The sequence below is a fragment of the Halorubrum sp. Atlit-28R genome (assembly GCF_003665955.1).
Classification (GTDB): Archaea; Halobacteriota; Halobacteria; order Halobacteriales; family Haloferacaceae; genus Halorubrum; species Halorubrum tropicale.
On sequence record NZ_QPLS01000006.1, the window covers coordinates 110278 to 223250 of the forward strand.

Below are 112973 nucleotides of genomic sequence, written 5' to 3' on the forward strand. Positions count from 1 at the left end.
GCGTGTCGGTGCGAGCCGACGTTCCGCGAGCCCGCGGGGACGGGCGTCGGGGACCGGGTCGTGCTCGACGTCGACGCCGACGGCTGTCCGGGGCGCGGCGACCTCGCAGCGAGCCCGGACTGCCTCGCGACCGTCGTCTCGGCGCTCGCCGACCGCGACGCCGACGTGATCAGGACGCGACACCGCGGGCGAGAGCGCTCCTACGCGGACCGCGCCGCCGAGCTCCTCATCGCCGCGGGACGGTTCCGCGAGCGGATCGGGTTCCACGAGGAACGGCTCGCGGACCGTGTCGTCCGCGACCCGCTCGGCGCGGCGGCGGAGGCGGCCGGGCGTGCGGGGGCCGCGAAGCGCGTCGCGAGCGAGACGGGACTGCTGTCGGCCGCCGAGGAACTCGCTGGGGACGCAGACGAGAGTGGAAGCGACCGCGACCTGCGCGAGAGGCTCCGGGCGCACGTCGGCCCGACGGCCGCGACGGCGCGCGTCGCGGCCGCACCGCCGCCGGGCGCGACGCTGGTCGACCGCTGGACGGTCGCGACCGGCGCGACCGTCCGACTCTACGAGGGCGACGACTCCCTCAGGACGTACCACCTCACGCCGCCGAGCGCCGAGTTGGACGCCGAGGCCGTGGCGACGCTGGCCGACGCTCGGGACCGGCTGCTCGCCGACCCTCGCGGGGGCGACAGGGCGCCCGGGAGAGCGGTGCGGGCGGCCGCGGACGACGGCGATCCGGTCGCGGACCTGACCGAGGTGCTGCGGCGGCACACGCACGGCTACGGCGCGTTCGAGCACGTCTTCGCCGACGAACGCGTGAGCGACGCGACGGTGACGGCGCCGGTCGCGGAGAACCCCCTGCGCGTGGTCCTCGACGGCGAGCGGTGCCGGACGAACGTGCGGCTCCCCCCTGAGGGGGCCGCCACGCTGGCGTCCAGGCTCCGACGCGAGAGCGGGCGGGCGTTCTCGCGGGCGACGCCGACGCTCGACGCGACGATCGAGTCCGAGACCGGGCGCGTCAGGGTCGCCGCGGCCACGGCGCCGGCGAGCGACGGCCTCTCGTTCACTTTCCGGCGCGGCGACCCGGAAGCGTGGACGCTCGCCCGGTTGGCGTCCGTCGACACGCTCACACCCGCGGCGGCCGGGCTGTTGTCGGTCGCCGTCGAGCGCGGCGTGGCCGGACTGATCGCCGGGGGGCGGGCGGCCGGGAAGACGACCGCGCTCGGAGCGCTGCTGTGGGAGCTGCCCGCCGAAACGCGGACGGTCGTCGTCGAGGACACGCCGGAACTGCCCGTCGACGCGCTCGCGGATGTCGGCCGGGACGCCCAGCGGCTCCGCGTCGGGGACGGCGCCGAACTCGCGCCGGCGGACGCCGTGCGGACCGCGCTCCGCATGGGCGGCGGCGCGCTGAGCGTGGGCGAGGTGCGCGGCGAGGAGGCGCGGGCGCTGTACGAGGCGATGCGCGTCGGCGCCGCCGGCGAGACCGTCCTCGGGACCATTCACGGCGAGGACCCGGCGGCCGTCGAGGAGCGCGTCGTCACCGACCTCGGCGTCCCCCGCTCGTCGTTCGCCGCGACCGACCTGGTCGCGGTGCTCGACTCCCATCGCGTCGAATCGATCGTCGAGGTCGTCGACCGCGGCGACGGCGTGAGCTTCGAGCCGCTCTTCGAGCGAACCCGGGACGGGCTCGTCGCGACGGGGCGGGTCGACCGCGGCGAGAGCCGACTGATCGAGGCCCTCGCGGGCGCGAACGAATCGTACGCGGCGGTGCGAGCGGCCGTCGATCGGCGGGCCGAGGGGATCCGGGAGGCGGTCCGGACCGGTCGGACCGCCCCGGCGCGGTACGCCGGAGGCGACCGATGACGGGAGTCCCCTCGCCGGGGTCCGACGGATCGGTCAGATCGAGCGACGACGGGGAGGGTGCCTCGGAGGAGCTACGTCGGGCGGTCGCGTTCCTCGGGTGGGACCGCTCCCCCGAACGGATCATCAGCCTCGGGTACCGGGTCGGGATCGTCGCGGGCGCGGTCGTCACGGCCGTCGCGGCGCTCGTCGCCGGCGCGGTCGCCGCCGCACCGGCGGGGCTGGCCGCCTTCGTCGGGGGGGTCCACGCGGTCCATCGGGCGCCGGTCTGGCTCGCCTCGCTCAGGCGGACGCGGGCGCTCGGCGCGGCGCCGGGGCTCGTCGGACGGCTCGTGTTGCGGATGCGCCTCGACCCCTCGACCGCGCGCTCGACGCGACGCTCTCCGGGACGACCGACCGGCTCGCGTCGTTCGTCGGCGCGGTTCGGGGCCCGGTCTCCGCGCTGTACGCCTTCGGCGTGCTGCTCCCGCTGGCGCTCATCGCGCTGCTTCCCGCGGGCGCCGCCGCCGGCGTCGCGATCGGTCCCGGGGTCGTCGCCGGCCTGTACCTCGTCGCGCTCCCGAGCGGGCTGGTGGCCGCCTCGGCGTGGCTGCTCTTCCGGCGCCCGGTCGCGTTCCCGCCGCCGCGGATCGACGGCGATCACCCCGAGGTGCCGGACCACAGCGGGTTGGCGCTCCTCGTCGGACTCGCGCTCGGCGCCGCGGCCGCCGTCGTCGCCGCGCGGGCGGTGGCGCCGTGGGCCTGGCCGGTCGCGGGGACCGGCTTCGGCGTTGGAGGCGCGCTGTTCGTCCTCGCGCGGCCCCGTCGGGCGGTGCTGTCGGACGTGCGCGACGTGGAGCGGGGGCTCCCCGACGCGATGACCGTGATCGGCGGCGATGTCGCCGAGGGGATCGCGGTCGAGACCGCGGTCGCGAACGCCGGCGAGCGGCTGGACGGCGCGACCGGCGAGGTGTTCGAGCGCGCCGGGCGACGCAGCGACACGCTGCGGGTCGGCGTCCGCGAGGCGTTCGTCGGGCGGGGCGGCCCGGCGGTCGCCGTCCCGTCGCCCAGGCTCCGGGGCGCCATCGCGCTGCTCGCCGTCGCCGCGCGGGAGGGTCGCCCCGCCGGCGACGTGCTGCTGGAGCTCGCGGACCAACTGGAGTCCCTGCGCGAACTCGAGCGCGACGCGCGCCGCCAGCTGGCGACCGTCACGGGGACGCTCTCGAACACGGCCGCCGTGTTCGCACCGCTCGTGGGCGGAGCGACCGTCGCGCTCGCGACCGGGATCGACGCGGTCGACGTCGGCGGCCTCGGCGCTGGGGCGGCCGCGGGCGCCGACGCGCTCGCCGGGGGGCTGAGCGCCGGCGGCAGTGCGAGCGTCGAAGCGGGGGGTTCCGCCGGCGGGAGCGGTCCGGTCGGGACGAGCCGCGGCGCGGGGGGCCTGTCGGTGCCCGTGCTCGGCCGGATCGTGGGGACGTACGTGCTGTTGCTCGCCGCGCTCCTCACCGGGCTGGCGACGGGGCTGGAGCGCGGGTTCGACCGGACGCTGGTCGCGTATCGGGTCGGGATCGCGCTGCCGACGGCCACCGCGACGTTCCTCGTCGCGTTTGCCGGCGCCGGCCTGCTGTTCTGAGACCCGGCGGGGGGCGACGAGCCGGCCGGCGCCGGCCAGGGGTGCCGGCCCGCGACCCGACCGTTTATATATCAAACCGCGGCCAGCCGCGCCATGTTCGAGACGCACCTCGACGCCACGTACGCGTGGCTCGGACTGGCCGTCGTGAGCGTCGCGGCCGTCGGCGTTGCGGCCGCGTTTCCCGCCTCGCCGCCGCCGGACGCCGAAGGCGTCGCGCGCACGGTCGACTCGGTCGCGGACGGGGAGTATCCGGCGACCGCCGAGCACGGGGTCGCGGCGGACCGGATCCGGCTCACGGCGGGCGCCGTCTCGCTCGGCGACGACCGGGGGACGGCGCGGGCGACGCTCGACGCGCCGCGGATCACGCCGGTGGTCCGGCCGACGGCGGGCGTGGCGCCGGCCGCGGTGACGGACGCACGGCTTCGGCGCGTGCTCGACGGCGCTCCGCCGGACGCGGCGTTCGACGACCCGGCGGCGTTCGCGGCTGCGGCCGAGCGGGCGCGGGCGGCGGACGCGACGTGGACGCCGGCGCCGGAGCGGATCACGGTTCGACGGGTACACTACGGCGACGTTCGCGTCACGCTCGTGGGGTGATCGCGCGTGTTACCAGACTCCGCGATGCCGGGCGATTCGACGGCGCCGGGGGCGACGGAAGACCCGACTCCGACGCTCTCGGCCGCCGACCGCGCCGCTGTCGAACCGGTTGCCGCGCTCGTCGCGGTGATCGTCGTCGGACTCGCGCTGGGACTGTACGCCGGCGCGTTCGCGGACGCGGCGCCCGACGGGGACCGAGCGAGCGCGGCGGCGGCGCTCGACCGCGTCGAGGACGCGGTCACCGTCGGGGGCGTGGTCGACCCGGAGCGGCTGCGGCGGGCGGAGGCGCCGGGGACGGCGACGGCGATCGAACTGGAGGCGGACGGCGAGCGGTGGTCGGCCGCGTCCGGTCCGGAGGCGCCGGGACCGCCGGGGGTCCGGTCGCCGGAGGCGGTCGCGGTCGCCGAGCGGCGGGTGACGGTGCGCGTGGCGCCGGGACGGAACGTCCGGGGGACGCTCCGGGCGGTGGTGTGGCGGTGACCAGCACCGTTCTCGACGTGACCGTGCTGCTGCTGTGCGTCTCCGCCAGCGTCGTCGCGCTCGGCGCGACCGACGCCGGCGGTCCCGACGGCCCGACCGCGACCGACGCCGCCGACCGACTCGTCACCGAGACCGCGACCGTGGCGTACCCGGACGGGGACGCGCCGAACGGCACGCGACGCGTCGCCGCGACGCGGGCGGAGCTGCTCGCGCTGCTCGCCGTCCGCGACGGCGAAGGGGCGTTCGACCGCGAGGCCGTCGCGTCCGTCCGGGCGGGGATCGGCCCGCGGACGCGCGTCGACGCGACGGTCCGGCGCGAGGACGCAGCGAGCCGGGGCGACGCCGCCGGGGAGTCACGAGGCAGCGACGCGGAGGGGTCGGTCGCCGTGGGCCCCGAGCCGCCGCGAACCGCCGACGTCTCCGCCGCCGTGATCCGACAGCCGGTCCCGGACGGGCCGGGAGATGCGAGCGGCGAGCGCCGCCCGTCGGAGGGCGTCGTTCGGATCGTCGTCAGGAGGTGGTGATCGTGGGGGATCGAGGGCGCGGTCGGTCCCCGGACGCCGGTCGCGCGCGGGCATTCGCCGTCGACGAGCGGGCTCGGGTCCCGTTCGCGCTCGTCGGCGTGCTGCTGCTCGTGACGAGTTCGGCGTACGCCGCGGGCCTCGCCGAGCAGGGGCTGGTCGGTGAGGACCGCCGCGTCGAACGCGCCGTGGAGCGCGTCGACGCCGACGCCACCGCCGCGCTCAGGAGCGCCGCCCGCGAGGCCGCCCACGACGCGGCGGCGGCCCCGGTGACGCGCGCGCCGGAGGGGACCGGGCCGGGGGCCGAAGCGGTCCGCGAGGGGTCCGCGTTCGAGGACGCGTTCCGGGTTCGGCTCGCGATCGCCGGCGCGGAGGCGCTGCGCGCGGTCGAGAGCGACCACGGCGCCGTGACGGCGAACGTCTCGCTCCCGCCCGTCGACTCGGCGGACGACCTCGTCGCCGCGCGCGACCGGGTCCGCGTCGAACCGGCCGCCAACGGCACCGCGACCCGGGTCACCTTCGAGGGCGTCGCGACGACCGCGACCCGGGACGGTCGGACGGTCGTCAACCGGACGCGACCGCGGACGGTCACGGTCGCCGTCCCGACGCTGGCCGCTCACGAGCGGACCGAGCGGTTCGAGCGCCGGCTCAACCGCGGGCCCGTCGAAGGGCCGGGGCTCGGGCGACAGGTCACCGCCAGCCTCTACGCGATCGCGTGGGCCCGCGGGTACGGCCAGTACGCCGGCGCACCGGTCGAGAACGTCGTCGCGAACCGCCACGTCGAGCTGTCGACGAACGCCGGCATCGTCCGCGTCCAGCGGGACGTGTTCGGGACCAGCGACCCCGACGCGCGCGGCGGCGTCGCCCGGGCGACCGCCCGCACCGGCGTGACCGACCTGCTGTCGCCGACGGGCGTCCGCGAGGCCGCCTGGACCGACGCCGTCCTCGGGGCGCCGACGCCGACGGGGAGCGTGGAGGGAGAGTCCGCGGCCTCGACCGGGGACGCGACGGCGAGCGAGGACGGCGCCTTCGACCCGGGCGAGGAGGCGACGGGCGAGACCGCCACGGTCGAGGTCGGTCACGCGGCCGACCGCGCCGCGACCCGCGTCCACGACGACCTCGAATCGATCCTGCGGGCGAGCCACCGGGTCGAGGCGACACTGGAGGCGGAGGCGACGCGGGTCGTCGACGGCGGCCCGGTGTCGCCGGACCGTCCCCGCTCGCGGTTCGGCGAACCGTGGCGCCGGGTCGACGCGTCGCGGACGGAGCGAGTCCGCGTGACCGACGGGAGCGATCGCCGGACGGGGACCGACGGCGCGACCGTGTCTGCGGGCGAGTCGGTGTCGTTCGGCCGCGCGACCCGGACGGTCGTCGTCGAGCGCACCGCGACCGCGACGTGGGAGCGCCGGGTCGTCGAGCGGGGGCCGAACGGGACGGTTGAGAACGTGAGCGTCGACCGCGCCGTGACGCGGGACGAGGCGACGGACCGCTACCGCGTCCGCGTGTCGGTGACCGGAACGTACGCGCCGCGCGGCGACGCGCCCGACCGGCCGACCGCGACGTTCGGGGCCGCCGAGGGCCGCGGCGTCGGCGGTCCGGACCTCGCGGACACCCCGGCGGCAGCGCGGGCGGAACTCGGCGTCGAGACCGATCGCGACGTCGACCGGCTGGCGCGCGAGGCCGTCGAGGGCGGCGACGAGACGCGGTCGACGGTCGTGTACGGCGACCGTTCCGACGCGGACGTAGACCGGGTCGCGAGGGACGTCTCGGAGCTGTCCGGGCGCGTCCGCGGGGTGGAGACCGAGGCGTCGATGACCGACGCGGCGGTCGGCGAGTCGACGCCGTACCGTGACCTCGCCGCGGCCGTGCGCGACCGCCGGGAGCGCCTCCGGGACGCCCCGGCGAGGTACGACGGCGCCGTCGACCGGGCGCGCGTCGCCGCCCGCGTCGCGTACCTCGACGCCGTGGTCGCGGAGTTGGAGTCGGCGGCCGAAGACCGGGAGGCGGCGACCGAGGGCGTCCTCGACCGCGTGAACGACGCGTTCGGCGGGCCGCCCGTTGGCGAGGTGATCGCCAGCCGCGAGGCCGCCCGCGACCCGGGCACCTACGCCGTCGGCGGCGGGGGGCCAGGCGGCGCCGTCACGTTCGCGCCGGAGGGGTCGCCGGGGTACCTCCCGCGGACGGCGGTCGACGGCGAGCGCGTCGCGGGCGTCGACGGCACGACGACGCGACCGCTCGCGGCACGGAACGTGAACTACGTCACGCTCCCGTACGGGGACGTCTCCGGCGGGATCGCGAACCGGATCCTCGGCACCGACGACACGGTCCGGATCGGCGTCGCCGGACGGGCGCTCCTCGCGGCCGACGAGGCGCTCGCGGCGGCCGACGGCGGCGACGACCTGCGCGCCGACCGCCGCGCGCTCGCCGGACGGGTCGACGCCTCGCTGCGACGCGTCGACGGGGCGCTGGCTGCGCGGCTCGCGGAGCGGACGGACCTCTCTCGCGCACGGCGGAAGGCGGTCTTGGACGCCGTCGCGGCCGAGTACGACTCGCTCGGCGAGCGGGCCGTCGCGGTCGGCGACGGCGAGTACCCGAACCGCGTCGCGGCGGAGGCGGCCCGGGTCGGGTCCCTGTCGTCGGCCGGGCGGATCGGGCTCGCGGCGCACCTCCGCGTCGAGGCGCGCACGGAGGCGGGGCGGGACGCGGTCCGCGTTCCGGCCCGGTTCGTCGACGAGACGACCGCCGCGTCCCGCGCGATCCGCCGGAAGCGGGTCGAGTCGGCGATCGAGGGGCGCGCGAGGAAGGCGGTCGCGTCGGTCCCGGACGAGCGGGTCCCGAAGCCCGTTCGGACCGTCGGCGCGGGGCTGCCGGTCGCGCCCGTGCCCGGGTACTGGGTGGCGACGGTCAACGCGTGGCACGTCGAGGTGCGCGGGGAGTACCCGCGGTTCGCCCTCCGCGCGAACGTGGGAACGCCCGGGCGCCCGTTCGAGTACGTCCGAGAGCCCGGCGCGGTCAGCGTCGATGTGAACGGCGAGTCGGTCGCGCTCGGCGCCACGGAGCCGGTCGCGTTCGAGACGCGGACGGTCGTCGTCGTCGCCGTCCCCGCCGGACCGCCCGGCGTCGGCGACGTCGGCGGGACGCGCGAGGAGACGTCCGCCGGCTGGCCGTGCCCGGGGGCACTGACAGCGACGCCGGGGGACGGAGACGAGTGTACGGCAGGGTGAACGGCCGCGGAAACCGACCGGCACGCGCCCGACCGCAGGCGTTTTGAGACGGCGCGACCGAGTGAGGGTATGTTCCACGAGGTCGTCGACGGTCGCGGCGGCGGACCCGAGGTCGACGCCGACGAGCCGGCGGCGGAAGAGTTGCTCGCCGCCTTCGAGGCGATGGTGACGGAGGCGGCCGCGGCGGTCGACCCCGACCGGCTGGTCGGAGAGGTCGGGCTGAGCGAGGCGGACGCGGGCGCCCTCCGCGACGGGGAGGTCGCGTCGCTCTCGCTCGCGGACGGGGCGGCCGTCCTCGCGGCGGCGAACCCGGACCGAGACGCCGACGCGACGGTGGCCGAGGTGCGCGATCACCTGCTGATGGGGATGGCGACCGCCGTCCTCGACGTCGACGCGATCGCCGCGAAGATCGACGCCGACCTCACCGGCCAGGAGGTCCAGCAGGCGTTGGAGGGGCGGACGAGGATGACGCTCGGCCAGCTCGCCGAGATCCTCGCGGTGATCGAGCGACGCAAGCCATGAGGGTCGTCGTCGTCGGCTGCGGGTACGTCGGGCTGGCGCTGGCGGACCAGCTCGACGCCCGCGGTCACGCGGTGACCGGCGTCCGGCGGTCGGACGCGGGGCTCGACGCGGTCGACGCCGTCGGCCCCGACGTCGAGGCCGTCCGCGCGGACGCGACCGATCCGGCGTCGCTCTCGGCGCTCCCGGACGCGGACGCGGTCGTCTTCGCGGCCAGTTCCGGCGGGCGCGGCGCCGACGCGGCGCGGGCGGTGTACGTCGACGGCCTGGCGAACGTCGTCGACGAGTACGGCTCGCGAGCGTCGCCGCCGGACCGGCTGGTGTACACCTCCTCGACGGGCGTGTACGGCGACCACGACGGCGGGTGGGTCGACGAGGAGACGCCGGTCGAGCCGACCACCGAGAAGACTCGCGTCCTCGCCGAGGCGGAGCGGATCGCGACCGAGCGGACGGCGGACGCCGGGGTCGACGGAACGGTCGTCCGGTTCGCGGGGCTGTACGGCCCCGACCGGTACCGCCTGGAGCGGTACGTGGAGGGACCGGTGACGGCCGGGTACCTGAACATGGTCCACCGCGACGACGCCGCGGGGTCGATCCGGCACCTGCTGGAGACGGACCGGGCGCGCGACCGCGCCGTTCTCGTCGTCGACGACGAGCCGGTCGACAAGCACGCGTTCGCCGACTGGCTCGCCGACGCCTGCGGCGTCCCGCGCCCGGAGAAGCTGTCGAAGGACGAGCGGATCGCGGCCGGCGACCTCTCCGCGGCGGCGGAGCGCCGGATCCGGACGAGCAAGCGGTGTTCGAACGCGCTGCTCCGCGAGCTCGGCTACGAGTTCGCCCACCCGACGTTCCGGTCGGGGTACCGCGACGCCGTTCGCGCGTTCCGGGCGCGGTGCGAGTAGACCGCCCCGTCGAATCGCGGCGCGCCGTCACACAGCTCCGGAATGACGGGGGGTTCCGTCGGTTCCGGTCGGTCGGAACGGTGACGAAGCTTCATGTGTCGGGAGCGACTCGCCACAACGCATGCGAGCGATGAGCGCGGTCGGCGACCGGTTTTCGCAGGCGGCGACCATTGCCCGGGAGCATCCCGAGCTCGCCGTCGCCGCGGCGCTCGTCGTCCTGATCGCGGTCGGCGTCGGCCTGATCGTGCTTCGGTCCCGGCGGACGGCCGGAGTGAAGTTCCGCCGACTGCTGGCCGCCGAAGACGAGATCACGGTGTTGATGCACCCGAATCCGGACCCCGACGCGATGTCGGCCGCGGTCGGGGTCGCCTCGCTCGCCGACCAGGTGGACGTCGACGCCACCGTCCAGTACCCCGGACAGATCCGCCACCAAGAGAACCGGGCGTTCCGGACCGTCCTCGACCTCGAGCTGGAACCGATCGAGCACGTGAGCGACCTCGCGGCGGAGTCGGTCGTCCTGGTCGACCACAACGAACCGCGGGGGTTCGCCGGGGCCGACGGCGTGTTGCCGACGGCGGTCGTCGACCACCATCCGGGAGACGGCGCCGGCGAGCTGTTCACGGACGTGCGGACGGACTACGGCGCGACCGCGTCGGTTGTCGCCGAGTACTTCCGGGACAACGACGCGGTGCCCGTCCCGCCGGACAAACACGCCAGCGAGACGTCGAGCGACCTGACGCTGTCGACGGACACGGCGACCGGCCTCCTGTACGGGATCCTGGCCGACACGAAACACCTCACCGTCGGCGCCAGCGAGCCCGACTTCGCGGCGGCCGCCTACCTCTACCCCGGGGTCGACCAGGACCGGCTCGACCGCATCGCGAACCCCGCGGTCGACGCGGAGGTGCTGGAGGTGAAGGCCCGGGCGATCGCGGGGCGGCGGATCGAGGGGTCGTTCGCGGTCGCCGACGTCGGCGGCGTGAACAACGTCGACGCGATACCGCAGGCTGCGGACGAGCTGATCCAGCTGGAAGGAGTCAGCGCCGTCGTGGTGATCGGCGAGCGCGACGAGACCGTCCACCTCTCGGGCCGGTCGCGCGACGACCGGGTCCACATGGGCAACGCGATAGCGTCGGTGTTAGACGACGTTGACAACGGGAACGGCGGCGGGCACTCCCGGATGGGCGGCGGGACGATCGAACCGGAGGTCGACCCCACCGGAGAGGGGGAGCGAGAGGTCGTCGACCGCGACGCGCTCGCCGACGGGCTGTTCCGCGCGATGGCGGGCGACGTGTGACCGAGCCGGCGAGCCGACGGTCGCCGCGACGCCCTCGGCGGCGCGACGCGCGGATTTAAGTCTCGGCCCGCGGTGGGTCCGACATGGACATCGATGCGTCGGTCGACGACGGCTGGCTCGCGCTCGCCGGCGTCGGCGCCGGCTACGGGATCGCGGTCGGACTGGTGTTCCTGCTGGTCTTCGTCGCGCCGTACCTCGTCGTCGCTGCGCTGTAACGGGCGCTTCGACGGGAGCGGACGGTCGGAAAAGGACTGAGCGGCCGCGACGCGATCAGGCGAACGCCAGCGAGTCGTCGGCGTTCGTCTCCTCGTCCTGGCGGAGCTTCTCGTGGGCCTCGAGGAAGTCGTCGACGGTGACCTCCGTGCGGTCGTCGCGGATGGCGAACATCCCGGCCTCCGTACAGATCGCCTTGATGTCGGCGCCGGACGCGTCGGGAGTCAGCTCGGCGAGCTCACCGAAGTCGACGCCGTCGGCGAGGTTCATGTTGCGGGTGTGGATCTGGAAGATGATCTCGCGGCCCTCGGTCTCCGGCTTGGGCACCTCGATGAGGCGGTCGAAGCGGCCGGGGCGCAGGATCGCGGGGTCGAGCATGTCGAAGCGGTTGGTCGCGGCGATGATCCGGACCTCGCCGCGCTCGTCGAAGCCGTCCATCTCGGAGAGCAGCTGCATCATCGTCCGCTGGACCTCGGCGTCGCCCGAGGTCTTCGAGTCCGTCCGCTTCGAGGCGATGGCGTCGATCTCGTCGATGAACAGGACGGCGGGCTGGTTCTCGCGGGCGACCTCGAACAGGTCCCGGACCAGCTTCGCGCCCTCGCCGATGAACTTGTGCACCAGCTCGGAGCCGGCCATCTTGATGAACGTCGCGTCCGTCTCGTTGGCGACGGCCTTCGCGAGCATCGTCTTGCCCGTCCCCGGCGGCCCGTACAGCAGGACGCCGCTCGGGGGCGTGATGCCCACGTCCTCGAACATGTCGGGGTGTTCGAGCGGCATCTCGACGGTCTCGCGGACCTCCTGCATCTGGTCTTCGAGTCCGCCGATGTCGGCGTAGGTGACGTCCGGCGAGTGCTCGACCTGCATGACGCGGGCGCGGACGTCGGTCTCCTTCTCCAGCTTCTTGACCACCGACAGCGAGTTGTTGACCGCGACGCGGTCGTCGGGGTCGAGCTTCTCGCGCATCTCGTCGGTGACCTCGGTGAGCGCCTCCTGGTTGTTGCCGTGCTGTTTGATCACGGCGCCGTCGGGCGTGATCTCCTGGACCGTCGCCACGAACAGCGGGGACTGCTTCAGCTTCTTGTTCTCGTGGGTGAGCCGTTCGAGCTTCTGCTGGTACTTGTTGTTCTCCGCGTTGGCGTCGAGGAGCTTGTCGCGCATCTCCTCGTTCTGGGACTCTAAGACGTCGAGCCGCTCCTGCAAGGAGTCGATCTTCTCCTGTTTCGACGCCGCTCCCTCGTCGTAGGGCATATCGACGTCGTCGACGGTGTCGCTCATTGTGCTTATTAAAGCGTCTCGCGGATAAGAGGCTTCGGGTGGGGGCACGATGCCGCCAGTATCGTCTGCGAAACGACGACGCGCGGGGGGTTCGCCGGACGGACTGGTCGGACCGAGGCACATGAATGCCCAATAGTAATGAGATGTGATAGTAAATATTATTATCCAGCATGCGATCGATCGAGGTACGCATGAGCACGACCGATGCCGTCACCGCCGAGGACGGGACCGCGGACCGCTGGGCGGCCGTTCGCGACCTGCCGCCGAGCGCGAAGCTCGTCGCGAAGGTGTTAGACTACAACGACACGCTGACCCAGAGCGAGCTTGCCGAGGAGACGCTGCTCCCGCCCCGGACCGTCCGCTACGCCCTGTCGCGGCTCGAAGAGGAGGGCGTCGTCGACTCCCGGTTCTCCTTCACCGACGCGCGCAAGCGGCTGTACTCGCTGGGGATCTGAGGCGGGGTTCGGACCGCGCCGCGGTCCGTCGGGTCAAGGGAGGGCGTCCGCGACCGTTTATCACCGATGCCGCGCCAGTCGACCCGTGGTCTCGACTACCGCCGTCAAGCGCGCCTTGGCCGCGCTCGCGACGCGCACCGACACCGCGAGGCGCCCGTACGTCGCCGTGATCGACGAGGCGGACGCCGCGCGCGCCGACCTCCGCCGGGCGGCCGGCTTCGTCGACGCCGTCGGTCTCGACCGGCTGGCGGAGGCGGTCGACGCCGCGGAGCGCGCGGACGACGAGGCCGCCGCCGAGCGCGGGCGCGAGGCGCTGGCCGCGTACCGGGCGTTCCGACGCGCGGCGGACGGCCCCGGCCGGGACGGCGACGCCGACGCCGGCGGCCCCGAGCGGCGCGGCGACGGGCGCGACCACTTCCGCTCCGGCCCCGGAATCCCTAAGCCGGACACCGGCCAAGACGCGGACAGATGACACGGGTGATCCACACCGGCGACACCCACGTCGGGTACTCGCAGTACCACTCGCCGGTCCGACGCCAGGACTTCCTCGACGCGTTCGAGGCCGTGGTCGACGACGCGGTCGACGACGGCGTCGACGCCGTCGTCCACGCGGGCGACCTCTTCCACGACCGCCGGCCCGAACTCGGCGACCTGATGGGGACCATCTCCGTCCTCCGCCGGCTCGACGACGCTGGGATCCCGTTCCTCGCGGTCGTCGGCAACCACGAGTCGACGCGGGGCGGGCAGTGGCTCGACCTCTTCGAGCGCCTCGGCCTCGCGACCCGGCTCGGCGACGAGCCGGTCGTCGTGGGCGACACCGCCTTTTACGGCCTCGACCACGTCCCCGTCTCGCGGCGCGACGACCTCGACTACGCGTTCGCCGACCACGACGCCGAGTACGCCGCCCTGGTCGCGCACGGCCTCTTCGAGCCGTTCGGCTACGCCGACTGGGACACGGAGACCGTGCTGACCGAGAGCGACGTCGACTTCGACGCGATGCTTCTCGGCGACAACCACACGCCCGACACCGCGCGGGTCGCCGGGACGTGGGTCACGTACCCGGGCTCGACCGAGCGCGCGAGCGCCAGCGAGCGCGTGGGGCGCGGCTACAACGTCGTCGTCTTCGACACCGAGGCGGCCGGCGGCGACGACCGGGTCGAGATCCGACGCCGCGCGCTCGACACGCGCCCGTTCGTCTTCGTCTCCGTCGAACTGCGCGAGGGCGAGGGCGAGTCGCGGGTCCGCGAGCGCGTCCGAGAGCACGACCTCGCCGACGCGGTCGTCCACGTCGAGGTCACCGGGGAGGGCGACCCGGTGACGCCCGCGGCCGTCGAGGAGTTCGCGACCGACGAGGGCGCGCTCATCGCGCGCGTCACTGACAGGCGCGAGGTCGACGCCGACGGCGAGGTGGACGTGAGCTTCGCCGACCCGGAGGACGCCGTCCGCGACCGCCTCGGCGAGATGTCGCTGTCGACCGCCGCGCGCGACGTGGAAAGCGCGGTCCGCGAGGACACCGTCCCCGACGCGAACGTGCGCGAGACGGTGAAGCGACGGGTCGAGGAGCGGCTCGACGGGGACCTCGGCGCGTTCGAGGCCGTGGAGCCCGACGCCGAGACCGACGAGGATGACGACGGCAAACCGGGTGCCGAATCGGATGACGCCGAGGGCGGCGACGAATTGGACGGCGACGCACCGGACGACGAACTGGACGACGGCGAACCCGAGCCGGACGAGTCCGACGCCGACCCCGCCGAGGCGACGGACGCCGACTCGGCGTCGCCGGACGGCCAGGTCTCCATGGAGGACTACCTGTGAAGTTCGACCGCGTCCGCCTCGCGAACTTCAAGCCGTACGGCGACGCCGACCTGCGGCTGACCGAGGGGGTCACCGTCATCCACGGGCTCAACGGCAGCGGGAAGTCGTCGCTGTTGGAGGCCTGCTTCTTCGCGCTGTACGGCTCTAAGGCGCTCGACGGGACCCTCGATGACGTGATCACAAACGGCGAGGAGGAGACGAAGGTCGAGCTGTGGTTCACCCACGACGGCGTCTCCTACCGGGTCGAGCGGCGGCTCAAGTCGTACGACGGCCGGATCGACCACCAGTGTACGCTCGAATCGACCGACGGGAGCGACGTGACGCGTGACGGCGCCCGCGCGGTCCGCGAGTTCGTCACGGAGCTGCTGCGGATGGACGCCGAGGCGTTCGTCAACTGCGCGTACGTCCGGCAGGGAGAGGTGAACAAGCTGATCAACGCCACCCCGCGGGAGCGGCAGGACACGATCGACGACCTGCTCCAGCTGGGGAAGCTGGAGGAGTACCGCGAGCGCGCCGGCGACGCCAGGCTCGGCGTCGAGGACGTGCTGGAGAACCGGCGCGGGCGGCTCGACCAGCTCGACGAGCAGATCGCCGCGAAGGAGGACCGCGACCTCCACGCGCGGCTCAACGAACTTGAGGGCGAACTGGGCGAGGTCACCGACGACATTGACCGGTACGAGACACAGCGGGAGCAGGCGAAGGAGACGCGCGACGCGGCCGCCGAGACGCTGTCGACGCACGCGGAGAAGCGGGAGAAGCTGGAGGCGGTCAAGTCGGAGATCGGCGAGATCGAGGCCGCGATCCGCGAGGCCGAGCGCGAGCGCGACGGCCACCGCGACGCGATCCGCGAGACGCGCGAGCGGATCGACGAGATCGAGGCCGAGATCGACGATCGGCTCGACGACGCCGGCCTCGACGCGGCGACCGAGGAGGCGATCGCCGACCGCCGCGCGGCGCTCGACGAGCGGGAGGCGACGGTCCGCGAGGGGCTCGACGACGAGCGGGTGAACGCCGAGGGGCTCCGCAATCAGGCGACGAACCTCGCCGGGAAGGCCGACGACCGGACCGAGCGCGCCGCGGAGGTCGAGGCCGAGGCCGACGACCTCGCCGACGAGGCCGAGGCGACGGCGGCGGAGGCCGACGAGGCCGAGTCGTCGGTCGCGGACCTCCGCGAGGAGGCCGACGAACTCCGCGAGCGGTTCGCGGCCGCGGACGCCGACGTCGACCGCGACGGCGTCGCCGACGAGCGGGACGCGCTGCGCGACGAGCGCGGCGAGGTCCGCGAGCGGATCGCCGAGCTGTCGGCGGAGCTGAAGAACGCCCGCGAGCGCGTCGCGGAGGCCGAGGAGCTGCTCGCGGCCGGGAAGTGCCCCGAGTGCGGCCAGCCGGTCGAGGACTCGCCGCACGCCAGCGGGATAGAAGAGGACCGCGAGCGCGTGGCGGAGCTGGAGGCCGAGCTCGAGGACGCCCGCGAGCGCGAGGGCGACCTAGACGACCGGATCGCGGAGCTCGACGGGCTCGCGAGCGCCGCCGACCGGCTCGACGAGATCGACGAGCGGGTCGAGACGCTCGAAGCGCGCGTCGAGGAGAAGCGCGAGGCGGCGGACCGAAAGCGGGAGACGGCCGAGGAGAAGCGCGAGCGTGCCGCCGATCTCAGGGAAGAGGCCGAGGAGACGCGCGAGGTAGCCGCCCAGAAGCGCGAGGAGGCGAAGGCGGCCGCGGCGCGCGTCGAGGAGCTCGAGTCCGAGCTCGCGGAGATCGACGACGCCCGCGAGGCGGTGACGGCGATCGAGGAGCGCCTGTCCGCCGTGGCGGACGCGGAAGACGAGATCGAGCGCCGCCGCGAGAAGCGGGAGAACCTCGAAGAGGTGAACGACGAGCGGCGCGACCGGCTCGCCGACAAGCGCGAGCGGCGCGACGAGCTCGCGGACGCCGTCGACGAGGCTGCGGTCGAGACGGCGAGGGAGCGGAAGCAGGAGGCCGAGCGATACCTCGAACGGGTCGCCGAGGAGCTCGACCGCCTCGGCGAGCGCCGAGAGGAGCTCCAGAACGCGATCGGCGGGGTGAAAGGCGAGCTCCGCGAGCTGGAGGAGCTCCGCGAGGAGCGCGAGGCGCTGGGCGAGCGGGTGGCCGCGCTGGAGGGCCTCCACGAGGAGACGAGCGAGCTTGAGTCGATGTACGGCGACCTGCGCGCGGAGCTCCGCCAGCGCAACGTCACCGAGCTGGAACGCACCCTCAACGAGACGTTCGAGCTCGTCTACGGCAACGACGCCTACTCGCACATCGAGCTCGACGGCGAGTACGTCCTCACCGTCTACCAGAAGGACGGCGAGCCGCTCGACCCCGAGCAGCTCTCCGGGGGCGAGCGCGCCCTGTTCAACCTCTCGCTGCGCTGCGCCATCTACCGGCTGCTCTCGGAGGGGATCGAGGGAGCGGCGCCGACCCCGCCGCTCATCCTCGACGAGCCGACCGTGTTCCTCGACTCCGGCCACGTCTCGCGGCTCGTCCGGCTCGTCGAGGAGATGCGCGGCTTCGGCGTGCGCCAGATCGTCATCGTGAGCCACGACGACGAGCTGGTGGGCGCGGCCGACGAGCTCGTCACCGTCGAGAAGGACCCGCGCTCGAACCGCTCGACCGTCCGGCGGGAGGACGCGGCGGACATCGAGGCGGCGTCGCTCGCCGACGACTGACCGCGGTCCCGCAGGACCGCCCTCCGCGTACTCCGACGGGCGGCCGTTCGTATCTCTTCCCCAGGCAGCGGGCGACGCTCACGCCCCGGCCTGCCCGAGCAGATAGGCGAACGTACCGAGGGCGACGGCGACGGCGAGCCCGGCGTACGCGAGCAGGTACCGCCACGAGTCCGCCGAGGAGTACCGGAAGGCGGCGACGGCACCGACTCCCGCGAGCGCGAGGAACCCGTACGCGACCGGGGGTCCGGCCAGCCCGAGGCGATGCGCCAGGACCCGTTCCGAGATGAGCGGGGCGAGGAGACCACAACAGACCGCGAGGAGGGCGCCGCCGAGGCGCCCGTTCGGTCGGAGCGCCATGGGCGAGGGGCGTCGGCCGACCGGCAAGTGCTTTCTGTCGGCGTCGGCCGTTCGACGCCGGCGGGATCAGCCGTCGTCCGACTCGGCGCCGCCGTCGTCAGCCGACTCGCCGCGCAGCAGCGCCAGCGCCTCGACCGCGACCGAGGTCGCCTCGTAGCCGCGCCGTCCGGCGACCTCGGCCTCGCCGACCAGGCCGGCCGCGCGGAACTCGGAGAGCGCGCCGTGGAGGTCGGACTCGCACATGTCGGCCGCGTCGAGGAGGTCGATGGCGGCGATCGGTCCCTCGTCGACGACCACCGCGAGCAGGCCGAGCGACCGGTCGTCGCGGACCGCGCCGAGCGTCCGACGGACCGGTTCCGGCACGCCGGAAGCGGCGGTCGCGAGCGGCGACTCGCCTTCCACGACCCGGAGGTCGTCGTTGTCGACGTAGCGCTCGACGCCGGTCGCCGGGTCCCGCACGCGGCTCGACTCGGCGGAGCGCTTCACGAGGAGGTACGTCTCGCCGTCGCCGTCGTGGACCGTCTGCATGATCGGAGGAGGGCCCTCGCCGGGTATTACGCTTCCGGGGGCGTCTCGTCGGGGTCGCGGTCGTCCGCCTCGGTCACCGTGTCGTCGGAGTCGGCGTCCGGCTCGGCCTCGTCCCGTGACCGCTTCCACGATCGATACGTCTGGTAGGTCCGGACCCCCGCTAAGAGGCCGACGACGAACAGGGCCGGACCGATCCGCGACCAGCCCTCGAAGAACCACACCATCGGGCCGAGCGCGACGAGGAGGACGGCGGCGTTGGCGTAGATGACGGCGACGACGAACGCGCGGAGGGTGTCCCGGTCCACGTCGCTCGCGCCCTCGAAGTCGCCGCCGTCGTCGAACGACTTCACCGAGGGCGCCTTCGGGATGTCGGGCGTCATCTCCCGCTCGGCGTCGGAGCTCTCGCCGACCGAGATCTCGCCCTCGTCGTCCTCGTCGAGGCTGAACACGTCCGGTCGTACGCCGCGCCGGTGCAAATGGGTTCCGTCCGAGCGCGGCGGCTACGGGGGACGGGATCGGCGCGGCGGGACCGAGGGCCGAACCCTCTCAGACCGCGTCGGCGAGCCGGACGGTTCGGCTCGCCTCGACCCACGCGAGGGGGTTCGCGGCGTCGAAAAGCACCACGTTTCCGTCGTCTTCGTACGCCTCCACCTCGGCGTCGACCGCGTCGGAGTCGCCCGGGCGAGCCACCTCGGATTCGGAGCGTGGGTCCGAAGACATGGACCGTGGTAAGTCATCACACATTATATGCCTTTCCGTGGCGGGATAGCTCGCCGCACCCGAAAGCCGAGTTTTTTAGCCGGGTGCCGCCGAAGGACGGATATGACTCAGTCGGGGCTGTCGGACTTCTCGTCGACCGGGGACGCGGGCGACGGGGCCGACGGCGACACGGACACCGAACGGGAGGAGCTGGCCGCCCAGGAGGCGGCCGTCGTCGCCGGCGGCGGCCGCGGGCACGTCAGCGACGTGGTCGACGTCGACGAGGCGAAGTTCCCGGAGTCGACCGGGACCGTCGAGCTGATGATCACCCAGATCGACTACGCCGTCGAGGGGTACGGGAGCGACGAGTACCCGGTCGTCCACGTGTTCGGTCGGCGGCCGGCCGAGAACGTGGACGGGGAGGCCGAACACGTCGACGGGGACCCGGACCACGACGTCGTCGAACACCTCCGCGTGCTCGGCGTCGAGCCGTACTTCTACGTGCCCACCGCCGACCTCGACCGCGACCCCGTCGAGGAGTACGACGTGGTGATCGGGACCCGCGAGGAGAGCCCCGACGGCGAGCCCTTCGAGAGCATCCGCGGCGAGCCGCTCACCCGGATCGTCACCCGGACGCCCCGCGACGTGGGGAACATCCGGGACGACTTCGAGACGAGCTTCGAGGCGGACATCCTGTTCCCCAACCGCTTCCTGATCGACAACGGGATCAACGGCGGGATCCGCGTCGAGGAGCGGCGCCTCGACGACGGGGAGGGGACGATCCAGGTCCACGAGGGCCACCTCGAACCCGCCGAGGTCAACGCCGACCTCCGCGTGAACACCTTCGACATCGAGGTCGACGACCGGCGCGGCTTCCCCGAGGACGGCGAGGAGCCGATCATCTGTCTCACCAGCCACGACTCCTACGACGACGAGTACGTCGTCTGGCTGTACGACGCGCCCGAGGCCGACATCCCGCCGCCGGCGGACCTCCCCGACTACGAGGGGATCGTCGGCGGCAACGGGGAGCTGGACTTCCGGGTCCGCACCTTCGAGGAGGAGGCCGCGATGCTCGACGCGTTCGTCGAGTACATCGACGAGACGGACCCGGACCTCCTGACCGGCTGGAACTTCGAGGACTTCGACGCGCCGTACGTCCTCGACCGGCTGGAGGTGCTCGACGAGGGGAGCCAGTACGACCTCGACGTCGACCGGCTCTCCCGGATCGGCGAGGTGTGGCGCTCCGGCTGGGGCGGCCCGGACGTGAAGGGGCGGGTCGTCTTCGACCTGCTGTACGCCTACAAGCGCACGATGTTCACCGAGCTGGAGTCGTACCGGCTCGACGCGGTCGGCGAGCGCGAGCTCGGCGTCGGGAAGGAGCGCTACACGGGCGACATCGGCGACCTCTGGGAGCAGGACCCCGAGCGCTTGCTGGAGTACAGCATCCGCGACGTGGAGCTGTGCGTCGAGATCGACCGGAAGCAGGACGTGATCGCCTTCTGGGACGAGGTGCGGACCTTCGTCGGCTGTAAGATCGAGGACGCGCCGACGCCCGGCGACACCGTCGACATGTACGTCCTCCACAAGGCGTTCGGGAAGTTCGCGCTCCCGACGAAGGGCCAACAGGAGTCGGAGGAGTTCGAGGGCGGCGCCGTCTTCGACCCGATAACGGGCGTCAAGGAGATGGTGACGGTCCAGGACCTGAAGAGCCTCTACCCGATGTGCATGGTGACGATCAACGCCGGCCCGGAGACGAAGGTCGACCCCGACGAGTACGACGGCGAGACGTACGTCGCGCCCAACGGGACCCACTTCCGGAAGGAGCCGGACGGCATCATGCGCGAGATGGTCGACGAGCTGCTCTCCGAGCGCGAGGAGAAGAAGGCGCTCCGGAACGACCACGACCCCGGGACCGAGCCGTACGAGCAGTACGACCGCCAGCAGGAAGCTGTCAAGGTTATTATGAACTCACTCTACGGCGTGACGGGGTGGGATCGGTTCCGTCTTTACGACAAAGAGGGCGCAGCAGCCGTCACAGCGACCGGTCGCGAAGTCATCGACTTTACCGAGGAGGCCGCTGAAGAGCTTAATTATCAGGTTGCTTATGGAGATACCGATTCGGTAATGTTATCTCTTTCTGACATGTCGAAGGAGGAGGCGATAGAGACCTCCTTCGAGATAGAGGACCACATCAACGAGCGCTACGACGACTTCGCGCGCGAGGAGCTCAACGCCAGCGAACACCGCTTCCAGATCGAGTTCGAGAAGCTCTACCGGCGGTTCTTCCAGGCGGGCAAAAAGAAGCGGTACGCGGGCCACATCGTCTGGAAGGAGGGGAAAGACGTCGACGACATCGACATCACCGGCTTCGAGTACAAGCGCTCGGACATCGCCGGCATCACGAAGGAGGTCCAACAGAACGTCATCGAGACGATCGTGACGGGCGACGACATCGACGACGACATGGAGGAGGTCAAGGGGTACCTCGTCGACGTCATCGCGCGGGTGCTCGACGGCGACGTGGACCTCGACGAGGTCGGGATCCCCGGCGGCATCGGCAAGAAGCTCGACGCCTACGACACCCCGACCGCCCAGGTCCGCGGCGCGAAGTACGCCAACCTCATGCTCGGGACGAACTTCGGCAGCGGGTCGAAGCCGAAGCGGCTCTACATCGAGAAGGTCCACCCGGACTTCTGGGCGCGGATGGAAGACGAGGCGGGGCTCGACCCCCAGCGGGACCACCTCTACGGCGAGTTCAAGCGCGACCCGGACGTGATCTGCTTCGAGTACGCCGACCAGGTCCCCGACGAGTTCGAGGTCGACTGGGAGAAGATGCTCGACAAGACCCTCAAAGGACCGATAGAGCGCGTGATAGAGGCGCTCGGCATGTCGTGGGAGGAGGTCAAGACGGGCCAGGAGCAGACGGGGCTGGGCTCGTTCATGTGACCGACGGCGAGGCGAAACGCCGGTCGTTGAAAGCACTTTTCGATCGGAAGAAAATTTCTTGGTCGATCTGCGATTTTTGAGGCGGAGATGCGTAACCGTTAACCCCCGCAACGCCCACTGTTCGCACACGAGGCACGAGAACACAATGGCAACTCTCGAAATCAACGACCTTCGGGCACGAGTGGCCGAAGAGGGCGGTGAACGGATCCTTCGCGGCGTCGACCTGACCGTCGAGTCCGGGGACATCCACGCGCTGATGGGTCCCAACGGCTCGGGCAAGTCGACGCTGGCGAAGGTGATCGCCGGCCATCCGGCCTACGAGGTGACCGACGGGTCGGTCTCCCTCCACCTCGACGAGGACGACGTCGCCGACATCGACGCCGACCTCGACGACGAGGATTACCACTGGGAGCTCCTGGAGCTGGAGCCGAACGAACGCGCCGCGCTCGGCATCTTCCTCGGCTTCCAGTACCCCGCCGAGATCGAGGGCGTCACCATGACGAACTTCCTCCGCCAGGCCCTCAACGCGAAGGCCGACGAGCGCGAGGAGCTGTTCGAGGACGAGGACGAGGAGTCGGCCGAGGCCGACGACGACGACGAGGGGTACGAGACCTCCCCGATGGAGGGCCCCGCGGACGACGGCGAGATCGGCGTCGCCGAGTTCCAGGAGATCCTCTCCGAGAAGATGGAGCTGCTCGACATGGACGAGAAGTTCATGCAGCGGTACCTCAACGCCGGCTTCTCCGGCGGCGAGAAGAAGCAGAACGAGGTCCTCCAGGCCGCGATGCTGGAGCCGAGCGTCGCCGTGCTCGACGAGATCGACTCCGGGCTCGACATCGACCGCCTGAAGGACGTCTCGAAGGGGATCAACGCGCTCCGCGACGAGCAGGGCACGGGGATCCTCCAGATCACCCACTACCAGCGCATCCTCGACTACGTCGAGCCCGACCACGTTCACGTCATGCTCGACGGCGAAGTCGTCAAGAGCGGCGGCGCGGAGCTCGCCGAGAAGCTGGAGGACGAGGGGTACGACTGGGTCCGCGAGGACGCCTTCGAGGCGGCGTAACCGAATGCGGGCACGCGACACACCTAAACACGGGAATCCGTAACAATACACTATGAGTTCACAACAGGACGACCTCAAGGAGACAGACACCGAGGCTCGCTTCGAGTTCAAGAAGGAGGAGAAGTCCGCCTTCAAAAGCGAGAAGGGCCTCACCGAGGAGACGGTCCGCGTCATCTCGGAGGACAAGGACGAACCGGAGTGGATGTTGGAGCGCCGCCTGCGCGCGCTCGAGCAGTTCCAGGAGATGCCGATGCCGACCGACTGGCCCGGGCAGCCCGATCTCTCTGAGGTCGACGTCGAGGAGATCGTGCCGTACATCCGCCCGGACATCGACAAGCGCGGCGGCGCGGACAGCTGGGAGGACCTCCCGGAGGAGATCCAGGACACCTTCGACAAGCTGGGCATCCCGGAGGCCGAGAAGAACGCGCTCTCGGGCGTCGGCGCGCAGTACGAGTCCGAGATCGTCTACCAGAACATGCAGGAGCGGTGGGAAGAGAAGGGCGTCATCTTCTGTGACATGGACAAGGCCGTCCAGGAGCACGAGGAGCTCGTCCGCGAGCACTTCATGACGAAGTGCGTCCCCCCGAGCGACAACAAGTTCGCGGCGCTCCACGGCGCCATCTGGTCCGGCGGTTCGTTCGTCTACGTCCCGGAGAACACCACCGTGGAGATGCCGGTCCAAGCGTACTTCCGGATGAACTCCGAGGGGATGGGCCAGTTCGAGCACACGCTCATCATCGCCGAGGAGGGCTCCGAGGTCCACTACATCGAGGGCTGTTCCGCGCCGAAGTACTCGGCGTTCAACCTCCACTCGGGCGGCGTGGAAGTGTTCGTCGGCGAGGACGCCCACGTCCAGTACTCGACCGTGCAGAACTGGTCGAAGAACACGTACAACCTGAACACGAAGCGCGCCATCGCCGAGAAGGGCGGGCGCATGGAGTGGATTTCGGGGTCGATGGGGTCGAAGGCGACGATGCTGTACCCCTCGACGATCCTGAAGGGGCGCGGCGCCTCCGACAACCACATCACCATCGCCTTCGCGGGCGAGGGCCAGGACATCGACACCGGCGCGAAGGTGTACCACAACGCGCCGAACACGAAGTCCACCGTCGAGTCGAAGTCGATCGCGAAGGACGGCGGCCGCACCAACTACCGCGGCCTCGTCCACATCGCGGACGGCGCGGAGAACTCCTCGACGGCCGTCGAGTGCGACGCGCTGATGTTCGACAACGAGTCGACCTCCGACACGATGCCGTACATGGAGATCAACGAGTCGAAGGTCGACGTGGCCCACGAGGCGACCGTCGGCAAGATCGGCGACGAGGACATCTTCTACCTCCAGTCGCGCGGTCTCGACGACGACGACGCCAAGCAGATGATCGTCTCGGGCTTCATCGAGCCGATCACGGAGGAGCTGCCGATCGAGTACGCCGTCGAGCTCAACCGGCTCGTCGAGCTGGAGATGGAGGGTTCGCTCGGATAACATGAGCACGAAGCAAATCGAGAGCCTCTCGGAGGAGACGGTACGACGCATCGCCGACGAACGCGACGAACCCGAGTGGCTCTTAGAGACCCGGCTGAACGCGCTGGCCGCGCTGGAGACCGCGGAGCTGCCCGACGTCATCCAGACGCCGGGCCGCCGCTGGACCGACCTGGAGGCGCTGGACTTCGAGGCGCTCGTCGACCCGCTGAACCAGGCCGACGAGACCGAGCGGACCGCGGGCGACGACGAGGTCGTCGTCCTGCCGTTCACCGAGGCGCTCGCCGAGTACGGCGACGTGATCGAGGCGAACTTCGGCTCAGTCCTCGACCCCGAACACAACTACCTCACCGCGCTTTCGGTCGCGCTCTTCACCACCGGGACGTTCGTCTACGTCCCCGAGGGCGTCGACGTCGAGGACGTGACGGTGCGCGCGGAGATGAACTCCCGCTCGCTGTTCAGCCAGACGCTCGTCGTCGCCGAGGAGTCCTCGTCGGTGACGATCCTCGAGTCGATCGAGACCGGTGACGCCGAGGTCGACGACGACCGGTACTTCTCGAACCTCGTCGAGGTCGTCGCGGGCGAGAACGCGAACGTCCAGTTCGGCTCGCTCCAGAACCTCGACTCGGACGCGTACACCTACTCGCTGAAGCGCGGCGTGACGGACACGTACGCGACGATCGACTGGATCGAGAGCAACTTCGGCTCGAAGCTCACCCGCTCCGACATCGAGACCGACCTGAACGGCGACGGCTCCGAGAGCCAGATCGTCGGGACGTTCTTCGGCACGGACGACCAGCACTTCGACATCAACGCCCGCGTGTGGCACCAGGCCGAGCAGACGACCGCCGACCTGGTCACCCGCGGCGTGCTCGACGACGTCGCCCGCTCCGTCTACGAGGGCGTCCAGGACGTCGGCGAGGACGCGTGGAACACCTCCAGCTACCAGCGCGAGAACACGCTGATGCTGTCGGACGAGGCCGAGGCGGACGCGTCGCCGAAGCTGATCATCCACAACCACGACACCGAGGCCTCCCACTCCGCGACGGTCGGGCAGGTCGACGCAGAGGACCTGTTCTACCTCGAGAGCCGCTCGATCGACTCGCGGACAGCCCGGAACATGCTCGTCGAGGGCTTCTTCGTGCCCGTCCTCGAGGAGATCGCGGTCGACGAGTTCCGCGACGACGTCGAGGAGCTCGTCTTCGAGCGCCTCCAGTAAGCGGTCAGCGCTCGCTGCCCGCCCGCCGAACGGATTTTTCCGACGCCCGACGCGCCGACTCCACGACCGGCGCGCGAGGGGAACCGCTTAAGACCGACGACGCCCGAGTCGATGGTATGCGAACCCGCGTATCGCGCCGTCTCGGGTGGTCGCGGTGAGCGTGAGCCAGCGGGTCGCCTCCGACGACCAACTCGCGCGACTGCTCCAGATCGGCATCGTACTCGAAGAGGTCGTCGAAGCGCGAGCGCACCGCCACTACCAGCAGCTGGACGCCGAGCTCGACGAGGAGGTGGAGACGCTGCTCGCGGACGCCGCCGAGGAGTCGGCCGACCACCGCGAGCGCTTGGAGGCGATCATCGAGGGGCTCGGCGTCGACAGCGTCCCGTTCGACGAGATCGAATCGCTGGTCGACGCCCGCTACGGACGGACGCGACCGGAGGACTTCGACGACGTGCTGTACGACCAGCTGTGCAACGAGGAGACGGCCTACAAGTTCTACGACGACCTCATCGAGGCGATCGAGGGCTCCGACGCGGCGTTCTCGATCGACCGCGATGAGCTGATCGCGACCCTGACGGCGATCCGCGACGAGGAGGCCGAGGGCGTGCGCGAGGTCACGGAGGTCATGGAGCGCCGATGAACCGGACAGACGAGTCGCCGACGAGCGCCGACGGAGGACAGCCGTGAACACCGCAGATCAGTACCTCAAGACGATATACGTCGTACAGGACCAGGAGGACGGACCCGCCTCGACCGGGTCGATCGCCGACGCGCTCGGCGTCAGCCCGGCCAGCGCCAACGAGATGATCGGCAAGCTCGAAGAGCGGGGGCTCGCCGAACACGAGAAGTACAAGGGCGTGCGCCTCACCGACGACGGCATCGTCCGCGCGCGGGACGCCCTCCAGACGTACTGTATCATCGAGCGCTTCCTCGCCAACGTCCTCGCAGTCGAGGACTTCCAGGCGGAGGCCCGCGAGCTTGAGGCGGTCATCGACGACACGGTGGCCGAGCGGCTCGACACGATCATCGACCGCCAGCCGGAGTGTCCGGACTGCTTCGACCCCGAGTCCGACGCCTGCGCGTGCCTGGAGGTCGCGGCGACGCCGGTCGAACCGGAACAGCAGTAACGTTTCGCCCCGTCGCGGAGAGCGGCTTTACACGCCGGTGGAGTAGCGCAGGATGCCCGCGATGCCGCCGAACGCGTCGAGCAGCTGCTCGCCCTTCTCGAAGTCCGTCGAGATGAACCGCGTCTCGGTGCCGCGCTGCTCCGCGATGGCCATCAGGTGTTCGATGACGTCCTCGCGCTTCTCGACGGCCGCCTCGTCGCCGCACTCGCTACACTCGTGGCCTGGCGTCGAGTGACGGGCGTCGACCACCTCGTACTCCTCGTGGCCGTTCGGGCACTCGTAGACGACGACGTCCGAGCGGAGGTCCTCGGAGATGAGCAGGCGGTCGACCGACCCCATGATCAGGTTCCGGCGGGTCTGTTCGAACCCGTAGGTGGCCTCCTGCCCGGTGTTGAGCTTCTCGAAGAACTCCTCCATGTCGTTTTTGTCCTGGACGATCTCTTGGTCCGCGAGCGCCTCCTGGCCCGCGTCGACGAGGTCCTTCAGGCCGGACTCGTCGGTGTAGGCCACGTCGAACTTGCCGAGGACCTTGTCCTGAAGTTCGTGGTGGAGGTAGTCGCCGTCGAGGAACTCGTCTTTCGTCGGCGAGGGGCCGCCGACGAGGATGCCGTCGAGCTCGTGGCGCCTGTCGACGAACAGGTCGTTGGCCATCCCCGCGACCTCCTGGTAGAAGTTATCGATGGCCTCTAAGCGCAGACGGGCGAACCGCTGTGCGGACTGACCCCCCTTCCGCTGCTTGCCGGGGACGAGCGAGGAGGCGGACTTGACGGGTTCGACGCGCTTGCCCTTCAGCCAGCCGACGTTCGCCTCGCGGCGGTCCAAGACGATGAGCCCGAAGAGCCCGGAGTCTTCGAGCATGTGTTCGAGCGGCTCGGTGAGGAACTCCGAGTCGCAGTGGTACCGGAACGACTCGACGGGCTGTGGCGGCGACTCCAGCGTCCGGGTGACCATGTCGGTCTGGCCGCCGCCCGCGTCGATGGCGCCGGAGAAGATCACCAGTCCGTTCTCGGGCGGGAAGGTGTCGTAGTAGCGCAGTCGGTCCTTGATCGAGGTGAGCGCGTCCTGAACGGCGGTCCGGGTCTGCTTGGACTTGATGTTCGACGCCTCGCTGTGCTCCTGGGTAACGTGGGCCACCACGTCGGAGATCTGCCTGTCTTCGGGGATGTAGATGGTGACGAGCTGGGTGCCGGAGCCCTCGTAGTCTTTGAGTTCCTCGATTACCTTGCGGAACTCGTACTTCCGGCGGTCCTCGTTCGCCTCCTGTGCGTCGCTACTCATTGTCCGAAATACGGTCGCGTGCGTGTAAGTAAGCTTTGACCTGACGATACCCCCGGGAGCGACCGTCTCGCCGCGCTACATCGACTCCGGCGCCTCGACGCCCAGCACGTCGAGCGCGTTCGCCATCGTGTGCTTCGCGGCCGCGACGACGGCGACGCGGGCGTCGCGGAGCTCGTCGGTCTCGGCGGTCACGACCGGGCACTCGCGGTAGAAGGCGTTGTACGCGTCCGCGAACTCGCGGGTGAACGTCGCGATCGTGTGCGGCTCCAGGTCGTCGGCCGCCGCCTCGATGGCGGCGGGGAAGCGGGCGACCTCCCGGAGGAGGTCGCGGGCCGCCTCGGTCTCTAACGCGCCCGCGTCCACGTCGAGCGCGTCGGGATCGACCGCGCCGTCGGCGTCGGCGGTCACGCCGGGCACGTCGACGCCCTCGGCCGCTGCCTCGTCGAGGATGCCGGCGCAGCGCGCGTGGACGTACTGGACGAACGGGGCCGACTGCGCCTCGAAGTCGAGCGCGTCCTCCCACTCGAAGGTGATCGCCTTGGCGGGCTGCTTCGAGACGATGTCGTACCGCACGGCGCCGATCCCGACCTGGTGGGCGATGCGCTCGACGTCCTCGTCGGTGAGGTCGTCGCCGCGGATGCGGTCGTCCATCCGCGACTCGACGGCGTCGCGGGCGCGGTCGATGGCCTCGTCGAGGAGGTCGTCGAGCATCACGCCCGTCCCCTTCCGCGTCGACATCTTCCCGTCGGGGAGGTTGACGTACGAGTAGATGACGTGGCCGAGCCGGTCGGTGTCGTTGCCGAGGAGTTCGAGGGTCGCGTCGAGCTGGTCGGCCTGGAGCTTGTGGTCCTCGCCGAGGACGGTGACGGCGCGGTCGTAGTTGTCGAACTTCCACTCGTGGTGGGCCAGGTCGCGGGTGGTGTAGAGGCTCGTGTCGTCGGAGCGCAGGAACACGAGGTTCTTGTCGATCCCCCACTCGTCGAGCTCCAGCTGCCAGGCGTCTTCCTCGTAGACGGCGTGATCGGTCTCCTTGAGCCGCGCGGCGATGTCGTCCGTCGAGCCGTCACGCATGAACCGCGTCTCCTTGACGAACTCGTCGAACTCGGCCGGCAGGCGGGCGAGGCACTCCTTCATGCCGCCCAGCACCGCGTCGACGACCTCGCCGACGCGCTCGTAGGTCGCCTCGTCGCCGGCCTCGAGCCCCTGGAGGATCGCCTGTATCTCCGCCTCCGCGGCCTCGACCGCGTCCGGGTCGGCCTCCTCCAAGAAGGCGTTCCCCTTCCGGTAGTAGCGCACGAGGTCGTACTCCGCGCGGTCGCGGGCGGGCTCGGCGTCGAGGTCGGCCTCGTCGAACCGCTCGTACGCCCACGTGAACACCGCCATCTGCCGGCCGGCGTCGTTGACGTAGTAGTGGCGGTCGACGTCGTAGCCCGCGTACGCCAGGAGGTTCGCCACGGCGTCGCCGACGATGGGGTTGCGCGCGCGGCCGACGTGGACGGGGCCGGTCGGGTTCGCGCTGGTGTGCTCGACGACGACCGAGGCGTCGCGGTCGGGGAGCGCGCCGTACGCCGGATCGACGGCCGCCGCGTCGAGCGTGTCGGCGAGGTAGCGCTCGTTCGCGTGGAAGTTGACGTACGGCCCCGCGGTGTCGACGCGCCCGACGTAGTCCGCGTCCGCGACCGACACCGCCTCGGCGACGGTCGCCGCGACGTTCGGCGGCGCGTCGCCGACCTCGCCCGCGAGCCGGAACGCGACGCTGGAGGCGAGCGTCGCGTCCATGTCGTCCGGCGGGCGTTCGATGCCGAGGTCGTCGGTCGGGAGGTCGAGCTCGGCGAGCGCGTCCGCGAGCGCCGCCTCGACCTCCGACCGGAGCTGCCTGAACATACCGTCCGTTCGACGGGCGGGTTAAAAGGCCCTTCCGAACCGTGCCGCGGACTCGAACGGACGGAGGGCCCTCGGGTCCGCCGCGGCGCGCGCCGCCGACCCGTTTTCGAATCGATAATTTCCGCTCCGACTGGACCACTCATGGGCAAATCGTACCGGGAGATATTTTGTCTCCGGGGTTCAGACCAGGAGGTAACCATGTTCTACGGCATAGCGGCGAGACCACGGCACGACGCGATCGGTCGACGCGGACAACTGGTACGCCGGACGCTCCTTCGCACCGATGGTTGAGCACACCCGGACGCTGGACTTCAAGATCGCGTTCGCCATCGGCCTGGGGACGATGATCGCCGCCGGCATCTTCTCGCTCTCCGGCACCGCCGTCGCGGCGATCGGCTCCAGCGCCGTCATCGCGTTCGTCATCGCGGCCGTCATCGCCGGGATCACCGCCGCCGGGTACTCGGAGTTCGCCTCGATCTACTCCGAGAACGGCGGGGGGTACCTGTTCTCCTCGCGGACCTTCGAGAACGACACGCTCGTCTACGCCATCGGCGCGATGCTCTTCCTCGGCTACACCGGGACGACGGCGTTCTACCTCGCGACGATGGACGAGTGGTTCTTCAGGTTCGTGCTCCCGGAGGCGTTCCACGTCCTCCCGCACGGGACGACGGGAGTGCTCGCCGCGCTGCTCCTCGGGACGCTGAACGCCCGGGGGACAGAGGAGAGCGGGATGTTCCAGCTGTTCGTGACGGGGGCGAAGGTGGCCGTCCTGCTGGCGTTCATCGGCGGCGCGTTCTCGTTCCGCGGCCCGTCGACGGCGGTCGGCACCTTCGCGACGGGCTTCACGACGGACGTGGTGGGGATCGTGTCGATCGCCGCGCTGGCGTTCATCACGTTCTTCGGCTTCTCCGCCATCGCCGCCAGCGCCGGCGAGATCATCGAGCCGAAGCGGACCGTCCCGCGGGCCATCGCCGCGTCGATCGTCACGGTCACCGTCCTGTACGCGCTGGTGATCGTCGCGATGGTCAACTCGCCGGTCCCCGCGGAGGTCATCGCCCGCGAGGGCGAGACCGCGATGGGTGAGGTCGCCGCCGGCTTCCTCGGCCCCGTCGGGCGGTCGCTCATCGTTGCCGGCGCCATCTTCAGCATGGTCAGCGCGTCGAACGCCTCGATACTCGCCGCCAGCGGGATCGGCTCGCTGATGGGCCGTCAGGGGCAGGCCCCCCGACCCTTCTCGCGGATCCATCCGGAGTACAACACGCCGTTCTGGAGCATCGCCACCGCGACCGGCACCATCGTCTTCCTGATCGTCGCGTTCATCATGTTGTTCCCGGCGGAGGGCGGCGTCCTCCCGTTCCAGATCAGCGTTCCCCTGCCCGTGGTCGGCTCCCTCGCGATCACGGAGCTGGGACTGACGACGCTGACCGGGTTCGCGACGCTGAACCTCCTGTTGCCGCTCTCGATCGTCAACCTCGCGCTCATCTACTCGCGGCGGCGCTACCCGGACATCGAGCGCGGGTTCCGGGTGCCCGGAGTCCCCCTCGTCCCGATCGCGGGCGTCCTCGCGAACCTCGGGCTGATCTACAACCTCCCGCTGAAGGGCGTCCTCGTCGGCGTCGTCCTCGTCGGGGCGCTGCTGGTCGCGTACCTGTCGTGGGGCGGGGCGCCGGCCGTCGACGAGCTGTTCGAGAAGGTGGTCGAGCCGGAGCCGGCCGCCGAGGAGACGGCCGGTGGCGCGGACACCGAGGCGACCGACGAAGACCGATACCGAGTGCTCGTCGCGGTCGCCCGCCCGGACAGGGCGGCGCGATACATCAGGCTCGCCGATACCCTGGGGAAGCTCCAGCACGACACGCCCCACATCCACGTGCTGAACGTCACGCAGATACCGGAGCAGACGCCGTCGGAGGTCGTCCGGGAGACCGCGGAGAGCCGCGTGACCCGGATCGAGGAGCTGCTCGCGGGCGAGGACCTCGACGCGGACTACACGGTCGAGGGCCACATCTGTCAGGACGTGGCGTTCGACATCCTCCAGACCGCCCGCGAGGGCGACGTCGACCAGATCCTGATGGGGTATCCCGAGGAGCACACCGACGTGGCCGAGACGATCGAGTACAAGGCGCCCTGCGGCGTGATGTTCGTGCGCGGGTTCACCGACGAGACGGACGCCTCGGTCGTCAACGTCGGCGCGGGCGGCGGCCCGCACCACAAGGCGCTGCTGCCGATGGTCGAGCGGCTCGGGCGCGACGGCGCGGAGCTCCACGTGGTCAGCGTCAATCCCGACGGCGGCGGGGGACGCGCGGAGTCGGCGGACGCGACCGTCGCCGGCCTCTCCGACGCCCCTGAGGTACAGATCCACAACGTCCAAGCGGCGACCGTCGCGGAGGGGTTAGTCGAGACGGCCGCCGAGAACGGCGGGATCCTCGTGATCGGCGCGACCCGGACCCGCAGGCTCAGGCGCTGGGTGTTCGGGAGCACGCCCGACCGCGTGATCGACCTCGCGGACGGGGCGGGCGTCCCGGTCATCGTCTACGCGGGCGACCGCGGCGTCCAGGGGCCGATCGAGGACTACCTCTACCCCGTCTACCGCTCGCTGACCGGTCGACAGCGGACCGAGGCGCCCGCCGACGGGACGTCGACCGAGGGCAACTGACCGCGTCGGCGCGGACCCTCCGGGGACGGTCGCCGGCTCACTGCCGCTTTTCGACGTGTTCCAGGGCCGTCTCGCGGTCCGAAAGCTCCAGCGTGTGTTCCCGTTCCGCGCCGCACCGGGGACAGGCGTGCGTGTACACGATGTCCGCCCCGTCGGCCTCGGCGTCCCACGCGCCGTCTTCGTCCTCGAACCCGCACGCCGGGCAGACGAGCTCCTCGTGGTCGTAGTGCTCCTTGAGCCGTTCGAACGGGGAGCGGCTGCGATCCGACGCCATACGCGGCTTTTTGTTTTCGAACCACAAAAAATCACCCCGTTTGAGTGCGGTATGCGTATTTGAGATGTTTCGAATCCGCGTTTCTCGAAACCCCCCTCGGGCACGGGGCGTCGTCGTGTGAGGGGCAAAACGTCTTTGGCCGGATAGCCAGTAGCTGGGGCCATGACCTACCGCCCCGACGAGATCGACCGTCGGATCCTCTACTACCTGGGGATGAACGCGAGGGACACGTCCGCGCCGATGATCGCCGAGGAGGTGGACGTCACTCCGGCGACGGTCCGCAACCGCATCAACCGACTGGAGGAGCAGGGAGTCATCCGGGGGTACCACGCCGACATCGACTACGAGAACTCGAACGGGAAGGTGACGACGCAGTTCACCTGTACGGCCCCCGTGAGCAAGCGGTCGGCGCTCGCCAACGAGGCGCTGTCGACCCCGGGGGTGACCCAGGTCCGAGAGCTCCTCGCCGGGCAGGAGAACCTCGTGGTCACCGCCGTCGGCGAGGACACGACGGACATCAACCGCATCGCGCAGCAGCTCTCCTCGGCCGGGGTGACCATCGAGCGCGAGGACATCGTCCTCGACGAGACGTTCCAGCCGTACCACGAGTTCGCCCCGGAGGAGGACCGGGCCCCGTCGGCGGTGACCGACTTCCAGACCGTCGTCGGCGGCGGGGAGGTCGTGGAGTTCACCGTCTCGGAGAGCGCCGACGTGGCCGGGCTCTCGCTTGAGACCGCCAACCAGCGGGGGCTGTTGTCCGACGAGGTGCTGGTCGTGGGGATCGAGCGCGACGGCGACCACATCGCGCCGAACGGCGACACGCGGATCAAGCCGGGCGACCTCGTCTCGGTGTTCTCGCCCGAGGCGCTCCCGGAGCGGCTCGTCGACGCGTTCGACGGCGACCCCCGACCGGCGAACGAGCGGGCGTGACCGGGCGGGGCCGTCTCGTCGCCCCGGGCGGCGGCCGGAACCGCGACCGGCTCCGCAGCGGTCGACCGCACCCTACTCGACTATCTCGTCGATGAGTTCCCGGGCGCTCCGCCGGACCGCCTCGTCGCTCTCGATCGACGGCTCCCAGCCCAGGGCGGACAGCTTCTCGATCGACAGCCGCATCTTCGGCACGTCCCCGGTCCAGCCGCGGTCGCCGCCCGTGTAGCTGTACGCGGGGTCGACGCCCAGTTCCTCGCTGACGACGTCGGCGATCCGGGTCACCGAGGTGGTCGTCCGCGTCCCGAGGTTGTAGACGTTCAGGTCGTCGGCGGCGTGTTCGACGACGTGCTGGATGGCGTCGACGCACTCGGTGACGTGCATGTACGACTTCTCCTGGCGGCCGTCGCCGAGGATCTCCAGTTCGGTCGGGTCGTCGTCGAGCTTCTGGACGAAGTCGGGGATCACGTTGCCGCGCTGGCGCGGGCCGACGATGTTCGCGAACCGGAACACCCACGACTGGATCCCGTAGGAGTGCGCGAACGTCGAGATCAGCGCCTCGTCCGCGAGCTTCGCGGAACCGTACATCGAGATCGGTTCGAGGGGGGCGTAGTCCTCGGGCGTCGGCCGCGGCGCCTCGCCGTACACGGTCGACGAGGAGGTGAACGCGAACCGGTCGACGCCGACCTCGCGCATCCGTTCCAAGACGTTGTACGTCATCGCGGTGTTCTCCTCGAACAGCGCGCGGTCGTCGTCGTAGTTCGTGTCGGTGTACGCCGCGAAGTGGAAGACCGCGTCGAGGTCGGCGGAGACCGCGCGGGCGACGGCGTCGGGGTCGGTCACGTCCGCCTCGACGAACTCGGCGCCGTCGGGGACGCGGTCGCGGGTCCCCTTCGAGAGGTCGTCGGCGACGCGGACGGTCGCGCCGCGGTCGAGCAGGGCGGCCGCGAGGTGGCTCCCAACGAGCCCGGCGCCCCCGGTGACGAGGACGCGCGAATCGGCGAGGTTCATACGGAGTCGTCGTCGGTCGCGAATAAGTAGGTGTGGAATCGGAACGGAGGACGGGCGCGAGGCGGGCAGGGCGGGGCGAGAGCGACGCGACCTTACAGGTTCGCGAACGCCTCGTCGACGATCTCGCCGGTGTCGGCGACGATGTCCGCCATCTCGTCGTCGTCCGGCGCCATGCCCACGAGTCGAGCGATGCGCATGATGGAGACGTGGTAGACGCGCTGCGTGCCGGGCTCCTCCTCCCACACGACCACGTTACAGGCCATCAGCGCGCCCAGCTTGTTGTCCGTCGCGTCGAGGGCGCGGTCGGCGACCTCGGGGTTACACGCGCCCAGCACGTAGTAGGGGTCGCGACCCGCGTCGATCTTCTCGTTGAGCATCTCGGACGGCGAGAACTCGACGGGGACGCCGAAGCCGGCGTCGGTGAAGGCGTCGCGGACGTGTTCGATCGCCTCCTCGTGGTCCATTTCGAGGGTCGTCTGTTGCTCGCCGATGTCGTCCGGGTCGATCTGGGTCGGGTCGATCGGAAGCGTCATTCGTGTATCGTCTTGGGCCAACGTAGCAAATACCCTTTGGATAGGACGCCGAGAATCCGAGCGACACGCCGACCGAAGCGCGTCTGTGTCAACGCGGGAGAGATAGTCTTGTGCTGTTCGGGAACATCTTTAACCACCTCCGCCGCCCTATAGCCCGGTACGATGACCGCGTCAGTGCGCGAGGACCTCGAACGCGACATGGAGTGGCCGGACGTGCTGGAGTGTATCCACGGGCTCAACGACCGGGACCGGGCAGTCTTCCGGGCGCTCCAGCGGGCGGACGAGGGGCTCACCGTCGACGACGTGGCGGACCGGCTCGGCTGCGAGCGGTCGACGGCGCACCGGTCGATCTCGCGACTGGTCGAGGTCGACCTCGTCGTCCGGCGACAGGTGAACTACGACCACGGCGGCTACTACTACGTGTACCGGCCGCGGGCGCCGGAGGCGATCGCCCGCGAGATGCGGCGGCTCCTCAACAGCTGGTACGCGACCGTCGGCCGGCTCGTTCAGGAGTTCGAGGACCGGTACGGTCAGGAACCGGACGGGAGCGAGGACCGGACAGCGCAGCCCGACCCCGAGGCGTGAGCTGGCGACCCCCTCCCGCCGCAGCATATTGTGCGATATGTACAAAACAGCTAAATCGCCGGGCACCGAACCGGACGGTATGGCCGAAGACACGAGCGCGTCGCGGTCGGCGCCCGCCGGCGACGCCCCCGCCGAGTACGTGCGGGCCAACCGGGAGGCGCTGGTCTCGCTGGCCCTCGACCTGCTCGCCGTCGACACGTCGAACCCGCCCGGCGACACGCGGGAGATCGCCGCCGCCGTCGAGCGGTTCCTCGACCCGCTCCCGGTCGAGGTCGAGCGGGTCGCCGTCGACCCGGCGAAGCCGAACCTGCTCGTGCGGGTCCCCGGCGACGCCGACCGCACGCTCCTGTACAACGGGCACCTCGACACGGTGCCGTTCGACGCCGACGCGTGGACGCGCGACCCGCTCGGTGAGCGCGCCGACGGCCGGGTCTACGGCCGGGGGGCGACCGACATGAAGGGCGCCGTGGCGTCGCTGCTGTTCGCGCTCCGGGCCTTCGCCGCGACGGATACCGAGCCGCCCGTCGACCTCCTGTTCGCCCTCGTGAGCGACGAGGAGGTGGGCGGCGACGCCGGCCTCCCGGCGCTGCTCGACGCCGGTGTGCTCGACGCGGAGGCGTGCGTGATCGGCGAGCCGACCTGCGAGGCGGGGCGTCACTCCGTCACGGTCGCCGACCGGGGCAGCATCTGGTTGACGCTCGAAGCGGCGGGCGAGGCGGCGCACGGCTCCCGCCCGGCCCTCGGCGTCAACGCCGTCGACCGGCTCTACGCCGCCGTGGAGCGGATCCGAGATCGGTTCGGCACCGAGCGGCTGGCGATCGGCGCCGAGATGGAGCCGATCGTCGAGGAGTCGGTCGCGTACTACGCCCCGTCGATGGGCGAGGCGGCCGCCCGGGAACTGTTCCGGTACCCGTCGATCAACCTCGGCGTCTTCGAGGGCGGCGACGCGGTGAACGCCGTCCCGGGCTCCGCGCGCGCCGAGGTCGACGTGCGGCTCACCGCGGGCGTCCACACGCCCGACGTGCTCGCCGGGATCCGGGAGTGCGTCGCCGACTGCGAGGGGATCACGATCGCCGACGTCTCCTGGAGCGTCGGCACCGCCGAAGACCCCGAGGGCCCGCTCGTCGAGGCCGTCGCGTCGACGGCCGCGGGCGTCACCGGGGACCGCGTCTTCAGGCGGAGCGCGACGGGCGGCGGCGACGCCAAGAAGCTCCGGAACGCCGGGATATCGACGGTCGAGTTCTCGCTCGGGACCGACACCGCGCACGCGCCCGACGAGTACGTCCCGGTCGACGCGCTCGTCGACAACGCGGTCGTCTACGCCCGGCTCCCGGCGGCGTGGCGGGCTCGAACCGATGAGTAGCCGCCGGGGGCCGAGCCCCGCGGACCGCCGACGGCGGTGCGGATGTCCCCCGAGGAGACGGCGGCGGCCGTCCGCAGCGCCGCGCCGTTCGAGTGCGACCGGCGAGCCGATCTGCCGCCGTACCACTACGCGCTGGTGTTCGATCGGTAGCCGCACGGCCACCGCCGTCGCGACCGTCACCGTTCGGCGCTGACCGGTCGATGGAATTTTTAGAATTGTGGAATGCTCGCACAAGACTAATAGGCCGCCCGCGAAACTGTGAGGTGTGAGACCGCCATGACCGACATCGAACCCCAAGAGACCGTCGACGCCAGAGGCGCAGCGTGCCCCGGCCCCCTGATGGACCTCATCGGTGCGATCCGGAGCGCCGAGTCGGGTGACGTCGTCCGGCTGCTGAGCGACAGCGACGGGTCGCTCACCGACGTCCCCGAGTGGGCCGAGGAGGCCGGCAACGAACTGCTCGCCGTCGAAGAGCTCGACGACCACAACGCGTTCTACGTGGAGAAAGCATGACCGAACGCATCGTCATCCTCGGCGGCGGGACCGGCGGCTCCGTGCTCGCCAACGACCTCGCCGACCGGCTCGGTCCGGAGATCGACGCGGGCGACGTCGAGGTCACCCTGATCAACGACGGCCCCGACCACGTCTACAAGCCCGTCTGGCTGTACGTCCCGTTCGGTAAGCGCGAACCGGCGGACGGTCGCCGCGCACTCGACGAGCTGATCGACGACGCGGTCGACCTCCGGATCGGCCGCGTGTCGGAGATCGACACGGATTCACGGGAGCTCCGGTTCGACGGGACCGCGCCGACGGTGGAGTACGACCACCTCGTGTTGGCGACCGGGTCGACGCTGAAACCCGAGCGCATCCCCGGGCTCGCCGAGGGCGGGCACGACTACTACAGCGAGTCGGGCGCGACCGCCCTGCGCGACGAGCTGCTGGAGTTCACCGAGGGCGAGATCGTGTTGAGCGTCGTCGGGACCCCCCACATGTGTCCCGCGGCGCCGCTGGAGTTCGTCTTCATGGTCGACGACTGGTTCCGCGAGCGCGGCCTGCGCGAGGACGTCGGGATCACCTACACGTACCCGATCCAGCGCGTCCACGGGAACCCCCACATCGCCGAGTGGGCCCGCCCCATCATGGAGGAGCGGGACATCGCCGTGGAGACGTTCTTCAACGCCGAGTCTGTCGACCCCGAGGCGGAGACGATCACGTCGATGGAGGGGACCGAGCTCGACTACGACCTCCTCGTGTCGATCCCGCCCCACGGCGGCGTCGACCTGATCGAGGAGGCCGGGCTCGGCGACGACGGTTGGGTCGACGTCGACAAGCACACCCTGGAGGCCGAGGCCGCGGAGAACGTGTACGCGCTCGGCGACACCGCGGACACCGGCGTCCCGAACGCGGGCAGCGTGGCGCACTACCAGGCCGGCGTCGTCGGACAGCGCCTCGCCAGCGAGGTCCGCGGACGCCCGGCCACGGCGACGTACGACGGGAAGACGCTGTGCTTCATCGAGACGGGGATGGACGCGGCCTCGTTCGTCGAGTTCGACTACGAGCGCCCGCCGTCGCCCGCGCCGCCGTCGGAGAAGCTCCACTGGTCGAAGCTGGCGTACAACGAGTCTTACTGGCTCACCGCGCGGGGGCTGCTCTGACCATGTCCGAGACGGAAGCACCCGAGTCGGCCGACCTCGAGGCGGCGATCGCGGAGAACCCGGAGGCGGTCGCCGCGTTCGTGGAGCGGCTCGACGCCGTCAACGAGCTGCTGGACGTGCTCTCCTTGGGCGAGAGCGCGCTCTCCGACGAGATGGTCCGCGAGCTCTCGGCCACGGGGTCGACGCTCGCGGAGTCCGCCGACGGTCTGGCGACCGACGAGACCGTGGCGCTGGCCGAGGCGGTCGGCGAGAACGGCGACGACCTGCGAGCGGCGCTCGACACGCTGCTCGAGCTCCAACGGAGCGGCACGCTCGACGAGCTGGCCGAGATCGCAGAGGTCGGCTCGCTCGCGACCGCGGCCCTCGACGACGAGATGGTCGCGTCGCTGGCCGGCACCGGCGCCGCGCTCGGCGAGGTGGCGCAGACCGCGGCCGACGACGACACCCGCGACGGCGTCGAGACCCTCCTGAAGGGCGTCGGCGAGGCGGAGCGCGAGCCGCCGGAGCGGGTCGGCGCCGTCGGGCTGCTCCGCGGCGTGCGCGACCCGGAGGTCCAGTACGGGCTCGGCTACCTGCTCGCGGTGGCGAGCGCGATCGGTCGCGAGCGCGCCGGCCGCGAGCGGAGTGAGTGAGCCCGCGGACCGGCGCGTCCGCCGGTCCGCGGCGCGACGGGGCGAATCCGGTCGCTACCGGTTCGCGTCCGGAGAGACGGTGTCGGGGGCAGCCGCCGCCGGTGGCGGACGGGGAAAACAGAACCGAACGGTCGCTTCGCGGCGCTCAGACGAGGAGCTGGATGTCCGCCTCGGCCATGTCCTGAATGGCGGTCGCGGCGCCGACGCCGGTAGTGACGCCGTCGTAGAAGTCGTCCTCGTCGTAGTCCATCAGCTCGATGGTCATCTGACAGGCCTGGAACTCCACGCCCATCTCCAGACTCGTCTCGAGGAGCTCCTCGATCGTGGCGGTGTCGTTGTCCGTGATCCGCTTTTCCATCATCTTCGTCGTCACGCGGTCCATGCCGGGGAGCGCGGCGACGGCGTTGGGGACGGGCATGTTGGGGTTCCCGACGGAGCTGAGCTGGAGGTTCTTCGACCGCTCCTCGTGGAGCATGTCGAGCCCCCAGAAGGTGGTGAAGACGGTCACCTCGTAGCCGAACGCGGCCGCGGTGCTGGCGAGGATGAGCGGCGGGTACGCCATGTCGAGCGTCCCCTTGGTGGCGATGATGCTCATCTTCTTGGTGTCGTCGTCAGCGGTGGCCTCGGCGAGCGCGTCCTCGAGCTCGTCGACGCGCGCGGCCAGCTCCGCGCGGGAGGGCGCGCCCTCGGTCGGCGCGTCCTCGGTCGGCGCGTCCTCGGTCGGCGCGTCGTCGCCCGGGGTCTCGGATGTGTCCGTGCTCATCGTTACGCCGTCTTGCGGACGTAGTGTTTGTACACGTCGTCGCCCTCCGTCTGCTCGAGGAGCTCGACCCCCGCGGTGCCGTCGGCCCACCCGTCGATGTCGCTCATGCTGCCGGGGTCGGTCGCGATCACTTCGAGGACCTCGCCCTCCGCGAGGCCGTCGACGGCGGACTTGGTCTTCACCACTGGCATGGGGCACGATGCGCCTTTCACGTCGAGCGTCTCCGCGATGTCGAATTCAGCACTCATTGTGTGTCTGCTCCGGTGTCTGTATTGGAGCTAGCGCACAATACCCCCCGATGAAGTAAAACTGTGTCGGTTCTTGGGAATTCTACTAACTACTGTATAACATGAAACCGGTTTAGACGGTTTACAAGGGTAATGACGGTAGACCTGCCCGCGTATATCTGGATCCGTCGGGAGGTAGTATTGCTCAGAAAAGGAAATACTATGAAAATACTTTTGTGCGTCGGCCCGGTATGAACGACTGCGAAACATGAATGCCGACGACTTCCCGACTCCGGACGTCGACGTCGACTCCGTCGCTCCGGAATCGCTCAAGGACCGAATCGACGCCGGCGAGGACGTCACGATCCTCGACACGCGCATGCAGTCCGACTACGAGGAGTGGCGTATCGACGGCGAGAACGTCACGTCGATCAACGTCCCGTACTTCGAGTTCCTCGAAGACGAGATCGACGACGACGTCCTCGACCGGATCCCCGACGACCGCGAGGTGACCGTCCTCTGTGCGAAGGGCGGCGCCAGCGAGTACGTCGCGGGCACGCTCGCGGAGCGCGGCTACGACGTCGACCACCTCGAAGACGGGATGAACGGCTGGGCGAGCATTTACGAGGCCGTCGAGGTCGAGCGGTACGACGGCGCCGGCACGCTCCTCCAGTACCAGCGTCCCTCCTCGGGCTGTCTCGGCTACCTCCTCTACGACGACGGCGAGGCCGCGATCATCGACCCGCTGCGGGCGTTCACCGACCGCTACCTCGACGACGCCGACGAGCTCGGCGTGGAACTGAACTACGCCATCGACACGCACATCCACGCCGACCACATCTCGGGCGTGCGCGACCTCGACGCCGAGGGCGTCGAAGGCGTCATCCCCGAGGCCGCGGTCGACCGCGGCGTCACGTACGCCGACGAGCTGACCACGGCCGCCGACGGCGACACGTTCGCGGTCGGTGACGCCACCGTCGAGACCGTCTACACTCCCGGCCACACGACCGGGATGACGTCGTACCTCGTCGACGAGAGCCTGCTCGCGACCGGCGACGGGCTGTTCGTCGAGAGCGTGGCCCGCCCCGACCTCGAAGAGGGCGACGAGGGCGCCCCCGACGCCGCGCGGCTGCTGTACGAGTCGCTCCAAGAGCGCGTCCTGACGCTGCCCGACGACACCCTCATCGGCGGCGCGCACTTCAGCGACGCGGCCGTCCCGGCCGACGACGGCACCTACACGGCGCCCATCGGCGAACTCGTCGAGGAGATGGACGCGCTCACGATGGACGAGGACGACTTCGTCGACCTGATCCTCTCGGACATGCCGCCGCGGCCGGCCAACTACGAGGACATCATCGCGACGAACCTCGGGCAGAACGCCGTCGACGACGACGAGGCGTTCACCCTGGAGCTCGGGCCGAACAACTGCGCCGCCAGCCAGGACTCGCTCGCGGGTGACTGACGACGCCGATGGTCGCTGACCCAGTACTGCTGCAGGCGGTCGCCGAGCTGTTCCCGAACGGGATCAGCCGGTACGCCGTCGGCGGGCTGCTCGTCGGCCTCGGGACCGTCGTCATCTACGTCGGGACCGGCATCCCGGCCGGGGCGAGCACGTTCCTCGAGTCGACGCTGTCGTACGTCTCCGATCAGTCGCGGTTCCAGCGGTACGTCGGCTCGCGCGACTGGCGGGTCGTGTTCACTGCCGGGATCGTCTTGGGCGCGCTCGCGTTCGCCGCGACGGTCCAGTCCGGCGTGGTCACCACCTCGCTGTACGAGCCCGGAACGACCGGTCAGCTGTACGAAGTCGCCGGGGTGACGCTGTGGACGACGGACGTCCAGCCGTGGCGGCTGTTCCTCGGCGGGATCCTGGTCGGCATCGGGACCCGCGTCGGGAAGGGGTGTACGTCCGGACACGGCGTCTGCGGCGTCGGCTCGGCGTCGAAGACGTCGCTCGTCGGCGTCGCGACGTTCCTGACCGTGGCGATCGGGACCGCGCAGGTCGTCGCCGCGCTGGGGGTGAGTCCGTGATGCGCGAGACGCGGAGGGCGAACGGAGCGAGCGCCTCGGAGGGCGAACGCCGAACGCCCGTGCGTCGTCAGCGGCGGCCGTCTCGAACTGCGCGAACGGGAGCGACCGGAGGGAGCGACGCGTGAGCGCAGACCGACATCCGCTGTTCAAGCCGCTGGTGTTCGTCGGCGGGCTGATCTTCGGGTTCGGACTCGGCTTCAGCCACATGGCGCGGCCGGAGGTCGTGGTGAACTTCCTCCTGTTCGAGGACCTCGGGCTCCCGTTCGTGATGTTCGGGGCCGCGATCGTCTCCGGCGTCGCGTTCGCGCTGCTGCCGCGGATCCGAGACACCGCGCCCCTCACGGGGAGCCCGTACGAGCGCCGGCTGAAGCCGTTCGACCGGAACGTCCTCGTCGGCGGGGCCGTCTTCGGCGTCGGCTGGGGGCTCTCGGGGATCTGCCCCGGCGCGGCGTACGCGAGCCTCGGCGTCGGCAACGTCACGATACTCTGGGCGCTCGGCGGCATGTTCGTCGGCGCGTACGCCCAGGGGTACTGGCGGAGCCGGAGCGAGTCGCGCGACGCCGCCCCGGCGGGCGCGGACTGACACGCCTGCTTCATGGACCCCGCCCTCATCGCCCTCTTCGTCGGCGCGGCGCTCGCCAGCCTGTTCATGGCGTGGGTGATCGGCGCCGGGTCGAGCGGCGCGACCCCGTTCGCGCCCGCCGTCGGCGCGAACGCCATCGGAACGATGCGCGCGGCCCTGCTGGTCGGCGTCTTCGGCTTCGCCGGCGCCGTCACGCAGGGCGGGAACGTCTCGGAGGCCGTCGGCAGCGGCCTCGTGGGCGGGATCAGTTTACCCGTCTCCGGCGTCATCCTCGTGCTCCTGCTGGGCGCGGGGCTGATGGCGGTCGGCATCACCACCGGGATTCCGATCGCGACGGCGTTCACCGTGACCGGCGCCGTCGTCGGCGTCGGCCTGGCGCTCGGGGGGACGCCGGTCTGGGCGAAGTACCAACAGATCGGCGCCGTCTGGCTGCTGACGCCGTTCGTCGGCGGCGGCATCGCCTTCGGTATCGCCTCGGTCCTCCCGCGACCCGGAGTCGCCGAGCGATACAGCGTCCCGGTCCTCGCGGGACTCGTCGGCGCCGTCCTCGCGAACGTCCGGTTCAGCTTCCTCGGCGAGGGGACCGCGCCGGGGACCGTGCGCGGACTCGCGCAGCGGACCCTCTCGGTCGACGGGCTCGCGTCCGCGGTCGCTATCACCGCCTTCGCGGCGCTGGCCGTCGCCGTCGTCGTCTGGTGGGACGTGCGCCGCGACGAGCGAGGTGGCTTACGGCGCGTGCTGCTCGCGCTCGGGTCGCTCGTCGCGTTCTCCGCGGGCGGGAGTCAGGTCGGGCTCGCGGTCGGCCCGCTGCTGCCGCTGCTCGACGAGGTCGGGATGGTGTCGACGACGGCCGTCCTCGTCGGCGGCGGGTTCGGGATGCTGGTCGGGTCGTGGACCGGCGCGCCGCGGATGATAAAGTCGCTGGCGCAGGACTACTCGTCGCTCGGGCCGCGGCGTTCCATCTCGGCGCTCGTCCCGTCATTTCTGATCGCGCAGCTGGCGGTGCTGCTCGGGGTTCCCGTGTCGTTCAACGAGATCGTCGTCAGCGCGATCATCGGGAGCGGCGCGGCCGTCGGGGGCCGCGACGCGGTGGACGCGCGGAAGATCCTCGCGACGGTAGGCGCGTGGGCGGGCTCGTTCGGCGTCTCGTTCGCGATCGCGTACGCCGTCGCGGCGCTGGCGCTGTAACCGGTCCGGGACGCGGCGTAGGTGCCGGCGGTAGCGGCGCACCGGTGTGTGGTGCACCGCGGCGTGACGGTCCGTTCGGCGAGACACCCGTCTTACGTCGCCCGAGGCGGCGGGACGAGGAAGACGTTACCCGCCGCCCGCGCGACGATGTCCTCCGAGACGCTGCCCAACAGGAGCCGCCGGATTCGGCTCCGCCCCTTCGACCCGACGAGGAAGGTCGACGGGGTGACCTCGGCCTCGACGGCGAGAATCTCCTCCGCGGGGTCGCCGCGGCGGACCTCGGTCCGCGTCTCGATCCCCCAGCCCGCCAGCGTGCTCGCCCGCTCGGCCAGCCGCTCCGCCGGGCCGACGTCGCCGGCCGGCCCGTCGTCTTTCGGCGACCGAACGTGGACGAGCGTCGCCTCCTCGGTCGCGTGACGGAGGTAGGAGAAGGCGCCGAACGCCCGGTCGGCGTGCGCGGAGAAGTCGGTCGCGAAGAGGACGTGCCGGAAGAGGTGCTCGCGGAGGACGTCGGGGTCGTCGGCCGCCCGCTCGACGCGGTTGACCAGCAGCGGGACGACGGTGGTCCGAGCGAGGTTTCGCGCGGTCGAGCCGACGACCCGGTTCAGTAGCGGGCTCTGTCCGCGCGAGCCCACGAGCGCCAGGTCGGCGTGGACTGTCTCCGCGATGTCGTTGAGTCGGCGGTACGGGGTCCCGCGAACGACGTGCGTCTCGACGCCGAACCCCGCGGCCTCGATCACCTCGCGGTACCTGTCGAGCCCTCGCCGGCGGCGCGCCTCGAAGTCGACGCCGGGCATCCCGGGATGGACGTTCCCCGACACGACCGTGACGAGGTGGACCGTCCGGACGCCGATGCGACCCAGGCAGCGGAGACAGGTCTCGTTCTCGATCGTCGCCTCGCTGGCGGCCGACAGGTCAGTGGCGCACAGGGCCCTCATGCTAACTCCTTCGACGGGCGTCGACAACACGGTTTTGTTCGGTGTGTGATGCGTTGGCGAGCGCGCGGCCGGCGGCCGTACCGTATTATCTGTATAAGTTATCGGTACTCCGGCCGAGGTTACCGGAATATAGTATTGTACAGCTAGCCCAAAACCGTTATAGGCACGAAGCAGGTAGGGTAGAGTGAGCAGAAATGTGCCAGAAGCGAATTTCCGCGTTCAGAAGTCGGAGGGTGAGTCGATGGCAGGACTAGAGATACCCACGTGGGATCCGGAGACGGCCCTACTCATCGGCGTGATTCTACTGGAAGCGTTCCTGTTGTACGTCGGGTACGGCGGCCTCGAACGGCTCGTCGGGCCCTATCTGATGCGGCTCCTGGTCGGGGGTGACGCGAGTGCTCAGTAACTTCCTCGGCGGACTCGGCATCTTCGAGACGAGCCCCGAGATGTTGGCGCTGTTCGTCGGGTTCGGTCTCGTCGTCGGCGTCCTGTTCGGCTTCTTCGGCATGGGCGGGTCGTTCCTCGTCACCCCGGCCCTACTCATGCTAGACTACCCGGCGCCCGTCGCGGTCGGGAGCGGGATGGCGTTCGTCTTCGGGACGGCCGTCATCGCGACGCTGAAACACCACGACCTCGGACAGGTGGACTACAAGCTCGGCGTGATCATGATCACCGGGACGACCATCGGCATCGAGGCAGGGCGCGCCAGCGTCTACTACCTCGAGTCGATGGGACTCGCCGGCGGCGTCATCAGCGTCGCCTACGTCGTCCTGCTCGGCGGCGTCGGCGCGATGGTCACCCGCGACGCTCTGAAAGGCGACAGCGACGGCGGTATCGACCACGAGGCCGCCGACAAGGACCTCGACGAGTACGAGATCCCCGAGATCGCGAAGAAGATCCAACAGACCGTTCGGATCCCGCCGATGGTGACGCTCCGCGGCGACGTCCGCGTCTCCGCGTGGGTCATCACGGCCGTCGCCTTCGCGACCGGCGTCCTGTCGGGCTTCCTCGGCGTCGGGGGCGGCTTCATCCGGATGCCCGCGATGATCTACGCGATCGGCGTTCCGGTGCCCGTCGCGGTGGGCACCGACCTCTTCGAGATCGTCTTCTCCGGCGGCCTCGGGAGCTACCTCTACGGGCAGGGCGGCGGCGTGAACCTCGGTATCGTCGCCCCGCTACTGTTCGGGAGCGCGCTCGGCGCGCGCGTCGGCTCCGCCGCGACCGCCGTCGTCAACTCCGACGATATCAAGGTGTACTTCGGCGGGATGCTGTTGGTCGGTTCCATCGCCGTGGGTATCGGCGAAGTGGGCTCGTACCTCGGCAACTCGACGCTCGAACTGCTCGGGCTGGTGCTCGTCATCGGCGCGGCGGTCGTCGTCGCGTTCGCGGTCCTCTACACGACGGTCACCTCGCTCCGCGTGACGCGCCAACAGCAGACGTCTGCCGCGGACTGAGCCGCTTTTCTCGTCGGTCCACGGCAGGTTTGTCTATTCAGATCGACACCGTCGAGAGCCGCCGACCCGGTAGACCGTCGGGAGCGGCCCGGATCGGAAGCTGACGCGGACCGCGGTATCTGCGGGGACCGTTCGCGTCCGTCACAGTCCCTCTTCGCCGCCCTCCTGCGTGAGGATGACGACCATCGAGAGCCCGGAGATGAGGAGGAGGATGAGCGTCGGGACGACCGCGTACTGGTAGAGCGCCGTCGACTGCGCCCGCCAGATCTGGGTGACGATCGTGTCGAAGCCGGACGGGCGGAGCACGAGGGTGACGGGCAGCTCCTTCATCGTCGTGAGGAACACCAGCGCGGCCCCGGCGACGATCCCGGACCGGGTGAGCGGGAACGTCACGCGGCGGAACGCGCCGGTCGGCGACTCGCCGAGCGTGCGCCCGGCCTCGACGAGCCGCCGGTCGACCTGGAGGATCGAGGTCCGGGCGGACCCGACGGCCTGCGGGAGGAAGCGGACGACGTACGCGAAGATCAGGAGCGGCAGCGTCTGGTAGATCCACGGCACGTAGCCGGAGCCGAAGTACACTAACGCGAGCGCCAGCACGATTCCGGGCACGGCGAAGCCGACGTACGTGGCGCGCTCGAAGACGACCGCGAGCGGCGAGTCGTGGTTCGCGGCGAAGTACGCGACGGGGATGGCGGCGAGCGCGGCGACGACCGCGGCGGCCGCCGAGACCGACACCGAGTTGAGCACCTGTATCGGCTCGAACGCGAGCGATGGGCGGCGCCCGGCCTCCGAGTTGACCAGCCACAGGCCGAGGATCCACAGCGGGACTAAGAGGGCGAACGCGGAGACGCCGGCCGGGAGCAGCGTCGCCGGCCAGCGCAGCCGCCCGAGCGACACGCGGTCCTCGGTCCGGCCCGCGTCGTCGCCGCTCGTCTCCCGGTCCGAGCGGACGGCCCACTCCAGGGCGAGCACGAGGACCACGACGACGAGCAGCTGGAGCGAGAGCAGCGCCGCGTAGTCGCGGCCGAAGGCGTTGTACTCGACGTATATCTGCCGGGTGAACACCGGGAGTCGCATGATGGAGGGGGTACCGAAGTCCGAGACCGCGTACAGCGCCGCCAGGAGCGATCCGGCGGCGATCGCGGGTCGGATCGTCGGGAGCGTCACGCGGCGGAACGCCGCGAGCCGGCCGTGGTTCAGCGTCCGGGCGGCCTCCAGGAGCGTCGTGTCGAACGACAGCAGCGCGGCCCGGGTCGTCAGGTAGACGTACGGGTACGTGTACAGCGTGATGACGAGGATCGACCCCCAGAGCCCGGATATCTCCGGAACACGCTCGACGCCGAGCGGCGCGAGCACCTCGTGGAACTCGCCCTGCGGCCCGAACGCGGAGACGAACGAGAAGGCGCCCACGTAGCTCGGGACGACGAGCGGGAGCGCGGCGGCGACCGTCCAGAACCGACGGAAGGGGAGGTCGGTCCGGGCGGTGAGGTACGCGAGCGGGACGCCGATCAGGATCGACGCGACCGTGACGCCCGCCATCAGGAGCAGGCTGTTGACGAGCACGTCGGCGGTCCCGGCGCTGAAGAGGAGGTCGACGGCGCGCTCGCGCTCGACGGCGACCGCCTCGATGACGAGCCACGCCAGCGGGAAGACGAGGGTGGCGGCGATCGCCGCGCAAAGCAGCGTGAGCCCCAGCGGGAGGTCGCCGTCGCCGTCTGTCAAGCGGTCGCGGATCCGGGTTCGCAGAGTCATTGTGCGGGAGACGGGATCGGGTTGTCGAGGCGAGGGCACGCCCGGCGTTAGGGGTTCCGATCGCGGGGCGAGCGCGCTCCGACGGATATATGAATTTAGGGCTACCTAAACCCTTCCATGGAACTGACGCGACGCGACGCGGCGGCCGCGCTGGCCGCGATCGGCGCGACCGGTGGCGTCGCGCTGGGCGTCCGTCGGACGACCGGCGACGGGGGAGCCGAGGAGGAGGCGCCCGCGTGGGACGGCGACGGGACCCCCGGCGACGAGGCGGTCCGGACGGCGATGACGGCGGTCGCGCGGACCGTCTACCCCGACGCGGTCTCGGGGGTCGAGGCGTTCGTCGAGGCGTTCCTCGACGGCCGCCTCGACGGGTCGGCCCACGGCGAGGGGATCCGGAGCGCGGTCGCCGAGGTGGAGTCGGCGGCCCGCTCGTGGTACGGCGCGCCGGTCGCGGAGCTGTCGGCCGCGGACCGCGACGCGCTGCTCCGCGAGCTCGGCGCGGACGTGGCCGAGGAGAACCCGGACGGCACGGCCGCGGAGCGAGTGCGGTACTACGTCGTGAACGAACTGCTGCTCGCGCTGTACTCGTCCCCAACCGGGGGGGAGCTCGTCGGCATCGAGAACCCGCAGGGGTACGCGGGCGGCGCCGAGAGCTACCAGCGGGGGCCGCCGTGAGCGGCGCCGAGAGCCTGGGCGACGGGCGCGGGAGCGAGGGGCGAGACGTCGACCGGACGCCCGTCCCCGACGCCGACGTCTGCGTCGTCGGCGCCGGCCCCGCTGGGGCGCTCGTCGCCGACCGGCTCGCCGGCGACCGCGAGGTCGTGATCCTCGACGCCGGGCCGCGGTTCGACCCGGCGGACCGCCTCGCCAGGCAGGAGCGGGCGATCCGCCCCGCCTACGGCCGCCCCGACGTCTGGGGCGTGGGCGGCGCGCGCGACGCCCACGAGAATGGCGGCGAGTGGTTCTACCCGCTCAACCACGCCCGCGTGAAGGGCGTCGGCGGCTCGACGCTCCACTGGCAGGGGATGGTGATGCGGCTCCACGAGGACGACTTCAACTCCGCCAGCGAGCGCGGCGTCGGCGCCGACTGGCCAATCGACTACGCCGACCTCCGCCCCTACTACGCCGAGGCCGAGCGCGAACTGGGCGTCGCGGGCGCGTCGGACAACCCCTACGCGCCGCCGCGCGAGGAGCCGCACCCGATGCCCGCGTTCGAGCCCTCCTACAGCGACTCGCTGTTCGCCGAGGCCTGCGAGGAGCTGGGGATCGACATGCACTCGGTGCCGAACGCGCGCAACTCCGAGCCGTACGACGACCGCTCGCCGTGCGTCGGCTACGGCACCTGTCAGCCCGTCTGCCCGAGCGGCGCGAAGTACGACGCAACGGTCCACGTCGAGCGCGCGGAGGAACGGGGCGCGACCGTCATCGACCGCGCGCCGGTCGAGCGGCTCGAACACGACGGCGACGACCGGGTGACCGCCGCCGTCTACGCGACGCCCGACGGCGAGCGCCACCGACAGGAGGCGGACGCCTTCGTCGTCGCCGCCGGCGGCGTGGAGACGCCGCGGCTCCTCCTCCTGTCCGCGTCCGACCGCTACCCGGACGGACTCGCGAACGGGAGCGGCCACGTCGGCGAGTTCTTCATGGACCACCTGTTCGCGGGCGCTGGCGGCACGCTCGACGAGCCGACCAGGCAGAACCACGTCGGCTTCTACACCAGCGCCTGCGACCAGTTCTACGACGAGGCCGACGCCGAGCAGGCGCCGTTCAAGCTGGAGTTCTTCAACTACGCCGGTCCCTCACCGGTGGAGATGGCGCTCACGGGCGACGACTGGGGCGACGCGCTCGCGGAGCGGCTCCGCGACGGTTACGGGAACCACGTGGCGATGGGCGGGCTCGTCGAGCAGCTGCCGGACGCCGAGAGCCGGATCACCCTCGCGGACGACCGGACCGACGACCGCGGCAACCCGGTGCCGCGGATCGAGTGGACGGTCGGCGACCGGGCGCTCGACACCATCGAGCGCGCCAACGAGATTCAGGTGTCGGTCCTCGAAGAGCTCGGCGCCGACGTGGAGTGGGTCGCCGGGCCGGACGCGACCGGACCCGCCTACCACCACATGGGCACCACCCGGATGAGCGACGACCCCGACCGAGGCGTGGTCGACGCGGACTGCCGGACGCACGACCTCGACAACTGCTGGATCGCCTCCAGCTCCGTCTTCCCCACGAGCGGCGCGATGAACCCGACGCTCACCATCGCCGCGCTCGCGCTCCGCGTCGGCGACGACGTGGCCGGCTGGCTCGCCGACGGGACCTGACGGCCGGCTGCCACTGTTTTAGGCAAACCTAAAAATTCAAGTGCGTCCGGGCTGAGATGCGGGTAATGAGCGACTCAGCACACGCGACGAACGGTTCGGCGGCCGCGGTCGAGAACGGCAGCGAGGCGGCCGCAACGGACGATATCGACGCGACGGACGAATCGACCGTCGACGACGGGACGGACGCGGCCGGAGAGTACACCTTCGACGACCTCAGCGTCGTGATGGGCACCTACAACGAGGAGGAGGCCATCGCGACGGTGCTGGAGGACATCGACGAGGTCACCGACGGGAAGGCCGAGGTCGTCTGTGTCGACGGCTCCTCGGACCGGACGCCGGAGATCGCCCGCGAGCACGGGGCGACCGTCATAGAGCAGGAGCCGCAGGGGTACGGCGTCGCCGTCCGCGAGGCGGTCCTGACGCCCGACCGGCCGGTCGTGGTCACCACCGACTGCGACGACACCTACCCGATGGAGGCGCTGCCGGAGTTCCTCGCGGAGGTCAACGACGGCGCCGACGTGGTGAGCGGCGACCGGCTCTACCACGGCGCGGAGGCGATGCCGGCGTTCAACCGCTTCGGCAACCACGCGTTCGCGGCGATCGCGAGCCTGCTGATGGGCGAGCGCGTCCACGACACCACCACCGGGATGCGCGCCTACCGCCGCGAGGTCGTCCAGGAGATCGGCTGGACGGAGAACACCGGCCTCTCCGCCGAACTGCTCATCCGTCCGCTGATGCGCGGCTACGACGTTCGCGAGCGCCCGATCCGTTACGCCGAGCGCCTCGGCGAGACGAAGCTCGACCCGATCGGCGGCGGCGCCGCCATCGCGAAGTCGATCGTCACCGTCTGTCTCGAAGAACAGCTGCGACGCTTCTGAGGGCGCGTCGCCCTCGACGCCGTCGTCGGACGGCGGTCCGGACGGACACTGTGGGCACAGTGGACCGCCGCCGGCGACGTTTGTACACTCGTGAGCGACAGCGCCGGACATTTATAAATGGACGCGGCGGTGGCGCGTGCCGGTGAGCGCCCCTCGGGCGCGAACCGCACGCGCGAGGGAGTCGGGCGCGACGAGGGCGACCGGAGGGAGCCCGAAGGATGCGCCCGACGAGGCTGGGGAGGCGTGAGGTGCGGTGCTGTGCGGTCGGGTGGGACTCAAAGGGGCAGCCGCGAGGGCGGCGCAGACGACGTAAGCACCGCAGCGAGGGAGCGGTAGCGACCGAGCGAGGAGCGCAACGAGCGTGCGCCGCCCTCGCGGCTGGGGCTTTGGAGGTATTCGTCGCCGATCTACTGACCGACATTTATAAGCGAGCGACTGGGGCTTTGGAGGTGTTTCCCGCCGATCCACGGTCGGTTATTTGTAAGCTAGCGTCTGGGTTTATTCCTGTGCGACCGCAAAGTGTCGGCGATGTCGACTCGCTCGACGAGGTCCCCCCGACGCGTCGCCACCGTGGCCGGCGGGCTGTCGGTCGCCGTCACGCTCGTCCTCCGGCTCGCCGTCTTTCCGTATCAAAACCCCGGCACACCGTTGTGGGAACTACCATGGATGACGCTCGGCGCGTTCGCGCTTCTCGCCGTCCCCGCGTACCTCTACGCGGCGCACGGCGTGATCGCGCCCGTTACCGTCGTCGTCGGGACATACGCGCTCGCGGTCCGCGAGACGTGGGAATACTTCGGTGGGCTAGGCCCGTCGGACCCCGGAGCTGCCTCGACGCCGACGATCCTCACGCTGTACCTCGTGTTCTGGGCGGTCCCGCTCGCGGCCGCGGCGGCGGTCGGCGGAGCGGAGTACGGGCCCCGCGCGCTCGGCGCACGGCGAGGCGGAGCGGAGGTGTAGCCGCAACGGCGGTAGGCGCCACGGCGGCACAGGCGGCTGCCGTCCGCGTCACTCATCGCTCGTGTCGGCATCAGTCTCGAAGACGACCCAGTCGGAGTGGGCGTCGGGCTCGTCGGGGAGGTACGTGCCCTCGGTCCCGCACGCGGTGACGAGCCGGCAGGTCGAGCGCTCGGGCGGCCAGACGGCCTCGACGCGCTCGCCGGCGGCGCCCGCCTCGCCGCCCTCGGTCACCCGAACCGTCACCTCCTGGCGGTAGGTGAACGTCGCGCCCGTGGGGTCGACGAGCGTCACGGTCACGGCGACCACGTCGCCGTCGGGGTCGAACGGGACCGGTTCGGCCGCGTCGGGCGCCCCGGCGGCCGCCGCGCCGGGCAGCCGGACGCCCTCGGGCGTCACCGCCCAGTCGACCGCCAGCGAGTCGCCGGGATCGCTCACGGTGTAGGAGACGTGGTCCGGACCGCCCGGGGCGCCCCGGCGCGGGTCGACGCGGACCTGCGCGCGGGCGACGCGGTCCGGCACGCCGACGGTGGTCTCGGCGTCGATCCGGGGGCCCGACCGCCGGTCGAGCGCCTCCAGCTTCGGCGTGACGCGGGCCTCCGGGTCCGCGGTCCAGACGCCCTGATACCCGAAGCGGTACAGGGTGCGGTTCGGGTATGCGTCCAGCACCGCGAAGTTCTCCTCGGGGTCGCGGTCGAGCGCGTACACCACCTCGCCGTCGAGCCCCGGCCCGTTCCGGAGGTACTGGAACGGGTGGTTCTGCCACTCGCCGTACGGCGTCGGCAGGAACACCAGTCCGCTCTCGAAGGTCGTCTCGTCGAAGGGCGCGTACGCGGCCTCGTGTTTCGCGTCGATTTCGGCGTTCCGCTCGATGGGGTCCGCGGCCGCGTCGACGGCCGCGACGCCCCCGCCCGCGACCGCGAGCGCGACGACGGCGGCGACGGCGACGCGCGCGGCCGTCGGCGAGCCGCCGCGCTCGACGACCCGCTCGCGGGCCGCGGCGAGACCCCGCCAGCCGGCGACGACGGCGAGGCCGCCGAACACCGACAGCGGGACGAGCAGGTCGAAGTGGTAGAACGGCCCGAACAGCGACGCGAGCCCGTCGGTCGGGTCCGAGAGGTCGGCGAGCGCGTTGTGGGTGCCCCAGAAGTAGAGGTTCCCGACGGCGACCGAGACCGCGACGCCGCCGAGGAGGAGCGTCGCCGTCCGTCGGAACGCGGGCGATCCGGCGGGACCGGATCCGCCGTCGGGGGCGGTCGCGGCGTCGGCGGCGCCGACCGCGTCGGCGAGGAGGCCGCGCGGGTCGCCGCGCGCGCGCCACCCGAGGGCCGCGACCGCGACGCCGGCGAGGGCCGCGACCGTCCCGAGCGGACCGGCCGCGAACCACCGGGTCGCGATCTCCTGGAGCGCGTAGCGGTTCGACTCGATCGCCAGCCCGAGCGTGTAGTCGACCGAGTGGCCGAGGATGCGGCGCTCGCCGAAGCCGGGGCCGTCCATCGGCGCGAACGCCTGGTAGGGGAACACGAGCGGCGACCCCGTCATCCGGACGTTGTACGCGAGCGTGACGCCGACGAACAGGGTACCGAACAGCGCCGTGAGCCCGTGGCGCCGGATCGGGTCGGGGAGGCCGCGGGACCCGCCGACCCCGAGCGCGCGGCGAGCCAGGGCCGCCGCCGCACGGGGCGTCGATCGTCCCGTCTCGGCGCCGAAGCGCCGGACCGCGGACCCCACCCGCCACAGCGCGTGGACGATGAACGGCGCGGCGAACAGCACCGCGGTGTACGGCCGCGCGAAGAAGGCGATCCCGATCGCGACGCCCGCGGCGCCGGCCGCTGGGAGCGACCGGTCGCGGACGCTCCGGAGGTACGCGACCGCGAAGACCAGGTTGAAGAACGTCGTCGGGGCGTACGGGAGGAACGCCGAGGAGGTCGCGATCGCCATCGGCGACGCGGCGAAGAGCGCGGCCGCGGCGAGGCCCGCGCGGCGGCCGACCGCCTGCGACCCGAGCAGGTAGACGAGCGCGGCGTTGCCGGCGGCGACGGCGGCGAGCGTGACGCGCGGCTCCCCGAACAGCCCCATCGAGACCGCGAACATCGCCGCCGGGACGGGGTTGTACTTCGGGTAGAGCCGGCCGCCGTCCTCGATGAAGAACCACGGGTGGACGGCGTCGGCGAGCGGGCCGGCGTGGAACTCCAGTTGCCCCCCGAGCAGCAGCGCCGCCTGCGTGAGGTAGACCCCCTCGTCGTGGTTCGCGGAGTGGTGCGAGAAGACGGTGGCGGCTATCGCGAAGGTCATCGCGCCGGCGGCGACGGCGACGAGGGCGGCCGCGACCGTCACGCGGTCGGCGCGGGCGAGCCGCTGGCGGAGTCGGGCGGCGAGCCGGCGGGGACGGACGGACGGTGGACGGAGTGACACGGGCGGGACGGTGTGGCGGTAAGAGAGCGGTGCGCGTGCGGCGCGCGGCGGCCGATCAGATCTGGACGCCGGCGTCGCGCATCAGGTCGATCGTCGGTTCGAGGTTGGACAGCTGCGAGAGGTCGAGGTCCGGCACGTCCAGCTCGTCGATCGACGGGAGGTCGCCGATCGGCTCGACCTCGGGGATCAGCGGGTACTCGAAGGTGGAGCGGGCGAAGTAGTCCTGCGCCTCCGCCGACAGCAGGTGCCGGACGAAGTTCGACGCCAGGTCGGCGTCGGAGGCGGTGTCGACGACCGCGGCGCCCGCGACGTTGAACACCGCGCCCGCGTCGCCCTCGGTGAACGTGGTGGCGATGGGCGCCTCCGGGTTCCCGTCGAGCACGCGCTGGATGTAGTAGTGGTTCGTGAACGCGGCGTCGATCTCGCCGTCGGCGATCTCCTGACAGGTGCGGAACTCGTCCGGGTACGTCGCGGCGCCGCGCTCGACCATCGCCTCCAGCCACTCGCGGGTCGCCTCCTCGCCTTCGAGGATCCGCATCGCGGTGATGAACGCCTGCGCGGAGCCGTACGACGGCGCCCAGCCGAGGTCGCCGTCGAACTCCTCGGGGTACGCCATGATGTCGTCCGGGAGGTCGCCCTCGTCGTACTCGTCGGTGTTGTACGGGATGGTGCGGGCGCGCCCGGAGGTGCCGACCCACTGCTCGGTGCGGAACTCCTCGCGGACCTTCTCGGTCACGTCGTCGGGGAGCGCCTGCGTGCGCCCCGCGTCGGCGAGCGCGCCGAGCGCGCCGGCGTTGACCGAGTAGAACACGTCGGCCGGCGAGCCCTCGCCCTCGTTGGCGATCTGGTTCACGAGGTCGGTCGAGCCGCCGTACCGGACCGTCAGGTCGAGGTCGTCGTACAGGTCGTCGATGTAGCTGACGAGCTCGCCGACGAGGAACTCGCCGCGGCCGGAGTACACCGTGAGCTCGCCTTCGAGCGCCGGCATCTCCGACATCGACGTGCCGCCGGGGGCGCCGCGGCCCGCGCGGCCGGAGCCGATCTGTCCCACGGCGTCGCCGCCGGCGTCGTCGTCGCCGTCCGACCCGTCGTCGTCGTCTCCGGTCCCGTTACAGCCCGCGAGCCCCGCCGCGCCGACCGCGCCGGCGGCCGCGAGGAACTTCCGTCGTCGAACGTCGCGTCCGTCGTTGGAGGTGGAATCGTGAGTCGTCATGTGTTTTAGGCGTGCCTAAATGGTTTTAGTCGTGTCGGTTCAGTCGTCCGCGGGCGCCGGCGTCCGCCGGATCGCGTCGAGGCAGTCGAGCCAGTCGCGCATGTACTCGCCGCAGTGGTTGAGGAACGCGCCGTTGTTCCACTCGTCGAAGTCGCCCTCGGCGAGCGCGTCGGCCATCGCGTCGAAGACCGCCGCGTACGAGTCGGCGTCGGCCCCGGCGTCGTCGATGACCTCCCAGACGTGTTCGTTCAGCTCCAGTCCGGCGACCTCGTTCGCGAGGTCGTCGAACGTCGAGCGCGGGGCCTTGTTGTGTTCACAGAGCGGGTCGCCGTTGTAGATGCGCTTGCCGAGCACGTCGCAGGCGCGCTTCAAGAAGAGGCCCGACCAGATGTCGTCGAACCGGCCCACGTCCCACTCGTTGTCGTCCATCGGCAGCTGGTAGAACGCCGGGATCACCTCGCGGCGGAACGCGAGGTTCATCGAGCAGACGGTGAGGTAGTTGCCGCGCGCGGCGACGAAGTCGTCGCCGAAGTCGTCGGCGGTCGTCCGCGTCTGCGCCTGGCCCTCCAGGTCGCCGTCCATCAGGATCCGGACCGCGTCGAGGTCGGGGACGTTCGTCCACAGCCCCTGCGAGGCGACGACCTCGCCGGACTCGACCTCGACGGCGTCGGTCTCGACCGTCTCGTCCATCGCCGAGTACGGGTAGCCGCGCGGGTAGAGGCCGTGCTCGTCGGCGTTGTCGTAGAGGACGTTGACCCAGTCCTCGTCGGAGCTGACGCGCTCGACCTCGCCGCCGAACGCGAGGTTCTCCATGTGGCGCCCGAAGTAGTCGACGTCGTCGTGCGGGAGCGTGTCGTCGTCGATGAAGACGCCGTAGTCGAACGACTCGTCGGCCCACATGTACAGCAGGCCGAAGCTCGTCTCGGCGTGGCTCGCGGCCGGGACGACGTGGCCGTACTCCGCGACGTCGTTGGCCTCGTACCACTCCTCGCGGCGGCTGCCGTCGAACACCTCGCCGGAGACGTCGAGGTCGTCGAGCATGGCGCGCATCTCGTCGGTCTCGCAGAAGTCCTCGGTGACTAAGAGGAAGTGGAGCCGCGAGACGTCGAAGCCGTGCTCGCGGGCGTTCGCGACGTACGCGCGAAGACACTCGTACTCTCGAATCGTCGGGACGATCACGCAGATGTCCTGACCGTCGCTGTTGGGGTCTGTCGGGCTCATACCCGATCGTTTTTAGGCTGGCCTAAAAGACTAGCGGTCCGTCGTCGGCCGCGTGGCGCCCGCGTCGGGCTCCCGGTCGGAGTCGTCGGGGGCGCGCGTCACGGAGAGGTCGAGCGCGGCCGCGACGAGGCCGCCGCCCGCGAGCGTGACGGCGTTCTTCAGCGCGTGGTCGAGCGCGGCGGCGGCGAGCGCGACCGCGGCCGGGACCGGCGTGGCGGCGACGACGATGCCGGTGAACGCCGCCTCGTACAGCCCGATGCCGCCCTGCGAGAGCGGCAGCACCTTCGCGAGGTTCCCGGCCGAGACGGCGAGGGTGCCGACGACGCAGAGCGCGACCGGGTCGACCGCCGTTCCGAACCCGCCGAGGAGCGCCGCGAGGACGAGGACCGCGGTCGCCACGTCCGCCGCCCACACGACGCCGCTCGCGAGCGACACCCGGACGAGCGCGCCCGCGTCGGCGGCGACGACGCGGACCGCGGCGCCGAACCGGACGGCGGCGTCGACGGCGCCGGACAGTCGGGACTCCGCGGCGCGCTCGCGGAGCGCCGGACCGAACCGGCGGTCGCTCCGAGCGACCGCGACGACGCCGGCCGAGCCCACCGCGGCCGCGAGCGCGAGCGCGGCGGCGGCCGCGACGGCCCGCCCCGACCCGTCCGGCGCGACGGTGCGTCCGTCGAGGAGGAGGACCGCGAACGCCGTGCCACCGAGCGCGCCGAGCGCGACGAGGTCGAACGCCCGCTCGACCGCCAGCGACGCGACGCCGGTCGGGTAGGGGACCTCGCGCCGGTCGTTCAGCAGGTACGCCCGCACGCCGTCGCCGGCCCGCGCGGGGACGATCAGGTTCGCGGTCTGGCTCGCGAACACCGCCGCCGTGAGGAACGCCGTGCGACACCGGTGGCCCATCGGCGCGAGCACGTCCCCGTATCGGCGGCCGCGGACCGGCCACGACGCGAGGTAGACGACGAGCGCGGCGGTAAGGAACGCCGGGTCCGCGTCGGTCGCCGCCGAGACGACGGCCTCGACATCGAGGGTCCGCGTCAACACCACGCCGCCGACGGCGAGGACGAGGACCGTCCCCGCGACCGGGAGCGCTCCCCGAGGGAGCCGCTCTCGGAGGCGGAAGAAGCGTTCGCGGAGTCGAGCGGCGGCGACGCGCGGCTTCATGCGTTCGTTTAGGTAGACCTAAAGAATAAAACGCTGGCGGTTCGGGGCGGCGAGCGCCGGCGGAGCGGGCCGGACCGTCCCGCCGCAACGCGTTTGTGTGTGTAAATCGAAATACTACGCATGAACGCTGACGAGGCGGCCCCCGGCGCCGCGACCGAGCCCGTGCGGATGTGGCTCGTCGAGCGCACCTACTCCGACGACGAGCAGAACATGGTGATCCTGACGTACGCGACCCCGGACGGCGAGCGCTACTTCCGTAAGGAGCGCGCGCTCACCTCGTTCTCGGACGTGCGCGACACCACGGCCGCCGTCGACGCGGCGCCGTCGAACGTCGGCACCGTCGACGACCCCGACGACCGCGAGCGCTACGCCGCCGAGGCGGCGCGGATGGCGCGCACCCACGACCCCGACGACGTGATCTGAGTCGGTTCCGCGACGGTCGGCTCACCCACCCTTTTCACCGCGCGGTCCCAACCGTCGCCAGATGCGCGCCACACTCGAAACGCTCGGAATCACCCTCCTCGTCGGCGCCGCGCAGGCCCTCCTGAGCCTCGTCGGTCTCTTCGGACTCCTCGCGCTGTCGACCCCGCTCTCCGTCGCCCCGTGGACTCTCGTCACGAGCGTGTACGCGCACCGCTCCGTCGGTCACCTCGTCGCGAACGCCGTCGCGCTGCTGCTCGTCGGCCCGCTCGTCGAGCGCCGGACGACCCGTCCGCGCTTCCACGCGTTCGTGATCGCCACGGGCGCGCTCGCGGGCGCCGCGCAGGTGACGCTCGGGGGGCTGCTCGGCCCGCCGTCCGCCGTGCTGGGGATCAGCGGCGCGGTGTTCGCGCTCGGCGGCTACCTGCTCGCCGGCAACGTCGTGAGCGCGACGCTGTTCGACCGCCTGCGGCTCTCCCCGCGGGCGCAGTTCCTCCTGTTCGGGCTCGTCGCCGTCGTGCTCACGGCGACGACCGCCGCGCCGGGCGTCGCGCTCGTCGCGCACGCCACCGGGGCGTTCTGCGGGCTCGCGGCCGGTCGCGTCGGCCTGCTCGACGCGCGGTGACCGAGACGGTGACGCGGTACCGCCGCGGTCGAAGCCGAGGGACGGCGCCGTCGCTGGGCGGGGTGAAAAACGGAGGGGGTGAAAGAGAAACGCCCTAGCGCTCAGTCTTCGAGAACGATCTCGATGCTGACGTCGTTCGGCACTTGGACGCGCATGAGCTGGCGGAGCGCGCGTTCGTCGGCGTCGATGTCGATCAGACGCTTGTGGACGCGCATCTCCCAGTGCTCCCACGTCGCCGTCCCCTCACCGTCCGGGGACTTGCGCGACGGGATCTCGAGCGTCTTCGTCGGCAGCGGGATCGGGCCCGACAGGGCGACCCCCGTCGAGTCCGCGATCTCGCGGACGTCGTCGCAGATGTCGTCGAGGTCCTCGGGGCTCGTGCCGGCGAGGCGGACGCGTGCCTGCTGCATCGATTATCGCTCGTTGACTTCCAGCACCTTGCCGGCCGCGATGGTCTGACCCATGTCGCGGATGGCGAAGCTGCCGAGCTCCGGAATCTCGCCGGACGGCTCGATGCTGAGCGGCTTCTGGGGGCGCACGGTGACGACCGCCGCGTCGCCGGACTTGATGAAGTCCGGGTTCTCCTCGGCGACCTCGCCGGACGACGGGTCGATCTTCTGGTCGATCGACTCGATCGTACAGGCGACCTGCGCCGTGTGAGCGTGGAAGACCGGGGTGTAGCCGGCCGTGATGACCGACGGGTGCTGCATGACGACGACCTGGGCCTGGAACGTCTCGGCGACGCTCGGCGGGTCGTCGGCCGGGCCACAGACGTCGCCGCGGCGGATGTCGTCCTTGCCGATGCCGCGGACGTTGAACCCGACGTTGTCACCGGGCTCGGCCTTGGGCACCTCTTCGTGGTGCATCTCGACCGTCTTCACCTCGCCGCCCACGTCGGACGGCTGGAACGAGACGTTGTCGCCGGTGTTGAGGATCCCGGTCTCGACGCGTCCCACGGGGACGGTCCCGATGCCGGAGATGGTGTAGACGTCCTGGATCGGCAGGCGGAGCGGCGCGTCCGTCGGCGGCTCGGCCTCCGGCAGGTCGTTGAGCGACTCCAGCAGGGTGGGGCCGTCGTACCACGGCGTGTTCTCGGACGCCTCGGCGACGTTGTCGCCCTCGAACGCCGAGATCGGCACGAACGTGGTGTCGTCGGTCGCGAAGCGGACCTGGTTGAGCAGGTCCTCGACCTCGCCGATGACCTCCTTGTAGGAGGACTCCTGGTAGTCGACCAGGTCCATCTTGTTGACGCCGATGATGAGCTCGTTGATCCCGAGCGTGCGGGCCAGGAACACGTGCTCGCGGGTCTGGGGGGCGACGCCGTCGTCGGCCGCGACGACGAGCACCGCGTTGTCGGCCTGCGAGGCGCCCGTGATCATGTTCTTCACGAAGTCACGGTGGCCCGGACAGTCGACGATGGTGAAGTAGTACTCGTCGGTGTCGAACTCCTGGTGGGCGATGTCGATCGTGACGCCGCGCTCGCGCTCCTCGGCGAGGTTGTCCATCACGTAGGCGAACTCGAAGCCGCCCTTGCCCTTCTCTTCGGCTTCCTCGCGGTGCTGCTCGATTACGTGCTCGGGGACGCTCCCCGTCTCGAAGAGGAGGCGACCCACGAGCGTACTCTTGCCGTGGTCGACGTGGCCGATGATGGCCAGGTTCTGGTGCGGTTTGTCACTCATGGGGTAATCACGCGCTAAGGCGCTCTGTGAGTAGGTTTCGGTAGATTCCACTAAAACGGTTTCGATACGGCCCACAGAGCATCGCGACGCCGTCTGTCGATTCTCGACAACGCGGGGCACGACAGATCGGCACACGCCCCGGCCCGTGGCGACGGGACCGGTGACCGGAGCGGCCTACTCCAACCGGCCGACGTCGCCGAGGACGGCGCTCGCGGTCTCGGGGCCGCCCGCGCCGCGGCCGGAGATGTTGAGCCGGCCGGCGTGGGAGGTCTCGATCTGGACGATGTTCTGGGTGCCGGAAACCGCGAGCGTCCCGTTCTCGGGGACGAGCCGCGGCGCGACGCGGACCGTCTCGCCGGTCGCCTCGCCGATCAGCCGCACCGTCCGCCCGTCCTCGGCCGCGAGCCGGAGCGCGGAGCCGGGCACGTCGCGGATCCCTGACACGTCCGCGTCGTCGAGCGTGAACTCCCGGGCGTCGGCCGGGTCGTCGGCCGCGCCGAAGGACAGCACGTTCGCGAGGATGACGCACTTCAGCGCCGCGTCGGTGCCGTCCACGTCGAAGGAGGGGTCGGCCTCGGCGACGCCGAGGTCCTGCGCCTCCGCGAGCACGTGGTCGTAGTCGAGCCCCTCGGCGGCCATCCGCGTCAGGATGAAGTTCGCCGTGCCGTTGAGCACGCCCCGGACCGCGGTGACGTGGCCCGGCTCGATGTCCTCGACGGTCGAGACCGCTGGGATCGCGCCGCCGACCGTCGCCTCGAACCGGATCTCGCCGTCGCTGTCGTCGACGGCCGCCCGGAGGTCGCCGAACCGCTCCGCGACCGGGCCCTTGTTCGCGAGGACCGCGTGGCGGTCGCGCTCCAGCGCGCGAGTCACGTGCGAGAAGCCGGGCTCCGCGTCGCCGAGCGTCGTCGGCGTCGCCTCGACGAGCACGTCGTAGTCCGCCTCGAGGGCGTCCTCGGGGTCCGCGTCGCCGACGATCCCCCGCTCCGCCTTCCGCGCGACGACCGCGTCGGGGTCGACGCCGGCGGTCCGGCTCCCGGCGCCCGTCCCGTCCGCGACGACCGCCGTCGAGGAGTCCGCGAGCGCGACGACCTCGTGGCCGTGTTCGCCGGCCAGGTCGACGACGGAGCGCCCGACCGCGCCCGCGCCGATGACGGCGAGCCTCACGCGTCCACCCCCGTGAGCGGCTCGACGACGCGGAAGTCCTTCTCCGCCGCCAGCTCGCGGACCGCCGCGAGCGCCGCGTCCGTCTCGCCGGCGCGGGCCTCGAGCCGGAGCCGCGCGCTCGACACCTCCTCGGTGCCCTGCGGGGCCGCGAGCGACACGTCGGCGACCGACGCCGACTCGCAGGCCTCGATCCGCGAGAGGGTGTCGGAGAGGTCGGTGTCGATGAGGTGGCCGAACAGGAGCAGCGTCACCTCCTCGGCGTAGCGCTCCGTGCCCGCCTGCATCACGTTCACGCCCTCGCTGCGGAGCGCGTCGACGATCTCCTGGAACCGCTCGGGGGTCGCCTCGAAGTCGACCTCGACCGGGATCCGCCCGCGGGGCGTCTTGTTCCCGCGCTCGTGGTAGATCGACAGGAGGTTCCCGCCGTTGTCCGCGATCGGGTGGAGCGCGGCGAGCAGCTGGCCGGGCTCGTCGACCAGCTCCAGCCGCACCGTGTGCGTCGAGGGGGCCGCGGCCGCGTGGCCGCCGTCCGGAGAGGCCGGGTCCGCGCTCTCCGCGGCGTCGGTCGCGTCCTCCGCGTCGAGCGCGGCCGCCGGCGTCCCGTCGCGACGGTCGCTCACGGCGCCACCCCCGGCGCGGCGGCGCGCCGGTCCGGACCGCGCGGTCGCGGGTACGCTCCTGTCCCGGGGCCGGAGCGGTCGCTCGGTGGCTCCGTCGCGGTGCGCCGGGGTGGAGTCGTACCCGTCTGCATACCCGAACGGAGTCGGACGATCGGGTATAAGCCTTCGGCGATGGCAGGCGTTGCCTCGCCGCAGCGGGTGCCAACGTACCGCACGGTTCGGGGAGCCCCCACATATTTGACCGACGGGGCTCGACGACTCCGCGTGCGACACCCTCCACGCAGTCCGCCGAGCGTCGTAACGCGGTCCGCCGCGCCGACCCACCACGTCCCGATCCACCGCTCCCCGAACCGAGGTGTGCGCCCCGTATGAGCGACGGCCTGTCCATCGACGGCCCGAAGACGCTGAAGGGCGCGCTGCTCCTGTTGGCGGTCGGGCTCGCGGTCACCGGCTACGGCGCGTACGACTACACGCAGCAGTCCGACGCGGTCGACGACGCCGTCGCGGTCGACGCCGCGATCACCGACGTCGGCGTCGAGTCGACCTCGACCGGGAGCAGTCCGGGCGCCGACTACCGACCGACCGTCCGGTTCACCTACGAGTACGAGGGGACCGAGTACGCGAGCACCAACGTCTACCCCTCGGCGATCACGTCGAACTACGACACCGAGTCGGCGGCCCGCGAGGTCGTCGCGGCGTACGCCGTCAACGAGTCGACCACCGCCTACGTCGACCCGGCCGATCCGGACGGGGCGTTCCTGAAAGCGCAGACGTCGAACGCGCCGCTGTTCGCGGCCGCGCTCGGGCTGTTGCTCGCCCTCGGCGGCGGGGTGTCGGCCGTCGGGCGGATCCGCGGCTGACGGTCGCGCCGCTGGGGGAATCGAGCGCGGAAAGGAGAATAGAAACCCGACTACCGCGGACCGCGTCGTCGACTCAGAAGTAGTCGATCGACTGCGGCAGCTCCAGCTTCATCCCCTTGCGCTCGCGGATCTCCATGATCTTCTCGCGCTGGAGGTTGTCGACGAGCACGCGGAAGCCCGCGTTCTCGGTGTTCCACGAGGCGCGGCCCTCGGTGGCCGAGCGGATGTCGGAGGAGAACCCGATCATCTCCTCGACGGGCGCGATGCCCTCGACGACCATGAGGTCGCCCTCCTGGTACATGTCGTCGACGCGGCCGCGGCGGCCCTGGATCTCGCCGGACGCCGCGCCCATGTGCTCCGAGGGCACGTCGATCCGGACGTCCTGGATCGGCTCCAGCAGGCGGACCTCGCCGTCGATCAGCGCGCGGTGGACCGCGTCGCGGACCGCCGGGATGACCTGCGCCGGACCGCGGTGGATGGTGTCCTCGTGGAGCTTCGCGTCGTGGAGCCGGAACAGCGACCCCTGGACCGGCTCGGCCGCGAGCGGCCCGTCGTCGAGCGCCTCTTGAAGCCCCTCGAGGACGAGCTCCATCGTCTCGTTGAGGTGCTGAATCCCCTTCGTGTCGTCGATGAGGATGTTGGTCCGGTGGATGTCCTCGACGTTCTGCGAGGTGTCCTTGTCCATGCCGGCCTCCTGCAGCGCCTCGCGGCGCTCCAGTTCGGGCATGTCCATCGAGACCTCGCCGAGCTGGATCGCGTCGACGATGTCCTGCTCGAGCGGCTCGACGGTGATGTAGAACTTGTTGTGGCGGTTCGGCGACTGCCCCTCGACCTCGCGGGACTCCTCTTGGGGCTGCTCGCGGAACACGACGATCGGTTCGCCGGTGATGACCGGGATGCCCTGGTTGTCCTGGATCCGCTGGGTGATCACTTCGAGGTGGAGCTCGCCCTGCCCGCTGATGAGGTGCTCGCCCGTGTCCTCGTTGATCTCGATCTGGATCGTCGGGTCCTCCTTGGCGACCTGCTGGAGCGTCTCGATGAGCTTCGGCAGGTCGTCCATGTTCTGCGCCTCGACGGACTTCGTGATGACCGGCTCGGAGATGTGCTCGATCGACTCGAACGGCGTCATCTCGACCGAGGAGACCGTCGAGCCGGCGATGGCGTCGCGCAGGCCCGTGACCGACGCGATGTTCCCGGCGGGGACGCGATCCACTTCCTCCCGCTCCGACCCCATGAAGAGGCCGACGCTCTGGATGCGGTTCTTGCCCGCGGTGCCGGAGACGTACAGCTCCTGGCCCTTCTCCAGCGTGCCGGAGAAGACGCGGCCGGTCGCGATCTCACCGGCGTGCGGGTCCATCGAGATGTCGGTGACCATGAAGACGACCTCGCCGTCCTCGTCGACGAGCTGCATGCCCTCGGCGAGGTCGGTGTCGGGATCGCCGCGCCAGATGCGCGGGACGCGGCGGGGCTGGGCGTCGACCGGGTTCGGGAAGTGCTCGCAGACCATGTCGAGCACGACGTCCGAAAGCGGCGTGCGCTCGTGGAGCTCCTGCCGCTTGTCGTTCCGTTCCAGCTCCATGATGTCGCCGAAGTCCATGCCGGTCCGCTGCATCGAGGGCATCGAGACGCCCCACTTGTACAGCGCGGAGCCGAACCCGACCGTGCCGTCCTCGACGGAGACGGTCCAGTCGTCGGGGATGTCGTCCATGTTCTCGGCCATCCCGCGGATGAGCTCGTTGACGTCGGCGATGACGGACATCAGCCGTTCCTGCATCTCCTGGGGCCCCTCCTGGAGCTCGGAGATGAGGCGGTCGACCTTGTTGATGAACAGCGTCGGCTTCACGCCCTCGCGGAGCGCCTGCCGGAGCACCGTCTCCGTCTGGGGCATCGCGCCCTCGACGGCGTCGACGACCACTAAGGCGCCGTCGACCGCGCGCATCGCGCGGGTGACGTCGCCCCCGAAGTCGACGTGGCCCGGGGTGTCGATGAGGTTGATGAGGTGGTTGGTGTCCTCGTACTCGTGGGTCATCGAGACGTTCGCCGCGTCGATGGTGATGCCGCGCTCCTGCTCGTCCTCCTTCGTGTCCATCGCGAGCTGCTCGCCCGCGGTGTCCTGGGAGATCATGCCGGCGCCCGCCAGCAGGTTGTCGGAGAGCGTCGTCTTCCCGTGGTCGACGTGGGCGGCGATGGCGATGTTCCGGATGTGCTCCGGGTTGTCCATCAGCCGCTCACATTCCTGAACGATCTTCTTGCGTCGGCCCATTATACCGACTGTTACCGAAAGCAGGGTCAAAAGGGTAGTGTTTCGTCGCGGCCGTTTCGCGGCCGAGTACCCCCGATCGCCGCCGATTTCGTGTCGACCGGTGTCACGGAGGGGCCGCGGAGCGACGCCCCGTCGCGACCGGACGGGTCGCCCGCGTCGGCGGCAGCGCCCGCGGGCATCGGCGCGGTTTTAAGTACCGACTCGGGAAACGGAGAGTATGAGCGAGACGCTCTCACGGCTCGTCGACAGCGGCGTCGTCGCGGTGCTGCGCGGCGTGCCCGCCGACCAGCTCATCGAGATCGCCGAGGCGCTGCGCGAGGGCGGGGTCACCGCCGTCGAGATCACCGCCGACACGCCGGACGTCGCTGACCTCATCGGCGAGGTCGCCGGCTCCTTCGACGACGAGGTCGTCGTCGGCACGGGGACGGTCCTCGACAGCGAGACCGCGCGGGCCACGCTGATGGCGGGCGCCGAGTTCGTCGTCTCGCCCAGCCTCCACGAGGACGTCATCGAGACGTGCAACCGCTACGGCGCCGTCACCGCGCCGGGCGTGATGACCCCGACCGAGGCGGTCCGGGGCTACGAGGCCGGCGCGGACTTCGTGAAGGTGTTCCCGGCGAAGACCGTCGGCCCGGACCACCTCGGCGCGATGAAGGGACCGCTCGGCCAGATCCCGATGATGCCGACCGGCGGCGTGAGCCCCGACAACGCGGCGGAGTACATCGACGCGGGCGCGTTCGCGGTCGGCGCGGGCGGCGCGCTCGTCGACTACGAGGCCGCCGAGCGCGGCGACTACGAGACCATCACCGAGACCGCCCGCGAGTTCACGCGGGTCGTCGAGGAGGCGCGCGACGACGACTGACCGCTCGGTCCGCACGGTCCTGCCACCGCGTGCCACAGATTCAAGAGCGTGGAGACATAACGCGCGATCGGCTTCCGGCCGGCCGACGAGAGGCACGGGCTGGAAGTCGCTCGCAACACGCTGTCGGTATACCCAACCACGCTCGCCGTTTCCTCCCCGCCCGGGGAGGTCGACCCCGTCGTCGCGGAACAGGACGCGACGGCGGGGTCGTCACATGAAGTCCGCGATCCCGGACTGCTTGTTCGTGTCGTCCTCGAATATCGACTCCAGTGACCCCTCTAACACCTTCAGCCGCTGTTTCGTGTAGGGCCGGCAGTCGAACCGCTCGGCCACCTCGATGGCGGTGTCGACGTACTTGCTCACCGACCCCTCGTGGACCGTGAGGTTCACCCGGCCGCCGCACTCGCGGCAGTCCCCGGTCAGCGGCATTCGGCGGTACTTCTCGCCGCAGTCGAGACAGCGCGTCTCCTGCCGCGAGAACGCGCGGAGGTTGCCGATGATGTCCGGCAGGAAGTGGTACTCGATGACGCGCTCGGCCACGTCGGTCTCGTCGACCGCGCGGAGCTTCCGAGCCAGCTCCAGCTGCGCGTCCATCTTCTCCATCATGTCGCCGAGCGTCTTGTACGCCGAGAGGTCCGGGCCCATCGCGATGTCCGTCGTGTCGTGGGTGTGGTCGAACCCGTGGTACTCGTCGTCGGTCCCGAGCGTGTCCTCGCCGATCCGGATCAGCTCCTCGACCGCCTCCGGGTCGGCCAGCTCGCGCGACGCCTCGTACAGCTCCAGCGGGTACTCCCGCACGATGTCGACGTTGTGCGCCTCGTCGTCGATCTCCGAGGGGTCGATTCGCGAAGACATCACTAAGGGTGCATCCATCCGCCCGCCGCGTTGGTCTGGCAGAAATTCTTTCGAGAAGTTGAGAAGTCCGTCCATCAGCAGCATTACGCAATCCTCGTCTCCATCGCACTGATCGACCGACAGATCGTTCGCGACGAGTGAATGCGTGTCCTCAACGGTGAGACAGTACACGTGGTCGACGTCGCTCTCGACAGCCTCGACCTCAGCGACGCCTTCGACGAGATACTCGCCGGACCCGCCGTCAGACGCTTTTCGCGCGTACGGTTCGACGGACGAGACGTTCTCAGTCAATCGGTCCTGCTTCCGGGAGAGGTGGAATCCGGCGATTTCGGAGAATCGAACGGCGTCGTGTGACGAGACACTGAGGACGTACGTCTGTGCGGTCATCCGCGTGTCGCTGTCGTCGTAGAATTCGGGGAACTTATCACGGAGCTGAACCCGCTCGGGTCGGTCGACGCTCGCGTGGACTTCGAGCCGCCGCAGAAGGCCGAGCAAGTCTTCGCGAAGCTCTTCGCTGACCGTCGTTGCCGTGATTCGGAGCGATCCGTCGTCGACGCTGCCGTCGCCGCTGAAGTATCCGCTCAGATACGCACCGATGATCTCGTCGGATACGTCGAATATTTGATCGGGGACGCGCTTCGTGTGTGCGTACACGCCGGAGTCGAGCACCGAGTCGAAGAACGCACGCAACAGGCGACCGGAGACGGTCACTTTCGCGTGGTTCTCTTCGTACGGGTCGACCCCGAACTCCTCCCGCAGAACGTCGAGGAAGAACTCCCTCGCTTCCGTTTCCGTCCCGCAGATCGTTGTCTGGTGGATCGTCCCCTTCGGCGTCTCCTGCTCGCGGGCGAACCCCTCCGCCGCGTAGTACCCGAGCAGCGTCGCGACGCGCTCGTTGAGATCGACGAACCGATCGATCTCCGTGCGATCGCGTTTCATTCCGAGCGAGACGTCGTCCGGAACGAAGGCGAGCATCTCGTCGAGCGAGGAGAAGCACCGCAGGAGATACGACACGGGGAAGCTCTCTCTGTACAGGTAGTTACTCAGCGTCTTCTTGTTCGTCCCGAAGACCTCCGTCATGCTCTGGAGCGGGTAGAATCTCCCCTCCCAGTCGTCGGCGAACGCGTCCTCGAAGAGCTCGTACAGGCGGTCCTTGTCCAGCCCTTTGATCATGAGACGGTCGGTCGGAACCGCGTCGGACCGAATAAATTCGGCGAGCAAATCGAACCGGCGTGAGTCGCGGTCGACGTCGTCGACCCCGACCGAATCGGGAATTACGAGTCTGTCGTCCGCGTCGATTTCCCGCGCTTCCTTGCCGGCGACTGCGTCCCGTTCGCCGTCGTACACGTGGACACCGTGGTCAGGAGTGACGGTTATCCATCTGCCGGATTCGGTCCGGACTCGGACGAGGTGGTCCGGTGCGTCGTGCTTGCTGACCGCCTCTACCGGACGAGAGACGCGATCTCCGTCCGCGGTCAGCGACGGAACGCGCAGGTCGCCGTCGACATGTTCCAGTTCGCCGACGGCCGTTCCGAAGTCGTCGAACTCGACCTCAGACCGATCGAGGTACCTCTCGACGAACGCTTCGATTTCGTCGTATCGTAGCTGACCGGTCTCGTCCTCGTACCAGAGTTTCGTCTCCGGGTGGAAGCAGTTCCGCCGCTTGGCGGCGTGGAAGTACGGATGCGCGTATCCCACGGCGGCCGAGGTGAAACCGACCACTCTCCCGACGGTCGCGGCGCTCGTGTGCGGGGCCATCCCGAAGACGAGCTCGCCGACGAGGTCGTCGCGCTCGTTGACCTCGTAGAAGCGGTCGAGCCCGTAGAACTGTTCGAGCAGGTCGTCGACGAAGTCGGCGGTCTTCAGCATGTGCTCGGCCGCGCCGTCCGAGAGGACGATGTCCTGGACGCGGAGCTCGACCACCTGGTCGTCGTGGCGGAGGGGCTCGCCGTCGATATCGGTCTCGTACCCGAGTTCGCGGAAGTGGTCCGCGGTGACGTCGAGCTCCTCGGGCCGGACCGCGGTGACCGGGAGGTCGGTCATGTCGTACCGGACCGTCCCGTCCTTGAACGACGTGACGCCGTTCTTCGCGCGGAGGACCCCCTTCTCGATCGGCTCGGGCGTCTTGTTCCGCGAGGTGAGCCCCTGGACCCCCTTCAGGATCTCGAAGGCGGACTCGCGCTCGCCGACCCGCTCCAGCGCGGAGCGGTACGCGTCGTTGACGTCGACCTCTTGGTAGCTCGCGGCCGTCACCTCCCACTCGCAGTTCGGGCACTCGACGCGGCCGGCCTCGTCCGGCTCGCAGACGGTGCCGCAGTCGTTACACTCGTAGTGCGGCTCGGTGTGCGTCTCGCAGTCGGGACAGAGCGCGGCGTAGGTGTGCTCGCCGCAGTCGGGGCAGACGCGGTCGGAGACCTCTAGTTCGTGCCGCCCGCGGCGGCCGGTGTCGTCCATGACGCCCGCGGCCTCCGCCACGTCGCGCTGCGGGCCCCCCGCCTCGTTGATCGGGAAGAGCGTGTGGACCGCGGGCGAGAGGTCGCGGCTCTCGGACTTCTCCGGCCGACCCATCCGGTTGCCGATCCGGGTCGGCGCGCGCTCGCGGACCTCGAACGGGGCGACCTCGTTGACCGCGCGAATCGCGTTCTCGCCGTCGGCGTACTCGCGGGCCGCCGCCGAGAGGTCGTCCGCGTCCCACTCCCTGCGGAGGCCGTCGTCGATCCCGAGCGACCGCGCGAGCGGGCGCCACGTCGGGATCCGGAGCGCGTCGGGAGTCGCGGCGTGTTCGACCAGCAGCGACTCCAGGGCGTCCCGGACCGGCTCGGTGCGCTCGATCGCGAGGACGCCGTCGGCGACCTCGCCGGCGGCGACGGCGTCGGCCAGCGCCGCGAACGCGTCGACCGAGACGTCGTGCCAGAGGTAGGTGTACTCGGGGTGGAGCGGACAGTCGTACTCGCGAGCCCACGCGAGCGCCCGGTCGACGCCCGGGTGTTCTAAGTCGACGTGCGGGTCGTCGCACATGGCCTGTACGTCGGCGCCGGCCGCCTCGAACTCCTGGACCCACCACTCGGGGGCGTACGACGCGGGCGCGAGCGGGTGGTTGTTCTCGACGAACTCCCCGTAGTTGACGAGGTACTCGCCCAGGTCGAGCACCTTCTCGACCCCGTTGCTGACCGCCTTCGCCTCCTCGGGGTCGTCGATCCGCCGCACCTCGCCGTTCGCCAGGCGGACCGTCGGCCCCTCGATGGAGTCGACGGGGACGACGCCGTGGGCCTTCCCGGGCCGCTCCGTCTTGATCTGCGTGCCCGCCGCGAGGAAGTCGTCGACGATGTGCATGGTCGCCGGGTGGACGCCGCCGGTCGCGAACCCGTGGTTGCGCGCGCGACCGTACCGGAGGCGGAAGCCGCCCGCCTCGCTCGGGTGCGTGAAGACGGGACGGCCCGCGATCAGGTCCCGGAGGAACTTCTGGGAGGGGTCGGCGCGGGGCGGGCCGTCGGGCGAGTCGTCGGCCGCGGGGTCGGCCGCCGGCTCGTCGGGTTCCCCGTCGGCGTCGTCGCCGTCCTCGTCCGCGTCGCCCTCGGACGCCGGCGCGTCGCCGTCGCCCGCGCCGTCCTTCCCGATCGTCCCGTCGATCAGGTCCTGGAGCCACGGCCAGTCGACCTCGTCGAGGTTCCGGGTGTACCGCTGGATCTTCGGGGCCTTCAGCGCGATCCCCTCGGCGGCGACGAGACACATCCCGCCGCGCGCGGAGTTGGTGTCGACCCGTTCGAGGTCGCGGAAGCCCGAGACCTCCTCGTCGCTCGTCGCCTCCCCGTCGAGCATGACGGGGATGTGCTTCGCGATGAACTTCGACTCCTTGTCCTTCGGGGTGTACTGGAGCCCGGTCTCCTTGTCGTATAAGGCGATCTCCTCGGCGTAGCGCTCGACCTCAACGTCGCGGGGCTTGTACTCGTCGACGTCGAGCAGCGACCGGGCGTAGTCGGCGACGAGCACCGACAGCGCCTGGGCGGTCCCGCCCGCCGAGCGGATCGGGCCCGCGTAGTAGACGTTGACGAACTCGGTGCCGTCGTCGTTCTCCAGCAGCTCCACGCGGTCGATCCCCTCGATCGGCGCGGCGACGACGCCCTCGGTGAGCAGCGCGACGGCGGTCCGGACGGCGCCCTCGATCTTCCCCTCGCGGGAGTCGTAGTCGCCGACGTTCCCGTCGACGAAGTCGGTGACCAGCTCCAGCGCCGCCTCCTCGCGGGACATCTCGCCCTCCAGCTCGCGGACGCGCTCCGCGACGCCGTCGATCCCGAGGATGTTCTCGACGCGGTCCGCCATGTCGCGGGCGACCGGGATCTCGATCTCGGGCTCCGGGTCGCGGCCCTGCTCTTTGGCCGTCTCGGCCACGTCCCACGCCTCGTCGAGGCGCTCCTCGATCCGCGCGAAGTAGCGCTCGTCGTCCGGTCTCATCGCGGCTCGGTCGCGGGGGAGACGCGGTGCGCTCGGCGGGTCACAGCCACAGGTCCAAGTCGGTGGCCTCGTCGTGCGAGCGCTCCAGCGGCTCGGCGAACGCGCGCAGGTGGCACTCGCCCGCCCAGACGGTCGCCGAGTCGAGGTGCCCCGCGAGGGCCTGCCCGCTCGAGCGCGAGAGCACCGCGTGGGTGTGGGCGAACACGTCCCCCTCCAGAAGCGAGACGTTGCCCACGCAGGCGGCCACCTCCAGCGGCTCGTCGAACGTCACCGACCGGTACTCGGTCTCCTCCTGGTCGTAGAACCAGACGTCCGCGTCCTGGACCGCGCCGAGCGCCGTGAACCAGCCGGCCTCAACGTCCTCCTCGCGGGCGAGGGCCTCTATCTCCTCGCGCCAGTCGGCGCCGGTCTCGAACCGCGCGACGTACTCCGCCGTGGGTTCGACCTCGCGATGGTACATAGCGATTCCCCACGGCTGCCGGGGAGAAAAAGGCTTCAGTCGGACTGAGATCGGGGCGGCGTACGAATTTGATATAGCGCCATAAGATTTACTCCGGGATCCGGTTCGATAACCGTATCCCACGGATTCAGCTCCGAGGAGGCCGCTTCCGTGCAAAATCGGCTACTGGCCGGTGGACGGCGATGCGACTCGGGAGTCGGAGAGAAAGGGAGAGAAACCGTCGGTCGAACCGATTCAGAACGGGGCCTGCGGGCCTTCGTCGTCGCCGCCGTCGTCGTCGGTCGTCTCGCCGGGGAAGGAAGGAGACATCCCGCCGCTGCTGGTCCCGCCGAGGTCGCCGTCGGCGCCGGCCGCCGCGCCGGTGTCCGCGTGGACCGTCTCGATCTCGGGGATCTCCTTGACCATCCGGGACTTGATCGCCTGGATCGTCATCGGCGAGATGCCGCAGCCGGAACAGGCGCCGCCGAGCTGGACCGTCACCTCGCCCTTCTCGCGGTCGAGGTGGGCGATGGCGGCGCTCCCGCCGTGCATCTGGATCTGCGGGAAGTTACGCCGCAGGAAGTTCGTGATCCGCTCGCGGAGCTCGTTTTCCGCGTCAGTCGTGTCCGTGCTCATGCCCGCGAGTTGGCGGGCGGCGGGCTTATGCCTTTGGTTCGGCCGGATCCGGGCGCGACGCGGACCCCTCACGGTTGGTCACTCCGGGCGGTCGACGCCCAGCGTCCGGTACAGCTCGGACTCGATCCGCTCGACGTACTCGTCGAGCGTCTCCTCGAACGTCTCGTCGTCGACCGCGACGGCGCCGCGGATGCGCTCGCGGGGGTTCTCCGGGAGTTCGACGCGGAACTCGCCGTCCTCGTAGAACGGCTCCGACTCGTTGAGCACGGTCTGGTCGATGCCGTGGATCAGCTCCGAGTCGTGCCGGTCGTTCATCTGGTTGAACGCGTTCTTGTACGCCCGCTGGAGCTCCTGAAAGTAGTTCGCGTACTTGTCTTCGAACTTCTCCGGGTCGAACTCGTCGGCCATGTCGCGAACGAGGGCCCGGCGGGAAAAAAGGCGGTCGATCGCCGCCGAGACGCCGGTTCGGGCCGGGAAATCGGGCCTGCGGTCGAACGGGAGATTCGGCCGTCGGCGCAGTAGTAAATCACATGTCGCGATATAGAATTCGTTGCGCACGGCGATAGCCGGAAAGCCAGACGTCCGTTACAAGCCGAGGGTTCGGCAGGTGAGAGGGTCGATTCGGGCCGCGTCGGCGAGGAAGAGCCGGAGCTACCGGAACCGCGCTGCGAGACCGAAAAAATCCGACTGCGACGGGGGCGTTACTCGAGGTCGAAGCGGTCGAGCGTCATGACCTCGCTCCAGACCGCGACGAAGTCCTCGACGAACTTCTCCTCGTCGCTGGCGTACACGTCGGCGATGGTGCGGAGCCGCGCGTTCGAGCCGAAGATGAGGTCCGCGCGCGTCGCCTCCCACGCGACCTCGCCGGTGTCGCGGTCGCGGACCTCGTAGACGTCCTCGGCGTCGGTCACCTCGTCCCACTCGTACGCCATGTCGAGCAGGTTCACGAAGAACTCGTTCGTCAGCGTCCCGGGCTCGTCGGTGAACGCCGTGCGGTCGCCGTAGGTCGCGCCGAGCGTTCGCAGCCCGCCGGCCAGCACGGTCATCTCGCTGGCGCTCAGGTTCAGCAGGTCGGCCTTGTCGACCATGAGGTCCTCGACGTCCTCGTCGGTGTCGCCGAGGTAGTTGCGGAACCCGTCGGCCTTCGGCTTGAGCGCCTCGAACGACTCCTCGTCGGTCTGCTCGGCGGTGGCGTCGACGCGACCGGGCTCGAACGGCACCTCGACGTCGTAGCCCGCGTCGGCCGCGGCCTGCTCGACGGCCGCGGTCCCGCCCAGCACGATGAGGTCGGCGAGCGAGACGCGCACGTCGTCGGAGCGCGACTCGTTGAACTCGGCCTGTACGTCTTCGAGCGTCGAGAGGACGTCGGCGAGCCGTTCGGGCTCGTTGGCCTCCCAGCTCCGCTGCGGTTCGAGGCGGATGCGGGCGCCGTTGGCGCCGCCCCGCTTGTCGCTGTCGCGGTAGGTGGACGCCGCCGCCCACGCGGTCTTGACGAGCTCGCCGGTCGAGAGGCCGGAGTCGAGGAGGGCGCCCTTGAGGTCGCCGACCGCCGCGTCGCCGATCGGTTCGTAGTCGGCGTCCGGCAGCGGGTCCTGCCAGATCATCGTCTCCTCCGGGACCTCGGGGCCGAGGAACCGCTCCGGCGGGCCCATGTCACGGTGGATGAGCTTGTACCACGCCTTCGCGAACGTCTCCTGGAACTCGTCGGGGTCGTCGCGGAACTCCTCGAGGACGGCCCGGAAGTCGTCGTCGTGTTTCAGGGCGACGTCCGTCGTGAGCATCATGACGTCCTCCTTGTCGTCGGGGTTCGCGACGCCCGGGGCGGCGTCGTCGAGCTCGTCGTTCTTCGTGGTCCACTGCCACGCGCCGCCGGGACCCTTCTCCGGCTCCCACTCGTACTCGAGCAGGTTGTCGACGTAACTCGTGTCCCAGACGGTCGGAGTGGCGTTCCACGGACCCTCGATGCCGCTCGTGATCGTGTCGGGGCCCATCCCCTCGCCGAACTCGTTGTCCCAGCCGAGGCCCTGGAGGTCGATGGGGGCGTCCTCGGGCTCCGGACCGAGGTTGTCGCCGTCGTCGGCGCCGTGGACCTTCCCGAAGGTGTGGCCGCCGGCGATGAGCGCGACGGTCTCTTTGTCGTTCATCGCCATCCGACTGAACGACTGGCGGATGTTCTTCGCCGAGCCCTCGAGGTCGGGCTCGCCGTTCGGCCCCTCGGGGTTGACGTAGATGAGGCCCATCACGGTGTTCCCGAGCGGGGCCTTGAGGTCGCCGTCCTCGTCGAACCGGTCGGGGGAGGTGGCCTCGAACTCGCTCTCGGGGCCCCAGTCGACGGCGTCGTCGCCGCGGAAGTCGTCCGCGCGGCCGCCCGCGAAGCCGAACGTCTCGAAGCCCATCGACTCCAGCGCGACGTTGCCGGCGAGCACGATGAGGTCGGCCCACGAGAGCTTCTCGCCGTACTTCGTCTTGACCGGCTCCAGCAGCCGCCGGGCCTTGTCGAGGTTCACGTTGTCCGGCCAGCTGCTGATCGGCGGGAGCCGCTGGTGTCCGCCGGCGGCGCCGCCGCGCCCGTCGAGCGAGCGGTACGTGCCGGCGCTGTGCCACGCCATCCGGATGAACAGCGGGCCGTAGTGCCCGTAATCGGCGGGCCACCACTCCTTCGAGTCGGTCATCACGTCTTCGAGGTCGGACTTGACCTCGTCGAGGTCGAGCTCCTCGAACGCCGCCGCGTAGTCGAACTCCTCGTCGTACGGACCGATATCGGCGGCGTTCTGGTCGAGCAGTTCCAGATCCAGCTGATCCGGCCACCACTCTTTGGTGTTACCAGCCATCAAAAAACGGTCGCTCCTCTTCGCAGATAATATTGTCTAATTCTGTGAGGGAAACATCGTTATAACGGAGGGTTTCTATCGAAATAATGAAGTTCTATTTGCGGATCCACGAATTCCCCGTCGGAGACCGTAGCGGCGCTCCGAGGGGTTTACCGCTCGGAGAGGCCCGCTGCCGGCGCATATTTGTCAGAATTTCGGTAATCCGACGGGTGTGAGCGAGAGTAACACGCGAGGGTCCGGCGGTCATCAGTACGCCTCGTCGGGAGACCTCCGCGGGACGGGACCGGGGTCACGCGTGACGGGGAGGGATCGAACGCGGTCAGCGGTTCAGCGTGTGGATCGCTTGCCCACGCGCGTTCTCCGCGGCCTCCATCACCGCCTCCGCGAGCGTCGGATGGGTGTGGACGGTGGCGGCCACGTCCTCGAGGGTGGCGCCCATCTCGACCGCGAGCGCGACCTCGGCGATCAGCTCCGACGCCTCGGGGCCGACGATCTGTCCGCCGAGGACGAACCCGGTCTCCTCGTCGGCGACGATCCGGACGAACCCCTCGGTGTGGCCGGTCGTCATCGCCCGCCCGGAAGCGTTGAACGGCATCTCGCCGACCGCGGGCTCGAAGCCGGCCTCGGCGGCCTCCGCCTCCGTCATCCCGACCGTGCCGATCTCGGGGTCGGTGAACACCGCGGCGGGGACCGCCTGCCTGTCGAGCGCGGCCGGTTCGCCGGCGATCACCTCGGCGGCGACGACCCCCTCGTTGGAGGCCGCGTGCGCGAGCATCGGGTCGCCGGCCACGTCGCCGACGGCGTGGACGTGCTCGACCGCCGTGCGGGTGCGGTCGTCCGTCTCGACGAACCCGCGGTCGTCCGTCTCGATCCCGGCGTTCTCCAGGTCGAGCCCGTCGGTGACGGGCTGGCGACCGACCGCGACGAGGATCTTGTCGACGCCGTACGTCGACTCCTCGCCCTCCTCCGTCTCCGTGCGGAGGAGGTAGCCGCCGTCGGGCGCCTCCGCCCACTCGCTCGCGCCCTCGCCGAAGTTGAAGTCGACGCCGAGCTCCTCGGCGCGCTTGCGGACGACGCGCTTCACGTCGTCCTCGTAGGGGTCGAGGATGTCGTCGAGCATCTCGACGACCGTGACCTCGGCGCCGAGCTTGGCGTACGTCGTCGCCAGCTCCATGCCGATGTAGCCGCCGCCGCCGACGACCCCGAGGCGGTCCGGGACCGTGTCGGCGTCGAGCGCGTCGGCGGAGCTCCAGACGTGGTCCTCGCCGAAGTCGAAGCCGGGGACCTGGATCGGCCGCGACCCGGTGGCGATCACCGCGTGTTCGAACTCCAGCGTCTCCGAGCCCTGCCCGTCGCCGCCGTGCGCGACCCGGACGGTGTTCTCGCCGACGAACGAGGCGACGCCCTCGACCAGGTTCACGCCGTTCGCCTTACAGAGCTTCTCGACGCCGCCCGTGAGCCGGTCGACCACGCCGTCCTTCCACTCGATCATCCTCCCCATATCGACGGCGGGGTCCGCGTGGACGCCCATGAACTCCGCGTTGCCGGCCTCGTGGGCGAGCCCGCTCCCCGTGATCAGCGCCTTCGAGGGGATACAGCCGCGGTTGAGACAGGCGCCGCCGTAGGCGTCCTTCTCGACTAAGGTCGTGTCGAGCCCCTCCTGTGCGGCGCGGATGGCGGCGACGTAGCCGCCCGGCCCCGCGCCGATGACCAGTACCTCCGTTCCCGTGGTGACGTCTCCGACGACCATTATTCGTTGAGTAGCAGCAGGGGGGTTTCTAAGTGTTCCATGACGGTGTTCGCGAACTCGGCCGCGACCGCGCCGTCGACGACCCGGTGGTCGATCGACAGGGAGAGCGGCAGCGTCGGCGCCGGGGCGACCTCGCTTTCGCCGCCGTCGCCCTCGCGGACGACGGGGCGCTCCTCGATGGCGCCGAGCCCGAGGATCGCGGTCTCGGGGTAGTTGATGATCGGCGTGGCGTACTCGCCGCCGATGGCGCCGAAGTTGGTGATCGAGAAGGTGCCGCCCTTCATCTCCGCGGGCTTGAGCTTCCGCTCGCGGGCGCGGGCGGCGAGGTCGTTCACCTCGTCGGCCAGCTCGAAGAGCCCCTTCTCGTCGACGTCCTCGACGACCGGGACCATGAGGCCGGCGTCGGTCGCGACCGCGATCCCGAGGTTGTAGTCGCCTTTCAACACGATCTCCTCGTCGTCCTCGCGGAGCTCGCTGTTGAGGTACGGGTACTCCTTCAGGCCGGCGACGATGGCCTTCATCACGAACGGCATGTAGGTGAGCCTCACGCCCTCGGCCTCGGCCTTCGGCTTCAGCTCCTCGCGGGCCTCGACGAGCGCGTCCACCGCGGCGGTGTCGTGGTGGGTGACGTGCGGCGCCGTGTACTTGGACCGCTCCATCTGCTTCCCGATGGTGCGCCTGACGCCGCGGTAGGGGACGGTCTCGTCGCCCTCGGCGCTCACGGCGGCGTCGGTCGCGGCGGTCGCGTCCGGCGCGGGGTCCGCGTCGACGGTCGCCGGCGCGGTGTCCGCGTCGACGGTCGCCGGCTCCGGCTCGGACGGCGACTCCAGCGCGTCGGCGTACGCGTTCACGGCGTCGACCGTGACGAACGCCTCGCCGTCGCGGGTCTCGTCGGTCGGCACGTCGTCGAGGTCGACGCCGCGCTCGCGCGCGACCTTCCGGGTCGCGGGCGTCGCGAGCGTCGTCTCGCGGCCCGCGGGCTCGGGCGCGCCGGCGGCGGTCGCCGACGCCCCGTCCGAAGAGTCGCCGCGCTTGCTAACCGCGGACTTCCGGCCGGCCGAGCCGGTGTCGGTCGGCGCGGGGCGGGGTTCGGGGCCGTCGTCCGCGCCGCCCGGGTCGGCGGATCCGCCGCCCTCGGCGTGGGCGCGCACGTCGGCCTCGGTCACGCGACCGCCGGGGCCGCTCCCGTCGACCGCACCGACGTCGACGCCAAGCTCGCGGGCGAGCCGGCGGGCGGACGGCGGCGCGAAGGTGCGACCCGAGGGCGTGTCGGGCCCGCTCGTCGTCCCGTCGTCCGCGTCGGCGGTCGCGTCCGGCGCCGGCTCGTCGCCCGCGTCGGCCTCGGGCTCCGGTTCGGCTTCCGCCTCGGCGGTCGCCCCGCCGTCGCCGTCCTCGTCGACCCGGAACGAGATGATCACGTCGCCGACCGGGACCATGTCCCCCTCGTCGACGAACAGCTCCTCGACGGTCCCGTCGTAGCTCGACGGCACCTCGACGAGCGCCTTGTCGGTCTCGACCTCCGCGACGGGCTGGTCCTCCTCGACGCGGTCGCCGGGCGCGACCAGCCAGCTGACGAGTTCGCCCTCCGCAACGCCCTCGCCCACGTCGGGCAGCTTGAACTCCTCGACCGTCACGCGTCGGTCACCTCGGCGTTCATGGGTGTATCTCCGGCGGCCATGTTAAAATTCGACCGCCTCCAGGATGCCGTCCTCGATGCGCGCCGCCGACGGGAGGTAGTAGTCCTCCAGCGCGTACAGCGGGTACGGCACGTCGAACCCGGTGACGCGCCCGATCGGCGCCTCCTGGTACAGCAGCGCCTCCTCTTGGAGGATCGCCGTGATCTCGCCCGCGAGCCCGCCCGTCTTGGGCGCCTCGTGGACGACGACCGCGCGGCCGGTCTTCTCGAACGCCTCGACGATCGCCTCGCGGTCGAGCGGGGAGACCGTCCGGAGGTCGACGACCTCGCACTCGATCCCCTCCTCGCCGAGCGTCTCGGCGGCCTCCAGCGTGGGGCGAGTCATCGCGCCGTAGGTGAACACCGCCACGTCGTCGCCCTCGCGGCGCGTGGCCGCCTCGCCGATGGGGACCGTGTACGGCCCCTCGGGCACCTCCTCGCGGAACGCCCGGTAGATCAGCTTCGGTTCGAGGAAGACCACCGGGTCGGGGTCGCGGATCGACGCCGCGAGCAGGCCCTTCGCCTCGTAGGGCGTCGAGGGTATCACCACCTTCAGCCCCGCCTCGTGGGCGTAGAACGCCTCCTTCGACTCGGAGTGGTGTTCCGGTGCGCGGATGCCGCCGCCGTAGGGCGCCCGGAGCGTCATGGGGAGCGTGAACCGCCCGCGACTGCGGGTGCGGAACCGCGCCATGTGCGAGACGACCTGGTCGAAGCCGGGGTACATGAACCCGGAGAACTGTATCTCCGGGACCGGGCGCATCCCCATCGCCGCCATCCCGACCGCGGTCCCGACGATGCCCGACTCGGCGAGCGGGGTGTCGATCACCCGGTCGCCGCCGAACTCGTCGTAGAGCCCCTCCGTGGCGCGGAAGACGCCGCCGTTCTTCCCGACGTCCTGGCCCATCACGACGACGTCGTCGTCCTCGCGCAGTTCGGTGTGTAGTCCGTCTCGTATCGCCTGTACCAGCGTGAGGTTCTGTGTGTCAGTCATTCAGTCCTCCAGGAACGCCGCGTCACCGCGTTCGTCGCGCAGCGCGGCGAACTCCTCGTACTGCCGCTCCAGTTCGGGCGGGAGCTCCGCGTAGGCGTGCTCGAACAGCTCCCGCGGGTCGGGCCGCGCCATCGACTCCGCCGCGTCGATGGCGTCCGCGACCCGCGTCTCGACCGACGACTCGACCTCGGCCACGCGCTCGTCGTCGAGGACTCCCTCGTCCCGGAGGTACGCCTCCAGTCGGTCGATCGGGTCCTTCCGCTTCCAGCGCTCGACCTCGTCGTCGTCGCGGTAGACCGTCGGGTCGTCGGCGGTCGTGTGCGCGCCGAAGCGGTACTGGACCGCCTCGATGAGCGTCGGCCGCGGGCGGTCGGCGTCGGGGTCGCGCGCCTTCTCCAGGGCCGCTTCCGTGACGCTGTACACCGCGAGCGGGTCCATGCCGTCGACCTGGACGCCGTCGATGCCGTACGCCTCCGCCTTCTGCGCCAGCGTCGCGCTCCTGGTCTGCCGCTCGCGGGGGACGGAGATGGCCCACTGGTTGTTGTTACAGAAGAAGACGGTCGGCGTGTCGAACACGCCGGCGAAGTTGACTCCCTCGTGGAAGTCCCCCTCGCTCGTCGCGCCGTCGCCGAAGTAGCAGATGAACGCGTCCTCCTCGCCGCGGAGCTTCGAGGCCCAGGCGGCGCCCGTCGCGTGGGGCACCTGCGACGCGATGGGGACGGCGACCGGGAAGACGTTGACGTCGTCCGGCGCGCGGTTGCCGTCCTCGTGGCCCATCCAGTAGAGCAGCGTCTGTTTCAGCGGGAGCCCGTGGACCAGGGCGGCGCCGTGTTCGCGGTACGACGGGATCATCCAGTCGTCGTCGGCGAGCGCGTACGCCGAACCGATCTGGGCGCCCTCCTGGCCGGAGAGCGGGGGGTACGTCCCCATCCGGCCCTGCCGTTGGAGGCTCACCGCGCGGCCGTCGAAGTGCCGCGCCAGCCGCATGTGCCTGTACATCTCGACGAGCGACTCGTCGTCGAGGTCGGGGACGTCGCCGACGACCTCGCCGTCCTCGTCGAGGACGCGAACCGTATCGTCGTACGCCCTGTCGAACACGGTCACGGTCGAACCCACCTTCGCATGTCCGATCCGTCCACCGCCCGGGTAATATCGTTTTCGTAAATAATTTAGTATAGTCAGAAATAGCGCCTTCGCACTGAGAAACCGTCCATCGCACTGGAAGAGAATCGGACGTTTCTGAACAAACTTCGGGCCATCCGGCAATATTTTCGCCAAGATGTGCGGTTCGGCGGTCAGTAACGGACGAACAGGAAGGTTTTGGCGCCGGCGGGCGCCGGTCGGAGCGGGACCCGGGCGGCGCGGCGCCGCGGCTCGGCGGGCGAGCGCGGCGAGAGAAGCGCCGGGGCGGACGGTCTCGGTCGGAGCGGAAGGCGGTCCGGGGCGACGTGTGCCCCTATCCGAGTCGGAACGACGGCTCGTCCGACTCGCCGTCGAGGTCCTCTAGGTGGATCACGTCCTCGTCGTCGCCCTCGACCTGCTCCCGGAGGTGGTTGATGTACCGCTTGTGCTCTTCGAGCTGTTCGCGGAGGTGTTCGGCCTCGAGCTCTAGCCGCTCGTGCTCCCGGACGAAGCTCTTCGGCACCTCGACCCGGGGCGGGAAGGCCTCGCCGTCACCGTCCGCGTCGGTCAGCTCGTGTTCCGGGACGACCCGGACCTGACCGTCGTGGGCAACGAGCATGTCCACGTAGTCCCGGAAGACCGCCGACAGCGAGATGTCCCGCTCCTCGGCGATGTCGCGGAGCGCCTCGAACGCATCTTCGTTGACGCGGAACGAGACCGTCTTGTTCTTGTTGCCCATTAGCGGGTCGTAGGTCTCGCTGCGTACTTAACAGTTTGTCAGACGGTCGCACGGCGAGCGGCGCCGTCGGGGCGCCGGGCGGGCGTCCCCCCGGATCAGGGCTGCGGCGCGCTCGCCTCAGGGCTGCGGCGCGCTCGCCTCAGGGCTCCGGTGCGCCGGCCGAGTCGGACCCGTCGGGGGCGTCGCCGAGCGCGGCGTCGTCGCCGGCGAGCTCGTCGCCGCTCTCGTCGAGGTCCTCTAACGCCGACAGCGCGGCGGCCTTGTACGTCTCGGGGTCGAGGTCGTACTCCTCGCGCGCCATGCGCGCGTACTCGTTGCCCTCGTCGTCGAACGCGGCGACGCGCTCGACGGTGCGGCGGGCGGTCTCCGCGACCCAGCGGTCGCGGGTGGCGGCGTCGACCTCGGTGATCGACTCGGGGCGGACGGAGACCCGGACCGTGCCGTCGTCGGTCTCGTAGGTCCGGGGCTTCCCCACGACTGCGACGTAGGCCGGGGGCTCCAGGTCCCGGAGCTTGGAAGCGGCTTCCGGCTGGTACTGGCCGGCGTACACGAAGAACGTGCCCGTCGGGTCGACGATGCGGCCGCGCCAGTACTCGCTGTCCTCGCCGACGTCCTCCTTCTCCGTGAGCGTGCCCACGAAGAACACGCGGTTCGAGGACTCGCCGGTCGGGAGCAGCGCGTAGACGGGGGCGCGCTCGTCGTCGGACTCGGTGAACGTGTAGCCGGCGTCGTTGAACTCGCTCGCGAACACGCGCCGGGCGACCTCTCGGGTGGGTGCTGACCCGCTCATTTCAGATCGACCTCGCTTCGATCAGCGCGCTTTCAACGTCGACCGCGCCGGGGTCCTCCATCTCGTCGACCAGGACGTACCGGCCGAAGGTGGGGCCGGTGACCCGGTAGTAGCGGCCGAGCACGTCCTCGCCCATCTCCTCGGCGACGACGGTGGTGTCGAGCGCGTCCATCGCCATGTCCTTGGCTTCCTCCAGGGTCATGCCGGTGAGCTCCTCGGTGGCCTCGCGGTCGAAGATGACCTCGGTGACCGTCTCGCCGTCGTCTAAGACGCCCTTGATCCGGAGGTCGAACTCGCCTTCGACCTGGCCGTGTTCGGAGCAGCGCCCGTTCTGGAGGACGCGCGTACAGTCCTCCTCGGGGCACCGCTTGATCAGCCCGGAGCCGGACTGGATGTCCACGAGAGCGCCCTCGACGGTGTCGGCGTTGTCGCCGACCTCGATCGCCTCGTCGATCTCGGTGATACCAGTCGTCCGGTTGAGCTTCACCGAGTAGCTCCCCTCGTACTCGTCGGTGACGACGTTCGAGAGCTCGTACGCCTGCCCCTCCGTCAGCTCGGGGAGGTCGGAGGTCTCGAAGGCGACGAACTTGATCGTGCCCGACTCGTCGCCGAGCAGGCCGACCTGCGAGATGGAGTCGCTGCGCGGCTCCCAGAGGTCGACCAGCGTCACGCGTAAGTCGACCCACTGCTCGTCCTCGTCGATGTCGTTGACGAGGACCTCCTCGCTGCCGCCGCGGCCGAGCTCGTCGCGCTCCATGCCGGCGTCTTCGAGGTAGCTGTTGGTGACGCTCCGGCTTGCCTCGTCGAGCGGCACGCGGTACTCGTCGACGAGCGTTTCGAGGCGCTCCTCGACGTCGTCGGGGTCGACGTCGGTGTGGTCCGAGAACTGTTCCGCTATCGCTTCCGCTTCCTGTCGCAGTTCGCTCATGGGGTGTCTCCGCCTCCGGTCTTGTTTTCAGTGGGAGGCGTACGACGGTTGGTTCCAGATGGTATTAAAACGTACGTGACCGCGGTGAAAGTGGAACGAAACGCCCGCCTGAGGGCCGCTACGCGGTGTTCTTTCGATCCGCGGAGATCGGCCGACGGGACGACCTCGCTCGCGTCAGACGCCCGTCAGCCGTGCGCGGGCTTCGTTTCAAGTGGAACTGTCCCACGGTTCAGAGTGACACAAAAGCGGATCCGACGGAGGTGACGAAGCGAAGCGGTGGCGTCGCCGGCGGCTCTGCCGCCGGCTGCAAGAGGCGCGTCGCGCCCCACTGCGTGCCTTCGAGCGCCCGTCGGGCGCGAGGAGCACGCGCGAGGGAGTCGCGAACGCAGTGAGCGACGAGGCTGGGGAGGCGTGAGGTGCGGTCGCTGTGCGGGCGGGACTCGAAGGGGCAGTCGCGAGGCGGGCGCAGGCGACGCAAGCACCGCGGCGAAGGAGCGAGCAGCACGAGCGACTGAGCGAGGCGCACAGCGATCGTGCGCCCGCCTCGCGACTGGGGCTTCAGCGGTCTCCGTGTCGAACGACCGTTTATGAGTAAAACCGTCATCGTACGGTCGAGCGACCGGGGCTTCGGCAGTCTCCATGCCGGTCACGAAGTCATCCGAGTGGGACCGGCCGGTCGAACCCTCAGCGACTCAGTCCGCGTCGGGGAACGGCACCTCGATGAGGTCGCCGTCGTCGGGCAGGAGACACTCGCCGTCGAAGGCCTCGCGGGCGTCCCGGAGGATCGGGCTCGGGTCCGCCGCGTAACGCGAGGAGATGTGGACCAGGGCGAGCCGCTCCGCGTTCGCGCGGTCGGCGATCGACCCCGCCTCGCGGCCGGTCGAGTGGGCCGTGTCGCGGGCGCGGTCGGCCATGTCGTCGGCGAAGGTGGCGTCGTGGATCAGCAGGTCGGCGCCCTCGGCGGCCTCGACGGTCGCCTCTCGCGGGCGCGTGTCCGCGGTGTACGCCAGCTTGCGACCCGGACGCGGCGGGCCGACGACCTGCTCCGGCTCGACGACCGTGCCGTCCTCGGCCTCGACCGCCTCGCCCTCGTGGAGGCGGCCGAACTTCGGGCCGACGGGGACGCCGAGCGCCTCCGCCTTCGGGCGGTCGAACCGGCCGGGTCGGTCGTCCTCCGCTAAGACGTACCCCTGCGAGACGGTCCGGTGTTCCGTCTCGAAGGCGCGGACCGCGTACTCGTCGGTCTCGTAGGCGACCTCGCCGGGGGCGACCGGCTCGATCCGGACCGGGAACGCCGGGTCGTGGCCGACCGCGTGGACGAGGTCGCGGAGGTGGTCGTCGGTCCCCGGCGGGCAGTGGACCGTCAGCGGGTCGGTGCGGTCGTTGAACCCGAGCGTCTGGACGAGGCCGGGGATCCCGAGGACGTGGTCGCCGTGGAGGTGCGAGACGAACACGCGGTCGACGGCGAACCCCGTGCCGCTGCGCATCATCTCGCGCTGGGTGCCCTCGCCGCAGTCGAAGAGGAAGCGGTCGCCCTCGCGGTTGACGAAGACGGCGCTGGCCGCGCGCTCGACGGTCGGGACGGCGCCGCCCGTCCCGAGGAACGTGACGCGAAGAGACATGGCGGGTCATCGGGACGGCGGTTGTAAACCGGTGTCGATGCGGGCGGAGCGGGGAGCGGGCGACCGGGCGCGCCGGCGAATAGCCTCGGTCGCGACCCCGGCCGACACCCACATGTGTCCGGGCCCCCGAGCGCGGCCATGCGAGACCCGATCGCCGCCTTGGTCAGACAGGAGGGGTGGCGCGCGGAGGGCGCGGCCGCCCGCGTCCACTACGAGGGAGGCAGCGACCGATACGCGGTGGAGTTCTACGCCGAGACGCCCCGCGTCCTCTACTGGTCCGTCCCGACCGACGACGAGGGCGAGACGGCGGCGCCGGTCCCCCGCGACGGGGTGCCGGACCCGCTGCGCCGACGCATCCGGGAGGACCTCGACGAGGCCGGGGTCGACCCCGACGTGGAGCGGCGCGAGCTGTGAGGCCGACCCCGGGCCGCGAGGAGCGAGTCCGCGGTGCGGTCGTCGGAGCCGGGACCGGCGCGCGCGACGGTCGCGCTCTCGGATCGGCCGAGGCGTCCGCGCGGTGACCGCGGTCGGCCGGGCGAAATCGCCCGAACGGCCGCGCGCTACCGGCGTTTTCTGCCGATGTATTTCGGTTCGAAGGAAACCTATTTGCCCGCCTGACTGATACGACCGTGTGATGAGTGGCGTCGAATGGGAGGAAGACGATCCCTTCGAGGAGCAGCGGGACAAGATCGAGAATCCGATGAAGCGGCTGTTCGTCGAGTACGGCCGCGACTACGTCCCGCAGGTGACGGTGGGGATCCTCGCGAGCGTCTTCGCGCGGCTGCTCGACCTGCTCCCGCCCCTAATGTTAGGGATCGCTCTCGACGCCATCTTCCGCGGCGAGGCCGCGTTCGACGAGCAGATCCCGCTGGTGCTACTGCCCGACGCGTGGCTCCCGACGACGCAGGTTGACCAGTTCTGGTTCACGATCGCGGTGCTGGTCGGCGCGTTCGCCTTCGGCGCCGGGTTCCACTGGGTCCGGAACTGGGGGTTCAACGCCTTCGCCCAGAACATCCAGCACGACGTCCGGACCGACACGTACGACCAGATGCAGCGGCTCAACATGGACTTCTTCTCGGACAAGCAGACCGGCGAGATGATGTCCATCCTCTCGAACGACGTGAACCGCTTGGAGCGGTTCCTCAACGACGGGATGAACTCCGTGTTCCGGCTGTCCGTGATGGTGATCGGGATCGGCGTCCTCCTGTTCTGGATCAACTGGCAGCTCGCCTTGGTCGCGTTGCTCCCCGTCCCCGTCATCGCCGGGTTCACCTACGTGTTCATCAAGATCATCCAGCCGAAGTACGCCGAGGTGCGGTCGACGGTCGGCAAGATGAACTCCCGGCTGGAGAACAACCTCGGCGGCATCCAGGTGATCAAGGCGGCCAACACCGAGTCCTACGAGTCCGAGCGCGTCGACGACGTCTCCTTCGACTACTTCGACGCCAACTGGGACGCGATCGAGACGCGGATCAAGTTCTTCCCCGGCCTCCGCGTGCTCGCGGGCATCGGCTTCGTCCTCACGTTCGTCGTCGGCGGGCTCTGGGTGTTCCAGGGGCCGCCGGGCCCGTTCACGGGCGAGCTCTCCGAGGGGATGTTCGTCGTGTTCATCCTCTACACTCAGCGGTTCATCTGGCCGATGGCACAGTTCGGCCAGATCATCAACATGTACCAGCGCGCCCGCGCCTCCTCCGCGCGGATCTTCGGGCTGATGGACGAGCCCTCGAAGCTGGAGGAGGACCGCGACGCCGAGGAGCTCGTCGTCGACGACGGCCGCGTCGTGTACGACGACGTCTCCTTCGGCTACGACGACGAGACCATCGTCGAGGACATCGACTTCGCGGTCGAGGGCGGCGAGACGCTCGCCTTGGTCGGCCCGACCGGGGCCGGCAAGTCGACCGTGCTCAAGCTGCTCCTCCGGATGTACGACGTCGACGACGGGGAGATCCGGATCGACGACCAGAACGTCAGCGACGTGACGCTGCGGTCGCTGCGCCGCGCGATCGGCTACGTCGGGCAGTCGTCGTACCTGTTCTACGGCACCGTCCGCGAGAACATCACCTACGGCACGTTCGACGCGACCGACGAGGCGGTCCGCGAGGCGGCCGAGGCTGCCGAGGCCCACGACTTCATCCAGAACCTCCCCGACGGCTACGACACGATGGTCGGCGAGCGCGGCGTGAAGCTCTCCGGCGGCCAGCGCCAGCGGATCACCATCGCCCGCGCCGTGTTGACCGATCCGGACATCCTCGTCCTCGACGAGGCGACCTCCGACGTCGACACGGAGACCGAGATGCTGATCCAGCGCTCGCTCGACCGCCTCACGGAGGACCGGACGACGTTCGCGATCGCCCACCGGCTCTCGACGATCAAGGACGCGGGCACCATCCTCGTTCTGGAGGGCGGGAAGGTCGCCGAGCGCGGCACGCACGACGAGCTGCTCGACAACGACGGGCTGTACGCGCACCTCTGGGGCGTTCAGGCCGGCGAGATCGACGAGCTGCCACAGGAGTTCATCGACCGGGCGCAGGAGCGCACCGCCCGGATCGTCGAGGACGCCGAGAGCGACGACGACTGACCGCGGTCGACTGGAGCGACCCGTCGGCCCGGTCGACCGTCACCGCGGCAGCCGAGTCCACTCGTCGGCGGGCGCCGGGGAGTCGTCGGCGTACCCGAGCGCGTCGAGGACCGCCTCGCGGACCTCCGCGGGGTCGCGGAACTGCGTCTCCTCGCGGCCCTCGAGCAGGCTGTCGAGCCGCTCCGTCGTCGTCTCCGCCTCCAGCGTCGCGGCGCCGTACTGCTCTATCAGCTCCGCCGCCGTCACCGGGTAGCGGTGCTCGCGGAGCGCCCGCTTCAGCGGGCCGAACGTCACGGCGGGGGCCGGCTCGTGCGCCTCCGAGTCGTGGTCCGCGTTGTCACCGCTCATGCGGTCCGGATCCACGGGGAGGGGCATAATACCTCGGGAGCGCCCGCGACACCGGTCTCGCCGCCAAGGGCCACGGCGGCGTCGGCGGTGACCGCCGCCTATACCACGCCGCGCGCCGAGGTGCGGATATGCGCCTCAGCGAGGTCACGTGGACCGACGTCCGCGACGCCGACGTCGACGTCGCGTTCCTCCCGGTCGGCAGCACGGAACAGCACGGGCCGCACGCCCCGCTCGGCACCGACACCCTGAACGCCGTCGCGGTCGCCGAGGCGGGCGCCGACACCTACGAGGCGGCGGCGTCGAGCGAGGCCGCCGCCGCGGAGCGCGGAGGGGTCGCGGTCGCGCCGGCGGTCCCGGTCGGCGTCGCCGAGGAACACCGCGCGTTCGACGGGACGATGTGGGTCTCGCCGGAGACGTTCCGGGCGTACGTCCGGGAGTCCGCCGAGTCGCTGGTCTCGCACGGGGTCGACCGCGTCGTGTTCGTCAACGGCCACGGGGGGAACGTCGAGGCGCTCGCGGAGGTCGCCCGGCGGTTCTCGCGCGACGACGCCCACGCGGGGTACGGCGTCGCGTTCACCTGGTTCGAGGCGGTCGGCGACCACGCGAGCGACATGGGTCACGCCGGGCCGCTGGAGACCGCGCTGCTGCGCGCGACGAACCCCGACTTGGTCCGCGAGGAGCGGGTCGACGAGGCGAACGCGGGCGCCGCCGAGCGGTGGGGCGAGTGGGTCGCCGGGGTGAACCTCGCGCACGACTCCGACGAGTTCACCGACAACGGCGTGGTCGGCGACCCGCGGGCGGGCGACGCGGAGCGCGGGCGGGAGCTGCTCGACCGCGCGAGCGCGTCCCTCGCCGAGCTGGCGGCGGCGGTGGTCGACCGGGAGACCTGAGGAAGCGAGAGGGGCTACTCCTCGTCGGCCGCGTCCTGGAGCGCGCCGCGGATCGCGGGGACGGTGCCGGTGAGGGAGGCCACCTCGTCGGCCGCGCTCTCGATGTCGCCGACGAGCGACTCCAGCTCCTCTATCTCCGCCTTCAGGTCGTCGGCGTCGTCGAACGCGTCGGCCCGCTCGCCGAGGACGTACGCCTTCTTCGCCGAGCGCACGCTGTCGACCGCGTCGCCGGCGTCGAGCGCGGACTTCAGCCCGTTGAGCGCGCCGAGGACGTTGTCCGCGTCCGTCTCCCACACCGAGTCCGGGTCGGGGAGCTGGTCGCGCGCCGCCGCGAGGTGCTCTTCGACCTCCGCGCGGGTCTCCTCGGCCGCCTCGCCGAACAGGTCGTCGTCGTCGAACGTGGACTGAGCCATGTCCGGACCGTCGTGCCCGCACCTTTTAAAAACGCGCCCGAAAGCGGAAGTGAAACCACCGCGGAGGACGGATCCGCCGGCGGATCGGGGGGATCTGGCGTTCAGTTTCGGTCCGGCGGCGGACGGGTCAGAGCCGGACGAGCAGTTCCAGCGCGATCAGCGTCAACAAGAGACCGAGGAGGCCCGCGAGGGCGGCGAGCGTGCGGAGCCGGTCCGACACCGCCTCCGGGTCGGGCGTGGCGGCGAGGAGGGCCGGACGGTCGCGGGGACCCGACTCGCCGTCCGCGTCGCCGTCGGCTTCCGGGGCGGGGCCGCGGTCGGACCGTGGGCTCGACTCCGGCACACACTATCACTCGACACGGAAGACCGTTAAACCGACTATGAGGGGACAATAGCGGTATTGAACGCTCCGGAGCGCAGGCTCAGTTCCAAGGGGCCTCCGCGAAGTCGACGACCCGCTCGCCGCGGTCGAGCCCGTCGATCCGGGCGATCTGCTCGTCGGTCAGGTCGATCTCGCGGGCGGCCCAGTTCTCCTCGACGTGACCGTGGTCGGCCGCCTTCGGGATCGGCGCGACGCGCTCCTTGGAGAGCAGCCACGCGAGGCTCACCTGCGCGGGGGTCGCGTCCTGCGCCGCGGCGACCTCGCGGAGCGCGTCGACGTCGGCGACGCGGTTGCGCGCGATCGGCGAGTAGGCGACGAGCCAGTGACCGTCCTCGACCGCGTACTCGCGGAGCCGCTCCTGTTGGAGCAGGGGGTGACACTCGACCTGGTGGGCGAACACGTCGTGGTCGAGGCGGTCAATCGCCTCGTCCAGTTGGTCCGGCTCGAAGTTCGAGAGCCCGATCCGGTCGATCACGCCGTCGTCGACGAGGTCGTCGAGCGCGGGCAGCGTCTCTTCGGGGTCGTAGCTGTTGATCGGCCAGTGGACGTACAGCAGGTCGATCGAGTCGACGCCGAGCCGGTCCCGGCTGGCGCGGGCGGTCTCGACGGCGTCGTCGTACGAGAGGTTGTCCGTCGAGAGCTTCGTCGCGACGAACAGGTCGTCGCGGTCGATGCCGCTCCGGTCGATCCCGTCGCCGACCGAGGCCTCGTTGTCGTACCCCTGGGCGGTGTCGACGTGGCGGTAGCCGGTCTCGATCGCGTGCGCGACCCCGGCCGCGCACTCCTCGCCGTCCGCCAGCTTGTACGTCCCGTATCCGAGCCTGTCGAAGGCGGTCGCCATGTCTCACCGTGCGGCCGGCGGCGGCCTCAACGTACCGGTCCGGAGCGGGTCGAGAGACCGGCCTCGGTCGGACCGCGTCGCCCGAGTCGCCTCCCCGCGACCGCCGCCGGTCAGTCCCCGTCCGCGACCAGGTCCTCGTAGCGCGCGCCGGTCTGTTTCAGCGTCTCGGTCGAGTAGAGCCGCTCGTGGGCGAACGGGAGGTGGTCGGCCGCCAGCTCGTCGATCTTCGCGTCGACCGCCTCGGCCTCGCGGCCGTGGATCATGGTGAACATGTTGTACGGCCAGTCCCGGTCGGGGCGGCGCGGTCGGTGGTAACAGAGGGTGACGTACGGGAGGCTGCCGACCGCCTCGCCGCGCTCGTCGAGCTCGTCGTCCGGCACGTCCCAGACCACCATACAGTTGTTCGTGAACCCGGTGACGACGTGGTTGACGATACAGCCGACGCGCTTGATACAGCCGTCGGCGAGCAGGCGCTCGACCGCGGCGAGCACGTCGTCGACGGGGGCACCGATCTCCGCCGCCACGTCCTCGTAGGGGGTCGCGGACAGCGGAAAGCCGTCCTGGATCGCCAAGAGGAGGTCGGCGTCGAGCGCGGAGAGGTCGCCGCGCGCGTCCTCGGAGATGCGGGTGGCGGACACGTCGGTCTCGTCGAGGGACTCGCGCGCGAACCGGTCGGCGTTGACGACGGGGAACTCCAGGTCGATGTAGTAGTCAGTGAGCATCGGCAGGGCGAGGACCTCGCAGCCGGTCCGTTCCTCGATCTCGTCGAGGATCTCGTCGCGTCGCTCCCGCGAGCCGGCGGTGACGACGAACCACTGGTTCCACTCGTGGTCGCGGCGGTAGTTGTGGTTCACCTGCCGGTAGCCGTTGATGACCTCGGCGACCTCGTCGAAGCGGTCCTCGGGAGCGCGCACCGCCGCCAGCGTTGAGGAACCGATGACCGGCGGGTTGAGAACCGCGCCGAACCGGCGGAACACGCCGCGCTCGCGGAGGTCGCGGACGCGCCGGAGGATCTCGTCGGCGTCGACCGCGGCGCCCGTCTCGGCCGCTATCTCGTCGGCGACCCGCTCGAACGGGCGCTCCGCGACGGGGAAGCCGCTCTGGTACTCGTCGATGAGGGCCGCGTCGACGGCGTCGACGTCGGCCCGCCAGTCGGCGTCCAGACTCATTACCTCGAATAGGGGGCGGGCGTACGTACGGGTTTCGGAGGGCGTCGAGCGTCAAGCGTCAGCGCGTCGAGCGTCAGCGAGACGGGTGTCGATGCTGACGAGCGCGCGTCAGTCGTCGGCGGGGGGCTCGCCGGGCGTCGCCGCGAACGCCCGGGCGCTCTCCTCCAGCTGCGCCGTCGAGCAGCCGCCGACGGTCGCGGCCTGTTCGAGCGTCAGCGTGCGGGACCGGTACAGCGTGAGCGCGGTGGCGACGGATTTGGACGTCATCGGGTACAGCCGGCCAGTAGATGGACAAACATATAACTCTAACGCTGATTAGGCCCTGATACAGAATTAGAAAAGCGCAGAACAACCGAAACGTATTACATTTCTTTGTATAAACAGACATCCATACGGTTATTGTTTGCGAACAACTACCACGATTCCCGAGAGAGCGACCCGGTCGGCCGGGCCCGGCGCTCGCGCGCGATGCGAGGGACGGGCGGGCGCGCGTCGCCTGCGGTGGCGTTCCAAAGGGACGGTCCCGACCCGACGCGTTCCCGACGCGCGGGAGTCGAACGGGGGACTTTTCGTCCGAGAACCCGAACGATGCGTATGGCTCAGGCGACTCAGGAGTTCGGCGACTGGCCCCTCAAGCGGCTGATGACCGAGGTCTGCGGCTCCGGCCACAAGTCGGCCGACGACCTGACGCGCGCGCAGGCGACCGAGGCGTTCGAGCGCATCCTCGCGGACGAGCCGGACCCGACGACGCTCGGGGCGTTCTGGCTCTCCAACCGCTGGAAGCGGAACACGCCCGAGGAGCTCGGCGCGTACGTCGACGTGATGTGCGACCGCGTCGAGTACGCCGAGCCCGACGCCGACCCCGTCGACTGCGGCGCCAACTACGACGGGAAGGGCCGGACCGCGATCTTAGGCGTCGCCGCGGGCGCCGTCGCGGCCGCCGCCGGCACCCCGGTCGTCGTCCACTCCGGCGACCGCGTGCCGACCCAGAAGCAGGACGCGTACAAGCACGTCTTAGACGAACTGGGCGTCCACACCGAGCTGACGCCCTCGGACTCCGCCGACATGGTCGACGAGACCGGCTTCGGCTTCTACTACCAGCCCGCGTTCAACCCCGCCATCGACGACCTGTTCGACCGGCGCGACCAGATGGGCGTCCGGACGTTCGTCAACACCGTCGAGACGCTGGCGAACCCCGCCGGCGCCTCCGTCCACCTCGGCTCCTTCTACCACCTCGCGTTCGCGAAGAAGGTGGTCGACACGTTCGTGGAAAGCGAGTTCCACGACCTCGACCGCGTCCTGATGTTCCAGGGCATGGAGGGGTACGACGACGTGCGCCCGGGTTACACGAAGGTCGCCGAGTGGGACGCCGCGGGCGACGACGGCGACGAGACCGGAAGCGAGGGCGCCTCCTTCGACGACTTCGAGATCGAGACCGCGGAGTACGGGATGGACCTCGAGGAGGAGGACCTCGCGGTCGACGACGTGGCCGCCGACTCGGCGGCGGTCACGGAAGAAGTGCTGGCCGGCGAGCGCGACGGCGCCTTCGCCGACGCGGTCGCGGTCAACGCCGCGCTCCGGATCTACGCCGGCGGCGACGCCGACTCCATCGAGGACGGCCTCGACGCGGCCCGCGAGGTCATCGACGACGGGAGCGCCTACGACGTGCTCGACGCCCTGCGCGAGTTCTGACCGCCGGGCCCGTCGGCGGCGCGTCGCGCGGAGCGATCGACGGTCGCGGGGAGAGCGGCGGCGCGACGGGACCGCGTCGCCGTCCCGCCCGCTAACCCCCTTCTCGGCCCGCGTTTTTCGCCCGTGTTCCGGCTTCGGTCCCCCAATTTGGGCCTGATTTGGGACGGAGTTTGAAAAGCGCTCTTGAGGTCGGGGCACCAAGTGAACGTGTACCGAATATGACCCGCGATACCATTCACCGCCATGCCGACCTGTGAACACTGCGAGGCGCACGTCTCCGAGCGGTTCGTCCAGGTCTTCGGGGACGACCGGAGACGGGTACACGCGTGCCCGAACTGCTCGGCGAACGCCGGGATCGCCGAGGTGGCGAAGGAACGGGCGCAGAACGCCTGACCCCCGCTGACCGCTCCGGCTCGCCGTCCCGCACGGTCCTCCCGACCCCGGCGGCTCCCCGCCGCTTCGACCCCTCTTACCGCTCTGAGCCCTCTTATCGCTCTGAGCCCTCTTACCGCTCTGAGCCCTCTTATCGCTCTGAGCCCTCTTATCGCTCCGGCGCCGGCGGCATCGCCCGCTTGTGGGCGCTGCGCTCGTGGAGGTCGACCACGCGGTCGACGGCCGCCTCGGGCACGTCGAGTTCGCGGACCGTCGCCGCCCGGGACAGCCCGCCGTCGACGTGGACCGCGAGGATCGCGTCGACGGTGTCGTAGTCGAGTCCCATCTCCTCGGCGTCGGTCTGCCCCTCCCACATCCCCGCGGTCGGCTCCTGCATCACCAGTTCGCGGGGGACCCCGACGTGCGCGGCCAGCTGGCGCACCTGCTGTTTGTAGAGATTGCCGATGGGGTTACAGTCGACCGCCTGGTCGCCGTACTTCGTGTAGTAGCCGGTCATCGCCTCCGCGCGGTTCCCGGTCCCGAGGACGACGCGGTCCTCGGCGTTGGCGACGAAGTAGTTCAGCACGGCGCGGGTGCGGACGTAGACGTTGCCCGCGGCCGTGCGGTCGTCGGCCGCGTCGGGGACGGCGTCGAAGACGGCCTCCGCGATCGGCTGGATCTCGACCACGTCGTACTCGATGCCGAGGTCCGCGGCGACCCGCTCGGCGTCGCTCATCACGTCCGGGTCGTTGACCGCGGAGGGCATCGTGAGCCCGTGGAGGCCCTCCTCGCCGAGCGCCTCGACCGCGAGGTACGCGGTGAGCGTGGAGTCGATACCGCCCGAGAGGCCGAGGACCGCGCCCGTCGCGCCCGCGTCGTCGACCACGTCGCGGATGAACGAGACGATCCGCTCGCGGGTCGCCGCAAGCTCCGACTCCGAGAGGCGGAGGTCGAGCGGGGGGTCGTCCGACAGCAGCACCGACTGCTCCGAGGTCTGGCTCATGACAGAGTACAGGGGCCGAGGCGACTAATACCTCCCCGTCGGCGCCCGAAACTGGACGCGCGTCGGGTTCTGCGCCGGTTCGCGGCGGCGGTCGGGCACCGACGGGTCGCGGTCCGGCGGCGGGCGCCTACAGCAGTCCCTCGCGCTCGGCGAGCAGGAGCCCCTCAAGGGTCGCGTCGTTCGTCGGCGGCTCCCGCGCGGTCGCCAGCGCCTCCTCGACCGGGACCGACCGCGGGGCGAGGAACTCGTTGCTGTCGTGGTCGACGTCGACCGGCTCCAGCCCCTCGGCGAACACGTAGCCGCGCCGGTGGCGCAGCACGCCCGTCGAACACCACACCTCCTGGAGCAGCGAGGTCGACGACGGCTCGAAGCCGGTCTCCTCGGCGAGCTCTCGGGCCCCGGCCTCGGTGTACGACTCGCCGGCCTCGACGACCCCCGCCGGGAGCTCCAGCTGCGTGTTCCGCACGGTGGGGCGGTACTGCTCGACGAACAGCACGCGGTCGTCGGCGACCGCGACGACGACGGTCGCGGGCGACAGCTCCGCCCAGTAGTACTTCTTCTCCGTCCCGTCGGGCTGTTCGACGCGGTCGTAGCCGCCGACGAACCACCCCTCGTCGTACTCGACCGCGACCTCTCTGACGGGCCACTCCGGCTCGCCCGGCAGCGAGTGGTTGCGGCCGTCGGAGAACGCGGGGAGGTCGCGGAGGTCGGCCGCCGGCGCGTCGGCGGGGGCGTCGCCCGCGTGCCCGCCGCGGTCGCCCGTCACGGTCGGACCACCTCGGCGTGGTACACCTCGCCGTCGCGGCGCACCCGCACGCCGCCCTCGGTCGCGGCGCCGGGCACCTGTTGGGTGAGCGCGTCCACCTCGTCGAACGGCGTGTGCGTGAACCACTCCTTCACGCCGTACGGGCCGGTCTGGTAGCCCTTCGACCGACCGTCGTCGCTCTCTATCGCGCCGATCAGGTACGGGTACCGGCGGTCGGAGACGTTGTTCACGTCGGCCGCGGTGCCGTTCGTCTCGATCGGTTCGACCGTGAGGTAGTAGGGGTCGCCGCTGCCGAGGTAGCTGGGGAGCGCGCCGAGCGCGAGCAGCGCGACGACGACCAGCGCGATGGCGACGACGACGTTCCGGGTGACCCGGCGCATGGTCGGGGTAGGTACCCGCGGGGAATACCGGTTTCGACCGGCGGCGGGGCGACGACCGGGGGCGGGCGGAACCGGAGCCCGAGCGCGGTCGCCGACGCGCTTTAGCCCGCCGCGTCCCTTCCTCACCCATGGAGTACCGGTTCGAGCTGGCGCTGTGCGCCGCGCTCGAATCCCCCGACCGGGTCGTCGCCCGCCAGCTCGGCGCGGGCGTCGAGACGCCCGGGACGCGCATCGTCGACGTCTGCCTGCTGTCGCGGGGGCCCGGCTTCGACGACCGGGCCGCGATCAGCGCCGAGCGGATCCCGGACCCCGCCGTCGAGGCCGCCGTCGGCCCGGGCGAGGCCGTGCCCGTCGCCGACGCGTTCGACCTCCCGCCGGACCGGGCCGCGGCCGTCGTCGACCGGGCCGTCGAGGTCGGCTACCTCGAACGCGAGCGACGGAACGGGCGGGACGCCGTGCGCGCGACGGCGCGCTACCCGGACGACTGGGTCGGCGGCCTCGTCGCCGTCGAGAACAAGCCCGACCTCGGCACGCCGGGCGACTTGGAGGCGCAGCTGCGCTACGACGCCGCGCTCGGCCTGTTCGACGAGGTCGTGCTCGCGACCGCCTCCTACGTCACCCGCGCGCACCTCAACCGGATCCCGGAGGCGGTCGGCGTCTGGCGGTTCGACCCGGAGACGGGCGAGCGCGAGGTGGTCCGCGAGCCGACGCCACTCGACCCGGACGCCCCCGGCGTCGAGATCCGCGCCGAGCGCCCCTCCCGCACGGACGTCGCCCTGGTCGGTCCCGAGGCGAAGGCGCGCAAGCGGCGCCGGGTCGCCGAGCGCGCGTACGGGAAGGGGTGGCGCCCCGAGCCGCCGGCGTGCGCGCACGGCGAGGCGACCGCCGACGGGCGGCCCCGCTGCGCGCACTTCGACCGCGTGGTCGACCCCGGCCGCGAGTGCGGGAGCGGGTGTCCCGCCTTCGAGCCGGCCGACCCGACCACGGCGGACCGCGACCGCCTCCGCGACGAGCGGACGGCGTGGGTCGCGGAGCCCGAGGGGGCCGGGCCGCGCCGGCAGTCCGGGCTCTCACGGTATCTGTGAGAACGCTTATACGGTGAGGGCGGCTGTTTCGGGTATGGACGAGATCGAAGACGTGTTCGTCGCGCGGCTGATGTCGACGGACCTCCACACGGTGACGCCGGACACGCTGGTCGAGGACGCGGCCGCCGTGCTGCTCGACAACGACATCAGCTCGGTGCTGGTCGTCGACGACGACGGAGAGCTCGTCGGAATCTTGACCTCCACGGACTTCGTCGACATCGTCGCGAAGAGCCAGCCGAAGGCAGAGACGACCGTCGAGCGGTACATGACGCGCGATCCGATCACGGCGGGCGCGCAGGACGGCGTGGCGGCCGTCGCCGAGACGATGCTCGAACACGGGTTCCACCACGTCCCGGTCGTCGACGGGGGGACGCCCATCGGCATCATCACCACCTCCGACTTCGCCGCGTACGTCTCCTCGCCGGAGTCGGTCTCGGCGTAACGCGCCCCGCGTCGACCTCGGCCGCGGTCGTCGAGTCCCGGGAGTCCGTCCGTGACCGCGACAAGTCCCGCCACTTCCTGTGCCCGTATTACCCCGGAGCGCGTACCGAGGGCCGTGTCCGATCACCTACACCTCAACCTCTTCACCATGGCCTCGGTGGAGCACGTCTCGCCCGGGTCGTGGCGGTACCCCGGCGACCGGTCGGCGGACTACGCCGACCGCGAGTACTGGACCGAGGTCGCGCGCACCGCCGAGCGCGGGGGATTCGACGCGGTGTTCTTCGCGGACGTGCGCGGCATCTACGACGTGTACGGCGACGACCGCGAGACCGCCGTCGGGAAGGCCGTCCAGACGCCCGCGAACGACCCGCAGCTCGTCGTCCCCGCGATGGCGGAGGTCACGGACGACCTCGGCTTCGCGGTGACGCGTTCGACGACGTACACTCACCCCTACCAGCTCGCGCGAGAGTTCTCGACGCTCGACCACCTCACCGACGGGCGGGTCGCGATCAACGTGGTCACCTCCTACCTGGAGTCGGCCGCCGAGAACCTCGGGCTCGACGAGCGGATCGACAAGGAGACGCGCTACGACCGCGCCGACGAGTTCCTCGACGTCTGCTACAAGCTCTGGGAGGACTCCTGGGAGGACAACGCCGTCGAGGTCGACCGCGAGGCCGGCCGGTACGCCGACCCGGAGAAGGTTCACGCGGTCGACCACGAGGGCGACCACTTCTCGGTGCCGGGGCCGCACGGCTGCGAGCCGTCGCCGCAGCGCACCCCGGTCGTCTACCAGGCCGGCTCCTCCGACTACGGCCGCTCGTTCGCCGCGCGCAACGCCGAGGCCGTCTTCGCCAGCCAGCCGACGGAGGAGGGCGTCGTCGAGTACATGGAGGACGTGAAAGCGCGCGCGGCCGACGCCGGCCGCGACCCCGAGAGCCTCCGCTTCTTCATCGGCGTGGTGCCGGTCGTCGGCGAGACGCAGGCGCTCGCGGAGGCGAAGTACGAGGAGTACAAGCGGCACGTCGACGTCGAGGCGACGCTCGCGCTGCTCTCCGGCTTCCTCGACATGGACCTCTCCGAGCTCGACCCCGACCAGAAGGTCGAACACATCGAGACGGACGCGATCCAGGGGACGATGAACGCCTTCACGAAGGCCCAGCCCGACCGGGAGTGGACGGTGCGCGAGGTCGCGGAGTTCTGCGGGCTCGGCACCACCTCGCCGAAGATCGTCGGGACCCCCGAGCGCGTCGCCGCCGAGCTCCAGCGCTGGCACGAGGAGGTCGGCGTCCACGGGTTCAACGTCAAGGAGGTCGTCCGCCCGGACTCGCTCGTCGACTTCGTCGACCTCGTCGTCCCGGAGCTGCGCGAGCGCGGCCTCGTCCCCCCGGCCGACGCCGAGCCCCCGGGGGAGACGCTCCGCGAGCGGCTCCTCGGCGAGGGGCAGACGCGGCTCCGCGCGGACCACCCCGCTCGGCAGTAGTCGGGTCGGATCGACAGACAGATCGGCGGTCGTCGGGTCGCAGTCGGGCGGATTCCCGGTTCCTGTTGACCGCGTGTTGTGAACGCGTTGCCGCTAACTAATACGACAACGCTGCCGCCCCCGGCACGCTTAAGTGTCTACCACCGCTTGTTTCAGGTGACGCTTCGCTTGGAGGGCCGAAGCGTCAGCGGGGACCTACAGAACGACACGCTCGTGCCATCTTTTCCCGGCACGGGCGTGCCGTTCGTTCCTTTACCTACCGAGCGACTCGCTCGCGCAGCCGCCGCGCGCGCCGAGGCGTCCGCACCCGAAGTCGCGCCCGAGAGCCGATAGCGCGAAGTCGCGCCCGGCCGAATCGCGGGTATGCCCCTGTTACAGTTCTCGACCACGCTGTCGCTGTCGCCCGCGGAGCGGGAGTCGTTCGTCGCGTTCGTCACCGACCGGTACACCGAGGAGATGGAGACGACGGCCGGACACGTCGCCGTGACGATCGCCGAGCGCGAGCCGTCGGCGATGGCGATCGGGCGGGGGGTCGACGGACCGCTCCTCTTCCTAGACGCCGAAATTCGCGAAGGCCGCCCGTTCGAGTACAAGCGCGCGTTCGCGCTGGCGGTGATGGAGCGGGCGGTCGAGGCGTTCGGCGTGCCCGAGCCGAACTGCAAGGTCGTGTTCACCGAACACGCGGGCGAGGACATGATGGGCATCGACCGCGTCGGCGGGGACTGGGACGGGGCGTAGTCGGCCTCGGGGGTTCCCGGGGCGCCACATACCGCCCGCTCAGAGGTTCTCCTCCTGGTAGGCGCCCTCGTACGTCCCGTCGTGGTCGGCCTCGGCGAGGACGAGCTGCGCGATCCGCGCGCCCGGCTCGATCTCGACGGGGTGGCCCACGTCGAGCCGGCCCTCGCCGACGCCCTCGTAGCCCGCGTCCCACACTGCGGTGTCGAGGGTACAGGCGTTCCGCAGCAGCGTCGAGCGCGGGAGGACGAAGCCGATCCGGCCCTCGGGGATCCGCACCGGCTCGCCGTAGCGAACGACGTAGCTCCCGCGTTCGAGCCGGTAGCAGTCGCCACGGGGCTCCAGCTCCCGCCGCTCGCCCACGCGCTTGCCGTCGCGTCCGAGGCGGCCCGGTTCGGTCTGTGCGAACACCGCGTCGACGGTGAGGTCGACGCCGTTCGGCTGTCGCTGCGCGTCGTCGAGGTCGGCGCCGGCCGCCTCCAGCGCCGCCGCGACCGCGGCTCCCGAGTCGAACATGCGCGTCCGGAACCGCGGGCGAGCCAAAACGGTGTCGCCCGCGAGTCGCGGCGCCGGCGGGGGAACCGGCCGGTATCACCGGGACCATCTATTCGGCCAATTTCGGCCGTTTCAGGCGTTTAATGTCCTAAAACACTCGGGACGGCTACGTATTTCACGGTGCGTGGTACCACGCGGAGATCGGGGCGAAGGTTGCCGTATCGCGGGATCTAACACGGTCGATCTTCTGGAAACTCGCGGGTTTTATATCCACGGGAGGGCCATCATCGCGTACTATGGGACAAACGATTACCGAGAAGATCCTCGATGACCATCTCGTCGAGGGCGAGCTGACGCCCGGCGAGGAGATCGGCATCGAGATCGACCAGGTGCTGACCCAGGACACGACGGGGACGATGGTGTGGCTCCAGTTCGAGGCCCTCGAGATGGACGAGGTCCAGACGGAGCTCGCCGCGCAGTACTGCGACCACCAAACGTACCAGTTCGACTTCAAGAACACCGACGACCACCGCTTCCTCCGCTCCGCGGCCGGCACGTACGGCGCCTACTTCTCGCGGCCCGGCAACGGAATCTGCCACCAGGTCCACAAGGAGAACTTCGCCGCGCCCGGCAAGACGCTGCTCGGCTCCGACTCGCACACGCCGACCCCCGGCGGGCTCGGCCAGCTCGCGATCGGCGCGGGCGGGCTCGACATCGCCGTCGCCATGGGCGGCGGCCCCTACTACGTCGAGATGCCAGAGGTCGTCAACGTCCACCTCGAGGGCGAGCTGCCCGAGTGGGCGACGGCCAAGGACATCGCGCTCCACCTGCTCGGCGAGCTCACCGTCAAGGGCGGCGTCGGCAAGATCTTCGAGTACACCGGCCCCGGCGCCGAGAAGCTCACGATCCCCGAGCGTACCACGATCACGAACCTCGGCACCGAGCTCGGCGCCACCTCCTCGATCTTCGCGACCGACGAGAAGACGAAGGACTGGCTCGCGCGCCAGGACCGCGAGGACGAGTACGTCGACCTCCAGCCCGACGACGACGCGGAGTACGCGGAGACGATCGAGGTCGACTTAAACGAGCTCGAGCCGCTCGTGGCCGCGCCCTCAATGCCCGACAACGTCGCCCCCGTCAGCGAGTACGAGGGCACCGACGTCGAGCAGGTCATCGTCGGCTCCTGTACCAACGGCGCCTACGAGGACATCCTCCCCAGCGCGAAGATGCTGGAGGGCCGCGAGGTCGCCAAGCAGACCGAGATGATCGTCGCGCCCGGCTCGAAGCAGGCCTCCGAGATGCTGGCCCGCGAGGGCTGGACCGCGGAGATGATGGCGGCCGGCGTCAACTTCTCCGAGGCGACCTGCGGCGCGTGTATCGGTATCGGCCACGTGCCCGCCTCCGACTCCGTCTCGCTGCGCACCTTCAACCGCAACTTCGAGGGGCGCTCCGGCATCGAGGACGACTCCGTCTTCCTCTGCTCGCCCGAGGTCGCCACCGCGGCGGCCATCACCGGCGAGATCGTCGACCCGCGTGACCTCGCGGACGAGCTCGGCGACCTCGAGGCCCCCGGCCTGGAGATGGGGACGAAGTACGGCCCCGGCATGGGGAAGGACGACTCGGACATCATCTCGCCCGACGAGGCGATCGACGACGGACTCGTCAAGGGCCCGAACATCGGCGACGTGCCGCTGAAGGACGGGATCGACGTGGACGGCGGCGAGGCCCTCCTCAAGATGGAGGACAACATCACCACCGACCACATCATCCCGGCGACGGCGGACATCCTGAAGTTCCGCTCGAACATCGAGAAGCTCTCCGAGTTCACGCTCTCGCGCGTCGACGACACGTTCGCCGAGCGCGCGCTCGACGCCGACGGCGGCGTCCTCGTGGCCGGCGAGAACTACGGCCAGGGCTCCTCGCGCGAACACGCCGCGCTCTGTCCGATGTACCTCGGCATCGAGGCCGTCTTCGCCCAGAGCTTCGCCCGCATCCACAAGGCGAACCTCTTCAACTTCGGGATCGTCCCGCTGGCGATCGACGAGGAGACGTACGAGAAGATCGACCAGGGCGACGACCTCGAAATCGTCGACGACGTGCCCGCGGGCGTCCGCTCCGGGCAGGAGGAGTTCACCGTGAGCGTCAACGGCGAGTGGGAGTTCACCGCCGACCTCGACGCCTCCGAGCGCGAGCGCGACATCCTCGCGGCCGGCGGCAAGCTCTCGTGGGTCAAACAGCAGCACGCCGACGGCGGCTCCGGCGCGGCGCCGGCCGACGACTGAGCCGACGGCCGAGCGGACCGCTCGACGCCAACAGTCTCGTTTTTTCACGCGCCGACAGCGACGGTGCGACGCCCGGCTATTCCGACCGGTACGCGACGAAGTTACTGACCGACGAGAAGTGGGGACGCGACGCCGGAATCGACGACCGGCGACCCGATCGGGACGGACCCGCGGGTGGCCGACGGGAGAGAGACGAGAGAGAAAGCGCCGGCGGCCGAGTTCAGCGGGCCGCGGCGGCGACGCGCTCGCGCTCCTCCTTCTGCGAGATGGAGTAGGAGCCCTCGACGTCGTAGTCGGCGGCGGCGACGAGTTCGTTCGCGAGCGCCTCGGCGGCGGGCGTCGACGACTTGTACGTCGCGCTGGCGACGGCGTCGGAGATGAACAGCAGCGCCTGGTCGACGCGGCGCTGGGGCGCGACGTCGACGGCCTTCGGGACGGAGATGCCGCCGTACTTCAGGCGGACGGTCTCCTCGCGGGGCGCGGCGTTCTCGACGGCCGTCACGAGGATCTGGACCGGGTTCTCCTCGGTCCGCTCGTGGACGATGTCGAAGGCGTCGCGGACGATCCGCGTCGCCTGCTGCTTCTTGCCCGTGTTCTCCTCGGTCTGCATCAGGCGGTTGATCAGCCGCTCGACCAGCGAGATCTCGGACTTCTTGAACTGCTTGGACGCGTGGCGACCCATCGTATGGGCGATGGGCGTCACCGTCATGTACCGCTTCGTCGAGGGGTCCTCGTAGGCGATCTCGGTGACGTCCCAGACGCCGAACAGCTGGGCGTTCTCGTTGGCGGCCTCGCTGGAGGCGGGCGCGTCCGGGTCCGGCTCGTCGGCGGCGACGTCCTCCTCGGACGGCGCCTCGGTCTCCTCGCCGCTCATCTGACCGGCTTCTCCGCGTTCCCGCGAACCAGTTCGATCATCGACACGCCGTTGACCTTCTCGACCTTGTAGTTGACGCCGGAGAGGTCGCCCATCGCGCGACCCTTCGCACCGCCGATCCCGGCGATGGTGACCTCGTCGTGCTCGTCGATGAAGGAGATCGCGCCGTCACCGGGACAGAACGCGGTGACCTGCTTCCCGTTCTTGATGAGCTGAACCCGAACGCACTTTCGGATCGCCGAGTTCGGCTGCTTTGCCTCGATGCCGACCTTTTCGAGGACGATGCCGCGCGCCTGCGGGGCACCCTCCAGCGGGTCGGACTTCGTCTTGAGCCCGCGCTCTCGCCGAGCGTACTCGGAGTCGGACCAGCGGCGCTTCTGCCGGTCCTTTTTGAGCTTACGGGCCGCGTACTTGCCGTTCGCCATCGTACGCCTACTTCCGAACGGAGCTACTTAAGCGTCGTCTTTCTCCGTCGCGAAACGGCCTCAGATCCTCCGAGCGGTACCTCTCGACGGATCTGAGGGTGTTTCACGGGGCGTCGGTTGTCGGAAACGACGGACGTTCGCTCCCGCTGAGCCGGTAAGCGGACGAGAGCGCCCGTCGTTTCGTCCGGAACGGGACGGGGCGTCAGCCGCTCGTCTCGTCGCGCGCCGTCGCGACCCACGCCGGCTCCGTCACCGTCGCGCCGAGGTCGCGGTAGTCGATGTCGACGTCGACCGTCGCCCCCTGCCCGTCGTGTTCGCCCGCCCACGACTGTTCGAGCCGCGGCACGACGCCGGACTCGTACACGTGGACGGTCGCCGACGCCGTCTCGACGGTCTCGGGAACGTTCCGGTCGCCGTCGAAGGAGTCGGACGCGAACCGCGCGGTCGGCTCCCCGCGCACCTCGCCCGCGCCGTCGCTCGTCGGGGCCCAGAGGTTCAGCCCCTCGTACGCCGTCTCGCCGCTCGCGGTCTCGTTCCCGACGCGGATCCCAGTCAGGACCTCCGCGCGCATCCCCGATTCGAGCTCGCTCGCCGAGCGGTTCGTCGACTGCCGACCGTACCGCGTCCCGTCGGCCGTCTCGCGACGGATCAGCGCCACCCCGTCGGCGACGTACAGCTCCGAGACGTCCGGCTCGTCGGTCTCGGTCACCTCTTGTCGCACGTACTGGCGGCCGTTTTCGAGGTCGTAGGCGGCCTCGTACTCCTGTGACGGGAGCCACGGGGTCGGCTCCGCGTCGCCGTCGTGGCTCGTCGCCGCCGTCGAGAACAGCGTGGCGCCCCCGGCGTCGACGAGCGCGGCGGCGTGCCGCTCCGCGAGGGTCGCGACGTCGAGGCCGTCCTCGCTCCGCCAGTCGGCGTCGGGGAACGGCCGCTCCGCCGAGTCGCCGCCGAGACAGCCGGCGGCGCCGACCGCGGCGCCGGCGCCGACTCCGGCGAGGAAGCGTCTCCGGTCCATGCGACGAGGAACGGGCGCGTCGGCAAAAGGGCGTGGGTTCGCCGTCAGGTCAGCTGCACGTCGTCGACGTCGTAGTGCCGCTCCGCGAGCCGGCGGGCGGTCTCGATGTTCGCGCCGTCCGCGCCGATGGCGACGCCGCGGTCGGCCTCCGGGACCTCGACGTACGCCACGCGGTCGTTCTGCTCGGAGATGGTGACGGCGTTGACGGCCGCCGGCGCGAGCGTGCTGGCGACGAACGCCTCGGCGGTGTCCGCGTCCTCGACCAGTTCGATCGACTTGTCGAGCCGCCGTTCGGCCTCCGCGACGGTCTCGCCGCCCTGGCCGATCGCGGCCGCCATCTCGCCGGCCGGGACCACGAACACGAGCCGGTCGCCCTCCACGAGGCAGTCGGTCGGCGTGACCCCGGTCAGATCGTCGAACCGGCCGATGTACCGCCGCGCCTCGTCGGAGAGCTCGACGCGCATTAGTCGTCGCTCACGACGCGCGACCCCATCCGGAGGTCGACGTCGCCGGTCCCCATCGAGATGGGCTTGCCGGCGATGACGTTCTCGATGACGCCGTCAAGGTCGTCGTACTCGCCGTGGATCGCGGCGTCGAGCAGGTGGTTGACCGTCACCTCGAACGCCGCGCGCGCGAGCACCGAGTCCTTGTTGCCGGAGATGCCGTGCCGGCCGATCGACTCGATCTCGCCGTTGTTCGTCATGATGTCGGCGACGAGCATGAGGTGCCGGACGTTCACGTCGTCGAGCCCCTGCTCTTCGAGCGTGTTCTTCGTCTCGTCGATGATCGTCTCGCGGGCCGCCTCGACCCCGAGGTTCCGGTAGATCTCGTGGATGTTGTTACACGTCGTCCGCGAGGCGTCGACGCCCTCGATGTCGAGGGTGTCGCCGAACGCCGACCCCTCGGTGTAGAGGACGAACTCCTCGTCGCCGTCGATCTCCTCTTTGCGGATGACGACGCGCTCGATCTCCTCGATGCCCTTGAACACGATCTCCCGGAGCCGCTCGACGAGCTGGAGCAGCTCGCGGTAGCTCGGCTCGTTGGGGCCGAACTCGATGACCGTGCCGGCCTGTCGGGTCTCGACGCCGAGCGAGTCCTCGATCGTCTCGGCGATGATCTCCGCGACCTCCGTCGCGTCGGAGTGGGTGGGCCACCGCTCCAAGAGGGTGTCGTCGTTCAGGTCGATCCGGACCAGCATGTCCGCGACGTTCGTCGACACGTCGCCGAGCGCGAGGATGCGCGTCGCCTCGATCGACCAGACGACCTCGTGGGCCTTCTCGCGGTCGGTCGCGTACTCGCCGTCGAGGTGGACCGTCATCATCGGCGTGTCCGGCGTCTTCCGGGCGTCCACCAGCTCGATGAGCCGGGGGAGCCCCTGCGTGACGTCGATCTCCGCGACGCCCGCGTAGTGGAACGTGTTCATCGTCATCTGCGTCCCGGGCTCGCCGATCGACTGCGCCGAGACCGTCCCGACGGGGTCGAGGGGGTCGACCCGCGTCTGCTCGTAGCGGTTCACGACGCCGTCGACGATGTCGGTCGCCTGCTCGATGGTGACCTCGCCGGCCTCTTCGGCCTTCCGGTCGATGGCCTCGTACACCTTCGTCTTGAGCCGACGTGGGAGCTCGGTCGCCTCCACGACCGCCTCCATGTCGTCGGTGACGTGGTCGTACTCAGTCATCGGACTCCACCCCCGGCCCGCCGGCCTTGTTCAGCCCCGGCCCGGCGTGCTCCGAGAGGTTCGTCGGCGGCTCGCGCTCGCCGAGGAACCGCTCCTTCTCCTCGTCCGAGGCGAACTCCGCGTCGACCACGCGGTCGACGATCCCCTCGACGTCGATGCCGTCCTCCTCGCCGGAGGAGACCTTCACCGGCGAGGTGCCGTCCTCGCCGAACTCGAACTGGACGATCCGGCCCGAGGTGTCCCGGACCGTGCCGTCGTACTGCGCCTCCAGCTCGGAGAGCGCGTTGATGAGCCGGCGCTGGAGGTAGCCGGACTTGGAGGTCCGGACCGCCGTGTCGACGAGCCCCTCGCGGCCGCCCATCGCGTGGAAGAAGAACTCCTGGGGCGTGAGCCCGCCGCGGTAGGAGTTCTCCACGAAGCCGTGGGCCTCCGAGGAGAGGTCGTTCGGCCGGTAATGCGAGAGCGTCCGGTCCTCGTAGCCGCGGTTGATCCGCTCGCCGCGGACCGCCTGCTGGCCGACCGAGCCGGCCATCTGCGTCAGGTTCAGCATCGAACCGCGGGCGCCGGAGCGGGCCATCACGACCGCCGGGTTGTCGTCGCCGAAGTGCTGGTCGGCGATCTCGCCGGCCGAGTCGCGGGCCTTCCCGAGCGTCTGCATGATCTTCATCTCCAGGGTCTCGTCGACGCCGCGGCCCGGGAGCGACTCCAGCTCGCCGGCCTCGTACGTCTCGATGAGCTCCTGGACGCGGTCGTAGGCGCTCTCGATGGCGTCGTCGACCTGCTCTTCGGCCTCCGGCGGGATCGACTCGTCGTCGATCCCGATCGAGAACCCGAAGTTCATGATCGCGCGCATCGCCAGCGACGCGATCTCGTTGATGAACACGCGGGCGCGGGTCTCGCCGTACTCCTTCGTGAGCGTGTCGACGACCTCGCCGCCGAACGCGCCGACCGCGTCCTCGTCGATGGTGCCCTCGATCAGCTGGCCGCCCTCGATGACGACCTCGTCGCCGGCCGAGGAGGCGAAGGAGAGGTCCAGGTCGTCCGGGAGCAGTTCCGAGAACAGCGTGCGGCCGGTCCAGAACTCGCGGCCGTCGTCGTCGACGCCGTCGGCCTCGGGCAGCTCGTCCACGCGCGTGGCGCGCAGCAGGTCCAACGCCTGCGTCTCCGTGAACTCGGGGTTCGAGTGGGTGAGCAGGTAGGTGCCGGAGATGTGGTCCTGGATGGCGCCGATGATGTTCCCGCCGAAGCGGGGCGAGAGGATCTGCTCCTGGACGCGCATGAGGACGCGGGCCTCGGCGCGGGCCTCCTCGTTCTGGAGCGCGTGCATGTTCATCTCGTCGCCGTCGAAGTCGGCGTTGTACGGCGGACAGACGACGGTGTTGAGCCGGAACGTCTTGTACGGCATCACCACGACCTCGTGGGCCATGATGGACATCCGGTGCAGCGAGGGCTGCCGGTTGAAGATCACGATGTCGCCGTCCACGAGGTGGCGGTTCACCTCCCAGTCGGCCTCGACCTTCTCGGCGAGCTCCTCGCAGTTCTTCTCGGTCACCTTCAGGCGGCGGCCGTCGGGGCGGCGCACGTAGTTCGCGCCGGGGTGGGCCTCGGGCCCGTTCCGGACGTACTGCCGCGCCTCCTCGACGTTGCGCTCGGTGACGTTGAGCGTCTGGGTCATCTCCTTGGCTACGCGGTCGGGCACGCCGACCTCGTTCAGCGAGAGCGTCGGGTCGGGCGAGATGACCGTCCGGGCGGAGAAGTTGACGCGCTTGCCGGACAGCGAGCCGCGGAAGCGGCCCTCCTTGCCCTTCAGCCGCTGGCTGAGGGTCTTCAGCGGGCGCCCGGAGCGGTGTCGCGCCGGGGGCGTCCCGCTGATCTCGTTGTCGACGAACGTGGTGACGTGGTACTGGAGGAGCTCCCAGAGGTCCTCGATGATCAGCTGCGGGGCGCCGGCCTCGCGGTTCTCCATGAACCGCTGGTTGATCCGGATGATGTCGACCAGCTTGTGGGTGAGGTCGTCCTCGGAGCGCTGGCCGTTGTCCAGCGTGATGGAGGGACGGGTGGTCACCGGCGGCACCGGCAGCACCGTCAGGATCATCCACTCCGGCCGGGAGTGTTCGGCGTCGATGCCGAGCACTTCGAGGTCCTCGTCCGGGATGTCCTCGAACCAGTCGCGGATGTCCGAGGGCATCAGCTTGTTCATGTCCTCCTCGGTGAGGTCGACGTCGAGCGCCTTCTCGATGGCGCGGCGGTCCTCCTTGCGCGGGCGGAACTCGCCGGCCATGATCTCGTTGATCCGGTCGAGGGCGATGTCGGTCGCGTCGGCGAGCTCCTGCGGGGAGGTGCCCGGGTCGTCCTCCTCCTCGTCGGGCTGCATCGCGGCCGCGATGCGCTCGGAGTAGTCGCCCGAGAGCACGTCCTGGACCTCGTAGTAGGTGGTCGGCTTCTCGTGTTTGATGTCCGCCTGCGGCTCGCCGCAGAACGGGCAGGTCGACGCCTTCCGGGCCTGCCGGACGGCGGCCTTCAGCACGTCGTGCTCGTCGTCGCCAAGCTCCTTCGCCCGCTCGTAGCGGTCGCGGAACTCGTCGCGCTGCGCGTCGTCTAAGGCGAGCCGCCCGCACTCGCGGCACGTCGAGCGGAGCAGCCGCCGGATGAGCTTCGTGAAGCCCACGTGGATGACCGGGGCGGCCAGCTCGATGTGGCCGAAGTGGCCGTTACAGGAGCCGGAGTGGGAACCGCAGGTTCGGCACTCCAGGCCGGGGTCGATGACGCCCAGTCGCGGGTCCATCAGCCCCATGTCGATCGGATAGCCGTCGTCGTCGTACGTGTCGGCCGTGATCACCTTCGTCGCGGACATGTCCCGGTACGTCTCCGGGTCCATGAGGCCGAAGTCGATCCCGCCGAGCACTTTCGGTGTTTGCGTTGACATCTAAATCGCGTCCTCCAGTTCGAGTTTCGGTCGGATGCCGAGGGCGATCATCTCGTCGAGCAGGAGCTTGAACGCGTAGCTGACCTCCAGCTCGTGGATGTCGTCCTCGTCGCCCGTGACCGGGTCGTACACGCGGCGCTGCTCTCGGTCCTCGACGGCGACGAGCCCGGTCTCCGCGGAGACGTGGACCGTCTCGGCGTCGGAGGACTCCAAGAGTCGCTCGTTGAGCACCATCGACGCGCCGTGGCCGATGATCGTGTCGCGCTCCATCTCCCCGACGCGCAGGCCGCCCTCGCGGGCGCGCCCCTCGGTCGGCTGGCGCGTGAGCACCTGGACCGGCCCGCGCGAGCGGGCGTGGAGCTTGTTCGACACCATGTGGTACAGCTTGTGGTAGAAGATCGTCCCGACGAAGATCTCGGCGTCGATCTTCTCGCCGGTGACGCCGGAGTACATGACCTCCTTGCCGGAGGACTTGAAGCCGTACTCCTCGAGCTGGTCGCGGAGCTCCTCCTCGTCTTCGCCCTGGAACGGCGTGCCGTCGACCCGCGAGCCGCGCAGCGAGCCGACCTTGCCGCCGAGCATCTCCAGCACGTGGCCGACCGTCATCCGCGACGGCAGCGCGTGCGGGTTCATCACGAGGTCGGGGACGACTCCCTCCTCGGTGAACGGCATGTCCTCCTGGGGCGCGAGGTGGCCCACGACGCCCTTCTGTCCGTGTCGGGACGCGAACTTGTCCCCGAGCTCGGGGACCCGCTGGTCGCGCACCTTCACCTTCGAGAGCTTGGAGCCGTCCTCGCCCTCCATCAGCGTCACGGTGTCGACGACGCCCGACTCGCCCGAGCGCATCGTCACCGAGGTCTCGCGGCGCTTCTGCGGGGAGAGCCCGCCCATGTCGTCCGGCTCTTCGAGGAAGCGCGGCGGGCTGGTCTTGCCGAGCAGGACGGAGGACTCGTCGACCTTCGTCTCCGGGTTGACGAGGCCGTCCTCGTCGAGGTGCGTGTAGGCGTCCTCGCCGCGGGCGCCGCGCACGTCCTGGTCCGGGATCTCGAAGCGGTCCTCCTGGCCGCCGGGGTAGCGGCGCTCCTCGCCCTCGTAGGTCCGGAAGAAGTGCGAGCGGGTGAGCGCGCGGTCGACGGAGCCCTGGTTCATCACCAGCGCGTCCTCGATGTTGAACCCCTCGTAGGACATCACGGCGACGACGAAGTTCTGCGCCGCCGGCCGCTCGTCGAAGCTGATCTGGTCGGAGGTCTGCGTCTTCACCATCGCCAGCTGCGGGTAGTGGAGGAGGTGCTGGCGCGTGTCCGGCCGGATCCGGTAGTTCGCCGAGGGGAGCCCGAGCGACTGCTTCATCATCCCCGCGCCCATGGTAATCCGCGGGCTAGCGTTGTGTTCTGGGTACGGGATCATCCCCGCGCCGATGCCGAAGACGAGCTGCGGGTCGATCTCGAGGTGCGTGTGGTCCTCGGTCACGTCCTCCTCGTCGACGGCGACGAGGATGTCCTCCTCCTCCTCGGCGTCGATGAACTCGACGTAGCCGCGCTCGACGAGGTCCTCGAACTCGACGTCGCCGCGTTCGAGGGCCTCGATCTCCTCGTCGCCGAGGAGGGGCTCGCCGTTCTCGACGACGATGAGCGGGCGCCGCGCCCGCCCCGCGTCGGCGTTGACGATGACCTCGCGGGTCCGGTCTTTGACCGAGACGTTCACCATCTCCGAGACGTCGCCCCGGCGGCGCGCCTCGCGGATCTGTTCCGCGAGCTCGTGGGGGTTCTCGTGGGTGCCCACGAGGCTCCCGTTGACGTACACCTTCGCTTCGCGTTCTGCTTGTGCCATGATCAGTCGTCCGCCGTCTGTCGGTCGACGCCCTCGATGCCGGGGATCCCCTCGACACCCATCGACGCCAGTTCTCGTTTCAGCCCCTGTTCGTCCTCGACCGTCTGCGAGAGCTCCATCGCCTGCGCGAAGTTCTTCACGAGCCCGCAGTTCGGCCCCTCCGGGGTCTCGGAGGGACAGATGCGACCCCACTGGGTCGCGTGGAGGTCCCGCGCCTCGAAGTGCGGCTGCGACCGCGACAGCGGCGACCGCAGGCGCCGCAGGTGCGAGAGCACGCCCATGTAGTCCGTCCGGTCGACGAGCTGGGAGACGCCCGAGCGGCCGCCGACCCAGTTGCCCGTCGCGATCGGGTGTTCGAGCCGCTCGGTCAGCACGTCCGAGCGGACGACCGTGTTGACCGTGAGCTGCCGGTTCCGCATGTTCGCGCGTTCGAGCTGGTACTTCACGTCGCGCGCCAGCTTGTTCAGGGCGGTGCGGAACAGGTCACGCATGAGGTCGCCGGAGACCTTCAGGCGCTTGTTCGCGTAGTGGTCCTTGTCGTCGGCCTCCCGGCGGTCTAAGGCGAGCTCGAAGCACGCCTCGGCCATCCGGCAGAGGTAGTACGCCTTGTTGATCCGCACGTCCTCCTCGTCGACGCCCTCCTCGTGGAGGTGCGGGAGCAGGTAGCGGTCGATGACGTAGTTCGCCCGCTTGAGCTGGTAGTTCTTCCCCTGACCGGAGGCGACGCGCTCGCCGAGGGTCTCGATGGCCTCCTCGGTCGTCTGGACCGAGGCCTCCTCTAAGTTC

104 protein-coding genes and 2 pseudogenes (2 of these 106 only partly in view) are annotated in these 112973 nt (G+C 70.5%); 52 read left to right on the plus strand and 54 right to left on the minus strand.

The genetic code is table 11. The annotated features are described in order from the left end of the window. The 10 genes and pseudogenes from DVK06_RS11210 to DVK06_RS19600 form a co-directional block, all read left to right on the plus strand. Window positions 1-1854, plus strand: partial view of an ATPase, T2SS/T4P/T4SS family gene (locus tag DVK06_RS11210; protein WP_121600329.1) — the 3' portion only. It extends 87 nt beyond the left edge of the window; 1854 of the gene's 1941 nt are visible here — the last part of the coding sequence; its start codon lies off the left edge, out of view; it ends in the stop codon at window positions 1852-1854. Then, window positions 1851-3463, plus strand: a pseudogene (locus DVK06_RS11215) (type II secretion system F family protein). Before DVK06_RS11210 ends, DVK06_RS11215 begins: the two are co-directional and overlap by 4 nt. Window positions 3464-3556: 93 nt before the next feature. Next, entirely contained in the window at window positions 3557-4057 is a 501-nt protein-coding gene (locus DVK06_RS11220; protein WP_121600330.1) for a hypothetical protein, read from the plus strand. 6 nt (window positions 4058-4063) lie between these two features. After that, window positions 4064-4537 carry a hypothetical protein gene (locus tag DVK06_RS11225; RefSeq protein ID WP_121600331.1) on the plus strand — a complete coding sequence of 158 codons (474 nt, stop codon included), beginning with the start codon at window positions 4064-4066 and terminating at the stop codon, window positions 4535-4537. Further along, complete coding sequence (locus DVK06_RS11230) at window positions 4528-5061, plus strand: hypothetical protein (RefSeq protein WP_121600332.1); 534 nt, start codon at window positions 4528-4530, stop codon at window positions 5059-5061. The genes DVK06_RS11225 and DVK06_RS11230 overlap by 10 nt, the downstream gene beginning before the upstream one ends. Further along, on the plus strand, window positions 5055-8282 hold the full coding sequence (locus tag DVK06_RS11235) for a hypothetical protein (protein ID WP_121600333.1): 3228 nt from the start codon (window positions 5055-5057) through the stop codon (window positions 8280-8282). The genes DVK06_RS11230 and DVK06_RS11235 overlap by 7 nt, the downstream gene beginning before the upstream one ends. Before the next feature lie 69 nt (window positions 8283-8351). Then, on the plus strand, window positions 8352-8804 hold the full coding sequence (locus DVK06_RS11240; RefSeq protein WP_053772411.1) for a DUF5791 family protein: 453 nt from the start codon (window positions 8352-8354) through the stop codon (window positions 8802-8804). Beyond that, window positions 8801-9703, plus strand: a complete 903-nt coding sequence (locus DVK06_RS11245) for an NAD-dependent epimerase/dehydratase family protein (protein WP_121600334.1) — start codon at window positions 8801-8803, stop codon at window positions 9701-9703. The genes DVK06_RS11240 and DVK06_RS11245 overlap by 4 nt, the downstream gene beginning before the upstream one ends. Before the next feature lie 121 nt (window positions 9704-9824). Beyond that, window positions 9825-11000 (plus strand): bifunctional oligoribonuclease/PAP phosphatase NrnA, encoded by a 1176-nt coding sequence (locus DVK06_RS11250; protein ID WP_053772409.1) that lies wholly within the window; start codon window positions 9825-9827, stop codon window positions 10998-11000. Window positions 11001-11083: 83 nt separating this feature from the next. Beyond that, window positions 11084-11215, plus strand: coding sequence for a hypothetical protein (locus DVK06_RS19600; RefSeq protein ID WP_255409713.1), 132 nt, complete (start codon window positions 11084-11086; stop codon window positions 11213-11215). A 55-nt stretch (window positions 11216-11270) separates the two neighbouring features. Here the strand turns inward: DVK06_RS19600 and DVK06_RS11255 are convergent, their stop codons facing one another. Beyond that, complete coding sequence (locus tag DVK06_RS11255) at window positions 11271-12488, minus strand: proteasome-activating nucleotidase (RefSeq protein ID WP_053772408.1); 1218 nt, start codon at window positions 12486-12488, stop codon at window positions 11271-11273. A gap of 191 nt (window positions 12489-12679) precedes the next feature. Between DVK06_RS11255 and DVK06_RS11260 the strand changes: the two genes are divergently transcribed. The 4 genes from DVK06_RS11260 to rad50 all read left to right on the plus strand — a co-directional run bounded on the left by DVK06_RS11260 (window position 12680) and on the right by rad50 (window position 17448). Beyond that, entirely contained in the window at window positions 12680-12943 is a 264-nt protein-coding gene (locus DVK06_RS11260; RefSeq protein ID WP_053772407.1) for a helix-turn-helix domain-containing protein, read from the plus strand. An 85-nt stretch (window positions 12944-13028) separates the two neighbouring features. Next, on the plus strand, window positions 13029-13415 hold the full coding sequence (locus DVK06_RS11265; protein ID WP_053772406.1) for a hypothetical protein: 387 nt from the start codon (window positions 13029-13031) through the stop codon (window positions 13413-13415). Then, window positions 13412-14758, plus strand: a complete 1347-nt coding sequence (mre11, locus tag DVK06_RS11270; RefSeq protein ID WP_121600335.1) for a DNA double-strand break repair protein Mre11 — start codon at window positions 13412-13414, stop codon at window positions 14756-14758. Before DVK06_RS11265 ends, mre11 begins: the two co-directional genes overlap by 4 nt. Beyond that, window positions 14755-17448, plus strand: coding sequence for a DNA double-strand break repair ATPase Rad50 (rad50, locus tag DVK06_RS11275; protein ID WP_121600336.1), 2694 nt, complete (start codon window positions 14755-14757; stop codon window positions 17446-17448). The genes mre11 and rad50 overlap by 4 nt, the downstream gene beginning before the upstream one ends. A gap of 78 nt (window positions 17449-17526) precedes the next feature. Here the strand turns inward: rad50 and DVK06_RS11280 are convergent, their stop codons facing one another. The 4 genes from DVK06_RS11280 to DVK06_RS18975 all read right to left on the minus strand — a co-directional run bounded on the left by DVK06_RS11280 (window position 17527) and on the right by DVK06_RS18975 (window position 19053). Further along, window positions 17527-17805: a hypothetical protein gene (locus tag DVK06_RS11280; protein WP_121600337.1), complete on the minus strand. Its 279-nt coding sequence runs from the start codon at window positions 17803-17805 to the stop codon at window positions 17527-17529. Between the two features lie 66 nt (window positions 17806-17871). Then, window positions 17872-18333: a hypothetical protein gene (locus tag DVK06_RS11285; RefSeq protein ID WP_121600338.1), complete on the minus strand. Its 462-nt coding sequence runs from the start codon at window positions 18331-18333 to the stop codon at window positions 17872-17874. 26 nt (window positions 18334-18359) lie between these two features. Then, window positions 18360-18782: a hypothetical protein gene (locus tag DVK06_RS11290; protein WP_121600339.1), complete on the minus strand. Its 423-nt coding sequence runs from the start codon at window positions 18780-18782 to the stop codon at window positions 18360-18362. Window positions 18783-18879: 97 nt separating this feature from the next. Next, window positions 18880-19053, minus strand: coding sequence for a hypothetical protein (locus DVK06_RS18975; RefSeq protein ID WP_199718638.1), 174 nt, complete (start codon window positions 19051-19053; stop codon window positions 18880-18882). A 102-nt stretch (window positions 19054-19155) separates the two neighbouring features. On the opposite strand from DVK06_RS18975, the gene DVK06_RS11295 reads away from it, so the two are divergent. The 6 genes from DVK06_RS11295 to DVK06_RS11320 all read left to right on the plus strand — a co-directional run bounded on the left by DVK06_RS11295 (window position 19156) and on the right by DVK06_RS11320 (window position 26870). Further along, window positions 19156-21978: a DNA-directed DNA polymerase gene (locus tag DVK06_RS11295; protein ID WP_121600340.1), complete on the plus strand. Its 2823-nt coding sequence runs from the start codon at window positions 19156-19158 to the stop codon at window positions 21976-21978. A gap of 145 nt (window positions 21979-22123) precedes the next feature. Continuing rightward, a complete protein-coding gene (locus tag DVK06_RS11300; RefSeq protein WP_121600341.1) occupies window positions 22124-23044 on the plus strand; it encodes an ABC transporter ATP-binding protein in 921 nt (306 codons plus the stop codon). Window positions 23045-23096: 52 nt separating this feature from the next. After that, window positions 23097-24527, plus strand: a complete 1431-nt coding sequence (sufB, locus tag DVK06_RS11305) for a Fe-S cluster assembly protein SufB (RefSeq protein ID WP_121600342.1) — start codon at window positions 23097-23099, stop codon at window positions 24525-24527. Window position 24528: 1 nt separating this feature from the next. Beyond that, window positions 24529-25743, plus strand: coding sequence for a Fe-S cluster assembly protein SufD (gene sufD / locus DVK06_RS11310; RefSeq protein ID WP_053770097.1), 1215 nt, complete (start codon window positions 24529-24531; stop codon window positions 25741-25743). A 154-nt stretch (window positions 25744-25897) separates the two neighbouring features. Continuing rightward, on the plus strand, window positions 25898-26383 hold the full coding sequence (locus DVK06_RS11315; protein ID WP_053770962.1) for a ferritin family protein: 486 nt from the start codon (window positions 25898-25900) through the stop codon (window positions 26381-26383). Between the two features lie 43 nt (window positions 26384-26426). Further along, window positions 26427-26870: a metal-dependent transcriptional regulator gene (locus DVK06_RS11320; RefSeq protein WP_053770098.1), complete on the plus strand. Its 444-nt coding sequence runs from the start codon at window positions 26427-26429 to the stop codon at window positions 26868-26870. A gap of 27 nt (window positions 26871-26897) precedes the next feature. Here the strand turns inward: DVK06_RS11320 and prf1 are convergent, their stop codons facing one another. After that, the gene (gene prf1 / locus DVK06_RS11325) at window positions 26898-28148 is read right to left on the minus strand and encodes a peptide chain release factor aRF-1 (RefSeq protein ID WP_121600343.1); all 1251 of its coding nucleotides are present in this window, start codon (window positions 28146-28148) and stop codon (window positions 26898-26900) included. Between the two features lie 75 nt (window positions 28149-28223). Then, window positions 28224-30032 carry an arginine--tRNA ligase gene (gene argS, locus DVK06_RS11330; protein WP_053770100.1) on the minus strand — a complete coding sequence of 603 codons (1809 nt, stop codon included), beginning with the start codon at window positions 30030-30032 and terminating at the stop codon, window positions 28224-28226. A 283-nt stretch (window positions 30033-30315) separates the two neighbouring features. On the opposite strand from argS, the gene DVK06_RS11335 reads away from it, so the two are divergent. Then, entirely contained in the window at window positions 30316-32685 is a 2370-nt protein-coding gene (locus tag DVK06_RS11335) for an amino acid permease (RefSeq protein ID WP_053770101.1), read from the plus strand. A 37-nt stretch (window positions 32686-32722) separates the two neighbouring features. Here DVK06_RS11335 and DVK06_RS11340 read toward each other — a convergent pair whose 3' ends face one another. Further along, window positions 32723-32959: an HVO_0649 family zinc finger protein gene (locus DVK06_RS11340; protein WP_053770102.1), complete on the minus strand. Its 237-nt coding sequence runs from the start codon at window positions 32957-32959 to the stop codon at window positions 32723-32725. Between the two features lie 162 nt (window positions 32960-33121). Here DVK06_RS11340 and DVK06_RS11345 point away from each other — a divergent pair, with 162 nt between their 5' ends. Beyond that, window positions 33122-33889 (plus strand): Lrp/AsnC family transcriptional regulator, encoded by a 768-nt coding sequence (locus DVK06_RS11345; protein ID WP_053770103.1) that lies wholly within the window; start codon window positions 33122-33124, stop codon window positions 33887-33889. A gap of 72 nt (window positions 33890-33961) precedes the next feature. On the opposite strand, the gene DVK06_RS11350 is transcribed toward DVK06_RS11345, so the two are convergent. Continuing rightward, window positions 33962-34897 carry an NAD-dependent epimerase/dehydratase family protein gene (locus DVK06_RS11350; RefSeq protein ID WP_053770104.1) on the minus strand — a complete coding sequence of 312 codons (936 nt, stop codon included), beginning with the start codon at window positions 34895-34897 and terminating at the stop codon, window positions 33962-33964. Window positions 34898-34989: 92 nt separating this feature from the next. Beyond that, complete coding sequence (locus DVK06_RS11355; protein WP_121600344.1) at window positions 34990-35430, minus strand: DUF302 domain-containing protein; 441 nt, start codon at window positions 35428-35430, stop codon at window positions 34990-34992. 162 nt (window positions 35431-35592) lie between these two features. Here DVK06_RS11355 and DVK06_RS11360 point away from each other — a divergent pair, with 162 nt between their 5' ends. From DVK06_RS11360 to DVK06_RS11385, 6 genes and pseudogenes are all read left to right on the plus strand, one after another. Next, window positions 35593-36015 (plus strand): MarR family transcriptional regulator, encoded by a 423-nt coding sequence (locus DVK06_RS11360; RefSeq protein ID WP_053770106.1) that lies wholly within the window; start codon window positions 35593-35595, stop codon window positions 36013-36015. A gap of 79 nt (window positions 36016-36094) precedes the next feature. Next, a complete protein-coding gene (locus DVK06_RS11365) occupies window positions 36095-37378 on the plus strand; it encodes a M20 family metallopeptidase (RefSeq protein WP_053770107.1) in 1284 nt (427 codons plus the stop codon). 6 nt (window positions 37379-37384) lie between these two features. Further along, window positions 37385-37528: pseudogene (locus DVK06_RS11370) on the plus strand (SAM-dependent methyltransferase); the annotation flags it as partial. A 126-nt stretch (window positions 37529-37654) separates the two neighbouring features. Further along, on the plus strand, window positions 37655-37891 hold the full coding sequence (locus DVK06_RS11375; protein ID WP_053770963.1) for a sulfurtransferase TusA family protein: 237 nt from the start codon (window positions 37655-37657) through the stop codon (window positions 37889-37891). Then, window positions 37888-39033, plus strand: a complete 1146-nt coding sequence (locus DVK06_RS11380) for an NAD(P)/FAD-dependent oxidoreductase (RefSeq protein ID WP_121600345.1) — start codon at window positions 37888-37890, stop codon at window positions 39031-39033. The genes DVK06_RS11375 and DVK06_RS11380 overlap by 4 nt, the downstream gene beginning before the upstream one ends. 2 nt (window positions 39034-39035) lie before the next feature. Continuing rightward, window positions 39036-39665 carry a DUF1641 domain-containing protein gene (locus tag DVK06_RS11385; RefSeq protein ID WP_053770109.1) on the plus strand — a complete coding sequence of 210 codons (630 nt, stop codon included), beginning with the start codon at window positions 39036-39038 and terminating at the stop codon, window positions 39663-39665. 145 nt (window positions 39666-39810) lie between these two features. Here DVK06_RS11385 and DVK06_RS11390 read toward each other — a convergent pair whose 3' ends face one another. Beyond that, entirely contained in the window at window positions 39811-40428 is a 618-nt protein-coding gene (locus DVK06_RS11390; protein ID WP_199718640.1) for a DsrE/DsrF/DrsH-like family protein, read from the minus strand. Between the two features lie 2 nt (window positions 40429-40430). Beyond that, a complete protein-coding gene (locus DVK06_RS11395; protein ID WP_053770111.1) occupies window positions 40431-40676 on the minus strand; it encodes a sulfurtransferase TusA family protein in 246 nt (81 codons plus the stop codon). Between the two features lie 247 nt (window positions 40677-40923). On the opposite strand from DVK06_RS11395, the gene DVK06_RS11400 reads away from it, so the two are divergent. The 4 genes from DVK06_RS11400 (at window position 40924) to DVK06_RS11415 (ending at window position 44454) form a co-directional block, all read left to right on the plus strand. Continuing rightward, window positions 40924-42117: an MBL fold metallo-hydrolase gene (locus tag DVK06_RS11400; protein ID WP_121600346.1), complete on the plus strand. Its 1194-nt coding sequence runs from the start codon at window positions 40924-40926 to the stop codon at window positions 42115-42117. Window positions 42118-42125: 8 nt separating this feature from the next. Beyond that, window positions 42126-42683: a YeeE/YedE family protein gene (locus DVK06_RS11405; RefSeq protein WP_053770113.1), complete on the plus strand. Its 558-nt coding sequence runs from the start codon at window positions 42126-42128 to the stop codon at window positions 42681-42683. Between the two features lie 121 nt (window positions 42684-42804). After that, window positions 42805-43266, plus strand: coding sequence for a YeeE/YedE family protein (locus tag DVK06_RS11410; RefSeq protein ID WP_053770114.1), 462 nt, complete (start codon window positions 42805-42807; stop codon window positions 43264-43266). Window positions 43267-43278: 12 nt separating this feature from the next. Next, a complete protein-coding gene (locus tag DVK06_RS11415; RefSeq protein ID WP_121600347.1) occupies window positions 43279-44454 on the plus strand; it encodes an inorganic phosphate transporter in 1176 nt (391 codons plus the stop codon). Window positions 44455-44546: 92 nt separating this feature from the next. Here the strand turns inward: DVK06_RS11415 and DVK06_RS11420 are convergent, their stop codons facing one another. Further along, window positions 44547-45392, minus strand: coding sequence for a universal stress protein (locus DVK06_RS11420; RefSeq protein WP_121600348.1), 846 nt, complete (start codon window positions 45390-45392; stop codon window positions 44547-44549). A 241-nt stretch (window positions 45393-45633) separates the two neighbouring features. On the opposite strand from DVK06_RS11420, the gene DVK06_RS18980 reads away from it, so the two are divergent. Continuing rightward, window positions 45634-45798 (plus strand): hypothetical protein, encoded by a 165-nt coding sequence (locus DVK06_RS18980; RefSeq protein ID WP_199718643.1) that lies wholly within the window; start codon window positions 45634-45636, stop codon window positions 45796-45798. Window positions 45799-45838: 40 nt separating this feature from the next. Further along, window positions 45839-46846 carry a sulfite exporter TauE/SafE family protein gene (locus DVK06_RS11430; protein WP_121600405.1) on the plus strand — a complete coding sequence of 336 codons (1008 nt, stop codon included), beginning with the start codon at window positions 45839-45841 and terminating at the stop codon, window positions 46844-46846. Between the two features lie 141 nt (window positions 46847-46987). Here DVK06_RS11430 and DVK06_RS11435 read toward each other — a convergent pair whose 3' ends face one another. Then, entirely contained in the window at window positions 46988-48598 is a 1611-nt protein-coding gene (locus tag DVK06_RS11435) for an iron ABC transporter permease (protein WP_053770119.1), read from the minus strand. 117 nt (window positions 48599-48715) lie between these two features. On the opposite strand from DVK06_RS11435, the gene DVK06_RS11440 reads away from it, so the two are divergent. From DVK06_RS11440 to DVK06_RS11455, 4 genes are all read left to right on the plus strand, one after another. Next, window positions 48716-49273, plus strand: coding sequence for a gluconate 2-dehydrogenase subunit 3 family protein (locus DVK06_RS11440; RefSeq protein WP_053770120.1), 558 nt, complete (start codon window positions 48716-48718; stop codon window positions 49271-49273). Beyond that, entirely contained in the window at window positions 49270-50916 is a 1647-nt protein-coding gene (locus DVK06_RS11445) for a GMC family oxidoreductase (protein ID WP_121600350.1), read from the plus strand. The genes DVK06_RS11440 and DVK06_RS11445 overlap by 4 nt, the downstream gene beginning before the upstream one ends. Window positions 50917-51140: 224 nt before the next feature. Next, a complete protein-coding gene (locus DVK06_RS11450; RefSeq protein WP_233561682.1) occupies window positions 51141-51794 on the plus strand; it encodes a dolichyl-phosphate hexose transferase in 654 nt (217 codons plus the stop codon). A 528-nt stretch (window positions 51795-52322) separates the two neighbouring features. Then, on the plus strand, window positions 52323-52751 hold the full coding sequence (locus DVK06_RS11455) for a hypothetical protein (RefSeq protein ID WP_121600351.1): 429 nt from the start codon (window positions 52323-52325) through the stop codon (window positions 52749-52751). Window positions 52752-52799: 48 nt separating this feature from the next. Here the strand turns inward: DVK06_RS11455 and DVK06_RS11460 are convergent, their stop codons facing one another. From DVK06_RS11460 to DVK06_RS11475, 4 genes are read right to left on the minus strand one after another with little or no spacing between them, the layout of a single operon-like run. After that, window positions 52800-55163, minus strand: coding sequence for a glycosyltransferase family 39 protein (locus tag DVK06_RS11460; protein ID WP_394345512.1), 2364 nt, complete (start codon window positions 55161-55163; stop codon window positions 52800-52802). A 55-nt stretch (window positions 55164-55218) separates the two neighbouring features. Beyond that, window positions 55219-56376, minus strand: coding sequence for an extracellular solute-binding protein (locus DVK06_RS11465; RefSeq protein ID WP_121600353.1), 1158 nt, complete (start codon window positions 56374-56376; stop codon window positions 55219-55221). 39 nt (window positions 56377-56415) lie between these two features. Continuing rightward, a complete protein-coding gene (locus tag DVK06_RS11470) occupies window positions 56416-57597 on the minus strand; it encodes an alpha-1 4-glucan-protein synthase (protein WP_121600354.1) in 1182 nt (393 codons plus the stop codon). 30 nt (window positions 57598-57627) lie between these two features. Further along, window positions 57628-58761, minus strand: a complete 1134-nt coding sequence (locus tag DVK06_RS11475; RefSeq protein WP_121600355.1) for a lysylphosphatidylglycerol synthase transmembrane domain-containing protein — start codon at window positions 58759-58761, stop codon at window positions 57628-57630. A gap of 120 nt (window positions 58762-58881) precedes the next feature. Here DVK06_RS11475 and DVK06_RS11480 point away from each other — a divergent pair, with 120 nt between their 5' ends. Both DVK06_RS11480 and DVK06_RS11485 read left to right on the plus strand, forming a co-directional pair. Then, a complete protein-coding gene (locus tag DVK06_RS11480) occupies window positions 58882-59184 on the plus strand; it encodes a hypothetical protein (protein WP_121600356.1) in 303 nt (100 codons plus the stop codon). A 61-nt stretch (window positions 59185-59245) separates the two neighbouring features. Beyond that, a complete protein-coding gene (locus DVK06_RS11485) occupies window positions 59246-59806 on the plus strand; it encodes a rhomboid family intramembrane serine protease (RefSeq protein WP_053770128.1) in 561 nt (186 codons plus the stop codon). 101 nt (window positions 59807-59907) lie between these two features. Here the strand turns inward: DVK06_RS11485 and rpsJ are convergent, their stop codons facing one another. From rpsJ to DVK06_RS11505, 4 genes are all read right to left on the minus strand, one after another. After that, complete coding sequence (gene rpsJ / locus DVK06_RS11490) at window positions 59908-60216, minus strand: 30S ribosomal protein S10 (RefSeq protein ID WP_004048854.1); 309 nt, start codon at window positions 60214-60216, stop codon at window positions 59908-59910. Between the two features lie 3 nt (window positions 60217-60219). Further along, window positions 60220-61485: a translation elongation factor EF-1 subunit alpha gene (gene tuf, locus DVK06_RS11495; protein WP_053770129.1), complete on the minus strand. Its 1266-nt coding sequence runs from the start codon at window positions 61483-61485 to the stop codon at window positions 60220-60222. Window positions 61486-61659: 174 nt separating this feature from the next. Further along, entirely contained in the window at window positions 61660-62652 is a 993-nt protein-coding gene (locus DVK06_RS11500) for a homoserine dehydrogenase (protein ID WP_053770130.1), read from the minus strand. Further along, a complete protein-coding gene (locus DVK06_RS11505; RefSeq protein WP_053770964.1) occupies window positions 62649-63272 on the minus strand; it encodes an amino acid-binding protein in 624 nt (207 codons plus the stop codon). Before DVK06_RS11505 ends, DVK06_RS11500 begins: the two co-directional genes overlap by 4 nt. A 368-nt stretch (window positions 63273-63640) precedes the next feature. Here DVK06_RS11505 and DVK06_RS11510 point away from each other — a divergent pair, with 368 nt between their 5' ends. Next, entirely contained in the window at window positions 63641-64132 is a 492-nt protein-coding gene (locus DVK06_RS11510; RefSeq protein ID WP_053770131.1) for a DUF3592 domain-containing protein, read from the plus strand. Between the two features lie 73 nt (window positions 64133-64205). Here the strand turns inward: DVK06_RS11510 and DVK06_RS11515 are convergent, their stop codons facing one another. Then, a complete protein-coding gene (locus DVK06_RS11515; RefSeq protein WP_053770132.1) occupies window positions 64206-66395 on the minus strand; it encodes an elongation factor EF-2 in 2190 nt (729 codons plus the stop codon). A gap of 217 nt (window positions 66396-66612) precedes the next feature. Here DVK06_RS11515 and DVK06_RS11520 point away from each other — a divergent pair, with 217 nt between their 5' ends. Beyond that, on the plus strand, window positions 66613-67257 hold the full coding sequence (locus tag DVK06_RS11520) for a bifunctional 4-hydroxy-2-oxoglutarate aldolase/2-dehydro-3-deoxy-phosphogluconate aldolase (RefSeq protein ID WP_053770133.1): 645 nt from the start codon (window positions 66613-66615) through the stop codon (window positions 67255-67257). A gap of 210 nt (window positions 67258-67467) precedes the next feature. Here DVK06_RS11520 and polC read toward each other — a convergent pair whose 3' ends face one another. The 13 genes from polC to rnz form a co-directional block, all read right to left on the minus strand. After that, complete coding sequence (gene polC / locus DVK06_RS11525) at window positions 67468-72564, minus strand: DNA polymerase II large subunit (protein ID WP_121600357.1); 5097 nt, start codon at window positions 72562-72564, stop codon at window positions 67468-67470. 40 nt (window positions 72565-72604) lie between these two features. After that, the gene (locus DVK06_RS11530) at window positions 72605-73024 is read right to left on the minus strand and encodes a PPC domain-containing DNA-binding protein (RefSeq protein ID WP_121600358.1); all 420 of its coding nucleotides are present in this window, start codon (window positions 73022-73024) and stop codon (window positions 72605-72607) included. 234 nt (window positions 73025-73258) lie between these two features. Next, window positions 73259-73639 (minus strand): iron-sulfur cluster biogenesis protein NfuA, encoded by a 381-nt coding sequence (locus DVK06_RS11535; protein WP_053770136.1) that lies wholly within the window; start codon window positions 73637-73639, stop codon window positions 73259-73261. A 78-nt stretch (window positions 73640-73717) separates the two neighbouring features. Next, entirely contained in the window at window positions 73718-74047 is a 330-nt protein-coding gene (locus tag DVK06_RS11540) for a DUF5783 family protein (protein ID WP_053770137.1), read from the minus strand. A gap of 293 nt (window positions 74048-74340) precedes the next feature. Next, window positions 74341-76470 (minus strand): catalase/peroxidase HPI, encoded by a 2130-nt coding sequence (gene katG, locus DVK06_RS11545; protein WP_121600359.1) that lies wholly within the window; start codon window positions 76468-76470, stop codon window positions 74341-74343. A gap of 319 nt (window positions 76471-76789) precedes the next feature. Next, window positions 76790-78220, minus strand: a complete 1431-nt coding sequence (gene lpdA, locus DVK06_RS11550) for a dihydrolipoyl dehydrogenase (RefSeq protein WP_121600360.1) — start codon at window positions 78218-78220, stop codon at window positions 76790-76792. Further along, a complete protein-coding gene (locus DVK06_RS11555) occupies window positions 78220-79854 on the minus strand; it encodes a 2-oxo acid dehydrogenase subunit E2 (RefSeq protein ID WP_121600361.1) in 1635 nt (544 codons plus the stop codon). The genes lpdA and DVK06_RS11555 overlap by 1 nt, the downstream gene beginning before the upstream one ends. A 45-nt stretch (window positions 79855-79899) precedes the next feature. Further along, window positions 79900-80886 carry an alpha-ketoacid dehydrogenase subunit beta gene (locus DVK06_RS11560; RefSeq protein ID WP_121600362.1) on the minus strand — a complete coding sequence of 329 codons (987 nt, stop codon included), beginning with the start codon at window positions 80884-80886 and terminating at the stop codon, window positions 79900-79902. Further along, a complete protein-coding gene (gene pdhA / locus DVK06_RS11565) occupies window positions 80887-81990 on the minus strand; it encodes a pyruvate dehydrogenase (acetyl-transferring) E1 component subunit alpha (protein WP_121600406.1) in 1104 nt (367 codons plus the stop codon). A 352-nt stretch (window positions 81991-82342) separates the two neighbouring features. Beyond that, on the minus strand, window positions 82343-82747 hold the full coding sequence (locus tag DVK06_RS11570) for a CopG family transcriptional regulator (RefSeq protein ID WP_053770142.1): 405 nt from the start codon (window positions 82745-82747) through the stop codon (window positions 82343-82345). Between the two features lie 139 nt (window positions 82748-82886). Further along, on the minus strand, window positions 82887-83537 hold the full coding sequence (locus tag DVK06_RS11575; protein ID WP_121600363.1) for an RPA family protein: 651 nt from the start codon (window positions 83535-83537) through the stop codon (window positions 82887-82889). A gap of 1 nt (window position 83538) precedes the next feature. Beyond that, complete coding sequence (locus DVK06_RS11580; protein WP_053770144.1) at window positions 83539-84465, minus strand: replication factor A; 927 nt, start codon at window positions 84463-84465, stop codon at window positions 83539-83541. A 692-nt stretch (window positions 84466-85157) separates the two neighbouring features. Then, a complete protein-coding gene (gene rnz, locus DVK06_RS11585) occupies window positions 85158-86087 on the minus strand; it encodes a ribonuclease Z (RefSeq protein WP_121600364.1) in 930 nt (309 codons plus the stop codon). A gap of 138 nt (window positions 86088-86225) precedes the next feature. On the opposite strand from rnz, the gene DVK06_RS11590 reads away from it, so the two are divergent. Beyond that, on the plus strand, window positions 86226-86501 hold the full coding sequence (locus DVK06_RS11590) for a hypothetical protein (protein WP_053770146.1): 276 nt from the start codon (window positions 86226-86228) through the stop codon (window positions 86499-86501). A gap of 220 nt (window positions 86502-86721) precedes the next feature. Then, window positions 86722-88665 carry an ABC transporter ATP-binding protein gene (locus DVK06_RS11595; protein ID WP_121600365.1) on the plus strand — a complete coding sequence of 648 codons (1944 nt, stop codon included), beginning with the start codon at window positions 86722-86724 and terminating at the stop codon, window positions 88663-88665. Window positions 88666-88704: 39 nt separating this feature from the next. Here the strand turns inward: DVK06_RS11595 and DVK06_RS11600 are convergent, their stop codons facing one another. Continuing rightward, on the minus strand, window positions 88705-89040 hold the full coding sequence (locus tag DVK06_RS11600) for a hypothetical protein (protein WP_199718646.1): 336 nt from the start codon (window positions 89038-89040) through the stop codon (window positions 88705-88707). 101 nt (window positions 89041-89141) lie between these two features. Between DVK06_RS11600 and DVK06_RS11605 the strand changes: the two genes are divergently transcribed. Continuing rightward, on the plus strand, window positions 89142-89903 hold the full coding sequence (locus DVK06_RS11605; protein WP_121600366.1) for a creatininase family protein: 762 nt from the start codon (window positions 89142-89144) through the stop codon (window positions 89901-89903). Window positions 89904-89917: 14 nt separating this feature from the next. Here DVK06_RS11605 and DVK06_RS11610 read toward each other — a convergent pair whose 3' ends face one another. The 5 genes from DVK06_RS11610 to DVK06_RS18985 form a co-directional block, all read right to left on the minus strand. Continuing rightward, window positions 89918-90316, minus strand: a complete 399-nt coding sequence (locus tag DVK06_RS11610; RefSeq protein WP_121600367.1) for a DUF5790 family protein — start codon at window positions 90314-90316, stop codon at window positions 89918-89920. A 127-nt stretch (window positions 90317-90443) separates the two neighbouring features. Beyond that, the gene (locus tag DVK06_RS11615; RefSeq protein WP_053770151.1) at window positions 90444-90659 is read right to left on the minus strand and encodes a hypothetical protein; all 216 of its coding nucleotides are present in this window, start codon (window positions 90657-90659) and stop codon (window positions 90444-90446) included. Window positions 90660-90738: 79 nt separating this feature from the next. Then, window positions 90739-91539, minus strand: a complete 801-nt coding sequence (locus DVK06_RS11620) for an aldo/keto reductase (RefSeq protein WP_121600368.1) — start codon at window positions 91537-91539, stop codon at window positions 90739-90741. Between the two features lie 110 nt (window positions 91540-91649). Further along, the gene (locus DVK06_RS11625) at window positions 91650-92708 is read right to left on the minus strand and encodes an Lrp/AsnC family transcriptional regulator (protein WP_053770155.1); all 1059 of its coding nucleotides are present in this window, start codon (window positions 92706-92708) and stop codon (window positions 91650-91652) included. Between the two features lie 108 nt (window positions 92709-92816). After that, complete coding sequence (locus DVK06_RS18985; RefSeq protein ID WP_167551882.1) at window positions 92817-92975, minus strand: hypothetical protein; 159 nt, start codon at window positions 92973-92975, stop codon at window positions 92817-92819. Window positions 92976-93302: 327 nt separating this feature from the next. Between DVK06_RS18985 and DVK06_RS11630 the strand changes: the two genes are divergently transcribed. Continuing rightward, entirely contained in the window at window positions 93303-94400 is a 1098-nt protein-coding gene (locus tag DVK06_RS11630) for an anthranilate phosphoribosyltransferase (RefSeq protein ID WP_121600369.1), read from the plus strand. 243 nt (window positions 94401-94643) lie between these two features. Then, window positions 94644-94793 carry a hypothetical protein gene (locus tag DVK06_RS18990; RefSeq protein ID WP_167551883.1) on the plus strand — a complete coding sequence of 50 codons (150 nt, stop codon included), beginning with the start codon at window positions 94644-94646 and terminating at the stop codon, window positions 94791-94793. Window positions 94794-94941: 148 nt separating this feature from the next. Here DVK06_RS18990 and DVK06_RS11635 read toward each other — a convergent pair whose 3' ends face one another. The 3 genes from DVK06_RS11635 to DVK06_RS11645 form a co-directional block, all read right to left on the minus strand. Further along, window positions 94942-95775, minus strand: coding sequence for an NAD+ synthase (locus tag DVK06_RS11635; protein WP_053770157.1), 834 nt, complete (start codon window positions 95773-95775; stop codon window positions 94942-94944). A 127-nt stretch (window positions 95776-95902) separates the two neighbouring features. After that, window positions 95903-96541: an NUDIX hydrolase gene (locus DVK06_RS11640; protein ID WP_121600370.1), complete on the minus strand. Its 639-nt coding sequence runs from the start codon at window positions 96539-96541 to the stop codon at window positions 95903-95905. Next, window positions 96538-96921 (minus strand): hypothetical protein, encoded by a 384-nt coding sequence (locus tag DVK06_RS11645; RefSeq protein WP_053770159.1) that lies wholly within the window; start codon window positions 96919-96921, stop codon window positions 96538-96540. Before DVK06_RS11645 ends, DVK06_RS11640 begins: the two co-directional genes overlap by 4 nt. Window positions 96922-97049: 128 nt before the next feature. On the opposite strand from DVK06_RS11645, the gene DVK06_RS11650 reads away from it, so the two are divergent. The 4 genes from DVK06_RS11650 to DVK06_RS11665 all read left to right on the plus strand — a co-directional run bounded on the left by DVK06_RS11650 (window position 97050) and on the right by DVK06_RS11665 (window position 100665). Continuing rightward, window positions 97050-98006, plus strand: coding sequence for a DUF5787 family protein (locus DVK06_RS11650; protein ID WP_121600371.1), 957 nt, complete (start codon window positions 97050-97052; stop codon window positions 98004-98006). 34 nt (window positions 98007-98040) lie between these two features. Then, window positions 98041-98448: a cyclic nucleotide-binding/CBS domain-containing protein gene (locus DVK06_RS11655; RefSeq protein WP_121600372.1), complete on the plus strand. Its 408-nt coding sequence runs from the start codon at window positions 98041-98043 to the stop codon at window positions 98446-98448. 114 nt (window positions 98449-98562) lie between these two features. Next, window positions 98563-99927, plus strand: a complete 1365-nt coding sequence (locus DVK06_RS11660; RefSeq protein WP_121600373.1) for an LLM class flavin-dependent oxidoreductase — start codon at window positions 98563-98565, stop codon at window positions 99925-99927. 363 nt (window positions 99928-100290) lie between these two features. Then, entirely contained in the window at window positions 100291-100665 is a 375-nt protein-coding gene (locus tag DVK06_RS11665; RefSeq protein WP_121600374.1) for a tautomerase family protein, read from the plus strand. A 39-nt stretch (window positions 100666-100704) separates the two neighbouring features. Here the strand turns inward: DVK06_RS11665 and DVK06_RS11670 are convergent, their stop codons facing one another. Further along, a complete protein-coding gene (locus DVK06_RS11670; RefSeq protein ID WP_121600375.1) occupies window positions 100705-101178 on the minus strand; it encodes a deoxyuridine 5'-triphosphate nucleotidohydrolase in 474 nt (157 codons plus the stop codon). A gap of 275 nt (window positions 101179-101453) precedes the next feature. Here DVK06_RS11670 and DVK06_RS11675 point away from each other — a divergent pair, with 275 nt between their 5' ends. Beyond that, window positions 101454-103439, plus strand: a complete 1986-nt coding sequence (locus DVK06_RS11675; RefSeq protein WP_121600376.1) for an aconitate hydratase — start codon at window positions 101454-101456, stop codon at window positions 103437-103439. A gap of 220 nt (window positions 103440-103659) precedes the next feature. On the opposite strand, the gene DVK06_RS11680 is transcribed toward DVK06_RS11675, so the two are convergent. The 8 genes from DVK06_RS11680 to DVK06_RS11715 all read right to left on the minus strand — a co-directional run. Continuing rightward, a complete protein-coding gene (locus tag DVK06_RS11680; protein WP_053770165.1) occupies window positions 103660-104313 on the minus strand; it encodes a 30S ribosomal protein S7 in 654 nt (217 codons plus the stop codon). Continuing rightward, window positions 104310-104738, minus strand: a complete 429-nt coding sequence (locus tag DVK06_RS11685; protein ID WP_006111505.1) for a 30S ribosomal protein S12 — start codon at window positions 104736-104738, stop codon at window positions 104310-104312. The genes DVK06_RS11680 and DVK06_RS11685 overlap by 4 nt, the downstream gene beginning before the upstream one ends. 202 nt (window positions 104739-104940) lie before the next feature. Beyond that, complete coding sequence (locus DVK06_RS11690; RefSeq protein WP_121600377.1) at window positions 104941-105753, minus strand: hypothetical protein; 813 nt, start codon at window positions 105751-105753, stop codon at window positions 104941-104943. 44 nt (window positions 105754-105797) lie between these two features. Further along, window positions 105798-106217, minus strand: coding sequence for a NusA-like transcription termination signal-binding factor (locus DVK06_RS11695; RefSeq protein ID WP_053770167.1), 420 nt, complete (start codon window positions 106215-106217; stop codon window positions 105798-105800). Further along, a complete protein-coding gene (rpoA2, locus tag DVK06_RS11700) occupies window positions 106217-107431 on the minus strand; it encodes a DNA-directed RNA polymerase subunit A'' (RefSeq protein WP_121600378.1) in 1215 nt (404 codons plus the stop codon). The genes DVK06_RS11695 and rpoA2 overlap by 1 nt, the downstream gene beginning before the upstream one ends. Beyond that, on the minus strand, window positions 107424-110357 hold the full coding sequence (locus tag DVK06_RS11705; RefSeq protein ID WP_199236338.1) for a DNA-directed RNA polymerase subunit A': 2934 nt from the start codon (window positions 110355-110357) through the stop codon (window positions 107424-107426). Before DVK06_RS11705 ends, rpoA2 begins: the two co-directional genes overlap by 8 nt. After that, the gene (gene rpoB / locus DVK06_RS11710) at window positions 110358-112187 is read right to left on the minus strand and encodes a DNA-directed RNA polymerase subunit B (protein ID WP_053770170.1); all 1830 of its coding nucleotides are present in this window, start codon (window positions 112185-112187) and stop codon (window positions 110358-110360) included. Between the two features lie 2 nt (window positions 112188-112189). Further along, on the minus strand, window positions 112190-112973 hold the 3' portion of the coding sequence (locus DVK06_RS11715) for a DNA-directed RNA polymerase subunit B'' (protein ID WP_053770171.1). Its footprint extends 782 nt past the window's final position; only the last 784 of its 1566 coding nucleotides appear in the window; the start codon falls outside the window, past its right edge — the gene reads right to left on this strand; the stop codon is at window positions 112190-112192.

Excerpts from the sequence above, each read along its gene's own strand:
- DVK06_RS11220 (WP_121600330.1), top strand. The coding sequence starts at position 3,557 with ATGTTCGAGACGCACCTCGACGCCACGTACGCGTGGCTCGGACTGGCC.
- DVK06_RS11240 (WP_053772411.1), top strand. The coding sequence starts at position 8,352 with ATGTTCCACGAGGTCGTCGACGGTCGCGGCGGCGGACCCGAGGTCGAC.
- DVK06_RS11245 (WP_121600334.1), top strand. The coding sequence starts at position 8,801 with ATGAGGGTCGTCGTCGTCGGCTGCGGGTACGTCGGGCTGGCGCTGGCG.
- DVK06_RS11250 (WP_053772409.1), top strand. The coding sequence starts at position 9,825 with ATGCGAGCGATGAGCGCGGTCGGCGACCGGTTTTCGCAGGCGGCGACC.
- DVK06_RS19600 (WP_255409713.1), top strand. The coding sequence starts at position 11,084 with ATGGACATCGATGCGTCGGTCGACGACGGCTGGCTCGCGCTCGCCGGC.
- DVK06_RS11255 (WP_053772408.1), bottom strand. The coding sequence starts at position 12,488 with ATGAGCGACACCGTCGACGACGTCGATATGCCCTACGACGAGGGAGCG.
- DVK06_RS11260 (WP_053772407.1), top strand. The coding sequence starts at position 12,680 with ATGAGCACGACCGATGCCGTCACCGCCGAGGACGGGACCGCGGACCGC.
- mre11 (WP_121600335.1), top strand. The coding sequence starts at position 13,412 with ATGACACGGGTGATCCACACCGGCGACACCCACGTCGGGTACTCGCAG.
- DVK06_RS11280 (WP_121600337.1), bottom strand. The coding sequence starts at position 17,805 with ATGGCGCTCCGACCGAACGGGCGCCTCGGCGGCGCCCTCCTCGCGGTC.
- DVK06_RS11285 (WP_121600338.1), bottom strand. The coding sequence starts at position 18,333 with ATGCAGACGGTCCACGACGGCGACGGCGAGACGTACCTCCTCGTGAAG.
- DVK06_RS18975 (WP_199718638.1), bottom strand. The coding sequence starts at position 19,053 with ATGTCTTCGGACCCACGCTCCGAATCCGAGGTGGCTCGCCCGGGCGAC.
- DVK06_RS11295 (WP_121600340.1), top strand. The coding sequence starts at position 19,156 with ATGACTCAGTCGGGGCTGTCGGACTTCTCGTCGACCGGGGACGCGGGC.
- DVK06_RS11300 (WP_121600341.1), top strand. The coding sequence starts at position 22,124 with ATGGCAACTCTCGAAATCAACGACCTTCGGGCACGAGTGGCCGAAGAG.
- sufB (WP_121600342.1), top strand. The coding sequence starts at position 23,097 with ATGAGTTCACAACAGGACGACCTCAAGGAGACAGACACCGAGGCTCGC.
- sufD (WP_053770097.1), top strand. The coding sequence starts at position 24,529 with ATGAGCACGAAGCAAATCGAGAGCCTCTCGGAGGAGACGGTACGACGC.
- prf1 (WP_121600343.1), bottom strand. The coding sequence starts at position 28,148 with ATGAGTAGCGACGCACAGGAGGCGAACGAGGACCGCCGGAAGTACGAG.
- argS (WP_053770100.1), bottom strand. The coding sequence starts at position 30,032 with ATGTTCAGGCAGCTCCGGTCGGAGGTCGAGGCGGCGCTCGCGGACGCG.
- DVK06_RS11335 (WP_053770101.1), top strand. The coding sequence starts at position 30,316 with ATGGTTGAGCACACCCGGACGCTGGACTTCAAGATCGCGTTCGCCATC.
- DVK06_RS11340 (WP_053770102.1), bottom strand. The coding sequence starts at position 32,959 with ATGGCGTCGGATCGCAGCCGCTCCCCGTTCGAACGGCTCAAGGAGCAC.
- DVK06_RS11345 (WP_053770103.1), top strand. The coding sequence starts at position 33,122 with ATGACCTACCGCCCCGACGAGATCGACCGTCGGATCCTCTACTACCTG.
- DVK06_RS11350 (WP_053770104.1), bottom strand. The coding sequence starts at position 34,897 with ATGAACCTCGCCGATTCGCGCGTCCTCGTCACCGGGGGCGCCGGGCTC.
- DVK06_RS11355 (WP_121600344.1), bottom strand. The coding sequence starts at position 35,430 with ATGACGCTTCCGATCGACCCGACCCAGATCGACCCGGACGACATCGGC.
- DVK06_RS11360 (WP_053770106.1), top strand. The coding sequence starts at position 35,593 with ATGACCGCGTCAGTGCGCGAGGACCTCGAACGCGACATGGAGTGGCCG.
- DVK06_RS11365 (WP_053770107.1), top strand. The coding sequence starts at position 36,095 with ATGGCCGAAGACACGAGCGCGTCGCGGTCGGCGCCCGCCGGCGACGCC.
- DVK06_RS11375 (WP_053770963.1), top strand. The coding sequence starts at position 37,655 with ATGACCGACATCGAACCCCAAGAGACCGTCGACGCCAGAGGCGCAGCG.
- DVK06_RS11380 (WP_121600345.1), top strand. The coding sequence starts at position 37,888 with ATGACCGAACGCATCGTCATCCTCGGCGGCGGGACCGGCGGCTCCGTG.
- DVK06_RS11385 (WP_053770109.1), top strand. The coding sequence starts at position 39,036 with ATGTCCGAGACGGAAGCACCCGAGTCGGCCGACCTCGAGGCGGCGATC.
- DVK06_RS11390 (WP_199718640.1), bottom strand. The coding sequence starts at position 40,428 with ATGAGCACGGACACATCCGAGACCCCGGGCGACGACGCGCCGACCGAG.
- DVK06_RS11395 (WP_053770111.1), bottom strand. The coding sequence starts at position 40,676 with ATGAGTGCTGAATTCGACATCGCGGAGACGCTCGACGTGAAAGGCGCA.
- DVK06_RS11400 (WP_121600346.1), top strand. The coding sequence starts at position 40,924 with ATGAATGCCGACGACTTCCCGACTCCGGACGTCGACGTCGACTCCGTC.
- DVK06_RS11405 (WP_053770113.1), top strand. The coding sequence starts at position 42,126 with ATGGTCGCTGACCCAGTACTGCTGCAGGCGGTCGCCGAGCTGTTCCCG.
- DVK06_RS11415 (WP_121600347.1), top strand. The coding sequence starts at position 43,279 with ATGGACCCCGCCCTCATCGCCCTCTTCGTCGGCGCGGCGCTCGCCAGC.
- DVK06_RS11420 (WP_121600348.1), bottom strand. The coding sequence starts at position 45,392 with ATGAGGGCCCTGTGCGCCACTGACCTGTCGGCCGCCAGCGAGGCGACG.
- DVK06_RS18980 (WP_199718643.1), top strand. The coding sequence starts at position 45,634 with ATGGCAGGACTAGAGATACCCACGTGGGATCCGGAGACGGCCCTACTC.
- DVK06_RS11430 (WP_121600405.1), top strand. The coding sequence starts at position 45,839 with ATGTTGGCGCTGTTCGTCGGGTTCGGTCTCGTCGTCGGCGTCCTGTTC.
- DVK06_RS11435 (WP_053770119.1), bottom strand. The coding sequence starts at position 48,598 with ATGACTCTGCGAACCCGGATCCGCGACCGCTTGACAGACGGCGACGGC.
- DVK06_RS11440 (WP_053770120.1), top strand. The coding sequence starts at position 48,716 with ATGGAACTGACGCGACGCGACGCGGCGGCCGCGCTGGCCGCGATCGGC.
- DVK06_RS11450 (WP_233561682.1), top strand. The coding sequence starts at position 51,141 with ATGGGCACCTACAACGAGGAGGAGGCCATCGCGACGGTGCTGGAGGAC.
- DVK06_RS11455 (WP_121600351.1), top strand. The coding sequence starts at position 52,323 with ATGTCGACTCGCTCGACGAGGTCCCCCCGACGCGTCGCCACCGTGGCC.
- DVK06_RS11465 (WP_121600353.1), bottom strand. The coding sequence starts at position 56,376 with ATGACGACTCACGATTCCACCTCCAACGACGGACGCGACGTTCGACGA.
- DVK06_RS11470 (WP_121600354.1), bottom strand. The coding sequence starts at position 57,597 with ATGAGCCCGACAGACCCCAACAGCGACGGTCAGGACATCTGCGTGATC.
- DVK06_RS11475 (WP_121600355.1), bottom strand. The coding sequence starts at position 58,761 with ATGAAGCCGCGCGTCGCCGCCGCTCGACTCCGCGAACGCTTCTTCCGC.
- DVK06_RS11480 (WP_121600356.1), top strand. The coding sequence starts at position 58,882 with ATGAACGCTGACGAGGCGGCCCCCGGCGCCGCGACCGAGCCCGTGCGG.
- DVK06_RS11485 (WP_053770128.1), top strand. The coding sequence starts at position 59,246 with ATGCGCGCCACACTCGAAACGCTCGGAATCACCCTCCTCGTCGGCGCC.
- rpsJ (WP_004048854.1), bottom strand. The coding sequence starts at position 60,216 with ATGCAGCAGGCACGCGTCCGCCTCGCCGGCACGAGCCCCGAGGACCTC.
- tuf (WP_053770129.1), bottom strand. The coding sequence starts at position 61,485 with ATGAGTGACAAACCGCACCAGAACCTGGCCATCATCGGCCACGTCGAC.
- DVK06_RS11510 (WP_053770131.1), top strand. The coding sequence starts at position 63,641 with ATGAGCGACGGCCTGTCCATCGACGGCCCGAAGACGCTGAAGGGCGCG.
- DVK06_RS11515 (WP_053770132.1), bottom strand. The coding sequence starts at position 66,395 with ATGGGCCGACGCAAGAAGATCGTTCAGGAATGTGAGCGGCTGATGGAC.
- DVK06_RS11520 (WP_053770133.1), top strand. The coding sequence starts at position 66,613 with ATGAGCGAGACGCTCTCACGGCTCGTCGACAGCGGCGTCGTCGCGGTG.
- polC (WP_121600357.1), bottom strand. The coding sequence starts at position 72,564 with ATGAGACCGGACGACGAGCGCTACTTCGCGCGGATCGAGGAGCGCCTC.
- DVK06_RS11530 (WP_121600358.1), bottom strand. The coding sequence starts at position 73,024 with ATGTACCATCGCGAGGTCGAACCCACGGCGGAGTACGTCGCGCGGTTC.
- DVK06_RS11535 (WP_053770136.1), bottom strand. The coding sequence starts at position 73,639 with ATGAGCACGGACACGACTGACGCGGAAAACGAGCTCCGCGAGCGGATC.
- DVK06_RS11540 (WP_053770137.1), bottom strand. The coding sequence starts at position 74,047 with ATGGCCGACGAGTTCGACCCGGAGAAGTTCGAAGACAAGTACGCGAAC.
- katG (WP_121600359.1), bottom strand. The coding sequence starts at position 76,470 with ATGGCTGGTAACACCAAAGAGTGGTGGCCGGATCAGCTGGATCTGGAA.
- lpdA (WP_121600360.1), bottom strand. The coding sequence starts at position 78,220 with ATGGTCGTCGGAGACGTCACCACGGGAACGGAGGTACTGGTCATCGGC.
- DVK06_RS11560 (WP_121600362.1), bottom strand. The coding sequence starts at position 80,886 with ATGACTGACACACAGAACCTCACGCTGGTACAGGCGATACGAGACGGA.
- DVK06_RS11570 (WP_053770142.1), bottom strand. The coding sequence starts at position 82,747 with ATGGGCAACAAGAACAAGACGGTCTCGTTCCGCGTCAACGAAGATGCG.
- DVK06_RS11575 (WP_121600363.1), bottom strand. The coding sequence starts at position 83,537 with ATGAGCGGGTCAGCACCCACCCGAGAGGTCGCCCGGCGCGTGTTCGCG.
- DVK06_RS11580 (WP_053770144.1), bottom strand. The coding sequence starts at position 84,465 with ATGAGCGAACTGCGACAGGAAGCGGAAGCGATAGCGGAACAGTTCTCG.
- rnz (WP_121600364.1), bottom strand. The coding sequence starts at position 86,087 with ATGTCTCTTCGCGTCACGTTCCTCGGGACGGGCGGCGCCGTCCCGACC.
- DVK06_RS11590 (WP_053770146.1), top strand. The coding sequence starts at position 86,226 with ATGCGAGACCCGATCGCCGCCTTGGTCAGACAGGAGGGGTGGCGCGCG.
- DVK06_RS11595 (WP_121600365.1), top strand. The coding sequence starts at position 86,722 with ATGAGTGGCGTCGAATGGGAGGAAGACGATCCCTTCGAGGAGCAGCGG.
- DVK06_RS11600 (WP_199718646.1), bottom strand. The coding sequence starts at position 89,040 with ATGCCCCTCCCCGTGGATCCGGACCGCATGAGCGGTGACAACGCGGAC.
- DVK06_RS11605 (WP_121600366.1), top strand. The coding sequence starts at position 89,142 with ATGCGCCTCAGCGAGGTCACGTGGACCGACGTCCGCGACGCCGACGTC.
- DVK06_RS11610 (WP_121600367.1), bottom strand. The coding sequence starts at position 90,316 with ATGGCTCAGTCCACGTTCGACGACGACGACCTGTTCGGCGAGGCGGCC.
- DVK06_RS11620 (WP_121600368.1), bottom strand. The coding sequence starts at position 91,539 with ATGGCGACCGCCTTCGACAGGCTCGGATACGGGACGTACAAGCTGGCG.
- DVK06_RS11625 (WP_053770155.1), bottom strand. The coding sequence starts at position 92,708 with ATGAGTCTGGACGCCGACTGGCGGGCCGACGTCGACGCCGTCGACGCG.
- DVK06_RS18985 (WP_167551882.1), bottom strand. The coding sequence starts at position 92,975 with ATGACGTCCAAATCCGTCGCCACCGCGCTCACGCTGTACCGGTCCCGC.
- DVK06_RS11630 (WP_121600369.1), top strand. The coding sequence starts at position 93,303 with ATGGCTCAGGCGACTCAGGAGTTCGGCGACTGGCCCCTCAAGCGGCTG.
- DVK06_RS18990 (WP_167551883.1), top strand. The coding sequence starts at position 94,644 with ATGCCGACCTGTGAACACTGCGAGGCGCACGTCTCCGAGCGGTTCGTC.
- DVK06_RS11635 (WP_053770157.1), bottom strand. The coding sequence starts at position 95,775 with ATGAGCCAGACCTCGGAGCAGTCGGTGCTGCTGTCGGACGACCCCCCG.
- DVK06_RS11645 (WP_053770159.1), bottom strand. The coding sequence starts at position 96,921 with ATGCGCCGGGTCACCCGGAACGTCGTCGTCGCCATCGCGCTGGTCGTC.
- DVK06_RS11650 (WP_121600371.1), top strand. The coding sequence starts at position 97,050 with ATGGAGTACCGGTTCGAGCTGGCGCTGTGCGCCGCGCTCGAATCCCCC.
- DVK06_RS11655 (WP_121600372.1), top strand. The coding sequence starts at position 98,041 with ATGGACGAGATCGAAGACGTGTTCGTCGCGCGGCTGATGTCGACGGAC.
- DVK06_RS11665 (WP_121600374.1), top strand. The coding sequence starts at position 100,291 with ATGCCCCTGTTACAGTTCTCGACCACGCTGTCGCTGTCGCCCGCGGAG.
- DVK06_RS11670 (WP_121600375.1), bottom strand. The coding sequence starts at position 101,178 with ATGTTCGACTCGGGAGCCGCGGTCGCGGCGGCGCTGGAGGCGGCCGGC.
- DVK06_RS11675 (WP_121600376.1), top strand. The coding sequence starts at position 101,454 with ATGGGACAAACGATTACCGAGAAGATCCTCGATGACCATCTCGTCGAG.
- DVK06_RS11680 (WP_053770165.1), bottom strand. The coding sequence starts at position 104,313 with ATGAGCGGCGAGGAGACCGAGGCGCCGTCCGAGGAGGACGTCGCCGCC.
- DVK06_RS11685 (WP_006111505.1), bottom strand. The coding sequence starts at position 104,738 with ATGGCGAACGGCAAGTACGCGGCCCGTAAGCTCAAAAAGGACCGGCAG.
- DVK06_RS11690 (WP_121600377.1), bottom strand. The coding sequence starts at position 105,753 with ATGGACCGGAGACGCTTCCTCGCCGGAGTCGGCGCCGGCGCCGCGGTC.
- DVK06_RS11695 (WP_053770167.1), bottom strand. The coding sequence starts at position 106,217 with ATGCGCGTCGAGCTCTCCGACGAGGCGCGGCGGTACATCGGCCGGTTC.
- rpoA2 (WP_121600378.1), bottom strand. The coding sequence starts at position 107,431 with ATGACTGAGTACGACCACGTCACCGACGACATGGAGGCGGTCGTGGAG.
- DVK06_RS11705 (WP_199236338.1), bottom strand. The coding sequence starts at position 110,357 with ATGTCAACGCAAACACCGAAAGTGCTCGGCGGGATCGACTTCGGCCTC.
- rpoB (WP_053770170.1), bottom strand. The coding sequence starts at position 112,187 with ATGGCACAAGCAGAACGCGAAGCGAAGGTGTACGTCAACGGGAGCCTC.